Origin of the sequence: Hymenobacter ginkgonis (assembly GCF_009755225.1) — a bacterium.
GTDB lineage: Bacteria > Bacteroidota > Bacteroidia > Cytophagales > Hymenobacteraceae > Hymenobacter > Hymenobacter ginkgonis.
In genome coordinates this window covers 1-115,343 of the sequence record NZ_WQKZ01000006.1, presented here as the reverse complement: position 1 = coordinate 115,343, position 115,343 = coordinate 1, and the positions used below count along the sequence as shown (strand labels likewise).

Annotated in this window: 85 protein-coding genes (1 of these 85 running past the window's edge); 37 read left to right on the top strand and 48 right to left on the bottom strand. The window is 59.8% G+C overall.

What is annotated here, in order from left to right:
• The 4 genes from GO988_RS20370 to GO988_RS20355 all read right to left on the bottom strand — a co-directional run.
• Positions 1-1,408, bottom strand: partial view of a SusC/RagA family TonB-linked outer membrane protein gene (locus GO988_RS20370; RefSeq protein ID WP_157569069.1) — the beginning only. Its footprint begins 1,808 nt before the window's first position; only the first 1,408 of its 3,216 coding nucleotides appear in the window; it begins with the start codon at positions 1,406-1,408; its stop codon lies off the left edge, out of view.
• A gap of 134 nt (positions 1,409-1,542) precedes the next feature.
• Positions 1,543-2,628 carry a glycoside hydrolase family protein gene (locus GO988_RS20365; protein WP_157569067.1) on the bottom strand — a complete coding sequence of 362 codons (1,086 nt, stop codon included), beginning with the start codon at positions 2,626-2,628 and terminating at the stop codon, positions 1,543-1,545.
• 110 nt (positions 2,629-2,738) lie between these two features.
• Entirely contained in the window at positions 2,739-3,542 is an 804-nt protein-coding gene (locus GO988_RS20360; protein WP_157569065.1) for a rhamnogalacturonan acetylesterase, read from the bottom strand.
• A gap of 186 nt (positions 3,543-3,728) precedes the next feature.
• Positions 3,729-6,077 carry a glycoside hydrolase family 2 TIM barrel-domain containing protein gene (locus GO988_RS20355; RefSeq protein ID WP_317164941.1) on the bottom strand — a complete coding sequence of 783 codons (2,349 nt, stop codon included), beginning with the start codon at positions 6,075-6,077 and terminating at the stop codon, positions 3,729-3,731.
• Positions 6,078-6,272: 195 nt separating this feature from the next.
• Between GO988_RS20355 and GO988_RS20350 the strand changes: the two genes are divergently transcribed.
• The 7 genes from GO988_RS20350 to GO988_RS20320 all read left to right on the top strand — a co-directional run bounded on the left by GO988_RS20350 (position 6,273) and on the right by GO988_RS20320 (position 18,051).
• Positions 6,273-7,808 carry a sialate O-acetylesterase gene (locus GO988_RS20350; protein WP_157569063.1) on the top strand — a complete coding sequence of 512 codons (1,536 nt, stop codon included), beginning with the start codon at positions 6,273-6,275 and terminating at the stop codon, positions 7,806-7,808.
• A gap of 245 nt (positions 7,809-8,053) precedes the next feature.
• A complete protein-coding gene (locus GO988_RS20345) occupies positions 8,054-11,173 on the top strand; it encodes a SusC/RagA family TonB-linked outer membrane protein (protein ID WP_198172943.1) in 3,120 nt (1,039 codons plus the stop codon).
• 30 nt (positions 11,174-11,203) lie between these two features.
• Entirely contained in the window at positions 11,204-12,727 is a 1,524-nt protein-coding gene (locus GO988_RS20340) for a RagB/SusD family nutrient uptake outer membrane protein (protein ID WP_157569059.1), read from the top strand.
• A 78-nt stretch (positions 12,728-12,805) separates the two neighbouring features.
• Positions 12,806-13,834: a family 43 glycosylhydrolase gene (locus tag GO988_RS20335; RefSeq protein WP_157569057.1), complete on the top strand. Its 1,029-nt coding sequence runs from the start codon at positions 12,806-12,808 to the stop codon at positions 13,832-13,834.
• Between the two features lie 31 nt (positions 13,835-13,865).
• Entirely contained in the window at positions 13,866-14,432 is a 567-nt protein-coding gene (locus GO988_RS20330) for a hypothetical protein (protein WP_157569056.1), read from the top strand.
• Between the two features lie 105 nt (positions 14,433-14,537).
• Positions 14,538-16,502, top strand: coding sequence for a rhamnogalacturonan lyase (locus GO988_RS20325; protein ID WP_198172941.1), 1,965 nt, complete (start codon positions 14,538-14,540; stop codon positions 16,500-16,502).
• Between the two features lie 163 nt (positions 16,503-16,665).
• Complete coding sequence (locus GO988_RS20320; protein WP_157569054.1) at positions 16,666-18,051, top strand: TolB-like translocation protein; 1,386 nt, start codon at positions 16,666-16,668, stop codon at positions 18,049-18,051.
• Positions 18,052-18,105: 54 nt separating this feature from the next.
• Here the strand turns inward: GO988_RS20320 and GO988_RS20315 are convergent, their stop codons facing one another.
• From GO988_RS20315 to rhaT, 4 genes are all read right to left on the bottom strand, one after another.
• On the bottom strand, positions 18,106-20,505 hold the full coding sequence (locus GO988_RS20315; protein ID WP_394351234.1) for a glycoside hydrolase family 95 protein: 2,400 nt from the start codon (positions 20,503-20,505) through the stop codon (positions 18,106-18,108).
• A gap of 180 nt (positions 20,506-20,685) precedes the next feature.
• Positions 20,686-22,014, bottom strand: coding sequence for a rhamnogalacturonan acetylesterase (locus tag GO988_RS20310; RefSeq protein WP_157569050.1), 1,329 nt, complete (start codon positions 22,012-22,014; stop codon positions 20,686-20,688).
• 18 nt (positions 22,015-22,032) lie between these two features.
• A complete protein-coding gene (locus tag GO988_RS20305) occupies positions 22,033-22,815 on the bottom strand; it encodes a rhamnogalacturonan acetylesterase (protein WP_157569048.1) in 783 nt (260 codons plus the stop codon).
• A 75-nt stretch (positions 22,816-22,890) separates the two neighbouring features.
• Complete coding sequence (rhaT, locus tag GO988_RS20300) at positions 22,891-23,982, bottom strand: L-rhamnose/proton symporter RhaT (protein ID WP_157569046.1); 1,092 nt, start codon at positions 23,980-23,982, stop codon at positions 22,891-22,893.
• 234 nt (positions 23,983-24,216) lie between these two features.
• Here rhaT and GO988_RS20295 point away from each other — a divergent pair, with 234 nt between their 5' ends.
• The 7 genes from GO988_RS20295 to GO988_RS20265 all read left to right on the top strand — a co-directional run bounded on the left by GO988_RS20295 (position 24,217) and on the right by GO988_RS20265 (position 33,101).
• Positions 24,217-26,325: a bifunctional aldolase/short-chain dehydrogenase gene (locus GO988_RS20295; protein WP_157569044.1), complete on the top strand. Its 2,109-nt coding sequence runs from the start codon at positions 24,217-24,219 to the stop codon at positions 26,323-26,325.
• 207 nt (positions 26,326-26,532) lie between these two features.
• Positions 26,533-27,543: a GntR family transcriptional regulator gene (locus tag GO988_RS20290; RefSeq protein ID WP_157569042.1), complete on the top strand. Its 1,011-nt coding sequence runs from the start codon at positions 26,533-26,535 to the stop codon at positions 27,541-27,543.
• A 140-nt stretch (positions 27,544-27,683) separates the two neighbouring features.
• Positions 27,684-28,964 carry a TIM barrel protein gene (locus tag GO988_RS20285; protein ID WP_157569040.1) on the top strand — a complete coding sequence of 427 codons (1,281 nt, stop codon included), beginning with the start codon at positions 27,684-27,686 and terminating at the stop codon, positions 28,962-28,964.
• A gap of 3 nt (positions 28,965-28,967) precedes the next feature.
• Positions 28,968-30,302 (top strand): FGGY-family carbohydrate kinase, encoded by a 1,335-nt coding sequence (locus GO988_RS20280; RefSeq protein ID WP_157569038.1) that lies wholly within the window; start codon positions 28,968-28,970, stop codon positions 30,300-30,302.
• Between the two features lie 113 nt (positions 30,303-30,415).
• Entirely contained in the window at positions 30,416-31,156 is a 741-nt protein-coding gene (locus GO988_RS20275) for a (Fe-S)-binding protein (protein WP_157569036.1), read from the top strand.
• A gap of 2 nt (positions 31,157-31,158) precedes the next feature.
• A complete protein-coding gene (locus GO988_RS20270) occupies positions 31,159-32,535 on the top strand; it encodes a lactate utilization protein B (protein WP_157569034.1) in 1,377 nt (458 codons plus the stop codon).
• On the top strand, positions 32,532-33,101 hold the full coding sequence (locus GO988_RS20265; protein WP_198172939.1) for a LutC/YkgG family protein: 570 nt from the start codon (positions 32,532-32,534) through the stop codon (positions 33,099-33,101). Before GO988_RS20270 ends, GO988_RS20265 begins: the two co-directional genes overlap by 4 nt.
• A gap of 171 nt (positions 33,102-33,272) precedes the next feature.
• Here the strand turns inward: GO988_RS20265 and GO988_RS20260 are convergent, their stop codons facing one another.
• The 8 genes from GO988_RS20260 to GO988_RS20225 all read right to left on the bottom strand — a co-directional run bounded on the left by GO988_RS20260 (position 33,273) and on the right by GO988_RS20225 (position 45,667).
• Entirely contained in the window at positions 33,273-34,820 is a 1,548-nt protein-coding gene (locus GO988_RS20260; protein WP_157569030.1) for a M20/M25/M40 family metallo-hydrolase, read from the bottom strand.
• A gap of 279 nt (positions 34,821-35,099) precedes the next feature.
• Positions 35,100-36,527, bottom strand: a complete 1,428-nt coding sequence (locus GO988_RS20255; RefSeq protein ID WP_157569028.1) for a glycoside hydrolase family 28 protein — start codon at positions 36,525-36,527, stop codon at positions 35,100-35,102.
• Between the two features lie 173 nt (positions 36,528-36,700).
• Entirely contained in the window at positions 36,701-38,905 is a 2,205-nt protein-coding gene (locus tag GO988_RS20250) for a rhamnogalacturonan lyase family protein (RefSeq protein ID WP_157569026.1), read from the bottom strand.
• A 166-nt stretch (positions 38,906-39,071) separates the two neighbouring features.
• Positions 39,072-39,386 carry an L-rhamnose mutarotase gene (gene rhaM, locus GO988_RS20245; protein ID WP_157569024.1) on the bottom strand — a complete coding sequence of 105 codons (315 nt, stop codon included), beginning with the start codon at positions 39,384-39,386 and terminating at the stop codon, positions 39,072-39,074.
• An 80-nt stretch (positions 39,387-39,466) separates the two neighbouring features.
• The gene (locus tag GO988_RS20240; protein WP_157569022.1) at positions 39,467-42,328 is read right to left on the bottom strand and encodes a glycosyl hydrolase; all 2,862 of its coding nucleotides are present in this window, start codon (positions 42,326-42,328) and stop codon (positions 39,467-39,469) included.
• 148 nt (positions 42,329-42,476) lie between these two features.
• Positions 42,477-43,583, bottom strand: coding sequence for a glycoside hydrolase family 88/105 protein (locus tag GO988_RS20235; RefSeq protein ID WP_157569214.1), 1,107 nt, complete (start codon positions 43,581-43,583; stop codon positions 42,477-42,479).
• A 45-nt stretch (positions 43,584-43,628) separates the two neighbouring features.
• Positions 43,629-44,852: an oligogalacturonate lyase family protein gene (locus GO988_RS20230; protein WP_157569020.1), complete on the bottom strand. Its 1,224-nt coding sequence runs from the start codon at positions 44,850-44,852 to the stop codon at positions 43,629-43,631.
• A gap of 38 nt (positions 44,853-44,890) precedes the next feature.
• Positions 44,891-45,667: a polysaccharide deacetylase family protein gene (locus GO988_RS20225; RefSeq protein WP_157569018.1), complete on the bottom strand. Its 777-nt coding sequence runs from the start codon at positions 45,665-45,667 to the stop codon at positions 44,891-44,893.
• Positions 45,668-45,872: 205 nt separating this feature from the next.
• On the opposite strand from GO988_RS20225, the gene GO988_RS20220 reads away from it, so the two are divergent.
• From GO988_RS20220 to GO988_RS20210, 3 genes are all read left to right on the top strand, one after another.
• Positions 45,873-46,844 (top strand): hypothetical protein, encoded by a 972-nt coding sequence (locus tag GO988_RS20220; RefSeq protein WP_157569016.1) that lies wholly within the window; start codon positions 45,873-45,875, stop codon positions 46,842-46,844.
• A gap of 253 nt (positions 46,845-47,097) precedes the next feature.
• Positions 47,098-47,946, top strand: a complete 849-nt coding sequence (locus tag GO988_RS20215; RefSeq protein ID WP_157569014.1) for a class I SAM-dependent methyltransferase — start codon at positions 47,098-47,100, stop codon at positions 47,944-47,946.
• Positions 47,947-48,344: 398 nt separating this feature from the next.
• Positions 48,345-49,226 (top strand): hypothetical protein, encoded by an 882-nt coding sequence (locus GO988_RS20210; RefSeq protein ID WP_157569012.1) that lies wholly within the window; start codon positions 48,345-48,347, stop codon positions 49,224-49,226.
• A gap of 139 nt (positions 49,227-49,365) precedes the next feature.
• Here GO988_RS20210 and clpB read toward each other — a convergent pair whose 3' ends face one another.
• The 5 genes from clpB to GO988_RS20185 all read right to left on the bottom strand — a co-directional run bounded on the left by clpB (position 49,366) and on the right by GO988_RS20185 (position 53,910).
• Positions 49,366-51,975, bottom strand: a complete 2,610-nt coding sequence (gene clpB, locus GO988_RS20205; protein WP_157569010.1) for an ATP-dependent chaperone ClpB — start codon at positions 51,973-51,975, stop codon at positions 49,366-49,368.
• 166 nt (positions 51,976-52,141) lie between these two features.
• Positions 52,142-52,561: a hypothetical protein gene (locus GO988_RS20200; RefSeq protein WP_157569008.1), complete on the bottom strand. Its 420-nt coding sequence runs from the start codon at positions 52,559-52,561 to the stop codon at positions 52,142-52,144.
• A gap of 45 nt (positions 52,562-52,606) precedes the next feature.
• The gene (locus GO988_RS20195) at positions 52,607-53,164 is read right to left on the bottom strand and encodes a DUF2971 domain-containing protein (protein WP_157569006.1); all 558 of its coding nucleotides are present in this window, start codon (positions 53,162-53,164) and stop codon (positions 52,607-52,609) included.
• Positions 53,165-53,197: 33 nt separating this feature from the next.
• Positions 53,198-53,635 (bottom strand): PIN domain-containing protein, encoded by a 438-nt coding sequence (locus tag GO988_RS20190; RefSeq protein WP_157569004.1) that lies wholly within the window; start codon positions 53,633-53,635, stop codon positions 53,198-53,200.
• Entirely contained in the window at positions 53,632-53,910 is a 279-nt protein-coding gene (locus tag GO988_RS20185) for a hypothetical protein (protein WP_157569002.1), read from the bottom strand. The genes GO988_RS20190 and GO988_RS20185 overlap by 4 nt, the downstream gene beginning before the upstream one ends.
• Before the next feature lie 55 nt (positions 53,911-53,965).
• Here GO988_RS20185 and GO988_RS20180 point away from each other — a divergent pair, with 55 nt between their 5' ends.
• Both GO988_RS20180 and GO988_RS20175 read left to right on the top strand, forming a co-directional pair.
• Positions 53,966-54,901 (top strand): helix-turn-helix domain-containing protein, encoded by a 936-nt coding sequence (locus tag GO988_RS20180; protein ID WP_157569000.1) that lies wholly within the window; start codon positions 53,966-53,968, stop codon positions 54,899-54,901.
• A 284-nt stretch (positions 54,902-55,185) separates the two neighbouring features.
• Positions 55,186-55,896: an SDR family NAD(P)-dependent oxidoreductase gene (locus GO988_RS20175; protein WP_157568998.1), complete on the top strand. Its 711-nt coding sequence runs from the start codon at positions 55,186-55,188 to the stop codon at positions 55,894-55,896.
• Positions 55,897-56,243: 347 nt separating this feature from the next.
• Here the strand turns inward: GO988_RS20175 and GO988_RS20170 are convergent, their stop codons facing one another.
• From GO988_RS20170 to GO988_RS20135, 8 genes are all read right to left on the bottom strand, one after another.
• Complete coding sequence (locus tag GO988_RS20170; RefSeq protein WP_157568997.1) at positions 56,244-56,966, bottom strand: NADPH-dependent F420 reductase; 723 nt, start codon at positions 56,964-56,966, stop codon at positions 56,244-56,246.
• A gap of 543 nt (positions 56,967-57,509) precedes the next feature.
• On the bottom strand, positions 57,510-57,803 hold the full coding sequence (locus tag GO988_RS20165) for a hypothetical protein (protein ID WP_157568995.1): 294 nt from the start codon (positions 57,801-57,803) through the stop codon (positions 57,510-57,512).
• Between the two features lie 559 nt (positions 57,804-58,362).
• Positions 58,363-58,938 carry a hypothetical protein gene (locus GO988_RS20160; RefSeq protein WP_157568993.1) on the bottom strand — a complete coding sequence of 192 codons (576 nt, stop codon included), beginning with the start codon at positions 58,936-58,938 and terminating at the stop codon, positions 58,363-58,365.
• A 512-nt stretch (positions 58,939-59,450) separates the two neighbouring features.
• A complete protein-coding gene (locus GO988_RS20155) occupies positions 59,451-60,329 on the bottom strand; it encodes an SDR family oxidoreductase (protein ID WP_157568991.1) in 879 nt (292 codons plus the stop codon).
• A 324-nt stretch (positions 60,330-60,653) separates the two neighbouring features.
• Positions 60,654-61,610: an NmrA family NAD(P)-binding protein gene (locus GO988_RS20150; RefSeq protein ID WP_232341618.1), complete on the bottom strand. Its 957-nt coding sequence runs from the start codon at positions 61,608-61,610 to the stop codon at positions 60,654-60,656.
• Positions 61,611-61,873: 263 nt separating this feature from the next.
• A complete protein-coding gene (locus GO988_RS20145; RefSeq protein WP_157568989.1) occupies positions 61,874-62,146 on the bottom strand; it encodes a hypothetical protein in 273 nt (90 codons plus the stop codon).
• A 78-nt stretch (positions 62,147-62,224) separates the two neighbouring features.
• A complete protein-coding gene (locus GO988_RS20140; protein WP_198172935.1) occupies positions 62,225-63,289 on the bottom strand; it encodes a serine hydrolase domain-containing protein in 1,065 nt (354 codons plus the stop codon).
• 9 nt (positions 63,290-63,298) lie between these two features.
• On the bottom strand, positions 63,299-63,877 hold the full coding sequence (locus tag GO988_RS20135; protein WP_157568985.1) for a DUF1353 domain-containing protein: 579 nt from the start codon (positions 63,875-63,877) through the stop codon (positions 63,299-63,301).
• A 131-nt stretch (positions 63,878-64,008) separates the two neighbouring features.
• On the opposite strand from GO988_RS20135, the gene GO988_RS20130 reads away from it, so the two are divergent.
• From GO988_RS20130 to GO988_RS20110, 5 genes are all read left to right on the top strand, one after another.
• Complete coding sequence (locus GO988_RS20130) at positions 64,009-64,236, top strand: hypothetical protein (RefSeq protein ID WP_157568983.1); 228 nt, start codon at positions 64,009-64,011, stop codon at positions 64,234-64,236.
• The gene (locus GO988_RS20125; RefSeq protein WP_157568981.1) at positions 64,223-64,702 is read left to right on the top strand and encodes a DUF2243 domain-containing protein; all 480 of its coding nucleotides are present in this window, start codon (positions 64,223-64,225) and stop codon (positions 64,700-64,702) included. Before GO988_RS20130 ends, GO988_RS20125 begins: the two co-directional genes overlap by 14 nt.
• 63 nt (positions 64,703-64,765) lie before the next feature.
• Positions 64,766-65,506 (top strand): DUF72 domain-containing protein, encoded by a 741-nt coding sequence (locus GO988_RS20120; protein ID WP_157568979.1) that lies wholly within the window; start codon positions 64,766-64,768, stop codon positions 65,504-65,506.
• Positions 65,507-65,670: 164 nt separating this feature from the next.
• Positions 65,671-67,275 carry a protein adenylyltransferase SelO gene (locus tag GO988_RS20115; protein WP_157568977.1) on the top strand — a complete coding sequence of 535 codons (1,605 nt, stop codon included), beginning with the start codon at positions 65,671-65,673 and terminating at the stop codon, positions 67,273-67,275.
• A 401-nt stretch (positions 67,276-67,676) separates the two neighbouring features.
• Positions 67,677-68,825 (top strand): acyltransferase family protein, encoded by a 1,149-nt coding sequence (locus tag GO988_RS20110; RefSeq protein ID WP_157568976.1) that lies wholly within the window; start codon positions 67,677-67,679, stop codon positions 68,823-68,825.
• 123 nt (positions 68,826-68,948) lie between these two features.
• Here GO988_RS20110 and GO988_RS20105 read toward each other — a convergent pair whose 3' ends face one another.
• Positions 68,949-70,406: an amidohydrolase family protein gene (locus GO988_RS20105; RefSeq protein ID WP_157568974.1), complete on the bottom strand. Its 1,458-nt coding sequence runs from the start codon at positions 70,404-70,406 to the stop codon at positions 68,949-68,951.
• 78 nt (positions 70,407-70,484) lie between these two features.
• On the opposite strand from GO988_RS20105, the gene yiaK reads away from it, so the two are divergent.
• Positions 70,485-71,468: a 3-dehydro-L-gulonate 2-dehydrogenase gene (gene yiaK, locus GO988_RS20100; protein ID WP_157568972.1), complete on the top strand. Its 984-nt coding sequence runs from the start codon at positions 70,485-70,487 to the stop codon at positions 71,466-71,468.
• Positions 71,469-71,531: 63 nt separating this feature from the next.
• The gene (locus GO988_RS20095; protein ID WP_157568970.1) at positions 71,532-72,251 is read left to right on the top strand and encodes a DUF72 domain-containing protein; all 720 of its coding nucleotides are present in this window, start codon (positions 71,532-71,534) and stop codon (positions 72,249-72,251) included.
• A 40-nt stretch (positions 72,252-72,291) separates the two neighbouring features.
• Here the strand turns inward: GO988_RS20095 and GO988_RS20090 are convergent, their stop codons facing one another.
• The 5 genes from GO988_RS20090 to GO988_RS20070 all read right to left on the bottom strand — a co-directional run bounded on the left by GO988_RS20090 (position 72,292) and on the right by GO988_RS20070 (position 81,447).
• Complete coding sequence (locus GO988_RS20090; protein ID WP_157568968.1) at positions 72,292-73,242, bottom strand: hypothetical protein; 951 nt, start codon at positions 73,240-73,242, stop codon at positions 72,292-72,294.
• Positions 73,243-73,338: 96 nt separating this feature from the next.
• The gene (locus GO988_RS20085) at positions 73,339-74,721 is read right to left on the bottom strand and encodes a PQQ-dependent sugar dehydrogenase (protein ID WP_157568966.1); all 1,383 of its coding nucleotides are present in this window, start codon (positions 74,719-74,721) and stop codon (positions 73,339-73,341) included.
• Between the two features lie 221 nt (positions 74,722-74,942).
• Entirely contained in the window at positions 74,943-76,583 is a 1,641-nt protein-coding gene (locus GO988_RS24670; protein WP_157568964.1) for an OmpA family protein, read from the bottom strand.
• Between the two features lie 290 nt (positions 76,584-76,873).
• Positions 76,874-78,424, bottom strand: coding sequence for a RagB/SusD family nutrient uptake outer membrane protein (locus tag GO988_RS20075; protein WP_157568961.1), 1,551 nt, complete (start codon positions 78,422-78,424; stop codon positions 76,874-76,876).
• Between the two features lie 11 nt (positions 78,425-78,435).
• Positions 78,436-81,447: a SusC/RagA family TonB-linked outer membrane protein gene (locus GO988_RS20070; protein ID WP_157568959.1), complete on the bottom strand. Its 3,012-nt coding sequence runs from the start codon at positions 81,445-81,447 to the stop codon at positions 78,436-78,438.
• Between the two features lie 354 nt (positions 81,448-81,801).
• On the opposite strand from GO988_RS20070, the gene GO988_RS20065 reads away from it, so the two are divergent.
• From GO988_RS20065 to bglX, 3 genes are all read left to right on the top strand, one after another.
• A complete protein-coding gene (locus GO988_RS20065; protein ID WP_157568957.1) occupies positions 81,802-83,163 on the top strand; it encodes a glucoamylase family protein in 1,362 nt (453 codons plus the stop codon).
• A gap of 25 nt (positions 83,164-83,188) precedes the next feature.
• Complete coding sequence (locus GO988_RS20060) at positions 83,189-84,949, top strand: family 43 glycosylhydrolase (protein ID WP_157568955.1); 1,761 nt, start codon at positions 83,189-83,191, stop codon at positions 84,947-84,949.
• Positions 84,950-85,044: 95 nt separating this feature from the next.
• The gene (bglX, locus tag GO988_RS20055; RefSeq protein WP_157568953.1) at positions 85,045-87,366 is read left to right on the top strand and encodes a beta-glucosidase BglX; all 2,322 of its coding nucleotides are present in this window, start codon (positions 85,045-85,047) and stop codon (positions 87,364-87,366) included.
• 246 nt (positions 87,367-87,612) lie between these two features.
• Here bglX and GO988_RS20050 read toward each other — a convergent pair whose 3' ends face one another.
• The 3 genes from GO988_RS20050 to nuoK all read right to left on the bottom strand — a co-directional run bounded on the left by GO988_RS20050 (position 87,613) and on the right by nuoK (position 92,684).
• Positions 87,613-90,069 carry an alpha/beta hydrolase family protein gene (locus tag GO988_RS20050; protein WP_157568951.1) on the bottom strand — a complete coding sequence of 819 codons (2,457 nt, stop codon included), beginning with the start codon at positions 90,067-90,069 and terminating at the stop codon, positions 87,613-87,615.
• 170 nt (positions 90,070-90,239) lie between these two features.
• On the bottom strand, positions 90,240-92,192 hold the full coding sequence (gene nuoL / locus GO988_RS20045) for an NADH-quinone oxidoreductase subunit L (protein ID WP_157568949.1): 1,953 nt from the start codon (positions 92,190-92,192) through the stop codon (positions 90,240-90,242).
• 153 nt (positions 92,193-92,345) lie between these two features.
• Complete coding sequence (gene nuoK, locus GO988_RS20040) at positions 92,346-92,684, bottom strand: NADH-quinone oxidoreductase subunit NuoK (protein WP_157568946.1); 339 nt, start codon at positions 92,682-92,684, stop codon at positions 92,346-92,348.
• Between the two features lie 228 nt (positions 92,685-92,912).
• On the opposite strand from nuoK, the gene GO988_RS20035 reads away from it, so the two are divergent.
• Positions 92,913-93,494: an RNA polymerase sigma factor gene (locus GO988_RS20035; RefSeq protein ID WP_157569212.1), complete on the top strand. Its 582-nt coding sequence runs from the start codon at positions 92,913-92,915 to the stop codon at positions 93,492-93,494.
• Positions 93,495-93,591: 97 nt separating this feature from the next.
• Positions 93,592-93,954 (top strand): hypothetical protein, encoded by a 363-nt coding sequence (locus GO988_RS20030; RefSeq protein WP_198172933.1) that lies wholly within the window; start codon positions 93,592-93,594, stop codon positions 93,952-93,954.
• A gap of 83 nt (positions 93,955-94,037) precedes the next feature.
• On the opposite strand, the gene GO988_RS20025 is transcribed toward GO988_RS20030, so the two are convergent.
• The 3 genes from GO988_RS20025 to mutL are packed head-to-tail and all read right to left on the bottom strand — an operon-like array spanning position 94,038 to position 97,811.
• Positions 94,038-94,937: a rhomboid family intramembrane serine protease gene (locus tag GO988_RS20025; protein ID WP_157568944.1), complete on the bottom strand. Its 900-nt coding sequence runs from the start codon at positions 94,935-94,937 to the stop codon at positions 94,038-94,040.
• Positions 94,938-94,949: 12 nt separating this feature from the next.
• Positions 94,950-95,756 (bottom strand): rhomboid family intramembrane serine protease, encoded by an 807-nt coding sequence (locus GO988_RS20020; protein ID WP_157568942.1) that lies wholly within the window; start codon positions 95,754-95,756, stop codon positions 94,950-94,952.
• 48 nt (positions 95,757-95,804) lie between these two features.
• Positions 95,805-97,811 (bottom strand): DNA mismatch repair endonuclease MutL, encoded by a 2,007-nt coding sequence (gene mutL / locus GO988_RS20015; protein ID WP_157568940.1) that lies wholly within the window; start codon positions 97,809-97,811, stop codon positions 95,805-95,807.
• A 274-nt stretch (positions 97,812-98,085) separates the two neighbouring features.
• On the opposite strand from mutL, the gene GO988_RS20010 reads away from it, so the two are divergent.
• The 4 genes from GO988_RS20010 to GO988_RS19995 all read left to right on the top strand — a co-directional run bounded on the left by GO988_RS20010 (position 98,086) and on the right by GO988_RS19995 (position 102,910).
• Positions 98,086-101,058 carry a glycoside hydrolase family 3 N-terminal domain-containing protein gene (locus GO988_RS20010; protein WP_157568939.1) on the top strand — a complete coding sequence of 991 codons (2,973 nt, stop codon included), beginning with the start codon at positions 98,086-98,088 and terminating at the stop codon, positions 101,056-101,058.
• A 58-nt stretch (positions 101,059-101,116) separates the two neighbouring features.
• Entirely contained in the window at positions 101,117-101,860 is a 744-nt protein-coding gene (locus tag GO988_RS20005) for an outer membrane beta-barrel protein (protein WP_157568937.1), read from the top strand.
• A 129-nt stretch (positions 101,861-101,989) separates the two neighbouring features.
• Entirely contained in the window at positions 101,990-102,442 is a 453-nt protein-coding gene (locus GO988_RS20000; RefSeq protein ID WP_157568935.1) for a MarR family winged helix-turn-helix transcriptional regulator, read from the top strand.
• Between the two features lie 33 nt (positions 102,443-102,475).
• Positions 102,476-102,910: an organic hydroperoxide resistance protein gene (locus GO988_RS19995; RefSeq protein WP_157568933.1), complete on the top strand. Its 435-nt coding sequence runs from the start codon at positions 102,476-102,478 to the stop codon at positions 102,908-102,910.
• Positions 102,911-103,102: 192 nt separating this feature from the next.
• On the opposite strand, the gene GO988_RS19990 is transcribed toward GO988_RS19995, so the two are convergent.
• The 4 genes from GO988_RS19990 to GO988_RS19975 all read right to left on the bottom strand — a co-directional run bounded on the left by GO988_RS19990 (position 103,103) and on the right by GO988_RS19975 (position 110,372).
• Positions 103,103-105,001 carry a M1 family metallopeptidase gene (locus GO988_RS19990; RefSeq protein ID WP_232341617.1) on the bottom strand — a complete coding sequence of 633 codons (1,899 nt, stop codon included), beginning with the start codon at positions 104,999-105,001 and terminating at the stop codon, positions 103,103-103,105.
• A 194-nt stretch (positions 105,002-105,195) separates the two neighbouring features.
• On the bottom strand, positions 105,196-106,770 hold the full coding sequence (locus GO988_RS19985; protein WP_157568931.1) for a serine hydrolase: 1,575 nt from the start codon (positions 106,768-106,770) through the stop codon (positions 105,196-105,198).
• A 146-nt stretch (positions 106,771-106,916) separates the two neighbouring features.
• Complete coding sequence (locus GO988_RS19980; RefSeq protein WP_157568929.1) at positions 106,917-108,425, bottom strand: M28 family peptidase; 1,509 nt, start codon at positions 108,423-108,425, stop codon at positions 106,917-106,919.
• 150 nt (positions 108,426-108,575) lie between these two features.
• Positions 108,576-110,372, bottom strand: a complete 1,797-nt coding sequence (locus GO988_RS19975) for a DUF885 domain-containing protein (RefSeq protein WP_157568927.1) — start codon at positions 110,370-110,372, stop codon at positions 108,576-108,578.
• A 164-nt stretch (positions 110,373-110,536) separates the two neighbouring features.
• Here GO988_RS19975 and bshA point away from each other — a divergent pair, with 164 nt between their 5' ends.
• On the top strand, positions 110,537-111,676 hold the full coding sequence (bshA, locus tag GO988_RS19970) for an N-acetyl-alpha-D-glucosaminyl L-malate synthase BshA (protein ID WP_157568925.1): 1,140 nt from the start codon (positions 110,537-110,539) through the stop codon (positions 111,674-111,676).
• A gap of 142 nt (positions 111,677-111,818) precedes the next feature.
• Here bshA and GO988_RS19965 read toward each other — a convergent pair whose 3' ends face one another.
• Both GO988_RS19965 and GO988_RS19960 read right to left on the bottom strand, forming a co-directional pair.
• Complete coding sequence (locus tag GO988_RS19965; protein ID WP_157568923.1) at positions 111,819-112,352, bottom strand: 5' nucleotidase, NT5C type; 534 nt, start codon at positions 112,350-112,352, stop codon at positions 111,819-111,821.
• Positions 112,353-112,397: 45 nt separating this feature from the next.
• On the bottom strand, positions 112,398-112,934 hold the full coding sequence (locus tag GO988_RS19960) for a DUF7935 family protein (RefSeq protein WP_157568921.1): 537 nt from the start codon (positions 112,932-112,934) through the stop codon (positions 112,398-112,400).
• A 138-nt stretch (positions 112,935-113,072) separates the two neighbouring features.
• Here GO988_RS19960 and GO988_RS19955 point away from each other — a divergent pair, with 138 nt between their 5' ends.
• Positions 113,073-113,420, top strand: a complete 348-nt coding sequence (locus GO988_RS19955) for a HesB/IscA family protein (protein ID WP_157568918.1) — start codon at positions 113,073-113,075, stop codon at positions 113,418-113,420.
• Positions 113,421-113,578: 158 nt separating this feature from the next.
• Here the strand turns inward: GO988_RS19955 and GO988_RS19950 are convergent.
• Positions 113,579-115,343: PKD domain-containing protein (locus GO988_RS19950; RefSeq protein ID WP_157568916.1), on the bottom strand; the 1,765-nt coding region annotated here is incomplete at its 5' end.

Sequence of the window (115,343 nt, the reverse complement as noted above, 5' to 3'; positions counted from 1 at the left end):
ACACGCCCCAGCGGTAAGCTTCGTTTTTGCCGTAGGCGGTGTTAATGCCGGCCGAATCTTCGGCAATGGGCGTTTCGGACAGTATCTGGTGCAGGCGGCTATCCTTGCCCTCAATACCCGCATCGGTGGCAATGGAGAAGGTAGGGGTCAGGGTCAGGCCAAACTTGAGCTTGTCGCTGGCTTTCACTTCCACGTTGGCGCGGGCCGAATAGCGCTTGTAGCCCAGCCCGATGGCGATGCCGTCTTGGTTAGTGTAGTTGCCCGATACGTAGTAGTTTACGTTGTCGGTAGCGCCCGAGGCACTTACCTGGTAGTTTTGGCTGAGCGCGCTGCGAAACAGCTCCTTCTGCCAGTCGATGTAGGTGAGGCCGGGGTGGCCGGGTAGGGCCCAGCGGTCATCCAGTATCAGGTCGGGGTTTACGGCGTTGCCGGTGAGGCCCAGGATGCGCTGGCGCTCGGCGGTAGTTTGGCTGGCCGTGCGGCCCGTGCCCGATTTCACCCAGTTGTTGTTGATGATTTCGGTGGCCTTGGCGGCCCACTCGTCGCCGTTGAGCAAGTCAAGTTGCTTGGCGGCCTTCGAGATACCAGCGAAGGAGTTGATGCTGATGATGGCCTTGCCCGTGCGGCCGCGCTTGGTGGTGATGAGCACTACCCCGTTGGCCGCCCGCGAGCCGTAGATAGCGGCCGCGGCCGCATCTTTCAGTACCTCAATATTTTCAATATCATTGGGGTTGATGTTGTCGAGGGGGTTGCCGCTGCTAAAGCGGCCGCCGCCATTGGCCGCCGCCGTTTCGAGCGGAAAGCCGTCAATCACGTACAGCGGCTCGTTGCCGGCCGAGATGGAGCCCGCACCCCGCACCTGAATGCTGAAGGCCCGGCCTGGTACGCCCGACGTTTGCTTCACCTGCACACCGGCCAGCTGGCCTACCAGCGCCTGGTCGACGCGGGCAATGGGGCGCTCCTCCAGCTTTTTGGCGTCGAACGAGGCGATGGCGCCCGTCACGTCGGCCCGTTTCTGGGTGCCGTAGCCCACCACTACCACGTCGTCGAGGCTCTTGGCATCGTCCACCATTTTGATGGCAAACTTCTCGGGGCCGCTAAACTTACGCTCCTGCGTTTGGTAACCCACAAAGCTGAATACCAGCGTGCCAGCCGTTTCGGGCGCCGCCAGGGTAAAGCTACCGTCGGGGCCCGAGGTGGTGCCGCGGGTGGTGCCTTTGAGCACCACCGTTACGCCGGGCAGGCCTTCGCCGGTGGGGGAGGTAATGCGGCCGGTGAGCGGCCACTCGGCCACGGCGCGGGGAGAGGTAACGTGGGCCAGGGCAGCTACCGGCGCTGCACTAGCCAGCAGCAGCGGCAGGCAGCACACCAGCAGCCGACGACGGGGCCAAGCGTAATGTTTAGACATTGGAAGGGTGGGTTTTATAAAGACGGAAGTAGTGCGTGAGTAAGGAGAAACTCACCAATAATTAACCAATATTATCCAGTTTTTCGCTCGACACTCTCCTGTAGACTACTGGCTAACCAGGAATTTATTAGCCCCTACCCCACCCGCAGCACGAAGGCCGAGGCTGTGCCCGCCGCCCCGCCCTGCGAGGCGCAAAAGAGGTATTCGGGGCGGCCATCGCGCAGCAGCAGCTGCGGCCGTTCGAGCCGGCCGTAGCGCTTGAGGTTGGTGGGGGCCGGGGGCTGCGCCACGCCGTAGTCGCGCAGGGGCAGGAAGGCAATTTTAGGGAACGTCCAGGCTTTGCCGTCTGCCGATTCGAGGTACAGGCCCACGTCCTGGCTATACACGCCCATGTCGCGGGCCAGCAGGTTGAACTTGCCGTGCTGCCACCACACAAAGGCATCCTCAAACTGCTTGTTCTGCCCCTGCCCCGAAAAGTCGATAACTGGGTTGCCGGCATACTTTACATAAGGCCCGACGAGGTGCTCGGCCACGGCCAAGCCGTACTTGCGGTTGCCCCGGATGGGCTGGCCCTGCGCGGCCTCGTACTCGGCCGTGTTCCACGATTTGTAGTAGAGCCGGTACTCGCCGTTGGGGTGTTTGATGAAGGCGGGGTTGGTGGTGCAGTGGTCGTCCCAGGCGCCGGCGGGGCCGGGTAGCAGCAGGGGTTGGTCGGGGCGCGTCCAGGGGCCTTCGAGGGTGGGTGCGGTGGCCAGGCCGATGCGCTTGGTATCGGTTTTACCGTTCGAATTGCCCATAAAAAACAGGCAGTACTGGCCATCAACAAACTGAATGCTGGGGTTGTGGCAAGTAGTGGCATCCCAATAGCCGGGGCCGCGCGGAGCCAGCACGGTTTCGCGCACTTCGTAGGGACCCTCGGGCCGGGCGGCCACGGCGCGCACTATTTCGGAGCCGTTGAGCCAGCCGCCCATGCCTTTTTTGGCGTCCCAGCGCGAGAAGAACACGTGCACCCGGCCATCGGGCCCGTAGATGGGCGAGCTGCACCACACGTAGTAGCCGGGCAGCTCCAGCACGCGCCCCACCGGCCGCAGGTGGCGGCTGAATTTGGCAAAGTCGCGCCGCGGATAGGTAGCATATGTGCTGAGGCGGCCAGCACGCGCCCACGCTTGCGCAAACGGGGCCAGTAGCAAGCCAGTTAGAAAGGTGCGGCGGGTGGGCATGGGTAGGGCGCTGAGTCTTTACTCAAAAATGCGCCAGCCCTACCCCCCTCACTCTCCTGCACTGTGCGGGTAGGGCTCCCGCCAGACCAAGGGGCGTCCTGCCCTACCCCCTACTTTTTCAGCAAGTACTTCTTCAAATCCAGGCCCTTTGCTTCGCGGATGCCTTCGGCCACGGCTTCGGCATTGAGCTTGGCGCCGGCCTCAATGGTGTGGGTGTGGTCGGTGGTATTAAAGTAGGTGCTCTTAACTAGAGCCTCGCCGGCGCGGTCGTACTTGTCGGCAATAAGCTGGTTGAGGTCGATGAAGGTGGCTTTGGCCTGGCGAGCGGCTTCGGCGGCCCACTTGCCATAGTCGGCGCTGCTGCGGTTCACCTTGCCAGCGGTCCAGGAGTTGCGCGGAATGGGCGAGCACACCACCACCGTGGCGCCCTGCTTTTGCGCCTCGCCGATGAACTGCCGCAGGTACCAGCCGTAGCTGTGCACCACTTCTTTTTGCTTGGTGAGGTAGTTATAGACTTCCTGGCTTTCGTCGCCGTTGCTCTTGATGGTACCCCGCGCCCGCGTCGAGTCGGTGAGCGGGCTGCTATCGTTGTGCCCAAACTGCATGATAACGTAATCGCCGGGGCGAATCTTGGTGCGCACTTTTTCCCACAGCCCTTGGGTGCGAAAGGTGCGGCTGCTGGTGCCGCCGCGGGCGTCGTTTTCTACCCGCAGGCGGGTGGTGTCGAAAGCGGCGGGCAAGTAGTTGCCCCAGCCCCAGAGGCCGCCGTCGCCGCGGCCCTGGCCGTTTTTCACCGTCGAGTCGCCGATGAGGTAAAGCGTGGGGCGGGGGGTAGGCGCCGCCACATTTAGGAGAAAAGTGGCGAAGAGGGCGAGGGCAGCCAGGGGCAGAAAGCGGGTGGGTTTGAGAAGCATGTGGAGTGTAGGATTTTTAAGTCTGTATTTTGAGCAAAAAAGAACGGCCTGCTGAGCCCCGCGAAGCATCTTGCTCGCCTCCTCGTGACAACGATTTAATTAGCGCTGCGAGCGAGATGCTTCGCGGAGCTTAGCAGGCCGTTCTTTTTTGTGTTCTACTAATTTTTAAACCGCAGTCACCCTACCCTACTTCGCGGCCGCTAGCGTGAGGCTACCCGGCGCCAGCCCCGGCGCGGTGGCCTGCACCGTGATGCTGCCGCCCGGCGCGCTGGCCCGCACAATGGCCAGGCACTGGCCCAGGTACGTGGCGCGCACGCTCGCTTGGTAGGCTTCGTGGCTGCGCACGTCGCCGTTGTCCACCGCGATTACGCGGCCGGGGCCACTGGCGCTGAACGTGATTTGCTGGGTGCCATTGGGGCAGGGCACGCCGTTAGCGTCTACTACGCGGGCGGTGATGTAGGCCACCTCGTCCCAGCCGGGAGCGAGGGTAGGGCGCTCGGTGCTGAGTACGACCTTGGCGGGCGCGCCAGCAGTGCGCAGCTCGTCGGCAGCTACTTCCTTACCCTTGTTGCGGGCCACGGCGCGCAGGGTACCCTTGGCAAAGGTCACATCCCAGGCGCGGGGGCTGTCGTCGGCGGGCTTGGGCTTGGCGCCGAGCGATTTACCGTTGAGGAATAGCTCTACTTCGTCGCAGTTGCTGTATACCTGCACTTTGGCATCGTCGTAGGTATCGAAGTCGGTGGGCGTCCAGTTGGCTACCCAGGCCCCGGCGCCGGCGTTTTCTTCGCGGCGCACCACGTGCACCACGGGCTGCGTAGCCCACCAGCTTTGGCGTTGGTAGCCGAGCGGCCGCCAAAAACCGGCCCGGTCAAACAGGCCCTGGTTGTTGGTGGTTTCGGGCCAGTCGGCCTCGCCGAGGTAGTCGAAGCCCGTCCACAAAAACTGGCCGGCCATAAAAGGCTTGTCGCGTAGGGCCAGCCAAGCGCTGAGCACGTGGGTATTTTCGGTGCCGATGACCTTGCGGGCGGGCTTGGCTTCGTGGGCAGCCACCAGCTCATTTTCGCGGTAGTTCTGGCCCACCACGTCCATGGTTTCGGCAAAGCCATTTTCGTACACCTTCGACTGGCCGGGCCGAAACAGCGCCATCGTCACGGGGCGTGTGGGGTCGAGCTGGTGCACCATATCCTGCTGCTCCTTATACTTCTGGAAGCCGGCCGCGTCGTTGAGGTTGTCGTGAATTTCGTTGCCCACGCTATAAAGCACGATGCTCGGGTGGTTGCGGTCGCGACGCACTAGGTCGCGGGTGTCGGCGCGCCACCACTCCGTAAAGAAGCGGTTGTAGCCCTGCTCGCCGTTGTTTTTGGCGGCCGTCCAGGTATCGAAGGTTTCATCGAGCACCAGAAAGCCCAGCCGGTCGCAGAGGTCCAAAAACTCGGGCGCCACCGGGTTGTGCGCCGTGCGAATGGCGTTCACGCCCACCTGCTTCAGCAAATTCAGGCGGCGCTCCCAGGCTGCCAGCGGCACGGCCGCGCCGAGCGCGCCGGCGTCGTGGTGCAGGCACACTCCCTTGATTTTGAGGTTCTCGCCGTTCAGCCAAAAGCCGGTGGCCGCCTCAAATTTTGCCTCGCGAATGCCGAGGGGGGTAGCCTGCTCGTCGAGCACCGCATTGGCCTGGCGCAAGCGGGTAATAGCCTTATACAAAACCGGTTGCCTAACGCCCCAGCGCTGTGGCTTGGGCACGGCGATTTCCTGGGTGAAAACCACCGTACTGCCGGCCGCTACCGGCTGGCTGGTTTGGGTAGTTTTAACGACCTTGCCGGCCGGGTCGAGCACGGTGGTTTCGACCACGTAGGTGCCGGCCTGGGCGGCTTGATTCATTACTTCGGCCTGCACGCGCACGGTGGCCTGGGCGGCGCTCACCTGCGGCGTGGCCACGTACACGCCCCACTGCGCAAAGTGCACCTGGCTGAGGCTGACCAACCTAACGTGCCGATAGATGCCCGCCCCGGTGTAGTAGCGCGAGGCTGGTTGCACCGAGTTGTCGGCGCGCACGGCCAGCACGTTGGCTTGGCCGGGGCCGTAGTTGAGCTTACCAGTCAGGTCGTAGGCAAAGCTGCTGTAGCCGTAGGGCCGCTGGCCCAGCTGCTGGCCGTTGAGCCAGACTTCGCTGTTGGCCATCACACCGTCAAACTCCACCATTACGCGGCGAGCGCGGTCGGTTTCGGGCAACATAAACTGCTTGCGGTACCAGCCCACGCCGCTGGGCAGGTAGCCCCCGCCGCGGCCGGTGGGCGCAGCCTGGTCATAGGTACCGGCAATGCTCCAGTCGTGGGGCACGGCCACGGTCGTCCACTTGGCATCGTCGAAGGCGATTTGCGCAGCCGCGGGCGCATCTTGCTGCAAGAAGCGCCAGTCGGCATCAAACGCCGTGACGGTGCGGGCCGGCGCTTGCGCTTGAGCCGCTAGCACACTGAGCACTAGCCCAACGGGCAGCCCCAGCCAGCGCAGGGGGGTAGGGAAAGGGGATACAGGCACGGGTGGGGAAAGAAAAACGAAATGGGTCGGAGCCACGAACCGGCCGGCAAGAACGACGGGGGGCGGGGCGGGGGCCTTCCCGCACTCTCCTGCCGGCCTACTTTACCCCTGCGCCACCCCACAGTGCAGGAGAGTGCTACGCCGCAGTAGCGCGTGCTTGCGGCTCGCTTCTCCCCTACCCCCACCCGGCTGCCCATGCGCTTTCTGCTACCTCTTTTTGTGGCCCTGGCCTTGCTGGCTAGTCCAGCGCGCGCCACCGTCACGCTGCCCGCCCTGCTCACCGACAACCTGGTATTGCAGCAAAAAACGACTGTTAGCCTCTGGGGCTGGGCCGCCCCCGGCGAGGCCGTGCGCGTCACCGCCAGTTGGCCTAAAGGGGCCGCAGCCACCGTGGCCGACGCCCAGGGCAACTGGCTGGTGCACCTGCCCACGGGCAAAGCAGGCGGGCCCTACACGCTCACGGTGCAAGGCAGCAACACGCTCACCATCAACAACATTTTGCTGGGTGAGGTGTGGCTGTGCGGCGGCCAGTCGAACATGAATTTCACTATCAGCCGGGTGCCTTCGAGCTGGAAGACGGGGGTAGTAAACGCGGCCGAAGTTATTCCGCAGGCCAACTACCCGGCCATCCGGATGTTCACGGTGGCGCAAAAAGTGGCCGACACACCGCAGCGCGATGTAGAAGGCAAATGGGCGGTGTGCAGCCCGGCCACGGTGGGCGAGTTTTCGGCCGTAGCCTACTTTTTTGCCCAGGAAATCCACCAGAAAACCGGCTTTCCGGTGGGGCTCATTCACTCGAGCTGGGGCGGCACGCCGGCCGAGTCGTGGACGCGCCAGGGGGTGCTGGCCCAGGACTCGGCGCTCCGGCCCATTTTGGTGCGCTACCAGCGCGGGCTGGCCACCTACCCCGCCGACAATGAGGCCTATAAGCAAGCCAAGGCGGCCTACGACCAGGCCCGCGCCACCGACCCGCACACGGCCCTCCCCGCCCCGGTAGCGCCCCTCAATGCGAGCAGCAACAAGTCGCCCTACAAGCTCTACAACGGCATGATTAAACCGCTCATTCCGTACACGCTGCGGGGCGTGCTGTGGTACCAGGGCGAGAGCAACGCCGAGCGTGGCTACCAATATCGCACGCTGTTTCCGGCGCTCATCGAGAGTTGGCGCGCCGAGTGGCACGCGCCTGATATGCCGTTTTACTTCGTGCAAATTGCCCCGCACCGCACCCAGAATGCCGACATCCGCGATGCCCAATTGTACGCATTGCGCACGGTACCGCACACCGGCATGGCTGTGATTACCGACTGGGGTGACTCAGTAGATATTCACCCCCGCAACAAGCAGGTGGTAGGGCATCGGCTGGCGCTGTGGGCCCTGGCCCACGACTACGGCCAGCGCGGAGAGTTTGCGGGGCCGCTTTACCAAAGTATGCAAGTAAAAGATGGGCAGGCTACGCTGCGCTTCGACCACGCCAACGGGCTGGCGGCGCTCAATAGCATCTCGCTGCGCGACTTCACTATCGCGGGGCCCGACAGCGTGTTTGTGCCCGCCCAAGCGCGGGTAATAGGCCATAAGCTAGTGGTAGTGAGCAGCCCACAGGTGCCGCACCCGGTGGCGGTGCGCTACGGCTGGCGGCCTGTGCCGCACGGCAACCTCGTGAATGCGGCCGGGCTACCCGCCTCGCCGTTTCGCACCGATGGGTGGCGGCTGCCTACGCAGGGCTTGCGCTAAGTTGAGCTGGCGCTGAGTAGCACTGCCTCACGCTAAACTGGGTAGCGGCCGCCTAATTCTGAAGCTAATTAAGCAGCCAAATGGCTATAGTTCAGGGCCTAAATAAGCCAGAATCGGTCAAATTTACACAATCGTTTGCAATAGCAGGAGGGAGCAGGAAAGCCCTGGTTTTGAGCCCTTCTACTTTCACAAAAAAAATCACCGAAGAAGGCAACTGCCGGCTTCGTTCTTTCCCACCCACCTTTATGAAAAAACTGTACTGTGCAGTCGGCGGCTTGCTTTTGCTGCTGTTGCTCGTGGCAAGCACCGCCCGGGCCCAGACCACTCCCATTACGGGCAAAGTTACTACCCCCGCCGGCGAGGCCCTGCCCGGCGTAACGGTGCTGCTCAAGGGCACCACCAACGGCACGGGCACCAGCCCCGACGGCACGTTTCAGCTGAATGTACCGGGCGGGCAGGGCACCCTGGTGTTCTCCTACGTGGGCTACGTGAGCAAGGAATTCAAGCTCGCGCCCGGCCAAAAAGCGGTCAACCTCCAGCTCGAAACCGACAACAAGAGCCTCGACGACGTGGTGGTGGTGGGCTACGGCACCCAAAAAGCCTCGAACGTGACCGGCGCCGTGACGGGCATAACGGCCAAGGAAATTGAGGAGCGGCCCGTCAACCGCATCGAGAACGCGCTGGCGGGCCAAATGCCCGGCGTATCGGTGCAGTCGGTATCGGGCGAGCCCGGCGCCGACCTGCAAATCCGGGTGCGGGGCACGGGCTCCATCAACGCCTCAACCGAGCCGCTGTACGTAGTCGATGGCGTGCCGGTGGACAACCTGCGCGGCATCAACCCCACCGACGTGGCCAACCTCGAAGTGCTAAAAGATGCCTCGGCGGCCGCTATTTACGGCTCGCGCGGCTCCAACGGGGTAGTGCTCATCACCACTAAGCGCGGCAAAATCGGCAAGGCGGTGCTGCAATTTTCGGGCTTCGCGGGTGTGCAAACGCTGGAGCGCCGCATTAAGGTGCAAACCGCCGAGGAGTGGATTCAGATGCGCAAGGATGGTATCGACGAAGATTGGGTAAAGCAAAACCCCATCAACCGCGCCGACGACCCCATGAGCGTGCGCAAGGCCCGCCTGGGGGGTAGCGCTATCAGTTCGACGAGCTACTACCGCTACCTCTACGACCCCAAATGGGCCTACGGCACCGACAGCCTGGCGTATACCGATTGGCAAAAGGCGTTTTTTAAGCCCGCACCTATGCAGCAGTACACGCTGGGCGTGTCGGGCGGCACTCAAGATTTCAACTACAGCATCAACGGCTCGTACCTCAACCAGCAGGGCTTAGTAATTAACACGGGCTTGCAGCGCGGCACGCTGCGCGCCAACTTCGACGCCAAGGTGCGCAAAGGCATTCGCCTGAGCCTCACGCTGGCGCCCTCGCTCGAAGGCTCGAACCTGGGCCGCGTCGATGGCAAAGACCAGCAGGCGCTCAACGCCATTCAGATGCCGCCCGTGGGGCCGCTCGACGCCGGCGAGCTCGTGGGCGCCCAGCCTTACAGCGCCTACGCTTGGTCGGGGCGCTACATCAGCCCGGTGGCAGTGCTGCAACGCACCCAAAATAGCACCAGCCGTTTCCGCCTCAACGCCAACCTGGGCCTGAACGTGGACCTGGCCCCTGGCTTGCAATTGCAGCTACTGGGGGGTGTAGATAATACCTATTACATCAACAACTCGTTTTCGCCCACCAACGCCTCGCGCGACTGGGCTACCTCGCCCAACGATGGCTACCTAAGCACGGCCTCGCGCACCCAGAACTTTAGCACACGCTACTTGGCTCAGAGCGTGTTGAGCTATACTAAGCAGTTCGGCGACCACTCCATCAATGCCATCGCGGGCACCTCGCTCGAAACCACCCGGCAGGACAACAGCGGCCAAACCGCCAGCCGCCTGCCCAACGACTGGTCGGGGCTGTTCAACAGTTCCAACTCGGTGACGACGACCTTCACCTCGGTGCCGTACAAGACGGCGCTGGTGTCGTTTTTTGGCCGCGCGCAGTATGGCTACAAAGACAAATACCTGGTTTCGGCCAGCTTGCGCGAAGATGGCTCGTCGAAGTTCGGCGCCAATTCGCACTGGGGCTTGTTCCCGGCCGCGTCGCTGGGCTGGCGCTTGTCAGAAGAGCCATTTTTGAAAAGCGTGACCGCCGTGAGTGACTTGAAGCTGCGCGCCAGCTTCGGCGTAACCGGCAACAACCGCATCCCCGACAACGTGCAGTACGGGCTGCTTAACCCCGGCAACTACTCGCTCAACGGCGTGGCTCAAACCGGCTACGTGCCCGCCAACTTCGCCAACGAAAACCTACGCTGGGAGCAAACTACGAGCTACGACGCCGGTATCGACTTTGGCATGCTTGGCAACCGGCTGCTGGTGTCGGGCGACGTGTACACGCGCACCACCAAAGACTTGCTGCTCAATGCCGTGCAGTCGGCCGTAACGGGCTTCAACAACAGCTACCAGAACGTGGGCAGCGTGCGCAACCGCGGCATCGAGTTGGGCCTGAACTCGCGCAACATCGTAGCTTCCAGCTTCACATGGGGCACCAACTTCAACGTGTCGTACAACCAGAATGTGGTGCTGAAGCTCGGCGATGCTGACACGCCCATTCCATCGGGTTTCACCAACCTCACTTCCATCATCCGGGTCGGGGAGTCCATCAACTCGTTTCTGCTTTACGACGCCATTGGAGTATATAAAAACCAGGCGGAGATTGATGCTAGCCCGCACATGGCCAAGTCTATCCCCGGCGATTCGCAATACCGCGACGTGAACAACGACGGTGTGATTGACAACAACGACCGCACCATCGTGGGGAGCCCGCAGCCCAGCTTCATCTACGGCATGACCAACACGTTTACCTACAAGAAATTCGACTTGAGCATCTTGGTAAACGCGCAGCAGGGCGGCTACATCTACTCGCTCATTGGCCGCTCTATCGACCGGCCGGGTATGGGCTACCTCTACAACCACCTCGAAAACTGGAACAACCGCTGGCGCTCGCCCGACAACCCCGGCGATGGCATGACGCCGAGCATCAACGCTACCACCGGCGCCTACTACGACACGCGCTGGCTGTACAAGTCGGACTACATCCGCATCAAGAATATCACGCTCGGATACAACCTGCCCACGACCCGCTTCTACAACCGGGCCCGCGTGTACGTGGCCCTCGAAAACGCCTACCTCTTCACGCACTATGCCGGCGGCTTCAGCCCTGAAGCTTCGAACGCGCCCTCCGGCGACTTGGGCAGCTACGACTACGGCGGTTACCCCCCCGCCCGCGTCTACACGTTCGGCTTCAACATCAGTTTGTAAGCTCTTTCCCCACCCGCCATCCTTACTCGTATGTATTCGTTTACCACTTCTTACCGCGTCGCGCTGCTGGGCCTGGGCCTCAGCGGCAGCCTGCTGCTCTCGGCGTGCAACGACCGGCTTAATATTGCGCCCGAAGCCCACAACAGCGTAACTGACTTCTACAAAACGGAGTCGGATTTCAACCAGGGCGTTATCGGGATTTACAACAAATTCCTGGTCATTCCCGGCGACTCGTACTGGAACCTGTCGTCGCTGCGCAGCGACGATTTCGTGGTGACCGTGGGCCTAAACGTGCAGCGCGACTACGCCGACATTAATGGTTTTTCGGCCACCTCGCAAACCGGGCAGCTCGAAACCACTTGGTCAGACTACTACTCGGCCATCTACCGGGCCAACGTGGTACTGGGCCGCCTGCCCAGCATGTCGTTTGCGCGGGTGCCGCAGTTCACGGCCGAGGCGCGGTTTCTGCGGGCGCTGGCGTACTTCGACCTCGTGCGCTACTGGGGCCCGGTGCCGCTCACGACCACCGAAGTGAATATATCGGAAGCAAAAAGCCTACCCCGCTCGCCCATCACGGACGTGTACCAGGTCATTACTGACGACTTGGCGTTTGCCGCTGCCAACCTGCCCGACGCCTACGCCGCCACCGACAAGGGCCGCGTGACGAAGTGGGCCGCCAAGGCGCTGCTCGGCAAGGTGTACCTCACCATGTATGGCTACCCCCTCAAGCAAGCCGATAAGCTAGCCCTGGCCAAGCAGCAGTTTGCCGATGTGCTGGCTCAGGAGGGCGTGAGCGCCAGCGTGCCAACCCTGGCGCCGAGCTTCAAAACCATGTTTCAGACGGTTAGCGACAACAAGTACTGGCTGTTCGAGGTGCAGTACATTTCGGGCACGGGCGGCCTGGGCGGCTCGGCCGCCTACGACCAGGCGTTTCAGTTTCCCTCGCAGTGGTCGGGCTACCAGCCAGTTGGCATTGATGGAGGCGTGAATCCCAGCCTGCTTGGGGCGGGCTGGCCCAAAATCGACACCCGCAAAGCCGCCACCCTCGACTCGGGCTACGTCGATACCAAAACCAAGGCCACGTCGCCCCGGGTGCAGTACACCAAGTTTTTGGAAAAGGGCACAACGGCCCCCACGGGCACCCGCGACTACCCTAACAACTTCCCCATCATTCGGCTCGAAGATGTGCTGCTGATGCAGGCCGAAGTGCTGAACGAGGAAGTAGCAACCGGGGCCACGGCCCCCGCCCCCGCCCTCACGTACCTGAACCGCATTCGCACCCGCGCCGGCGTGCCAGCGCTCAAAACCATGACCAAGGAGAACTTTAAGCTGGCCCTAGAGCAGGAGCGCCGTTGGGAGTTTGCTGCCGAGGGCCTGCGCTGGTTTGACCTGGTGCGCACTGGCCGCGCCCTCACCGTGATGAACCAGTTTATCAAAGACAACGCCGTGCGCCACCCTACCCCCCTCGACGAGCACGACCTGCTGTTCCCCATTCCGCTGCAGGAAATGCAGATTAACCCTGGCTTCTGGCAGCAGAACGCTGGCTACAACTAGGGCCGGGGCCCTACCCCCCTTACGAGGCTGGCCTACCCAGGGCCAGCCTCTTTTTTGGCTGAAAATTTCTGCCCCACCATGCGTACTGCCTTGCTGCTCCTACCCCTGCTCGTGGGGCTGAGCCTGCTGCCGGCCGCGGCGCGGGCGCAAGCCCCTCCCCCTGCGCCAGCTGGCCACCTTGCCCCCAAGCCCCTCTACCGCGACCCAGTATTTGATGGCGCCGCCGACCCAGTTATTATCTGGAATAAGCGGGCTAAAAAGTGGTGGATGTTTTACACCAACCGCCGCGCCACCGACACCGTCGCCACCGGCGTCACGTGGGTGCACGGCACCCGCATCGGCATTGCCGAATCGGGCGATGGCGCCACCTGGACCTACCGCGATACGGCCAACATCGCTTACCGGCCCCAACCAGGCTATACCTTCTGGGCGCCCGAAGTGGTGGAGTACAAGGGCCAGTACCACATGTTTTTGACCTACGTGCCGGGCACGTTCACCGACTGGAACCACCCGCGCACCATCGTGCACCTTACCAGCCCTGATTTACGCAATTGGCAGTATAAGAGCACCCTACCCCTTGCCACCGATAAAGTCATCGACGCCAGCGTGCTGCGCCTGCCCGATGGCACCTGGCGGCTGTGGTACAACAACGAGCGCGACCACAAGAGTACCTACTACGCCGACAGCCCCGACCTCGCCACTTGGACCGACCACGGCCCCGCCCTGGCCGAGCGCGGCGAAGGCCCGAAAGTCTTCCGCTGGCAAGGCCAGTATTGGCTCATCATTGACCCCTGGAAAGGCCTCGCCGCCTACCACTCTACCGACCTCCTGCACTGGACCGCCCAGCCCGAGCGCCTGCTCGAAGCCCCCGGCAGCGGCCCCGACGACCAAGCCATCGGCGGCCACGCCGATGTGGTGGTGAGCGGCGGTCGCGCCTACCTTTTTTACTTCACCCATCCCGGCCGGCCGAAGGCCAACCCCGCGCCCGCTACCAGTGTAGCTGCCCGCCGCAGCGTCATTCAGGTGGTGGAATTGCACTACGCCAACGGCCAATTAACCTGCGACCGCGATGAGCCCACTTATGTGCAGCTGAAGCCTGGTAAATAACTTATTCCCACTACCTTTTCTCACCGCACCTATGCGCTCGCAGGGCAGCATGTTACGCTTGATTAGCCTACTAGCCCTACCCTTGCTGGGAGTGGCGCAAGTCCCATCCTGCCGACCAGTACAAATTGCGCCCGATCAGACAAAGCGCGACCTGCTTCGGCAATTTATAAACGATTGCCACCGCGAGCACTATTTTTTCGAGGATAAAGGCGTGGTCGAGTTGATTGCCTACCACGATGCGAAAGGCCGGGCGGCGTGGTACCTGAGTGCCCTCATCGACGACCGCTACCGCGATAACCCGCCCGCTGCATACAGCATGCAAGGCAATGATATTGTCTTGGTTTACCAGGGCGACAGCCTAGGCAAGCAAGTCCGCACGCCGACTTTGGATGTGGCGCCCCTTGTCAAGTGCCTCGAGCTCGTTATTGGCCCTGCCGTGTACCAGCGCCCCGCTATCAAGGAGCGTTTTGTGGAAGAAACGATAGGTCAGAAAACAACTAAATACCGCGTGCTTACCGACTCAACCGGCAATTTATACCACGAGCGCCGCATCGTTTTCAATGCCGACGGCACCTATATAGTCTACAATCCAGCGTAAACCTGGCACCGCGCCAATGAGCAGGGCGACTAGCAACTTACTAGCGGCGAGGCACCTGATGGAACAGTCGCATTTTCAATAATTTATGCATACCTCCGGTAGTTTATGAATACCTCCGTTCGCCTCGCGCCCACCGTCTGCATCCTGGCCCTGGGGCTACTCACGGCCAGCCGCCCCCCTACCCCCGGCCGGCAGCTCGAAGCCCTCGACCGCGGCACGGTGGCCGTGGCAGTTGGCAAAGGCAAAACGTTCGTTAGCTGGCGCTTGCTGGCCACCGACGCGCCGGGCCTGGGCTTCGATGTGTACCGGCAGGCGGGTAGCGCGGCGCCCGTCAAGCTTACCCACACGCCCCTGCTTGCCGGCACCAACTACTTCGACGACAGCGCCAAGCCTGGTCCTACCTATACCTATTTTGTGCAGCCCGTAGGCGCGGCCAATGCAGCCGAAACCGCCCGCCCAGTGCACGCCAGCGTCTGGGCGCAGCCCTACCTGCGCGTGCCCCTGCGCCAGCCCGAAGGCGGCACCGTGGGCACCGGCGCCGAAGCCAGCGCCTACACCTACAGCGCCAACGACGCCTCGGTAGCCGACCTCGACGGCGATGGCCAGTACGAAATCATTCTCAAGTGGGACCCGTCTAATTCTAAAGACAACGGCTCGGCGGGCCTCACCGGGCCGGTGCTGCTCGATGCCTACCGGCTCGATGGCGCCCTTTTATGGCGCCTGAATTTGGGCAAAAATATCCGGGCCGGGGCGCACTACACGCAGTTCCTAGCCTATGACTTTGATGGGGATGGCAAAGCCGAAGTAGCGTGTAAAACCGCTGACGGCACCCTCGATGGGACCGGCAAAGCCATTGGCGATGCTCGCAAGGATTACCGCTCGCTCACTACCCCTACCGATGCGCCGGCCGTGCCCAGCCCCCGCGATGCGCGCTACGGCCGCATTTTGGCGGGGCCCGAGTACTTTACGGTATTTGATGGGCGCACCGGCGCGGCGCTGGCTACCGCGCCCTACGTGCCGGGCCGCGACCCGCTCGATGGCTGGGGCGGCATCGGCGGCAATGGCGGCAACGACCACTACGGCAACCGCTGCGACCGCTTCGTGGCGGCCGTGGCTTACCTCGATGGCCACCTGCCCAGCGCCGTGATGTGCCGCGGCTACTACGGCCGCACCGTGCTCGCAGCGTGGGACTGGCGCGGCGGCAAGCTCACGCAGCGCTGGGTTTTCGACTCGAAAGACGACAAAAACCCGTTTTCTGGCATGGGCAACCACAACTTGAGCGTCAACGATGTAGATGCCGATGGTAGGGATGAAATCGTGTACGGCGCCATGGTAGTTGATGACAACGGGCAAGGCCTTTTCACGACTGGCCTACGCCACGGCGACGCGCTGCACGTCAGCGATTTTGACCCCAGCACGCCTAGCCTCGAAGTGTGGGGCGCCCACGAAAACGAGGAGCCCGTGCCCGGCCACGTGGCGGGCCCCGGCGTGGCCCTCTACTCGGCCACCGATGGCAAGATTTTGTGGAGCGGCGACCAGGGCCAGGATGCCGGCCGCGCGATGGCCGCCGACATCGACCCGCGCTACCCCGGCGCCGAGTTGTGGGGCGGGTCGCAAGAAGTAGGCCTGCGCTCCATCAAGGGCGAGCGCATCGGCAACGCGCCCCGCGCCGTGAACTTCGGTCTGTGGTGGGACGGCGACTTGCTGCGCGAACTACTCGATGGCACGCACGTGGATAAGTGGGATTATAAAACAGCCACCACCACGCGCCTGCTCGACGGCAACGCCTTCGCTGCGGCCTCCAACAACGGCACCAAGGCTACCCCCTGCCTCTCGGCCGACCTGCTTGGCGACTGGCGCGAGGAGGTAGTTTGGCGCACCGCCGACAACCAGGCGCTGCTCATTTGCACCACTACCATCCCCACTACCTACCGCCTGCCCACCCTCATGCACGACCCCACTTACCGCCTCGGCGTAGCCCGCGAAAACGTGGGCTACAACCAGCCGCCGCACACCGGCTACTTCCTGGGCGAGGGCATGAAAATGCCAGCAGGACAGCCGGTTAATTGATAGTTAATAGAAAAACCGTCTGTCCTGCTGAGCTGACTGAAGCCTCTCTACCACTTCATCCAAAGAGGCGGCAGAGATGCTTCGGCCAGCTCAGCAGGACGTTCTAAAGCGGGTTTTATCCCAGCGTATTTACTGCACAAAAACCCTACCCTCCTTCCCACCCATGAACCTTCGTTTTCTACTACCAGCCCTGGCATGCGCTGCCCTATGCACCAGCCCCGCCCAGGCCCAAATCGGCCGGCGCTTTCCCAGCGAGCGCCAGGTGGTGCAGGACCCCGTAACGGGCACTCCCCTCACTTTCCTGACCAGCACGCCGGCCGGCGACTCTAAGATTTACCAAACGCATAACCAGTGGACTGCTGACTTGCAGTGGCTCATTTTCCGCTCGGGCCGGGCTAAAAACGAGGCGATGGCGGTGAATGAAAAAACCGGTGAAATCGTGCAGGTGAGCGAGGGTGGCTACGTGGGCATGCTCAACGTGGCTCGCCACGCCATGAAGCTCTACTTTATGCGCAACCCGCCCGGCAGCGCTGCCCCAAACTCAGAATCGAGCGCGAAAGAAGCGGCACCCGCGTCGTTGCAAATCGTGGAGGTAGACCTCGCTAAGGTATTTGCCGATAGCAAGGCCGGTAAAATGAAGCCCGCCAACACTTACCAGCGCGTATGCGGCACCACGCCACCCGCCCTGCAAGCCGGCGGCGACATGGCCCTCGATGGCGACGAAAACTGGGCCTACTTCCGGGTGGGCCGCGACGAGGCCGCCCGCCACCTCCCCCCCGGCACCAAACTGGAGGCCAATTTTGGCCCGCGCAACATGGGCGCCGGCCCGGCTGGCATAGCGGCTATGAATGTGCACACCGGCGCCATCAAGTACGTGGTGTCGGTGCCGTTCCAGATTGGGCACATCCAAACTAACCCCTGGGTACCGGGCGAAGTCGTGTTTTGCTGGGAAACGGGCGGCAAATCGCCCCAGCGCACCTGGACGGTGCTGGCCGATGGCAGCGGCCTGCGCCCCCTCTACCCCGAAGCCGAGACCGAATGGGTGACCCACGAAGCCGTGATTACGAAAGATGAAACGGCCTTCGCCATCATGGGCCACCGCCAAATTCCGTCCTCGACCCAGGCCGTGGCCGCCGGCACGCCCGTGAGCGGGGCTAACCCCGGCCAGGAAGTTGCCTGGGGGCCGTCGGGCACCCGCGAGAAACCCACTGGCCTGGCCATCGTCAACCACCGCACCCGCGAAATGACCATTGTGGGCCAAACGCCCAGCGGCAGTGGCCTGTGGCACGTTAGCGGCTCGCCCGATGGCCGCTGGGCCGTGGGCGACGACTTCGCCCGCAATATCTACCTGATAGATAGGCACACCCGCGAAATGCTATTGCTCTCGACTGGCCACAAAACCACCGCCGCCGACCACCCGCACCCCACTATGAGCCCCGACGGCACGCGCATCGAGATTCAGTCAGCTATGCTTTCGGCCGATGGCAAAAGCATGAACATCTGCATTATTCCCGTGCCGGACGCGTGGCTGAAACGGGTGTATAAGTGAGGCCGGGAAATAGGTTAACCCACCCACGCATTGCGCACCCGCGCGAGCCGCGCTTTACTGCGCTACCACCTCGTAGCGCTTGCCGGCTTTCGTCGGGAACGACGTGAGGTAGTACGTGGTACCGGCCACGGTGGCTGTGGTGCTAGTGGCCTGGGCCTTGCGCACTTGCACCGGCACAGTGGTGCGCAGCACGCACGGCGCGCCGGCCCGCGAGGTAAGGCGCGCCGTGGCTAAGCGGCCGTTTTTCCAGGTCATATCTACCACGAAGCTGCCGCGCGCTACTAGCCCTTGCACCGCGCCCGTAGCCCAGGCCTGGGGTAGGGCGGGCAGCAGGTGCACGTCGGTGAGATGGCTTTGAAGGAGCATCTCGGTGATGCCGGCGGTGGCGCCGAAGTTGCCATCAATCTGGAACGGCGGGTGGGTGTCGAAGAGGTTATTGAGCGTCGAAACCCTGAGCAGCTCCTGGTACATTTTGTAGGCATGGTCGCCGTCGAGCAAGCGGGCCCAGAAGTTGATTTTCCAGGCCTTGCTCCACCCGGTGCCGGCGTCGCCGCGCACCAGCAGCGTTTGGCGGGCGGCGGCCGCCAATGCTGGGGTAGTAAGCGGCGAAAGCTGGCGCCCCGGATGCAGCCCAAATAGGTGCGATACGTGCCGGTGCTGCGGGTCTACATCGGCAAAATCGCCGTACCACTCCTGCAAATTGCCCTGCTGGCCGATGTGCAGCGGGTAGAGCCGCGCCCGCGCGCTGCGCACCCGCGCCGCAAACGCCGCATCAATTCCCAGCACCGAATCGGCCTCCAACACATTGGTAAAGAGGTCGTGGACAATCGACATATCCATGGTCGAGGCAATGGTCACGACCTCTTGGCTGCCGTTGGGCAGCAGGTAGCTGTTTTCGGGCGAGGTGGAAGGGGCGGTTACGAGGTAGCCGTCGTGCTCCACCAGCCAGTCGAGGCAAAACTCGGCTGCGCCGCGCAGAAGGGGGTAGGCGGTTTGGCGCAGGTATTCTTTATCCTGCGTGAAGCGGTAATGCTCGAATAAATGCTGCGCCAGCCAGGGGCTACCCAGGCTCCAATTGGCCCACTTAGGGTCGCCTACCCCCTCGCCCACCGGGTTGCTCTGCGCCCAAATGTCGGAGTTGTGGTGCACGGCCCAGCCGGCGGCGTGGTAGTAGTTGCGGGCCGTGGCGGTGCCGGTGGCAGCCAGGTGCTGAATCTGGGTACGCAGGGGCTCTTGCAGCTCAGCCAGGTTCGCCACCTCGGCCGGCCAGTAGTTCATCTGGAGGTTGATGTTGGTGGTGTAGTTGCTGCGCCACGGCGGCTGAACAAGCTGATTCCAAATTCCTTGCAAGTTAGCGGCGGTACCGCCCGGCCGCGAGCTGCTGATGAGCAAGTAGCGCCCAAAATCGAAGTACAATTCCTCCAGCGCCGGGTCGGGCTGGCCGGCTTTGTAGCGTTTTAGGCGCTCATCGGTGGGCAGGCTGGGGGGCGCGTCGTTGGCCAGCGAAAATTTCACCCGGTTGAAATACCCTTGATAATCGGCCACGTGGCGCGCCCGTAGCTGCGCAAAGCGGCGGCGCTCGGCACTGGCCAGCCAGCGGGTAGCTTCCTTGGTTTCGTCCTTCCCGTCTTTATCCGGGCACTTATCGAAGCCGTTGAAGCTGGTAGCGCCCGCTACCAGCAGCAGTGCCTCGCTGGCACCAGCCACGTGCAAAATACTGTCGGCCGTAACCGTGCCGTCGGTACGCGCCACCTTCAGCCGAATCTGGTAGCGCATGCCGTTGCAGTGCAGGCTATCTTGGTATACCACAGGCCGGGGCGTCCGGCGCTCGTCGGCGCCGATGCGTGCTTTGCCACGTAGCACCAGCTCGTTTTTGCCCGCCACCGCCCGCGTAAACGCCAGTTGGTTGCGCAGCGACAAACTAAAATTCAGCGCCTTTTTTTTGCTGGCCGTGAGGCGAATAATTACCACTTGGTCGGGCGCCGTTACGAACACCTCACGGGTGTACGTGACGCCGCCAACGGTAAAGCGCGTAGTAGCAGTGGCGGTACGAAGGTTTAGGTCGCGGTAATAATTACTAACTGCGCCGGCTAGCGGCTGGCGCAGCAGCAAATCGCCCAGCGGTTGGTAAGCATTGGTATTGGGGCCCTGCATCTTGTGCATTAGCTTCACGGCCGCGCCGTTGTCGCCGGCAAAAAGCAAGCGGCGCACTTCGGGCAGGTAAGTTGGCGCGGCAGGATTAGGATTCAGGTTGGCGGGGCCGCCCGTCCACAAGGTGCTTTCGTTCAACTGCATCAGCTCCTCCCCGGGCCGGCCAAAGAGCATAGCCCCGAGTCGGCCGTTGCCGAGGGGTAGGGCTTCGTTCCAGTCTTTAGCGGGTTGGGTGTACCGCAGCACTGGCTCGGCAGGGCGCTGCGCTAGGGCGGGCCGGCCAAGACTAAAGACCAAGCACACAATGTATAAAGGATTTCTTCCCATTGATTTGCTTGATTTACTACAGTAGGCCGTCATGCTGAACGAGGTGAAGTATCTCGCTTGTGCCATTGGGTTACTAAGCCAACGATTCGAGCGAGATACTTCACTTCGTTCAGCATGACGGCCTACTTTTCCGGTCAAATTACTCCATCGTTCCCCCTAATTCCCGTCGGGCTTGGTTACGGCGCTGCGGGGGCTGTCGGGCCAGCGCCATTGGGCTAGCGCGTCGGGCTTGGTGGGGCTGAATGCCGCCACGTCGGGCCGCAGAAACTTCACCAGGCCAAGCTGGGCGGTTTTCATACCCTCGACCACGCAGCGAGCTACTTCGTAGGCGCCGTAGGGGTTGAAGTGTGTGTTATCAGCCAAGGCTTGGGTTTGGCCGGGGTAGGTATTGGCGGGGTAATGCACAAAAATTTTCTTCGTCTCTTCGTCGCCAATAGTTTCGTACAAACTAGTAGTCAGCGCATTGAGGTCAATCAAGGGCACATTTTCCTGCTGGGCTACTTGGCGCACGGCGGCCGGAAAATCGCCCAGGCTGTTCTCAATCTTGCCGCCAGCTCCGAAAGAGCGCCGGCTAGTCGAAGTTACCAAAACCGGGATGCCGCCTTTTTTGCGGGCCTCGCTCACGAAGAGCTTTAGCCGCTCGGTGTAAGCCAGGTAGGGGCCGTCGTTGGGGCCCTTCTCCTTTTGGTCGTTGTGGCCAAACTCGATGAATAAGTAATCGCCGGGCTTCATCACGCTCAGCACTTTATCTAAGCGGTGCGAGCTCAGGAAGCTACTCAGGCTCAGGCCCGATTCGGCGTGGTTGGCCACCGCCACGCCGGGCAAAAAGAAGCGCGGCAGCATCTGGCCCCAGGCCGCCCAGGGCTCGTCGTCTTGGTCAACCACGGTAGAGTTGCCGGCCAGGAAAACTGTGGTAGCGGTGGGCGCGGGCGTTATTTCCAGAGCCACCAAAGCCGTGAGGGCGCCATCAAATTCGAGGGTCAGGCGGTCGTCCCAATCCAGCTTAGTTAGCTCGCGGGGTTTGAGACTGACTTCGCCGCCATTGGCAATGCGGCGGTTTTTGACGTTGATAGTCCAGGTTTGGGTGAGAAACTGGCCGGGCTTGGTAGCGGCAGTTTCGAGTAGCAGCCGCCGCGACTCGGCTTTGATGAAATTGGTAGAAGCACCTTTTAAATCGCCGAGCGTAACGGTCACATTATAATTGCCTTCCGGCACGGCCACCGAAAAATAAAACGGCTGCTGACTGGTCACGAAGTCGCTTTTGAGCGCATCCTTACCCCCCCGGTCCACGCCCGCCACGGTGGTGCCAAAATCGAAGCCGAAGCCAGCTTCCTTCGAGTACACAGCCGTGGGCAATACCTGCCGGTAGCCAGCGGCCGCTCGGCCGGGCCCGAAGTCAAATTTGAACGTGGGCGCGGCGGGCTGGGCCACGGCCGTAGCCGCCCAACCCAGCAGCACCGCCGCGGGCAAGAAGTTGGTTTTCATAGCGAAAAATGGCGGCGGCTACTGGCTAACGGGCCGCAAATATTTATTTAGGGCCAGCTTCTTATCCGCCCGAATGCCCTCGACTACCGACTCGGCATTGACTTGCGCGCCAGCAGCATTGGTATGGGTATGGTCGCCGGGAAAGAACTTCTTAACTTCATCAGGCCCCAGCTTATCGTACTTGCGGGCCGTCAATTCATTGAGATTGACAAACGCTACCCCCTCTTGCTGCGCTACCTCGGCGGCCCACTTGCCAAAGTCCTGGTCAGCACGGATGGTTTTGCCGTCCTTCCACTCGTTGCGCGGAATCATGGAGCACACCACCGGCGTCGCGCCTTTAGCCTTGGCTTCGCGAATAAATTTGCGGAGATAGGCGCCGTAGGTCTGCACCGTTTCGGGGTGGCCGTCGGGCCACACCAGGGCCTTAGTTTCGGGGCCGGTACCGCGCAGCACGCCGCGGCGGCCGGCCTTGGTGGTGTCGGGCGGGCTGCCCTCGTTGTGCCCAAACTGCATAATCAGGAAGTCACCGGGCCGGATGGCAGCAATGGTTTTGTCCCAGCGGCCTTCCGAAATAAAGGTGCGGGTGCTGCGGCCGGCCATCGCATTGTTCACAATGTGCAGCCGTGTGGTGTCGAAATAAGCGGGTAGGGCCGTGCCCCAGCCCTGCTGCCCTACCCCCGTGTTGCGCACCGTCGAGTCGCCGATGATGAAAAGCGTGGGGGTAGGCGTCGGCTTTGGCAAGAAGGCGCTGAGGGCCAGCAGGAATGCCAGCGCTAGCAGGCGGCGAGAAGTAGGCATCATACTACAAATGAGAGTTTTAGTATACCCGCTGTGGGTGCCTCCTAAGGGTTTCGTGAGGCGCCGGGGGTAGGGCACCTACTCCGATGCGACTGCCCGCGTTGGCTGCGCCGCCTTGGCCGTTGGCTCCTTTTCCGAGCCCAGGTAGTTGCCGTAGCCCACGATAACCGTCGAGAGGATGACGGCCAGAATACCCACTGATACCGTGCGCATAGTGAGGCGGTTGGCGCCGCGCCACTCGTGCAAATACAACCCCCAAAAGCTGCTAAAGGCAATGATGAAGGCCATGTGCAGCGTCCAGCCCGAGAAGCGGTAAGCACCCATTTGGCTGTCGCCCATGCCGTAGAAGAAGAACTGCAAGTACCACGTAAAGCCCGCCATGGCGCAAAAAATAACGTTGCGCAGCGCCGGCATGGTGGGGTTTAGGTAGTCGGTGTAGGTCTTATTTTTGATGTTGAGGTAGATGCACCACGCGGCGTTGGTGGTGAGGCCGCCGAGCAGAATAACAACCAGAATGGCGTTGTTCATGAATAGCTCCGGCGTGCCCGAAGCCTTGGCCAGCTCGGCAATGGGCTGGCCCGCGGTGAGGCCAAACGACATGCAGGCGCTCATGATGCCCGAAAACACGGCCACCATCACGCCCTTACGCAAGTCAAACTCGGCGATGGTTTCCTTCTTCTGGTCGCTGGTCAGGGACTTTTCCTTCATGATGCCGGCCAGCCCGCAAATGAGAATCCCCATCACGCAGACTACCAAGCCCATGAGTATCATTTGGCCCGAGGCCGAGTGCACCAGCGCCGGAAACGTGCCCAGGTACAGCGGCGGCACGATGGTGCCAAACACGGCGCATAAACCCAGCGTCACAGCCATGCCCAGGCTCAGGCCTAGGTAGCGCATGGCCAGGCCAAACGTGAGGCCGCCGAAGCCCCACAGCACGCCCCACATGTAAGTCCAGAGCAGCGTCGAGGCCGAGGCTTGCTTGAGCACGCCCACCAAATTGTGCACCGTGAGCGAGCCCATTATCCAGGGCGCAAATACCCAGGAGATAATACCGCCCACGAGCCAGTAGCTTTCCCAGGACCAGCCCTTTACTTTTTTATAAGGCAAATAGAAGCTGCCCGAGGCGAAGCCCCCGAGTGCGTGCAAAATGACTCCCCAGATGACGGCCATAGTACGGATGGGTGGGATAAGTAAGCGTAAGTAAGTTAGGCAAAGCTGCGCCCCTACCCCACCTAAACCCTCCTGTGCTCTCCTGATAAAGATGAGCGGCTAAAAAAAGGCGGCTGACCGACTATTTTTTTAGGTGCAAGCAGGAGAGTGCAGGAGGTTGGAGGGGGTAGAGCCCGGGAATTTTGTGAGCAAATAACGAAGGCCAGTTTGCTCTCTTCACCCCAGACCTACTCTATGCATCCCACACTCACCTTTCAGCACGTCAGCTACCTCTGGGACGAAGCGAAAGCCGCCGAACTAGCCGGCGATGAAGTAGCCTTGTTCCTGTACCGCTCCAATTTGCTCGGCGCCGACCTACGCCTGACCAACTACGCCGGGGGCAACACGTCGGTTAAGATTCAGGCTACTGACCCCGTGAGTGGCCAGCCCGCCGAGGTGATGTGGGTAAAAGGCTCGGGCGGCGACATTGGCACGCTTACCAAGGCCGGCTGCGCCAACCTTTACGTCGAGAAGCTCCACCAGTTGAAGGCTCGCTACCGCGGCCTCGAGCACGAAGATGAAATGGTGGGTTTGTTTGAGTACTGCCTCTTCGACCCCAAGTGCGCTACCCCCTCCATTGATACGCCGCTCCACGGCCTGCTGCCCTTCAAGCACATCGACCACCTGCACCCCGATGCCCTCATTGCCATTGCGGCCAGCAAGGACGGCGAGCGCATCATGCACGAGATTTGGGGCGATACCATGGGTTGGCTGCCTTGGCAGAAGCCGGGCTTCGACCTAGGCTTGCAGCTCGAAAAAATTGTGGCCGATAACCCCGGCTTGCGCGGCGTTATTCTCGGTGGGCACGGCCTCTTTACGTGGGGCAACACCAGCTACGAGTCGTATATGAATACGCTCGAAGTCATTGAGCAAGCCGCTACCTACCTCGAAGCTAACTACGGCAAAACCCGCCCCGTTTTTGGCGGCGTGAAGCTCGAAAACGGCCCCGATGCCGCCGGCCGACGCCAGCAGGCCGCCGCCGTGATGCCCGTGCTGCGTGGCCTGGCCAGCAGCCAGCGCCGCATGCTGGGCCACTACACCGACGACGCCCGCGTGCTCGAATTCGTGAATTCGCACGACTTGGCGCGCTTGGCGGCCAAGGGCACCAGCTGCCCCGACCACTTCCTGCGCACCAAAATCCGGCCGCTCGTGCTCGACCCCGAGACGATGAAAGGCGACGCCGCCAGCGTAAAAACGTACCTCGAAGCGCAATTCGCAGCCTACCGCGAGGCCTATAAAGCCTACTACGAGCGCAGCAAGCACCCCAACTCGCCCGCCGTGCGCGACGCCAACCCGGTCATCATCCTCTGGCCGGGGGTAGGGATGTTCTCGTTCTCGAAAGACAAGCAAACTGCCCGCGTGGCCGCCGAGTTCTACACCAACGCCATCAACGTGATGCGCGGTGCCGAGGCCGTGAGCGAGTACCAGGGCCTGGCCGAGCAGGAAGCCTTCAACATTGAGTACTGGTTGCTCGAAGAAGCCAAACTGCAGCGCATGCCCAAGCCCAAGTCGCTGTCGGGTCAGATTGCCTACGTTACGGGCGGCACCGGCGGCATCGGCCTGGCCATCTGCGAGTTGCTACTGCAAAATGGCGCCTGCGTGGTGGCTACCGACCGCGACCGCCTTGACGAAACCCAAACCGCGCTGCGCAAGAAGTACGGCAAGGATAGCGCCCTCACCGCGCCCATCGACGTGCTCGACGCCGAGGCCATTGCCGAGTCGCTGCGCCAAACGGTGCTGCAATTTGGGGGGGTAGACATTGTGGTGAACTGCGCCGGCCTCAGCATCTCGAAGCCGCTGGCTGAGACGACGCAAGCCGACTGGGACATCCTCAACGACGTGCTCGTGAAGGGCCAGTTCTTGGTGAGCCAGCAGGCCGTGGCCATCCAGCGCCAGCAAGGTCTGGGCGGCGACATCATCAACATTGCCAGCAAAAACGGCCTCGTGGCCGGCCCCAACAACGTGGCCTACGGCACGGCCAAAGCGGCGCAGCTGCACATGAGCCGCCTGCTGGCCGCCGAGCTCGGCGCCGACAAAATCCGCGTTAATACCGTGAACCCCGATGCCGTGCTGCGCGGCTCCAAAATCTGGGAGGGCGACTGGGCCGCGGGCCGCGCCAAGGCCTACGGCATCTCGGTCGAGGACCTGCCCCAGCACTACGCCAAGCGCACGCTGCTGGGCGAGGAAGTGCTGGCCGAGGACATCGCCAAGGCCGTGCTCGTGTTTGTGGATGGCTCCCTGAGCAAGAGCACCGGCAACGTGCTCAACGTGGACGGCGGCGTGGCCATGGCCTTCGTGCGCTAGGCGGGGGGTAGCCTTTCCATTGATACAACCAAAAGAACGTCATGCGGAGCCTGCCGAAGCCTCTCTACCGCTTCACCCAACGAGGCGGTAGAGAGGCTTCGGCAAGCTCCGCATGACGTTTTCTTTGAATAGGCAGGACGCTGCCGGGCATTTTCACCGGCTCTCAGTAGCTTTGGTGTCCTACCCACCTTTCTGCATTTCGCCGCTATGTATAAGCCTCAGCTCAAACCCCTGGATAAAACTCCGAAGTACAAGCAGATTGTGCAGTCGGTAATTATGGATATTGAGCGCGGAGTGCTAAAAAACGGCGACCAGCTCCCGAGTATCAGCGAGCTGAGCATTGAGCACTACCTAGCCCGCGACACCGTGGAAAAAGCCTACCGCGAGCTGCGCGAGCGAGGGTTCATCACGTCGGTGCAGGGCAAAGGCTACTACGTGCAGGCCAATGACTCCAAAAAGTTGAAAATCCTCATGATTTTCAATAAGTTAAGCTCGTATAAAAAAGAGATTTACTACGCTTTTCTGGAAGCGTTGGGCGACCAGGCCACCGTCGACCTCCAAATTCATCACTATAATGTGAACCTGTTTCAGGAGATTATCGAGAAGAACCTGGGCAAGTACAACTACTACGTGGTGATGCCGCACTTCACCCTCGACACGGATAAGGCGCTGTACCGCAGTATCCTGAATACCATTCCGCCGCACGAGTTGGTACTGCTCGACCGCGACCTGCCCGAGTTGAAGCAAGAGTGCCTGCGCGTGTTTCAGGACTTCGACAAGGATATTTTCAACGCCCTCGTCAATACCCAAGATTTGCTGGCCAAATACCAGCGGCTGGTGCTCATCCTACCCTCCGACGCCAACCACCCCGAGGAGCTACCCTGGGGCTTTCGCTCGTTTTGCCTAAGCCGCGACAAAGATTTTGCGGTAGTCGAAAACGCTAAAAACGAAGTGCTGGTCGAAGGCACGGCTTACGTCGTCATTCGCGAAACCGACTTGGTGGAGTTGGTCAAGAAAATTCGCCAGACGAGCTTTCTGCTGGGGCGCGAAATCGGCATTATCTCCTTCAACGAAACGCCCCTAAAGGAGCTGCTCAACATGACGGTGATTACCACCGACTTTGTGGCCATGGGCCGCACCGCCGCTACCCTCCTGCTGGAGAAGAAGCGCGTGAAAGTGAACAACCCGTTTTATACCATCCGGCGCGGCTCGCTGTAAAGTAACTCAGGCAAGTAAGAGCACCTGGCGGCAGGATTCTTCTAATCGGCCCTCATACAGGAGAGTTCAGAACAGTTCGAGCGCGGCGGGCCGGGTAATTTGCTACTCCTATAAAACAGTACATTTCCCACCCTACCACCATGCTGTCCGAAGACCAACTTCTCGACCTCAACCAGCCGCTGCTAGCCGAGCACAACCTGCAATTTGACTACCTGGCCGACCTGCTGGCGCGCCGCGGGCAGGATGCGCACAACATTGTGCTGCAACTGGTGGAGTTCCAGGTGGCCATTCCGAGCTGGGCGCTGGGCACGGGCGGCACGCGCTTTGGCCGCTTTCCGGCGGGCGGCGAGCCACGCTCGCTCGAAGAGAAAATTACCGACGTGGGCATTTTGAACCAACTCAACGGTTCGTCGAACTCCATTTCGCTGCACATTCCGTGGGATATTCCGCAGGACGTGCCAGCCCTGCACCAGCTGCTGCAAGCGCAGGGGTTGTCGATTGATTCGATGAACTCGAATACTTTTCAGGACCAGAAGGACCAAGCACATTCGTACAAGTTTGGCTCCTTGAGCCACACCGACCGGGCAGTGCGCGAGCTAGCCATTCAGCACAACATTGATTGCATTAAGTACGGTACGCAACTCGGGGCCAAGGTGCACACCGTGTGGCTAGCCGACGGCTCTAACTTTCCGGGCCAGAGCCACTTGCGCAGCGCTTACCTGCGCACGCAAGAAAGCTTGGCTGCCATTTACGAGGCCCTTCCCTCCGACTGGACGATGCTCATCGAGTACAAGCCCTACGAGCCGCATTTCTACTCGATGGTTATTCCCGACTGGGGCACTTCGTACACGCTTTGCCAGAGCTTGGGGCAGCAGGCCCAGGTGCTGGTAGACTTGGGCCACCACCTGCCCAACACCAACATTGAGCAGATTGTGGGCCGCTTGCGCCAGCTGGGCCGCCTGGGTGGTTTCCACTTCAATGGCTCGGGCTACGGCGACGACGACCTGACCACGGGTAGCGCCAAGCCGTTTCAGCTCTTTTTAATTTTCAACGAGCTAGTAGACGCCAACCAAGACACCAGCCTGGCCGCCGCTACTGTGGCTTACATGATTGACGCCAGCCACAATACCAAAGACCCGCTCGAAGACCTGCTGCAATCGGTGGATAACATCTTGGGGGCCTACGCCAAAGCCTTGCTAGTGGACCGCGCCGCCCTGCGCGAGGCCCAGCAGGCCAACGACGTGGTGCGCGCCGAGGAAATCATGCGCGACGCCTTCCTCACCGACGTGCGGCCGCTGGTGGCCGAAGCCTACCGCCAAAGCGGCGGTGCGCTGCGCCCGGTAGCCGCCTACCGCGCCGCGGGCATTCGCGGGCAGCTCATCGAGCAGCGCGGCAAATTCAGCTTGTCAACGGGTCTGTAAGCTATGGCAGCGAAGCAATCGATTTACGCCGTTTTCGACATCGGCAAGACCAACAAGAAGCTGATTCTCTTCAACGAAGACCGGCAGATTATCGACGAGATTCTGCACGTCTGCACCGATGTGCTGGATGATGACGGCTTCCCCTGCGACCACTTGCCCCGCCTCACACAATGGATGCAGGACCACTGGCACCAGCTGCGCCACCACCCGCACTACACCGTAAAAGGGGTGAATTTCACGGCCTACGGGGCTAGCTTCGTGCACCTCGGCGCCGACGGTGAGCCGGTGCTACCCCTCTACAATTACCTGAAGCCGATACCGGCCGACATCACCGCCAAGTTCTACGCCGAGCTGGCCGAATCGCCCGCCGATTTTACGGCTGCCACCTGCTCGCCGCAGTTGGGTATGCTCAACTCGGGCCTGCAACTGTACTGGCTGAAGTATACTAAGCCCGAGCTCTACGCCCGCATTCACACCTCGCTGCACTTACCGCAGTATTTGTCTTATTTGCTTACGGGCGAGAAGTTTAGCGACTATACTTCGGTGGGCTGCCACACGGCCCTCTGGGATTTTGAGCACGACCAGTACCACGACTGGGTACACCGCGAGGGCCTCGATGAGAAGCTAGCGCCCCTCACCAAAGACTCGATTGCCTCGGTGGTCGATGGCATTATGGTGGGGGTAGGGCTGCACGACAGCTCGGCCGCCGTGATGCCGTATTTGCTGGAAGTGGACGAGCCGTTTATGCTCATCTCGACGGGTACGTGGTGGGTGACGATTAATCCGTTTAACAGCCAGCCGCTCACGCCCGAGCTGCTGCGGCGCGACGTAGTGAGTTTTCTCACGCCGCGCGGCCAGCCCATGCGGGCGTCGCGGGCGTTTCTGGGCCGCGAGCACGACTACCAAGTCGAGCGCATCGCGCAGCACTTCCACGTGAAACCCGATTTCTACCGCTCTATCGTGCTGGCTCGCCCCTACGATGAGACGACGACGACCTTTCTACCCGCCTGCTTGGCGGGTGGCGGCCCCCTCCCCGACCAGCCCGAGGGCGAGTGGGACCTGACCGGTTTCCGCACCGCTAATGATGCGTACCAGCACCTCATCCACGGCCTCATCAACCTGCTGCTAGAGTCGATGCGCCTGGTATGGCAGGGCGAAAAAATCATCTACGTCGACGGTGGATTTGCGCGCAACCCACTGTTTATGCAAACGTTGAGCTGGAACTGCCCCAAAGCGGAAATTCGTACCCTGGAGGTGCCGCAGGCCACCGCGCTCGGCGCCCTGGTGCACCTAGAGCAGGGCGAAGCGTGGAAGAAAACGCAGCTGCTGTTTAGCTAGGCCCGTAACTATTGCCCTCCGTGGGGCGCCTCCCCCCTACCCCTCTCCGAAGAGGAAAGGGGTAGGGGGGAGGCGCCCGTATGCGCCCGCCCGCATCTACCCTATCTATTCCTATGAAAGTTGCCCTATTCGTTCCCTGCTACGTTGACCAATTTTATCCGCAGGTCGGCATTGCAACTCTCCAATTACTCGAAAAGCTGGGCGTCAAAGCCGCCTACCCCCCCGGCCAAACGTGCTGTGGCCAGCCGCTAGCCAACAGCGGCTGCGAGCGCGATGCGCTGCCCATCTACCGTCACTTTGTGCAAACCTTCAAGGACTTTGACTACGTAGTGGTGCCCTCGGGCAGCTGCGTGTACCACGTGCGCAAGCATTTCGATAAGCTGGAGCAAACGCCTGAGGTGCAGCGCGTGCGCACCACTACGTTTGACTTGATTGACTTTATCACCGAAGTGCTGCAAGTGAAGGAAATGCCGGGCGCTTTTCCCCACAAAGTAGGCCTGCACCTGAGCTGCCACGGCCAGCGCGGCCTGCACCAAGCCAACGAATCGGAGATGACGCCGGTGCGCGACGGCCAGCTGCGCCGCCTGCTCACCTCCCTCGACGGCCTGGAGCTGACCGAACTCGACCGCAACGATGAGTGCTGCGGCTTCGGGGGCGCGTTTTGCGTGAGCGAGGCGGCCATTTCGGGCCGCATGGGCCACGACCGCGCCCACGACCACCTGCGCAACGGTACCCAGGTGCTGACCGGCGGCGATATGTCGTGCCTCATGCACCTGGAGGGCATTGTGCGCCGCCAAAAATTACCCATTCGCGTGCTGCACGCGGCCGAAATCCTCAACGGCGCTACGCTTTAGCTATGAGCTACCTTACCCACGCCAGCCGCGCCGAGGCGTTTAACCTCGACCACGAGCGCACCAGCTGGCACGACGAAACCCTGTGGTTTGTGCGCCAAAAGCGCGACAAGGCCGTGTACGCCGTGCCCGAGTTTCAGGAGCTGCGTTCGTTGGCTTCGGCCATTAAGGAGCACACGCTCAGCCGGCTCGACCATTATTTGGCGCAGTTTGAGGCCGCCGCGCTGGCCAATGGCGTGCAAGTGCACTGGGCAGCCGACGCTGCCGAGCACAACGCCATTGTGCTCGACATTGTGCGGAAGCGCGGGGCCACTAAAGTGGTCAAAAGCAAGTCGATGCTGACCGAGGAATGTCACCTCAACCCTTACCTCATCAGCCACGGCATCGACGTGATTGATACGGACTTGGGCGAGCGTATTATTCAGCTGCGCGACGAGCCGCCGAGCCATTTGGTGCTGCCCGCCATCCACCTCAAAAAGGAGGACGTGGGCGACACGTTCCACCAGCACTTGGGTACCGAAAAGGGCCTCACCGACCCGCAGCAGCTTACGGAGGCAGCGCGCCAGCACTTGCGCGCTAAGTTTTTGGCGGGCGAAGTGGCGCTCACGGGCGTCAACTTTGCCATTGCCGAAACGGGCTCGGTGGTGGTGTGCACCAACGAGGGCAACGCCGACTTGGGCGTGAGTTTGGCGCCGGTGCACGTGGCCAGCATGGGCATCGAAAAGCTGATTCCGCGCCTCGCCGACCTAGGCGTGTTTACGCGGTTGCTGGCGCGCAGCGCTACGGGCCAGCCCGTTACCACCTACACTTCGCACTACACCCAGCCCGCCGAGGGGAGGGAAATGCACGTTATCATCGTCGATAATGGCCGCACGCAGCAGCTGGGCCGGCCCGATTTTCGGGCTTCGCTCAAGTGCATTCGGTGCGGCGCCTGCATGAACACCTGCCCGGTGTACCGGCGCAGCGGCGGCCACAGCTACGACTTCACGGTGCCGGGGCCCATTGGCTCCATCCTCTCGCCCAACATCGACTTGAAGAAGCACAGCACACTGCCCTTTGCCAGCACGCTTTGCGGCTCGTGCACCGACGTGTGCCCGGTGAAAATCGACATTCACGTGCAGTTGTATAAGTGGCGGCAAATCATTGCCGAAGCCAACCACTTGCCTGCCGCCAAGAAGTGGGGCATGAAGTTTATGGGCCGCCTACTAGCCAGCCCCAACGCCTTCAAAATCAGCGGCAAGCTGGCGCGCACTGGCTTGCGCCTGCTGCCCCACGGCCTCACCCACAACCAAACTGCCAACGCCTGGGCCATCGCCCGCGAGCTGCCCGAGCCACCCAAGCAAAGCTTCCGCGAATGGTATCAGCAGCAAGCCCCCGCATGAGTAGCACCCGCGACCGCATCTTGGCCGCCGCCCGCGCCAACCAGCCCGCCGAAACGCCCCTACCCCCCGTGGCCGACTTCGGCGGCAACGCGTCGCTCGAACGCTTTACGGAAGTGCTGGCCAGCATCGGCGGCACGGTCGTGCGGCTAGCGGCACCTGGCGCGCTAGCTGCCACGGTGCAGCAGCTTTTTCCGGCAGCGCGCTTGGTGGCTTCGCCGCTTTTCAGCGCCTCGCTCGCCATCGACCAGCAGACGCCGGTTGACGTGCTAGCCGACGTGGATTTGGCGGTACTACCCGTCGAGTTTGGGGTGGCCGAAAATGGCGCCGTGTGGTTGCCCGAGGCCAATATGCTGCACCGCGCCCTTCCTACCGTTACCCAGCACTTAGCGTTTGTGCTCGACCACCGCCAGCTTGTGGCCACTATGCACCAAGCCTACGCCCGGCTCCCCAATGGGCCGGGTGGCTACGGCATGTTCGTGGCCGGTCCCTCCAAAACGGCCGACATCGAGCAGTCGCTGGTGATTGGCGCGCACGGCGCGCGCAGCTTGGTGGTGTTGGTGTATTGAGCGACTATAGAAGTAGTTTTTTAAATCAAGAACGTCCTGCTGAGCTTGCCGAAGCATCTTGCCCGCATCATTCAACGAGGCGAGCGACATGCTTCGGCAAGCTCAGCAGGACGTTCTTGTTTGTCTTTCAAAAACGCTTCATTTGGATAGATAGCGCCAACCCCCTACCCCCTACTTCATAGTCATCACGGCGGCCATGGTTTCCAGGCCTTCCCAGAGGTTGCCTAGCCGGATGTTCTCATTTTCAGCGTGCTGGTTGTTGTCATAGTTGGCGATGGGCACGGTGATGGTGGTAGCGCCCAGCACTTGCTTGAACACGTACAGCGGCAGGCTGCCACCCGAGGTGGGCAGGAGCACTACCGGCTGCGCCACCGTCGATTGCACGGCCTGCACCACGCTGCGGGCCAGCGGCAAGTCTAGGGGCGTGCGCTGGGCGTTGTAGCCGGTTTCGGGCGCCACGCGGATGAGGTGGGGGTAGCGCGCCCGCTCGGCATCGGTAGGCTCGGCGTGGGTGACGAAAAAGCCCTGCCGCTCGATGTGGCGCACTACTTTGGCTATCTGGCGCTGGTAGTCATTGCCCAGCACGAGGCGCAAATCGAGTTCCGCCTCGGCTATGGTGGGGATGACGTTGGCCGCCTGCGGGCCCACGTTGGCGCTGCGCATGCCGTTGATATTCAGCGAAGGCTGATTGATTAATTCTACCAGCGACTGCCCCTGGCCGTCGGGCCGCGCAAAACCCAGCTCGCGCCGGATGTCGTCGTCGATGTTGGGCACGCGGTGCAGGGCGTCTTTTTCCGAGGCGGTGAGGGGCACCACGTCGTCGTAGAACCCGGCGACGGTTACGCGGCCGGTGCTGTCCTTCATCGAGCCCAGCAAACGGGCCAGGGCCATTGCCGGGTTGGGCGCCCAGTTGCCGTAGTGGCCACTGTGCAGTGGGCGCTTGGGGCCGTACACGGTGAGGCCTACGTTAACATCGCCGCGAGCGCCGAATACTACCTGCTTGCGCCCCGACTGGTGCACCGGCCCGTCGCAGATAATCCAGAGGTCCGATTGTAGCAGGTCGCGGTGCTGGCCGAGCAGCTCGCCCAGGTGCGGCGAGCCGCCTTCTTCCTCACCTTCGAAGAAAAACTTGAGGTTGACGGTGGGCTTGACACCGCTCTGGGCCAACGCTTGGTAAGCGGCCAGGATGGTCATCACGCCGCCCTTGTCGTCGGAGCTGCCGCGGGCGTAGAGCCGCCACTCGGCGTTGAGCGGCGTGCCCGCCGCGGGTGGGGGTAGCAGCTGGCCCCCGCTGGCTAAGGAGCCGCTGGCCAGCGTTGGCTTAAAGGGACTTAACCCCGGCGCCCACTGCGCGGCGTTCACCGGCTGGCCGTCGTAGTGGGCGTAGAACACGAGGGTGCGCGTGGCGCCGGGCACGCGCACTTCGCCGAACACGGCGGGCGGCACGCCGGGCGTGGTGGCCCCGAGCAGCTGCACGTGCGCGATGCCGCGCTGGCGCATCATGGCCGCAATAGTGGTGGCGGTGCGGCGCAAGCCGGCGCTATCGGCCGCCACACTCGGAATGCTGAGCAACTGCGTGTATTCGGCGAGCAGCTCGTGCTCGTGGCGCTGGCGATACTGGCGCACTTTCTTGAGCACGGCATCGGGCGGCGTGGCGGCAACGAGCAGCGCGGCGGCAATTATTGGCAGCAGGCTGCCCAGCAAATAGCGTTTCTTCATGCCCCCAAGTAAGGGCTAAATGCCTGCACAAGCGACATATGCAGTTGCGGTTGCTCGAAATAAAACCGTTCTGGCGGCCTACCCCTCGCTTTTGAGAGGGATGCTTAATGCTTATTTAAAGCAGCCCCTCCGTGGCTTTCCTCTCCCGAAGGGGGTAGGGAGCGAAGTAAGACATCAGGGATAAAACTACTCACATTCACTTACCATAATTTATTTAGAAGGCAAAAAAAGAGGCCGCCCCCAGAGGGAGCGGCTTCTATCATTCACTTTTCGTATTTCTTAAAATTTAATTTTTGCGCTGTTTTGCACAGCCATTGGCTCTTCGTCTTTGGCGGTGATTTTCACGTTTTTAACCGTCCAATCCTTGGCGTAGTTGAGGCCGCCGGCGGTTTCGGCGGTCATGGTTACGTTGTCGAGGGTCATGTTTTCGAGCAGCGAGTTGGGCTGGCCCTCGGCCGAGATGGCGATTTTGGCGTTTTGCACCCGCACGTTGCTGATAACCACGTCGCGGAAGTGCGGGATGCCCTTTTCAGCGGGTTCTACTTTCGTCAGCATAGCCTTCCAGTGGGCGGGTAGGGTTGCCTCGGTGTACCCCTCGGGCAGGGTGGAGTAGCTGTAGGCAGGGTTCCAGTTCATGGTGAGCAGGATGGCCGTGCCTACCCCATCCATCTCGATGTTATCGACCTTAATATCTTCCACAGTGCCGCCACGGGTGAGAGCCGACTTGATGCGGATACCAATCTTGGTGCCCTTGGCCTTCAGGTTGCGGGCGATGACGTGGCGGATGCCGCCCGACGTTTCGGAGCCGCAGGTGAAGAGGCCGTCGCCGGCGCCGGCCACGCAGTTTTGGATGAGGATGTACTCGGCGGGGCGGTTCACGCGCAGGCCGTCGGCGTCGCGGCCCGATTTCAGGCAGAAGTTGTCGTCGTTGCAGTCGATATCGGAGTTTTGCACCAGCACGTAGGAGCTGGAGTCGATGTCGATGCCGTCGGTGCTGGGGCCGTGGCCGCCGAGGTTGTTGCGGACGGTGATGCCATCGACCGTCACGTTCTTAGAGTACAGCACGTGCACCGTCCAGAAGCCCGAGCGCTGCAGCGTAACGCCCTTGATGGTCACGTTGCTAGAGTTGGCCATCACGAGGAGGCGCGGGCGCTGGGCGTCGTAGTCCACTATCCAGCGTAGGCCCTTGGCATCGTAGTCTTTGCGCATGGCCCAGTACTTGTCCCAGAACACTTTACCCTGGCCATCCACAGTGCCTTCGCCCACAATGGCCACGTTGTCCTGGTCGTTGATGTTAAGCAGCGCGGCGGGCCATTTCATCTCGATGCCCGCCACCCGGGTTTGGATTTCGGGGTAGTCTTTCAGGTCTTGGCTGCCGAGCAGCGTCACGCCTTTGTCGAGGCGCAGGGTTACGCCCTTTTTCAGGAACAGCGAGCCGGTGAGGTATTGGCCGGGCGCCAGCGTCACGGTGCCGCCCTTCTTAGCCGCGGCGTCGATGGCTTTTTGCAACGCCTGGGTGTTCAGGGTTTTGCCATCGCCCACGGCGCCGTACTTGGCGGCGGTAAATACCGTTTTGGCGGCGGGCGTAGTCTTGGCCCCTACCTCCTTCACCCAAGCCGGGTCGGCATCGGCGGGCGCCGACGGGTGCACGAAGGCACTGAGCGCCAGGAATAAGAGCGGTAGTACGCGGGTGGGAACAAGTTTCATAGAGTGGAAAGCGGGCCGCGCCGGGTAGCAGCGGCTAAGTGCTTCAAAGGTGCGGCGGGGGTAAGCCGCTTACCTACCCGCACTCACCTGCTAGCGTGGTTTGTAGCGCAGATTCTGCGAATTCGCGCGGTTGAACGGCCCTTGTGCGGCCCCGCAGCATCCGCGCTACTTACTCATTGCTTCAGCACTTTCACGGTGGTTTCGGCCCCGCTGGCGGCGCGCACTCGCAGCAAGTACAGGCCAGGCTTTAGGCCGTGGCCCGCGTTACAATCGTTCTGGCCTTCGCCTTGCTCCACCAGCTGCCCGGTGGGGCCAAAGGCTTGGTACGAGAACGCGCCCGCCACCCGAATATGGATGGTACTGGTAGTAGGATTGGGGTACACGGCGATGCCCCCCGCCTCGGGCCGGGCGGCCTGCACGCCGAGTACATTGTTGGTGCTGTCGGCTAGCACGATGCGGGGGGTAGGCGCCGGGGCCATGTCGTTGCCCAAGAAAAAGCTGGGGTGCGGCGGCTGGTTGTAGGCCGAATTTTGCTGCGCCACCGCCAGCCGATACTGCGCATCGTGCATGAGCGTGTAGATGCGCTCGGTGGTGGGCGCGGTGGTCGAGTACAGCAGCAGGCTTTGGTTGTCGCGGGCGCGGAGCAGGATTTCCTCACGCCAATCGCCTAGCAGGTCGGCCGTTAGGCAGGGGTTAGCTTTGGTGCCGTTGTTGGTTTGGGCATCGCCGTCGGCGGCCAGGCTGGGGGTAAGCAGGCGGGTAAGGGTACTGGTGGCGGGCACCCACTTTTCGAGCCGCACGGTGCTCACGTTAGTAGTGGCATTGTAGGCGGCGTCGAGCAGCTCGCGCGACAAGTCGCCGTCCCACCACACGGCAAAGTTGACGGTGGGCTTGGCGGTGCTAATCTGGGTGCCGGTGCAGGTATAGAGACCGCCCACAGAGCCCCACATTTCGTAGCCGCGGTGGGCGGGGTCCACGTCGGCGGCCAGGGCGCGGCCCACGTCGGCCCCGCCGCCGGGCACGCCCCACAGCGGCTGGCCGGTGAGGGCATCGCGGCATTCGAGGCCGTAGTTGCCATAGCGGGCGGGTTCTTCGTGGCACTGCCACACCTCCTGGCCGGGGCGGTCGGGGTCCATGTCGCTCATGTGCAGGGCATCGCCGTGGCCCAAACCGTTGGCGTAGAGGCCCGTCCCGTTGTCGTTCACGGCGCTGGCGCCGTTTACCACTTCATCTTTGCCGTCGCCATCCACGTCGCCCACCGTCAGCTGGTGGTTGCCCATCGAGGCGTAGGCGCCATTGCCGGTGGCGTCGCTATCAAACGTCCAGCGGCGGGTGAGCTGGCCGTTGCGCCAGTCCCAGGCCACGCGCACCAGGCGGGTGTAGTAGCCGCGGCCCATTATTAGGCTGGGCCGCACCCCGTCGAGGTAAGCCACGGTCGAGATAAAGCGGTCGACGCGGTTGCCGTAGTTGTCGCCCCAGTCCGTGACGGCGCCGCGGGCGGGCAGGTAGTCAGTGGTGGCCATCGCCGCGCCGGTGCGGCCGTTGAAGACGGTCAAAAACTCGGGCCCGGTGAGGATGTAACCCGCCGTATTGCGGTAGTCGGCCGCGGCGCTGCCAATCACCACGCCCTTGCCATCCACGGTGCCATCGGCGGTTTTGCAGGCCACTTCCGCTTTGCCATCGCTGTCGAGGTCGTACACCATAAACTGCGTGTAGTGCGCCCCAGCTCGAATATTGCGGCCCAAATCAATGCGCCACAGGCGAGTGCCGTTCAGCTTATACGCGTCGAGGTACACGTTGCCGGTGTAGCCGCTCTGCGAGTTGTCTTTGGAATTAGACGGGTCCCATTTCAGAATAATCTCGTACTGGCCATCGCCGTCGAGGTCGCCCACGCTGCAATCGTTGGCCGAGTAGGTGTAGGCCACGCCATCGGGCGTGGTGCCGCCAGCCGGCTGCTGAATCGGGATGCTCAGGTACTTCTGCCCCCACACGCTAGCAGCCGGCGAGGCGGCTTGCTCCACGCCGTTCAGCACGGGCCGCACGGTGTAGCGCTCGTCAGCGGCCGCGTTGTCGGTGAGGTTGGTGGCGCCGGTGAGGGGGGTAGGATTGAGCTTAGTCGTGCCTCGATACACATTGAAAGCCAAGCCGCTCGGGTCGGTGCCAAACAGGCGCCAGCTCACAAACACGGCACTGGCGCTGGTGCGGATAGCCACCACGCCGCGGTCTAGTTTTTCCATCCGCCGCTGGGCCTGGGCCGTGCTGGTGGTAAGCAACCAGGCGAGCAGCAGGGCCAAGTAGCGGGCAGGCGAAGATACCGGCGGCAGCGCATGGCGGCGCGGCAACCTGGCGGTTGGGGCGGGGTAGAGGGTCGGCCTCATAGCGATAGGGGTAGGGTGGGAAAAGGAAAACTATAGGGCACAAACCAAATCTAGCTGCCTTTGCTAACTGTCCTGCGCTGTGCTGTTTTGCTCGTTCTCAATCTCCTACGCCGCCGAGCCCAGCGCAAGCGCCGGGCTCGGCACCCCCTGCCCTACCCCCCGGCACTTAGTCGAGGTGAAACACGCGCGCCAGCGGCACCACCACCGGCGAGTGGTCGGGGTTGGTTTCCATCAGGTCGGCCATGTAGGCCCACCAGCGCTGCATAATGGCCGTGCCCGGCAGCTCGGCGGTGGTGTGGCCCGGCAAGCGCTTTTGCACCGCAAACAGGGTGCCGCGGGCTGCATCGAGGTAGATGGAGTAATCGCGGATGCCCGCCGCGTGCAGGGCCGCCGCTAGCTCGGGCCAGATTTCGTCGTGGCGGCGCTGGTACTCGGCGGCCACGCCGGGCTTTAGCTGCATGGTGAAGGCAATTTCTTCCATTTTGCTGGTTGATTTTCTCTCCTGTTATTGCGAGCCCCACGAAGCAATAACAGGAGAGATAAGGACAAAAAACTAAAAAGTTACTGCGGCAGCGGGCCGCCCAGCGCCGTGGGCGTGAGCGTAACGGGCCCGAGCAGCCCCGACGCCACCGGCGACCATTGCGCGGCGGTGAAAAGGCCATCGGCGCCGCGGTTTTCCTTGAGCTTGGCGGCCATGTTCACGTTGTAGAACAGCTTCCATTCTTGGTGCTGGCGGTCCATGTCGGCCACGCGGTTGGCCATGCCATTGCTCACGCTGATGGCGAGCGTATTCGAAGCTTTCAGCTGGTTTTTAGGTAAATACACTTGGTAGGCAGGCCCGATAAGGGTGCCCAGTTCCTGGCCATTGAGCTGCACGCGGGCACTCTGCCCTACCCTCCCCAAATCGAGCAGGTAGCCATCGGCCGAGCCGGTGGGCATGGCAAACGTGGTGCTATAAGTAGCGGTGCCCGCGAACTTTTGCCCGGCTTCGCCCGCCAGCTTAGTCCACGAATCGAGCTGCGCGACTTGCAGCGGCGCCGGCAACGTAGGGCCGCCCGACACGAAGCGCACGGCCCAAGGGCCCGCCACGGGCTGCGGCGCGCCGGCCGAACGCTGGTAGGCGTAGGCGGCGCTCGCCGGCGCGGCCGCCTCCTTGGTATCGATGAGGCACGAGGCACCGGGGGCCAGCTGCACGTACACTTCGGCCCTACCCCCCGCCGACTGGCGCAGGGCCGCCTGGCCGAGCTGCTCGCTCATGGGGTCGTAGAGCGCGGCCGATTTGGCGGCCGTGGCTAGCGGCACCCAGGCAGTCACCGCCTTGTCGCTCCAGTTGGCCAAGAAGTAGGTGTGGCCGCCCGCCGTGCGGCGGCGCTCGCATTGCAAACCATTATCTACCAGCGTTTCGCGCTGCACGCCCGCCTGCGTAAGCAATTGCTGCACATCATCACCCAGCAAAAAAGCGCCCTTGCCCACGGTAGCGCGCTGGCCGCCCGCTACTGGTTTAAACTGCAACTGCGCCACCAGCTTTTTGAAGGCTGCCTGGCGGCTGGCCAAGTTGCCAAGGCCGGGCACATCGGTGGGCAAGGCGCCCTGCACCACGATGGTGGCACCGGCCTGGGCCAGCTGCACCAGGTGCTGCCAGGTGGGTAGGGGCATGGTGCGCGCCGCTGGCACTAGCACCGTGCGGTACTGCGCGCCGCCGCTGGTGCGCAGGCCGCTGCCGCTGGCCTGCACCTGCTGCACTTGCTTGTCGGAAATAAAATCGTAGCCGTAGCCCTGCTTGAGCAGCAGTTCGCTGGTGGCTTCGATGGGCAAGCCCTTGAAGCCGTGCTCAATACCATCGAAGTGCTGCAAGAGCGCCTTGTTGCCCGGCCGCTGGTAGGCGTCGTACTGTGGCAGGTAGAGCAGCACATCGTTGGCGGGCTGGCCGGCTTGCATAAAGCTCTGGCAGTGCGCCGCGTAGCGGTTCAACTGGCCGAAATCTTGCCAAAACGGGTTTTGCGGATTGAACTCGACGGCGGCGTAAAACAGCCAGCCGGGCCAAGCCGCCGCCTGCGGCGAATAGGCCGTGCCGTGGTAAAAAATGTGGTTTACGCCGCCGAGCAGCATGCGGTCCACGGCCTTTTTTACGTCGCTCAGGGTCGAGAGAAAGTGGTCGTTTTCCCACGTGGCCGTTTCGGCCGAGGTCAGGGGCTTACCCGTGACGTGTGCCGCCGACGATGCAAACTTGATGCGCGTCAGGTTTTCGCCTTCCGTCTCGGGGATGTCGGTGGCGGCATACAAGTCCAGGATGTTGGCCGGCGAACCGTGGGCCTGGTTACGGATTTTTACGCCGTAGCCGTGGGCCCAGGTAGCCCAGGCCTGGGTGTAGTTTTCGAGCAGCAGCTCGGAGATGGTTTCGCGGTAATCGGTGAGCACGCGCGCGTTTTCGTCGGCGCTGGCCTTGGCAAAAAGACCCGGCAAATGCTGCCGCAAATCGTAGCCCCGCCGCCGCTGAAACTCGCTGAACATCAGCGGTGTCCAATTGGCTTCGCCTTGGGCATCATCCACTTCGTAGGAGTCATTAAAAAACGCCCGCACCCCCTTCACATCCCGCCCCTTGAATGCTTGGTCGAAGCGCTGCAAATAGTGCTCGGTGGCCGTTTTGGAGAGGTGGTCAATTACGTCGCCTTCGCCGCCGGGGCCGGCGCGCTCCACCTGCTTGCCGTGCCAGCCCTGGAAGATGGCGTAGAGCGTCCAGGTGCCGGCCGGGGCCGTCCAGTTGAGTTTGCCGTTGGCATCTACCTTGCTCGTCAGGTCGATAGCCGCGCCGGTAGCGGGGTAGGCCATCAGGGCCTGCAAGGGCAGCGGCTTCTCGAAGCGCACCTGCTCGAGGGCCAGCGCCTGCATGTTCTTGTTGGTCGCCACGGGGTCGGCCAGCTCCTTAATATCGACGCGGTGGCCAATGGCGGTAGCAATCGGCTTTTGGGTAAAGCTCACTTTATCCGCCAGTTGCGCGCCGCCTTTTACCGTGTAGGTCTGGTAGGTTACGTACTTGCAGGCGTCGGCGGGCGTCACCCACGGCCCCCCAAAGGGCCAGCCCGAAGCCTGCGCCACGTCTACCCCCAGGTTCAGGCGCTTGCCTTCGGTGAGGGTATGCGTGAGCATGTCCATCCACTTCGGCGACAAGAAATCAATGAACTGGCTTTCAGCACCCTTTACCCCGTAGATGGCCGTTATTTCCATACCGCCTAGGCCCGCCTGCTGGTACTGCGTCATCAGGTGCGTGAGGTCCTGCGGGTTTACGGCGCTGCCTTCCCACCACCAGCGCGTCCAGGGCCGGTTTTGCTGGGAGATGGCGGGCCAGGCGGGCGCCTGCGCTCGGGCCGCCAGGGGGGGTAGGGCAGCGCTAAGGAGAAGGGAGAGAGCGAGTTGTTTTTTCATAAATTTTTAAATTTGCTCGTCATGCTGAGCGAAGGGAAGCATTTCTATTGCGTTGTTTGCCTCGTTGACCGGGGCGGCTGCAGCGACCAAGCTGCTTCGCTTCTCAGCATGACGTTCTGGTAGTTGCGCCATGCGCTAGTACGCTGTTTTACCTTAACTTATACACTTCGCTGCCGGCCAGCAGGAAGCAGCCCAGGCCGTAGTCCTGGAAGTCGGGCTTGCTGGTGTAGCTCACTGGCTGGCCGTCTTTGGGCTCTTTGCCGGTGCCCTGCACGTAGCCCAGGAAGCCATCGGGATGCACGCACTCGGTGGCCATGGCGTTCCAGGCTTTAGCGATAATGGGCTGGTATTTGGCCTTGTCGAGCAAGCCCTGGCGCACGCCCCAAGCCATGCCGTAGGTGAATAATGCCGTGCCGCTCAGCTCCTTACCGCCAAAGTGGGTAGGGTCGTGTAGGCTCACGTTCCAGTAGCCGTCGGGGCGCTGGAGGCGGGGTAGGGCGCGCATCATGGCCAGGTACGTTTGCTCGTATTCGGCGCGGTGGGGAGCGTCTTTGGGCAAGATGTCGAGCACGCGCACCAGCGCCGCCACCACCCAGCCGTTGCCGCGGCTCCAGTAGCAGTCCTGGCCGTTGGGCTCCTGGTAGGGCGGCACAAAGTCCTTGTCGCGCCACCACAGGCTGTCCTGCGCATTGTAGAGGCCGTGGCCGCCGTGCTGCGTTTTCGAGAAGGTGTACATGCGGTACATTTTCTCGGTGTAGGCGGTGTCTTTGGTCATTACGCCGAGCTTGGCGTACACGGGCATCGCCATTTGCAGCGCATCAATCCACCACCAATCGTCGATTTTGGGGCTGTGCACGGTGTTGTCGATGGCGGCTTTTAGCTCGCGAATGCGCTCGGGCTGTGGGTCGATTTGGTACAAATCGAGGTAGGTCTGGCCGGCACACTGGTCGTCGGCGTTGCGGCCGGTGGCGCCGTTGCGCAGGCCCCACTGGTGCTGCTGGCCCCAGTCTACAGCGTAGTCGTAGTAGGCCTTGCGCTTGTCGAGGCCGTAGAGCGCCATCAGGCCCTCGTAATACACGCCGCGCGTCCAGATGTGGCTGGGGCGCGCCTTATTGGTCACGATTTCCTTGCCCGGGTCGGGCCATTGCTTCATGAAGTAGGCGTTGGCCAGCGTCATTTTTTTAAGCACCTGCTTGGGCTTGGGCAATTGCTGGGCCTCGGCAGAAGGAACACTTAGGAGCAGCCCTACCCCCATGGCTAGCCAGCAGGCCAATTTTTTACTCGTTGGTATCATCATTAGTTAAGAAGCTGCTTTGGCTATTTCGACCGCGTACACTTGCTCTTTGCCCTCAAAATTGGCCCGGAAAATCACCCACTTGCCATCGGGCGAGAAGTGCACATTAGGCTCCAGCTTGTAGCCGTGGTGAGCCATGCTTACTAAGCGTTCGGCCCGAAACTGGTCGCCAGCGGGCCGGAACAAGTAAATCCACTCGCCGTCCGGGGCCTTGGCCACCTGGCCGGGGTCGCCGCCATCGCCGGCAAAGAGCGTCTGGTCGGGCGAGATGTTGTAGTGAATCGACCACTCGTTGCGCTGCAACTGGTAGCGCTTTTCGGGGCCGCCCGCCACGGGCGCGCCAGCCAGGTAAAACGTGACGCTGCGCGGCTGCTGCAAGTCAAACCAAATCGTTTGGCCATCGGGGCTGAAAAACTCGTGGCCCGCGATTTCGCCGTCTACCGTGCGCTGGTGCATCAGCTTGGTAGCGTGCGTTTTAATACTGATGTGCCAGATGCGGTCCACCTTGCCCCAGGGCCCTTCGTGGCAATACATGAGCAAGTCGGGGTCAGTGGGCGAGAATTGCACGTGCCCCAGCCAGGTATTCTCTTGGTAAATTTCCTCGCGCTTGCCCGTCTTGGTATTGATGGTGAACAAGATGTGCTGCACCTTGGCATCGTAAATGCGGTTGAAGAAGTCGCTTTTGGCCGGGTATTTCTTCAAAATATCGCGTGCCTCGGCCCCGCCCAACGAGCCGGCCAGCAGCGTTCCATCGGCGTTCAGGGTCGAGATACTGCCCGGGAAATCAGCCGGAAACGTGTAGATTTTGCGCGTTTTGTGGGTATCGGCATTGGTGGCATATACCACGCTGCCCGCCTGGTAATACACATCGTGGCGACGAGCATCCACAATTTCGCCGCTCACTTTTTTGTAGTACTCGCTGAGGGGCGTCACGCGCCGGGTAGCCAGGTTCAGCAGGCGCAGCTGCTGGCCCTGCTCGTCGGTGTGGTAAATCACCATTTCATCGCCGCTAGCGATTTTCAGAAATGGGTTGTTATGGAAGTAAAAGCTGGCATTGCCTCCATCGAGAGGGGTAAGGCGCCGAACCTGGTGGCCAGTGGCTTGGTCAATCCAATCGGGGGCGGGCATGGGCTTTTGGCCGCCGGTTTCGAGGCGGGCCTGCGCTTGCGCGCGCGGCCCGGCTAGTAGCGCCGCGGCGCCCAAAAGCGCGGCAGCCAGGTAGGTTTTCATACGAGCAACGGGATGGGTGGGAATAGAAAAAGCCGCCGCTACTGCGGGGCTGGAAGGGCAGGCTGGGGTTGCTTCACCGCCACGTAGCGCGCCACATCGCGCAGGGCGACCACGTGATAACGGTGCTCGTGCAGGTAGCGCAGGTATTCTTCAAACAAGGCGGGCGGGGTAGTAACCCAGTCGTGGGCGTAGTCGGGCACCCCGTGAATGGTGAGCACCACGATGCGCCCATCCTTGGCCAAGGCCAGCGCATCGAGGATTTGCTGGCGGTTGGTGGCTAGGGTGGTGAAGCTGGGAATGAGCAGGGGGTTGTCGGTGGCGGGGTCGTAGGGGCGGTCGCCGCCGGCGCGGGCCAAGCGGTAGCCTTTGCCCGCCAGCACGGGCAGCGCGCGGGGTGCGGTGTCGTAGCCGGGGTAGGCAAACGTGACGGGCCGCGGGATACGCTGGGCCCGGCACCGGCTTTCTACCGAATCTAGTTCGGCCGCTAGCTCGCTCTCACTCAATTTATTTACGTGGCGGTGCGTGAGCGTGTGGCTGCCCACCTCGAAGCCCAGCCGGTGCAGCTCCCCAATTTGCGCCCAGCTCATGTACTTGCTTTTATCAGCAAAAGGCGGCTCGCGAAATTCGCACACGAAAAACGTGGCGCCGAAGCCGTACTTCTTCAGCAGCGGGGCCACGTAGGTGGCGTGGCTTAGGGCGGCATCGTCGAAGGTGAGCACCACCAGGCGGTCGGGCACGGGCCGGGGCCGCGCCGCAGCTCGCCCCGGCCCAGCAGCCCAGCTCAGCAGAAGCAACAGAAATCCGAGTACGTTCATGGCGCGGCCCTACCCCCCGCTAGTGGCAGTAGGCCCGCAAGAACCAGTGGCATTCAAGCCAAACCTTCCTGTACTCTTCGGTAAGCGCACGGCTTGGGTGCCAGTGGGGCGCCGCCGTGCGCCTACTGGCGGCCTAGCGCACAGCAGCACATAATCCTATTATAGGCGTTATCTTGGTGCCGTTTTTTGACCCTATCCTTTATTTATGCAAAAACAATTACTTCTGGCAATTATGCTAAGCCTTGGTATTGGCTCGGCGGCAGCCCAAAATTCTGCCCCGGATGCGCGCCTGCCTGCACTGCAATCTACGCAGCCGCTACCGGCCCAATATCCCCCCAGCGCTCTAAAGTCCGATTTTTCAACCGCGCTAACTCGTGCCGACACGGCTCGCGCTATCCATGAACTGTTCCGTAGCCGGCGCGGCGGGGGTACCGGTTGGCTGGCCTTCGGCACGGCTGGCATCCTGGCTTCTACGTTGCCGGCGCAGCAAACCACCAGCGCGGGTGTCTGGACGCCCGGCGTAGTAGCCGGCTCTGCCTTTATGCTGCTAGGCATAAAAAAGCGCATTCAGTTTCGGCCGGGCCGCGAGCGGCAAGTACTGCGCGAGCTGGCGGCCACCGGGCACCTGCCCGCCAACGTAGCCCGGCGCCTGCACGGCAATTTCGCGCCTATTCACGCCACCGTATCGGCTGAGAACCCCCTACTGGCCTACGGCAGCGTCCCTACTACCTCGGCTGCCAACCCCGCCGCCCCTACCCCGGCGCAACTGCTGGCCGATGCCCGCCAAGATACCCTGGACGCCGTGCAGGGATTTTTCAATGCGAAGCGTTTTGGTGGGCAGCTACCCCTCATTTTGGCCTTGCCCGGTTTGCGCCTGATGACGGGCGCCAGCAATACCAACACTTCCCCCTCGCCCTATATACAAACGCAGAACAGCGAGCCTGGAGCGGGCCAGGTAGCCGCTGGCCTAGCCCTAATGGCGGGCGGGGTAGTCTACATGTTTCTGCATAACGCGCCTTATACCGATGCCAAATTCGAAATCCTGCGCAATGGGTATTTGGCTGGCCAGCCTTTATCGCCCGCTATTCGCCGCCAACTCAAGCCTAAGCATCTGGCACAGGGCCGCGCCTACCGCGAGCGCCTGGAACGCAAAGCAGCCAGACGCGCCAAGCGGTAAGCTAGCATTGGGACAGGATAGGGCGGGGCGAGGCATGAGAAAGCTACTTCGTTGCTGCTCGCATTGAATGAAACTGCTTGTCTTTACAAGAACATCGGAAAGCCCCGCCAGCAAGTTGCTGGCGGGGCTTTTGTTTTTTGCTACGCCCCAGCGCATTTAGATGCTTACCACTTGACTTATATTGGGTTACAATTGCAACAGTTTCCGCTGAACGGTCGTCAACTTAGGTTTTCCTCTTTCATTACTACCTTTTATGGAAGCTACCCTCCTTCAAATCCGCGACCAGCAGCGGCAAACCTGGGACACGTTTTCGCCCGGCTGGAAAAAATGGGATACCTGGGCCATGAACTTCATGCGGCCAATGGGCAACGCCATCATCGAGTCGCTGCACATTCAGCCGGCAGCGGAAGTGCTGGATGTGGCTACCGGCACCGGCGAGCCCGGCCTCACCATTGCGCGCTTGGCCACGCAGGGCCACGTAGTAGGCCTCGACCTCTCGGAAGGCATGCTGGCTACGGCCAGGGAAAATGCGGCCCAGCAAGGCATCACAAATTACCAGGCGGTGGCAGGCGATGTCTGCGAGTTGCCCTTCGCCGACCAGCGCTTCGACGCCATTAGTTGCCGTATGGGCTTCATGTTTTTCCCCGATATGCAGCTGGCAGCGCAGGAGATGTACCGCGTGCTGAAGCCCGGGGGCCGGCTCGCCACCAGCGTGTGGGCTAGCCCACCCCAAAACCCCTGGATAAGCACCATGATGGGCACTATCGCCTCGCAAATGGCCCTACCCACCCCGGCGCCGCTGGCCCCCGGCATGTTTCGCTGCGCCCAACCTGGCCTGCTAGCCGGGCTGCTGCGAAATGCAGGCTTCCAGCACGTAGAGGAAAAAACTGTAACGGGCCTGCTCACCTTCGCTACCCCAGAAGAATACTGGCAGAATATGCTGGAAGTCGCCGCGCCCGTAGTAGCCATCCTGAGCAAGGCTGATGAGGCCACCCGCGCTGCTATCAAAGCGGCCTTGTTTGCAGCATTGGAGCAGCAGGTGGTGGATGGGAAAATTCAGCTGCCTTTTGCCTCTCTGGTGCTTTCGGCGGTGAAAAGCTAATCCGAAAGCTTCGTAACCCATAGCCTTGGTAGCTCTTCAGGAAGACTGGGGCTATCCCCTCAGGCCTGCTTGGTCGCTAGTCGGTAGTGGAGGCACAGCCGCCACAGCAAGGTTATGCATAAGTTATAGTGCGCTAAAACCACGTCCGTTTTGGGTATTCGGAGAAGTACGCTCAAGCCCCGCCCTCCGCTTTGCCGCTGCGTGGCCATAGGGACGCGCACGCCCCTATGGCTAGCCACGAGTTATGGGTGGCTGGGTACGCACCAAGAGGATTCTATTGCATTTTTTTTACTTTAAATAGTTTTCCACCTACATTCGCTCACCATAACCTCATCCGTTAACCCAACACACCTTCACGCTTTTACCCCAAACTAGCGATGTGCTCCGCTACTCACCTTTTGGTTGCCCTTCTGCTGGGCTTTTTTTGCACCCGCGCCCTGGCGCAAGCTCCCAACCGACCTGCCCCCCAGCACAAGGTCAGTGAGGTGCTTATTAATGGCGGGCCTACCCCCCAATTAAAAACTACCCCTAAGCCAAACGCCTCCCAGAAAAAGCCGGAAACTACCCTCTACCTAGGACGGGGTTCCGACTATAAAACCAGCAAGACTGCTGAGTATTTGGAAGACGGCCAACGGCGCGATATTCTTACTACTCCCGGCCCTGATTATCAAGTAGAGGAGGAGGCGCTCATCCAGACGGGCAGCAAAATTGCTAACTATAATTTTCCGCGCAATACACTGGTAATTCGATTTACAAAAAGAATGTATTTAAGGAATTCAACCTGCTTTGCTTACGACCTTATCAATCGCAAACAGGACCGGCAATTCAATACGGATGAGGTGACGTATATCACGCATCTGGGCGACAACTTATTCTTCGTCGGCTACGGCTGCTCCGGAGTTGGCAATAACGCCTTTACCACCGCCAAAATCTACGACCGAGGCACGAGTGAATTTGTTGCTACTATCACTGAAGTAACGCATTCGGGTCCTTATGAGGGCTTTATTACACCCGATGAGTTCACCAAAAATATTTGCTTCAACACTGGCAAATACACTACGGGCTACACCAATAGCAATGGTGGCCTTACCACGTGGTCAGCCCAACAACACAAAGGAATGGATGACTTGGCAGGCGGGGCAGATAAATGGAAAGCCTACTTTATAGTAAGAGATTGGAATTCTGCCCAGCACCTCTACTATATAGATACCAAAGACAAGGTCAAAAAGCAACTTCTTGACGCAGAGACTTACAGAAAAATCCATTATGATAAGTATTAAATCGCGCTTGGCCGTAAGGGCAACCGGGCACGCTGCACGGAGCTTAAATAAGTCGTCTAAGCAGCACACCTAGTGGCAATAGCCTACAAAAAAGCCCCGCTAGCAGCTCGCTAGCGGGGCTTTTTTCAAAAGCACTTACTTATACCGTTGGCAGTTCCACGTTCTCAAACCGCACGCCGCCGTCCTCCAGCACCGCTTCTACCACGGCGTCCTTGCTCACTTTGCCGGAGAGTATCTCCTTGCTTAGCTCGTTCAGAATCACGCGCTGCAATACGCGCTTGAGCGGACGGGCGCCGAACTGCGGGTCGAAGCCCTGCTCGCCGAGGTAGTCGAGCACCTCGTCGGTGGCTTCGAGGCTGATGCCGGCCTCGTGCAGGCGTTGCTGAATTTGCTTGAACTGGATGTCCACAATCTTGCGGATTTCCTTGCGCTTGAGCGGTTGGAACATCACGATTTCGTCGATGCGGTTCAGAAACTCGGGGCGCATGTGCTGCTTGAGGCGCTCCACCACCTCGTCGCGGGTGCGGTCGACTACTTCCTCGTGGTTGTACTCGTTTAACTCCTTGAAATTACGCTGAATGATGTCGGCCCCCGTGTTCGAGGTCATGATGATGATGGTGTTCTTGAAGTTCGCCACCCGGCCTTTGTTGTCGGTGAGGCGGCCATCATCAAGCACTTGCAGCAAGATGTTGAACACATCGGGGTGCGCCTTCTCGATTTCGTCGAGCAGGATTACCGAGTACGGCTTGCGGCGCACGGCCTCCGTAAGCTGGCCGCCTTCGTCGTAACCCACGTAGCCGGGAGGCGCGCCGATGAGGCGCGAGGTGGCGTGGCGCTCCTGGTACTCGCTCATGTCGATGCGCACCATGGCGTTCTCGTCGTTGAACAGGTACTCGGCCAAGGCCTTAGCTAGCTCGGTTTTCCCTACCCCCGTCGTACCGAGAAAGATGAACGAGCCGATGGGGCGCTTGGGGTCTTGCAGGCCAGCGCGCGAGCGGCGCACGGCGTCCGAGATGGCAGCGATGGCTTCGCTCTGGCCGGCTACGCGCTTGCCTAGCTCGGCTTCGAGGTTGAGCAACTTGTCGCGGTCCGATTGCAGCATTTTGCTGACCGGAATGCCGGTCCACTTGGCTACTACTTCGGCGATGTCTTCGCTGGTCACGACTTCTTGCAGCATGCCGCCGCCGTCTTTGTTGGCGTTGGCTTCGTCCTGCAAGGCCTTAAGCTTCTGCTCGGCCTCCTGGATTTTGCCGTAGCGCAGCTCGGCTACGCGGCCGTAGTCGCCTTGGCGCTCGGCCTGCTCGGCTTCGGTTTTGAAGCGCTCGATGTTCTCCTTCTCGGTTTGGATGCCGGTAAGGACAGATTTTTCGCCTTCCCACTTCGCTTTCAGCTCGTCGCGCTGGGTACCCAGCTCGGCTAGCTCCTTGCTCAGCACGGCCTCGCGGTCGTGGTTTTCTTCGCGCCGAATGGCCTCGCGCTCAATCTCTAGCTGCATAATGCGGCGCTGGATTTCGTCTAGCTCCACGGGCATGGAGTTCAGCTCGATGCGCAGCTTGGCGGCGGCTTCGTCCATGAGGTCGATGGCCTTGTCGGGCAGGAAGCGGTCGGTGATGTAGCGGCTGCTCAGCTCCACGGCCGCAATCACGGCGTCGTCGGTGATGCGCACGCCGTGGTGCAGCTCGTACTTCTCCTTGATGCCGCGCAGGATGCTGATGGCGTCGGGCACGCTGGGCTCATCGACCATTACGGCCTGGAAGCGGCGCTCCAGGGCCTTGTCTTTCTCGATGTATTTCTGGTATTCCTTGAGCGTGGTGGCGCCGATAGCGTGGAGCTCGCCGCGCGCCAGGGCGGGCTTGAGCAGGTTGGCGGCGTCCATGGCACCCTCGCCGCCAGCGCCAGCCCCAATCAGGGTATGAATCTCGTCGATGAACAATATAATTTGCCCCTCCGAATCGGTTACTTCCTTGATAACGGCTTTGAGGCGCTCCTCAAATTCGCCTTTGTACTTGGCTCCCGCAATGAGCAAGCCCAAGTCGAGGCTCATGAGGGTTCGGTCGCGCAAGTTTTCGGGTACGTCGCCGGCCACGATGCGCTGGGCCAGGCCCTCGGCGATGGCGGTTTTCCCTACCCCCGGTTCGCCGAGCAAGACGGGGTTGTTCTTGGTGCGGCGCGACAAAATCTGGAGTACGCGGCGGATTTCTTCGTCGCGCCCGATTACGGGGTCCATCTTGCCGGTGCGCACGCGCTCGTTCAAGTTGATGGCGTAGCGGTTGAGGCTCTGGTACTGCTCCTCGGCGGTTTGGCTGGTCACCTTGCGGCCCCCGCGCAGCTCCTGGATGGCGGCTTTCAGGTCTTTCTCGCTGAAGCCGTTGTCTTTGAGCAGGCTAGCCACGCTGTCTTTGCCGCCCAAGATGCCCAGCAGCAGGTGCTCGACGGACACGAACTCGTCGCCCATGTCCTTCATCTGGGTGTTGGCGCGCTGCACGGCGTTGGCCGCTTCGTTGGCCAGGTAGGGCGAGCCGCCGCTCACCTTGGGGTAGGCGAGTACGATGGCATCGAGCCGCTGGCCAAGGTTGGCCGTGTTGGCGCCCAGTTTCTTACCTAGGAAGGCAAGGGTGTTCTCGTCATTCTGTAATAAAGCCTTCAGCAGGTGGCCCGTTTCGATGGCCTGCTGCTGGTTGGCTCCGGCAATCTCGGTGGCCTTCTGCACGGCCTCCTGTGCCTTGATGGTGAAGTTTTTAAAGTCCATTGTTTTGCTTAGTTCTCAGTAGGTGCTTCGGATTAGGAAGATTGTACGAGGGTACTAGCAAACGAGGTGCAGAAGTGGAGAATCGGACTTTTTGACTGAAAATGCTAGAATCCTACCGTATGACTTACGACAAAATTACAGATTGGCTAAGCAAGAAATTTACGGGCTATAGGTCAGTCAATGAGTTATACAATTCGTCAATTTGATTGATAGTGAAGCTTCTGTTCATATAACCATCAGGAGCGTATTTATAATTGATGTATACGACAGGATTACTTGGCTTGCTATCATAATAGCTAAAAGCTGCATAGCATACTTCTGAACAATAAGGGTCTCGTCTTTGAACCTCTACTGCTTTACTTAAGTAGGGGGCATAATCTTTCCACTTGCCTTCTACTTCATCCGAAGGAACAGCGTCTTCTTGAACAGGGGATACTTTATATAAATAGGGCAGAGCTTCAGAGAATATATCTGCAATGGGAATAGCTTGCAAATCGTATGATTGAAGCTTTTTTGTCATTTGGTAATACTTAATATTACGCCCTTGCAGTTCTTCCATTAATCTTTCTTTGTGCTCTTCGCTCATTCGCAAGCCAAAGAATATTGCTTTAACAGCCCGATAATCATAAGTTTACTTACCGAAGTTATCAGTAATCAATCTTACTTCTTCTTCATAATTCCAACTTAAAGATTTGGTACCAATCATTGCTTGAATGAACGAAAGGCCTTTGTCTTTTTTGCTAGTTAAGCTCAACATCTGGTCTAACCCAATGCTACCAGGAGAATCTGAGTAACCAATATCAATCGTATAATGACTTGCGAAAGAATGTTGCTGTTTTTTTATAATATCTAAATCATATTCTATGCAGAATCCCCTGTGCGAATCAGCATAATGAGCCCACAAAAGCTGATGGTCATAGTTTTTAGACAGAGAGAAAATGCCTAATTTATTTATGAGATTGGTAAACTCATCTACTGACTTCAACACACGTTCAAACTCATTTGCAATTTCTTCAATGCGAACGTTAAAGAGCTTACTAATACTACTCAGCTCAGTAGCTAGGCTATTGCTAAATGTTGCTTCGCAAGGGTCATTTAGACTATCAACATTCGCTGCCCAGAAGTAATCTTGTTTGAGAGACGCAAGGTCACGGTCAAACGCGCCACCTCTGTACTTGTAGACTAGCATTCTAAATGAGTTAAGCAGTTATCAATATTTGAGCTACTTTGCCTGCTGCCCTTCTTCGTATTCCTGCACCCAATCTTCCAACACGATACCAACCATATCGGAGAAATGACGGGTGTTATGCGTAACCAGCGTTAAGCCGTGCGCTACCGCTACGCTGCCAATCAGCATGTCGAACTCGCCTTGTAAGCGACCAATTCGTTTTAGGTGGGCCTTCTGCTGGGCGTAGGTTTCCAGTGAATCGGAGATAGGTAAAATCCGTTCATCAAATAGCCGCCGGAACTGCGTGAGGCGCTGCCGATTCGCTAATTGGTGCGTGGGGGAGCTATTAGCTACACCGTATAGCAGCTCGGCCACCGTCAACTCGCTTAGAAAGCAAGTAGCGAGGCCGGCACGCTTCAACCGGACAGCTAGGTCAAACTTGCCATTGATGATATGAACGCAGATGTTCGTATCGAGTAGGTAAGCCGTCATAGGTTCACCTCGCGGGGAGCATCGCGCCGGGCACCGTAAATCTGGCTCAGCAGGTCTTCTTCACCTTCCTCCTGCTGCCAAGAACCAAATACCTGGTCGAGTAGCGCATGTTGCTCTTGTTCTGACAAAGGTTCTTTGCTACTAAGTGGGTCGGTAGCACGCGCCTGCGCATCCATTTTCAGAAAACGAATGGTCATTTCTGGCAAGCTTTGCAACTGCCGCATGACGGAAGCAGCCTGCTCATCCGGAAACTCTAATTCAAGGGCGACTCTCATACAGCTAATATACGTAGGTTGCCTACTCGCCCGTGCGCTTCGTACCATTGCCCATATGAAACCGAATACCCTTGCCGCCTTTTACGACGCGCTTGCCCCGGGTCCTGCGTCCGCAGGTGGCGTGTTGCCCCCGCCGGATATGGGGCAAGGCGTGGGGCATTTTAACGTGTTCTCCTTGGCGGACCTCCGCGGGACGCCCCCGATGACGTTTAGCCGGCGCGACTACTACAAAATCACGCTCTGCCGCGGGCTCAGCCAGGTGGAGTGTGCCGACCAAGCCCCGCACGTCGGCGCCAATACCTTGTTTCTGGTGACGCCGCGCGTGCCCTACCGGTGGCTGCCGCTTACCGAAGATTTTGGGGGCTATAGCTGCCTCTTCGACGATGCCTTTCTGCTGCCCGCCCGCACCGGGGTGGTGCTGGCGGACCTGCCGATTTTTCAGCCCGGCGCCTACCCGGTGTGGGAAGTGGCCGAGGCCGACTGCGCGGCGGTCGAAGCTATTTTCCAGAAGATGGCGCACGAGCTCGGGTCGGGCTACGCCTACAAGCACGACTTGCTGCGCACCTACCTCTGGGAGCTGATTCACCTGGTGCAGAAGCTGCAGCCGGCCCCTACCCCCCTGGCTACGCACAGCGCCGCCGAGCGCGTAGCCACCCAATTCACGGAGCTGCTGGAGCGGCAGTTTCCGCGCCCCAGCCCGCAGCCGCCGCTGCGCCTGCGCACCGCCACCGACTACGCCGACCAATTGGCGGTGCACGTCAACCACCTCAACCGCGTGCTGAAGGAGACGACGGGCCACACCACCACCGCCCTCCTCAGCCGCCGCTTGGCGCAGGAAGCCAATCTCTTGCTAAAGCAAACCACCTGGAGCATTTCGGAAATTGCCGATAGCCTGGGCTTTGCCGATGTGGCCCACTTCTGCACCTTTTTCAAGCGCCACGCCGGGCAGACGCCGGGGGATTTTCGGCGGCTGGCGATGTTTGGGGTTTAAGAAATCTGTTTCTGAATTAGCAAACCGGTCGTCATGCAGCGCGCAGCGAAGCATCTCGCGTGGTACAGTAATCACGGCGTGCGCAACGATGCGAGCGAGATGCTTCGCTGCGCGCTGCATGACGACCGGTTTTTATCGTTTCCTGATTCAGGAACTGCGCTAACTTGTTTGAAATCTAAAACAGATGGGTTGATTGGCGAAGCTTACCGCCCGGCTGCCGCCCGGACCTTTGGGGCACACTTACTCACCTCCCTACCCTAGGGGAGGCCAAACCCATAGGCAACATGGCAAACAAGAAAATTGCGCTGGTCACTGGCGGCAACAAAGGCATTGGCTTCGAAATAGTGCGGGGGCTGCTGCATGCTGGCTGCCGAGTGTACTTAGGGGCTCGCGAGGCGGCTAAGGGCCAGCAAGCCGCAGCGGAGCTGGCAGCCGGAGGCGAAGTTCGATTTCTCGCAGTGGACCTGGCCAACCAAGCGACGCTCGACGCGGCGGCGGCGCACCTGCAACGTGAGGAAGGTCGCCTCGACATTCTGGTGAACAATGCGGGCATTAATGTGCCCGGCGACGGCGTGCCCAGCCAAGCCGATGTGCGCAGTGTAGCGCAAGTGCTTCAAACCAATTTCGTGGGCACGCTGGCCGTTACTCAAACGTTTTTGCCGCTGGTGAAACAGGCTGCGGCAGGGCGCATTGTCAACGTGTCGAGTCCGCTAGGCTCGCTCACTATCGTTGGGCAGAATGACTGGGCCCTGTTAGGATATTCGGCCTCGAAGGCCGCGCTGAACATGCTCACCGTGCAGCTCGCCTACGAACTGCGGGAGACGGCCATCAAGGTAAACTCGGCCGCGCCCGGCTACACGGCCACCGACCTAAACGGCTTTGCGGGCACGGACACCCCGGCGCAGGGCGCGGCGGAGGCCATTCGGCTAGCGTTATTACCCCCTGATGGACCTACGGGCACAATGTCTTCTGCCGACGGTCTATTGCCTTGGTAAGGGCTGGCCGATAAGCGGTAGTTACTTACTCGCGGCGGCGGTTTCTATTAAGATGTGTGGGCAGTAAAAGGCCGTCCTGCTGAGCTGGTCGAAGCAGCTCTGCCGCTTCTTTCGGGCAGCGTTCGGTAGAGATGCTTCGACCAGCTCAGCAGGACGGCCTTTTTTTGTCTAAAAAAGCATTTGTGGCTAAGTGCCTATGCCCCCTAGGTAGCCTGGCACTTGGCAACGTCCCTCTACCAAATAAGCCCTAGCGAACGAGTTCCGACACTTAACCGAACTTGTTCGCTAGGGCTTATTTGGTAGAGGGCTAGCGATTGGCTAGCCAACGTAGGGGTAGGGCGCGGGCCTTACAGCTTGACGCCTTGCGCCTCCAGTTGCTTTTCCGACGCGGCCTGGTTAGCCATGAATTGGGCGTGCTGCTCGGGGGTGCGGGTAGTGCCCATGCTAGCCAAGTGCTGCCGTACCTCGTCGGCCGACAAATCGGTGCAATACAGCGGCGTGCCGGGCTGCTGGCGCCACGACTCGTGCAGGCTGCCGCCATCGATGGCATCATAGCCTAGCTCCTCAACCAGGGCCATCGCCTTTTGCTTAGCAGCGGCATCGTCGCCGGCCACGGTTAGAGCGATGCGGCCGGGCGTGCCAGCGGGCTTTCCAGGGGAGGCGAGCTGGGCGGCGAAGATGTTGTTAAATACTTTCAGCACTGGGCGGCCCAAGTGCTGCTCCACCCACTCGCTTTCGGTCAAGTCGCCGCTTTCCAGTTCAGGGATTTGGCCATCGCGCAGCAGGGGGTAGTAGTTGCTGGTGTCGATTACCGGCACGTCGGCGGACACGCCTTCAAACACGTCCTTGGGCAGTTCAGGAATGCTTTTCAGCGGGATGGTTACCACAATAATATCGCCGTGGCGGGCGGCCTCCTGGGCCGTAACGGGGGTAGCGCCGGTTTTTTGGGCCAGGTCCGTTAGCGTCTCGGGGCCGCGGGAGTTGGCGATATAGACCGAGTGGCCGAGGCTGGTGAGCCGCCCGGCCAGGGCGCTGCCGATATGGCCAGCCCCAATGATTCCAATGTTCATAAACAGGTAGATAAGCAAGTGTTTTGTAAGCAGCTTTTCTGCAAAAGCGGCCCGTGCTAAGACTACCCGCTAGGTCGGATTGTTTTGTTCGTGCTTCCCAAACTGGTGCGAGCTTACAGCTTACACCCCTCCCAACGGCAGATGCTACCCTCCCCTAGCACTTAGCTAAAACCATATTTCATAGTGCTTTACACTTCCTTAACTGTTGTTTTTGCCAGGTCCATCAAGCAGAAAACCAGTGGTGCGTTGATGCGACCAAGTAGCCTCTTTTGCGAGCTTGGCTCTGCTGCTAGACAAGCGATTGCGCCCAACGAAGACATGATTCGGACGCATGCCAACCAGGGCGGTTTTCCCGTAGATTCGGTTAATGAGGTAATGACAATGATTGACCTCACTACCCCAGAATAAGCAGCATACAAAAGAATAAAGCTGGCTAGCCGCACCCCTTCGCTAGCCACGCTTAAACAAAAGCAGGAGCACCTTATGCGGATGCTCCTGCTTTTGAAAATGCGCTTGGCACTAAGCTATTTCAAGTGGCAGTTTTTAGTTGCTGCCGGAGCCTGGCTTCATTTTACCCATTTTCCGCATTTCCTTGCGTTCCTGGTGGGTCATGCCGGGCACTTTCACATCGTGGCGAGCGGCGCGGGGGCTGCCAGCATCGCGCGTAGTAGACGTGCCCAGAGGTTGGCTACCCGGCACGGTAGCGGGCGTTACAACGGCACCAGACGGAGCTACGGTGCCGGCTGGCGCTACCGCTCCAGAGGGCAATACGGTTTGGGCTAGGGTAGCACTAGTGCTACAAGCAAAAGTGCCGGCCAAAAGCAGGAGGAATTTCATAAGTAAAGTTGATGGGGACCAAGTATCTACGCACCGCCCAACCGCTTTGTTGATGGCAGCAATTAGGTGGGGGTAGGACTTGCACTTCCGCCGACGCGAAGTGGCAAGCTACGGCAAAGCAGCTATTTCGCCGGTTTCGTCTGCTGCTCTAAGTATCCCCGGCGGCCCAAGCTGCTACTTGCGATACCCAACCTATCCGCAAAGCACCGGGTGTTCTTTGCAATCGTACCAAATGCCACACCGGCCGGGCAATAGGCGACAGCCATCGCTTACCGGTCAAAACCGTTTGGGCGCTGCTATACTTTTGCTACCCCCACCCTGCCAAGCCGGGTGCTTGAGGCCGAAAGGCGGGGGTAGGCGGCTTGCGCGCTCATTATCGCACAGTGCACTTTTTCCTGGTAGAGTGTGCACCAGCGGTGCATAAATACTTGGTGCTCAGAGCTACACTTTACCACTAGCTCCGCAGTGACGAGGCCGGCGGCAGGTAATAGAACCTTGGCTTGGGTGGTCAGCAGGAGTTGCGCCAATCGAGCAATTTTGTACGTTCCTACGCCTGGTGCTAAGCAAGTCGGCGGCTCACATTCGAGCCAGTGCGGCCGGCCAGGCGAAACAGCCAACCCGCAGTGGCCCACAGCGCGGCGAAAAGCGCATTCGCTCCTATCACGTTCGGGAGGCCCACCGGGGCCTCGGCGGTAGCAGCCGAGGGCGTCCAGAGAAATAGCGCAATGGCCGTGACTACTACATAAGTAAGCGCCGCCGCGAACATGGCGCGGGACATACCAAGAGGCCGTAAGCGAGCGGCAAGGGCGCCGATAATAGCAACGGCCAGCACCCCGCCGTAGAGTAGGTTGGCGGGGTTGTGCTCGCTCCCCACGAGGCCCACGGCCAGATTAGCCCAGACGAGCAGGAGCCCGGCCGCCACTGCCACGCCGACGGCCACCCGATACATGGTGCCGTTGCCCTTCTGCGCGATTACTAAATACGTGAGGCCCGTGCCGAATAGCAGGCTACCAGCGGCTACAAAATCTACCCAATTCCACTTTACCTCTTGGGTGAATTGCATTGCCACCAAGGGAATGAGCAATAGGAACGCTGTACCGAGCGCCAGGCGAATAATACTTTTAGCTAAGGGCATGACAGTAGGGATTTTAGGAAAAAAACGCGTACAAACAGGCAGTTTCAGCTAGAAGACATTGAGGCTATACCTTAGGGCAAACCACCGGCGCCGAAAGCCTAACCATAGAACTGGCTACTAGTGGCAGCTTCTACTCAGGGCTGGTATTTTGTGAGCAGTACAAATAAAGCAAAAGAACTTTGCAATTCAAAGTTATTGCCTCATTGGATTTGCATTTCCGCTCAATCTTTATTCAAAACAGTTAGTAATGACCTAGCCGGCTAGGCATTTAGCAGAAAGTAGTTGTATTGCCGGCCCCCTCCAAAACGCAAACAGGAGCACCCAGATTGGGTGCTCCTGTCTATAGAATGGGCACGGTACTAAAACTCTTCGAACTTCCTGCTGAGCTGGTCGAAGCATTTCTACCGCTTCACCCAACGGTGCGGTAGAAATGCTTCGACCAGCTCAGCAGGAAGTTCGGAAAACCTTAATTTATACCTCAGTATAATGGTCTGAGCGGGTAGCTAGCCGGCTTAGTTGGTTTTGGGCATGCCGCCAGTTACTTCCAATAGGCTACCGGTCGAGAAGCTACCGTCTTGCGAGGCGAAATAGACGTAGGCTGGGGCGAGTTCTTCGGGCTGGCCGGGGCGGCCGAGTATGGTTTCGTCACCAAACTTTGCCAAGTCTTCCTTCAGCATAGTGCCCGGGATGAGCGGCGTCCAGATGGGGCCGGGCAGTACGGCATTTACTCGAATTTTTTTCTCGCCCAGGTAGGCGGCCAGGCTTTTCGTAAAAATGTGGATAGCGCCTTTGGTAGCGGCGTAGTCTACCTGGTGCGGGTTGCCAACAATACCCGCGATGCTACCCGTGTTGATGATGGAATCGCCTTCCTTCATGAAAGGGATAGCCGCCTGGGCCATAAAGATGTAGCCCTTGATATTGGTGTCGAAGGTGCGGTGGATACTCTCCTCCGGAATGGTCTCAAAGTGGTCGTATCCCTGCTGGAACGCCGCATTGTTGACCAGGATATTAAAGCCTCCCAACTCGGTATGGGTGCGGCGAACAGCCTCGCGGCACTCGCTGGCCGAGCGCACATCGGCCTGAATGGCCAAAAACTTGCGGCCCTGGGCCTCCACAGCCTTGCCCACTACAGCAGCGTCTTCGGCATTCGACTGGTAAAGCACGGCTACATCGGCGCCTTCCATGGCAAAGGCCAGCGCTACCGCCCGCCCAATCCCGGAGTCGCCACCCGTGATGAGGGCTACTTTGCCGGTGAGCTTGCCGGCGGGCTTATAGCTCGACATATCCCAGTCGGGCTTTTCCTGCATATCCTCCTCGCTAGTGGGGTAGGACATCGGTTTGGGGCTGATTTCGCTGTTGGTAGGGCGTGGTTCGTTTTGTTCAGTAGCCATTCTTTCTTCGGTAGGTTAGTTAAAGAAGGAATACGGCGCAAAAACCTGGAAAGCCAGCAAAAGCCGAAATATTGTTAGCCCCCTGCGGGAGTAGCCCCCGCGCACTTTGCTAACAAAATTACTTCTCCATCATACTTAGTTGATTGACCAGCAATAGCATAGCTGATTAATCATTGTAGAAAGTAGGGAAGTTTTGATGAATATTATTTCCTTAGCCACCGCCGCTGCTACGCTGGCGCGGCTGATGATTTAGAGCTGTGCCTCCTCTAGCGTGCAGGGGGTAGGGCAACTGCTTTTTAGCGGCTATGCGCCGCCAAGCGCACCTTACCGAGCGTGTTGGGCAGTAGCCAAATTCGCGACCAACACTTCTTGTACCGTGGTCCACCGGATGTCGGGGTAGCGGGCATTATCCAGGGGCGCAAGCTTGGGCAAGCCTGTGAACATATTGTGCAGGTACTGCATACCCTGCCAGGGCGGAAATACCTCCTGGGGAGCAGGCACGAGGCGGCGCGTCACCTTAATCAGGAGTTTCAAGAGCCACAAGCCGCCTACGCGCAGGCGGCGGAAACGCTGGCCGGTAGCAGCGCTGGCCGCCGCCTGGAGGCCGCGCATGGTGGCCACTTCGCCGGCCACGCGCAGGTAGCGGGGCGTAGTGGGGTCGAGCGCCGCCGCGGCCGTGAAGGCGGCGGTGTTGGCGATGGTGGTGAAATCGAGCGGCTGGTCGGCACTGCCCCAATAAAGCACGCGCTTGATTTTGAACAGAATAACCGGAGCCTGCCCGGTTAGCAAGTCCATAAACATGCCGTTGAGGATGGAAGTAGCGGCGATGGGTGCTTGGTCGAGCCGCCGGCCAAACTCGCGGCGCAGGTCAAGGTTGCGGTTGGAGCCTTCGGGGAGCTTGGTAAAGTCGATGGAGTAGTCGGACGGGATGAAACGCGGCACGCCGGCCGCCACCGCTGCGTCGAGCAGCTGCGCTTGGGCAGTCACGATTACCTCGCGCAGCCCGGAGAGGGCCGATACCACGCAGGCCGCGCCGGCGCAAGCTTGCGTGAGCGCCGGGGCATCGTTGAAATCCACTTCCACCACCCCTACCCCCTGCTCGCGCAGGGAGGCAACTTGGGGCTTGGTGCTGCCGGGGCGCACCAGCGCCCGCACCGTGGCCCCGCGCTTGCGCAGTTCCTGCGCGATGCGGAAGCCTAAGTCGCCGGTGGCGCCGGCCAGCACGATGGGGGCTAATTCGGCGCTTGGGCCGCTTTGAGTAGTTGGGTTAGGCGCTGCCAAAATCGAACTTGTATTGTGAAGGGGTCGCAGCCTTTTGCTACAAGCTGAGCTCGGCAGTGCGCCGAAGCACTTGATACAGTTTTACTTTCTGGAAGGTTGTTCCGGGCTGCTGCTCACGGGTAGCCGTAGCCGAAATGGCGAGTCCGCCAAATACGTTTTGCTACCTACCTCCTCCCACTTGGCCCCAGCAAAAAGCCCCTGCCAGCTAAGGGCAAGGGCTTTTTGTTGCTCAACCGGCGAGAGCCAGGTGTACGCGGCAGCGACTACATCTTGGATTTTGTTTTCATTGTGCCGTCGCTGCTTTTCGTCTTGCCGCTTTTGCGCATCGTGTGCTTGCTGCTGCGGTCGGTGCTCGATGTATTATCCATGCGGCCGCTGGAATTAGTCGTTTGGTCAGTGGTAGTGCTGCCGGCGCTCGGCATGTTGGAAGGGGTGCCGGTTTGGGCGCCCGGCGCAGTGCCTGGTGCTACAGTTTGGGCCAGGGCAGCGCTGGTAGCAAAGGCAAATGTGGCGGCTAAAAGCAAGGCAGCTTTCATAGGAAAAGGAATTAATGGGTGAGAAAAAGCAAATAGTATTTGCTATACGTAGTACGCTACCAACTGTTTACGTTGGCACTACTCCTCGGCCAGCCACTGCGTGGCCCAGTACTGGCCGGGGCCAAAAAACAGCTGCAGCACCTCGTCCGTGAGTTTTAGGCCATTGGCGCTATTGGTCAGGAACAGGAGGCTTTCCTTTTTGCCGGGTAGGGCCAGGAAGAAGCCTTTGAAGTCGCCGTTGTCGCCCCAGTGCCAGCGGGCGGGGCCTTGGCTGGTGGCCGCCAGCCCCACGCCGCAGGCCCAGTCAATAGCGGCATCGGCGGGGGTGGTCGGCACACCACAGCGGTTGGCCGCGTTGGCGGGGGTAGCTAGTAGCCGGGCCGTGGCGGGCTTCAGGCCGCGGCCGGCTACCAAGGCTTGCAGAAAGCGGTTGTAGTCGGTGGCCGTGGTGAGCAAGGAGTAGGCCCCGTAGGGCTCCGTAAACTTATGGCTGGTGGTAGGCTGGCCCTTTTCGTCGTGGCCAGCACAGGCAACGGCGGCAAATGCAGCGCGCCAAATGAAGCTGCTGCTGGCCATACGCAGCGGCCCAAAAACCTCCTGCTGCGCCAGCACCTCAAACGACTTGCCGGTAAGATGCTCCAGCGTTTTTTGGAGAAACACATAGCCTTCGCCAGAGTAATTCCAGCAGCTATCGGGTGCGTATTTGAGGTGCAACGCCGACGTTTTCCAGGTGGGTCCGAGTGGGTGCTCGGCCCAGTTGGGCAAGCCCGCCGCATGCGCCAGCACCAAGCGGGCGGTGATGTTGTCGGCACGGGGTTCGTGCAGCAGCCGGGGGTAGGGATAATACGTTAGCAGAGGTTTATCCAGGTCCAGCAGGCCGCGGTCGTGCAGCCGCAGCGCGGTGTATGCCAGAATAACCTTGCCTAGCGAGGCGGCTTGAAACACACTGTTAGCGGTTACGGCCTGGGTAGTGCCGGCTCGGCGCAAGCCTAAGTTGTAGGTGGTTACGGTGCTGCCTTTGGTATAGACTAGCTGCATGCCAGGCACATTTTCCTTTTTGAGCAGCGCGATTAAGTTGGCTTGTTGGGCGGTGGCGGCCCGGCCGGCAAGCAGCAGGAGCAGCAACGGTAGAAATAAGCGCATTACCATGTGTTAGTGGGGGCGGGAGGCGTACACGTCAATGGCTTCTATAGAAGCTTCGTCGCCGTGGGCGGCCACATAGGCTTGGGCACGCTGGAGGTAGCGCACTTGGTGTTCGTGGCTAACCAGCGGCCCCGCCGACAGCCCGGCCGCCCTATCCAGCGCCCGGAAGGCCAGTTGCTCGGCCGGCTCGGGCTGGGGCCAGCGCGGACCAAAGTTGCGCACCGCCAGGTACATGAGCTTGGCGCGGCCAGGGCGAGTGCCACCCGCCAGGCAGGCCTGGTAAAACATGTAGTGCGTATCGCGCCACGGCCGGGCGCGCACGTGGCAGGCCACGTCGTGCACGATGGAGGCGTAGACGTAGTCGCCGGTGAAAGGCGAACCCACCAGCGTCCACAGCACCCGCGGGATGCTCGCCCCATCGACAATGCTGCCGCTCGGCGCCTCCCACACGGTGCCGTCGATGGCTTCGGTGAAGGCAAAATTTTCGAGCAGCCGCACGTTGCGGTTAGGCGCGCCGGGCGTGTCGATGAACTCGATTTTGGGCGTCGCCGAAAATTCGCCGGCGGCGGGGTCTTCCGTAATGGGCATGGTGGCTGGTTGTTTTCAGAAGGGTGCGCGAACAAAAACCACGCATTATGCCCACCAAAGTAGGGGTAAAAGTAAGCTTTTTGCCCGGTGAGCACGTATTCACTCCCAACGCTTTTATCCGTTTCTTAGCTATGCGCAAGCTTTTAGTGGGGCTGCTAGGCAGCTACTTGGCCATGCCGGTGGCCGGGGCGTGCCCGTGGTGCCGGCCGCGGGTGCAGGCCGGCATTTATAACGCGGCCTACCCCACCTATATGGTGCTGGTGCTGCTGCCCGTGGCCGTGCTGCTGGTGCTGGGGGTAGGCCTGTTTTACTGGGATAAAATTCGGACTTCTTTACTGGCTATCTATGCAAACCGCTAACACAGGGGCTCCCCAGCGCACGCCGCTGGTGGCGGCTGGCCTCTTGCTTGGGGCGGGCCTGGGGGGCTTTGTCGATGGCATTGTGCTGCACCAGATTTTGCAGTGGCACAATATGTTATCGGGGCAAGTACCGCCCGATACGCTGGTGCGCGCCAAAATCAACATGTATTGGGATGGCCTGTTTCACGCGGCGGTGTGGGTGCTTACGGCCGTGGGGCTGCGGCTGCTGTGGGCCGCTACCGGCCGGGCCGATGTGCCGCATTCGGGCCGCACGCTGGGGGGCGGCCTGCTCCTGGGCTGGGGCGCATTTAATGTCATAGAAGGCCTCCTTGACCACGAGATACTGGGCCTGCACCACGTGTATGAGTACACGCCCAACCACCTGCCGGCCGATATGAGCTTTCTGGCGTTTGGGCTAGTACTGCTGCTGGCGGGTGGGGCGCTGGTGCGGGCTGGGCGGGCCTAGCTGCGCAGGCGGGGCGCCCTACCCCCCGCTTTCCGCGTAGAGGAGGTTGCCCATACTTCTGCGATGCTCCCTGCCTACCACATTGGCTGTTCCGGCTTTTCGTTTCGCGACTGGAAAGGCGTGTTCTACCCGCCCGAGCTGCCACCGCGCAAGTGGCTGGCCTACTACTGCTCGCAGTTTAATACGCTGGAGCTGAACGTGACTTTCTACCGCATGCCGACGCTAAAGGCATTCGAAACCTGGTACGACCAAAGCCCGGCCGGCTACCAGTTTGCCGTGAAAGCGCCGCGGCTGGTGACGCATTACAAAAAATTCAACGCCGACGCGCAGCCCCTCCTGGCTGATTTTTACGGCACCGTGCGCGAAGGGCTGCGCGACAAGTTGGGGCCGGTGCTGTTTCAACTGCCGCCCAAGGCGGCCTACACCGACGAGCTGGCCCAGCGCCTAGTCGAGAGCCTCGACCCCAGCTTTACCAACGTGGCCGAGTTTCGCCACCCCAGCTGGTGGGAGGCTGAGCCTCAGCGCTTACTCACGCGGCGCGGCATTGCGTTTGTGGGCCAGAGCTACCCCCCACCGCTAGAGCTGCCCGACGAAGTGGTAGCGAACACGCCGGTGCTGTATTACCGTTTCCACGGCGTGCCCGAACTCTATAAATCGGCCTATAGCCCAGCGTTTCTGGCCCGCATTGCGGCGGAAATAAAAGCGGCCCGCAACGTGCAGCACGTGTACCTGTATTTCAACAACGGCATGGGCGGCGTGGGCGTGCACAATGCCCGCCAGATGCAGGCGCTGCTGGCTACCTAACGGCGCTTCGGGGCGCCCAAAAGCTGGTATAAAAGGCACTAACCCCGCGCCAGCCGCCGAGCGCCCGGCCGAAACATGCGCGCCCGCGGTCCGTTTGGGAAGCAGCGGTGGGGAAACCATTTGGCGTTCGGTTCCTCTTTATTGCTTTCCTACCCCCCTATTTTATGACAACTACCACGGCCTCCCAGCTCGACGAAGTACCTTTTGAAAACCCTTTTGTAGACGAGTTGCGCGGCGAAGTATCCGGCAATAAAGGGTCGCGGCAGGTGCCTGGCTACTGCTACTCGCGGGTGGCGCCTACCCCCGTGCGTGCCCCGCACCTACTCGCTTGGTCCGAGGAACTAGGCGAGTTTTTAGGCCTGGCGAGACCCACGCCGCGCGGTGCGGCGGTGGCTATGCTGGCAGGCAACATTCTTACGCCCAGCATGAAGCCCTTTGCAGCGCGCTACGGCGGGCACCAATTTGGCAACTGGGCGGGCCAGCTCGGCGACGGCCGGGCCATTTCGCTGGGCCAGGTAGCGGCCGTGGATGGTTCGCGCTGGGAAATTCAACTCAAAGGCGCCGGCCCTACCCCCTACTCGCGCCGCGCCGATGGCCGGGCGGTGCTGCGCTCGTCGCTACGCGAGTTTTTGTGTAGCGAAGCTATGCACTACCTCGGCGTGCCCACTACCAGGGCCCTGAGCCTGGTCGAAACCGGCGACAAGGTGGTGCGCGATATGTTTTACAACGGCAATGCTGCGCCCGAGCCGGGCGCCATTGTGGCGCGGGTGGCGCCCACGTTTATCCGCTTCGGCAACTTTCAGATAATGACGGCCAACGGCGAGCTAGACAACCTGCGTGCCCTGGCCGACTACACCATTCGCCACCACTACCCCGAGCTAGGCGACCCCTCGCCGGAAGTGTATCTGCGCTGGTTTGCCGAAATAGCGCGGCGTACGGCCGTCATGGTGGCCCACTGGATGACCGTCGGCTTCGTGCACGGCGTCATGAACACCGATAATATGTCTATCCTTGGGCTCACCATCGACTACGGCCCCTACGGCTGGCTCGAACCCTACGACCCCGACTGGACCCCCAATACCACCGACTTTGGCTCGCGGCGCTACGCCTTCGGCCAGCAGCCCCGCATTGCTATGTGGAACCTCATGGCCTTGGCCCAAGCGCTTTCGCCCCTGGTAGCCGACCCGCAGGCGCTGCGCCCCAGCCTCGATATATACGCCGACACCCTGGCCACTACCCAGCACGAGCTGCTGCTGCGCAAGCTGGGCCTTACCCCCCTCACGCCGGCCAAAGACCTGGCCCTTACCGAAGCCCTACCCCCCGCATTGGCTGAGACGCAGGTGGATATGACGATTTTCTTCCGGCAGCTCTCGCACTTGGCGCCGGCTTTGCTGGCCGCCGCCAGCGATGAAGACGCGTTGTTTAGCGAGCTGCTCGCCCAGGCGGCCTACGCAGTGGCGCCGGGCACGGCGGCGGTGCTACTCGATTGGCTGCACCGCTACGCCCTGCGCCTGCGCCAAGAGCCAGCCAGCCCCGAAGCCGTCCGAAATGGCATGCTGCGGGCTAACCCCAAATACGTAATGCGCAACTACCTGGCTCAGCGCGCTATCGAAGCGGCTGAAACCGGTGACCTCTCTCTGCTTGAAGCACTGTTTGAAGTGTTGAAAACGCCGTTTGACGAGCATCCTGCGCACGACGAGCTAGCCGCCAAGCGGCCCGACTGGGCCCGCGATAAGCCAGGCAGCGCCACGTTGTCGTGCAGCTCCTGAACAACCAATAAGCTGTAATATAGAATATTATACATCAAAGCAACCATGGTCCGCCCGCCATACCTAGCGCAAGCTCAGCATGGCGGGCGGACCATTGTCATTAACCAAATTATACAGCCTATGCTTATATGGGGCATTAATAGCCAGCTAGCGAGCTGATTCTACTGACGAGCTTAAAATGTAAGTCTCTAATAGCTAACAATTTATCTTTCAAGCGAAATTAATTTTACTAGATTACTTCCTCTAAATCAACATTTTCCTGAGTGCTGACAGTACATTTATGCAGCTAATTATAATTATCACAATGTAAAATTGTATTTTTTAACTACTAACATCTAGTTGCTACTTGCTATCCTCGGCATTGCATAGAGTTTTCCACTATCCCAAACTTCTCTACTATTATGCTTGATAAAACGCCTACTACCAGCCAAGCAACGGGGGAATTGGCTAGCAAAAATGCGGCGAGCCTACCAACTGACTCAGCGGAACAGCTACTGCCTGGGCAAAAGCAAAGGTGGTTTGCTGGCCTCGATAGCATTCGTTTCCTTTTGGCCTTTGTAGTAGTCTTATCGCACTTCCAAAGCCCGATTACGACCAGCATGCGCCATTCAAGCTCCGCCTATCTGCGGCCGCTAGGTATGCTTGTGAATGTTTCCTGTACTGGGATTGCTGCTGTCATTGCCTTTTTTATAATTTCAGGCTTCGTCATTCATTACCCAAACAAAGCTGGCATAAGCAGCAAAGCCAGTTTTTACTCAAAACGACTCATCCGGGTATTAATTCCACTAGTAATTATCAGCTTACTTGGCATACCCTTCGGCAACCCTGAGAAAGCTGTGGTGTGGAGCTTATACTGCGAATTGATTTACTATATCATTTACCCCGCTTTGGTAGCAGCTCCTACTTCCTGGCGAACTAAATTACTAGTGTCTTTTGCAGTTTCCGGCTTACTCATTTTGACTGTTGGTTTACATGAAGTATTGTCTTTGCTTACGCAATCTGACCGTAACTACCATGGGGAGTTTTGGCAATTTGGGATTGGGCTTACTTGGATTATTGGTTTACCTTGTTGGTTACTAGGCGTTAATCTAGCAGAAAGGATTGATAACCAGCGCCAAGCAGTATCTACCAAGCGCATCCTACTAATTCGGGCAGCTATTATATCCCTCACTATTGGGGCGCAAATAGCCAAGTTTCATTTTTATTTCTCGTATATCATCGCTTTCACTTTGCTTGCCTTTCCAATAATGAAATGGCTAGAAATTGAAATCGTTTATTATAAATCAAATGCCCCGCTTCCTTTTCTAGAAAAGTGGGGAAAATTCTCCTATTCTTTGTATTTATGCCACCCTTTAATTCTCGCGGTTCTCGCAGTTACGCTACCGCTTACTAGCTACACTTACTTTCCTTATCTCTTTAGTTGCCTGGCTTTTTCCTACGGCTTTTACTTGATTTTGGAAAAGCCCGCTCACTTACTTGCTGCCCGAATGAGTATGCGTTTTAGTAAGCCCGCATTGAGCCGGCAGCTTATTCAAGCCAATCCCTCTTAAGTGCGTTACCCGCTCTGGGTAACGAAGGCAGTTTATTGGCTCCCTTCTGCTACTGATACCTAATCATTTAGCGTGATTAGGTATCCGTAGCGGCAAAAGCTGCAGGCATTGGCTCCTACCCCCTTAGTTCAGGCCAACTTTCCCTTTCATTGATTCAAACAGCTTGGGCGAATCGAAGCCTACCCCCTGCTTGAACACGATTTCCATTTGGCGGAGCTGATGAATGTCTTTTTCAGGGTCGCCATTCACTAGCACTAGGTCGGCCTGCTTACCGGCTTCGATGGTGCCGATGTCGCGGTCGCGGCCCAGGTATTTAGCGCCATTCAGGGTGCATATCTTGATGGCTTCGAGCGGCGTGAAACCGCCTTCGACGAGCAGTTCGATTTCGTGGCGGTTGGCGTAGCCGGCCACGGTGCGGCCCGCGCCGGTGGGGTCGGTGCCGGCTACCAGCAGCCCGCCCGCGTTGTAGAATTGCTTTTCCCAGCCTTGCTCCTTTTTGAAGAGCGCTACGCTGGCCGTGTCTTTGCCTTGGTTTTGCTGCCAAGTAGCCGTTTCGCGCGCTTGTAGCTGCGGCACCAGTGCTTCGAGGCCGCCCCCTAGCACTACTTCGCGGCCAGTGTAGGGCTCGAACACGGGCAACGTGGAAGTGAGCGCCACGTTCTTGCTAACCAAGTACTTGATGAGGTCAGCCATAGCTGGGCTGTTGGCTGGCAGGCGTTGCAGGGCTTGGCGGGCGGCGGGGTAGTCGGCTACATCGACGGTTTTATTGGGCACAAAGTCGGAGCTGGCCATGAAGCCGTGCTCCAGGTTGTCGATGCCGATTTCGGCGGCTTCGCGGTAAGTAAGGGCGCAGAGGTGGCCCGTTATTTTGAGGTGGCGTGGGTGCGCCTCGCGCACCACAGCCACGAGGTCGGCGCGGGTAGCGTGCATATACATTTTGAACGAAGTACAGCCGCGGTCGGCCCAAAACTTGGTGGTAGCGGCGGCTTCTTCGGGGCCGTGCACGATGTTCAGGGCCGGAATATCCATGCTGGGCTCCTCGATGTAGGGCGCCGTCACGTCCATATCGGGGCCAATAAACTTGCCTTCGCCGATGAGGCGCTTCAAGGCCAAATCGGTCTGCGGCTCGATGCTGCCAGCCGTGCGAATGGTGGTGGCGCCGCCCGCCAAGTACAGCCGCGGAAACGAGTACGGCATTTGGGCGATGTTAAAAAACCCGCCCGCTGGCATGGTGTAGTACAAGTGCTCGTGCAGCATTACCAGGCCCGGAATCAGCGTTTTACCGGTGCAATTGACTACCTCCGCCCCGGCCGGCACCTTCACTTTTTTGGCGCTACCTACTTGCTCGATGCGGCCGTTGCGCAGCAGCACGGTTTGGTGCAGCAAGGCGGGGCGACCGGTGCCGTCGATGATTTTGGCATCGGTAAGGGCCACGACCGGCGCCTGCACCTTGATAAATTCTTTCACCTGCGGGGTAAAGGTGGGCGGCGTAGGCGGAGCAGGCGCAATAGCCTGCGCCAAGCTGGGAGCTACGGGGGCCGCGCTGAGCGCCAGGCCGAGGAGTAGGTGTTTGGTCATCATAGCACGGAGCAAGGGGGTAGAAGTTAGCCGAGCAAAAGTAGGCCGCTACCGCCCGCTCTATTTTGCGTAGAGCTACCCATGCGTATTCCCTACCAGCAGCTTCAACAAGAATTTAAGCGTGTATTGCTGACGCTAGCCTTCCCCGAAGCCAAGGCCGAGCAGTGCGCCACGCTGTTTGCCGACAACAGCCGCGATGGCGTGTATACCCACGGCCTCAACCGCTTCCCTACTTTCGTGGGCCACGTAAAAACCGGCCTGGTGCAGCCCACTGCCGAGCCCGAACTGGTGGATGCCACCGGTTTGGTTGAGCGCTGGGACGGCCACCTGGGCCCCGGCCCCACCAACGCTACCACCTGCATGGCCCGCGCCATTGCCCTGGCCCAAGAGCATGGCATCGGCTGCGTAGCCTTGCGCAACACCAACCACTGGATGCGCGGCGGCACTTACGGCTGGCAGGCCGCCGAAGCTGGCTGCATCGGCGTGTGCTTCACCAATACTATCGCCAACGTGACGCCTTGGGGCGGCACCGAAGCGCGCCTCGGCAATAACCCGCTGGTGCTAGCGGTGCCGCGCCCCGCTGGCCACTTGGTGCTAGATATGGCAATTTCGCAGTTTTCCTTCGGTAAAATGAGCAGCTACGCCAAGGCTGGCGACGCCCTACCCGTGCCCGGCGGCTACGACCAAGCCGGCCACCTCACCACCGACCCGGCGGCCGTGCTGGCGTCGCAGCGCGCGGTGCCCATTGGCTTGTGGAAGGGCTCGGGGCTGGCGCTGATGCTCGATGTAGTGCTGGCGGCGCTAAGCGGTGGCCGCTCCACGGCCGACATTACCCAGGCGGGCCAAGAGTCGGGGGTGTCGCAGTGCTTCATCTGTATTCGGCAGCCGGCATTGCACGAAGCGGCCATTGAGGATATTTTGCGCTATACCAAAAGCAGCCCGCCCGGCCCTGGCAGCACAGGCGTTTTTTACCCCGGCGAGCAGTCGCTGGCCACGCGCCAAGCCAATTTGGCGCAGGGCATTCCGGTCGATGAGGCCTTGTGGCAGCAATTGCTCGCCCTCTAGGTAAAGCTGCATTCTCTGAAGATATTAAATCCCAGTCATGCGGAACGCCCTACCCCCTTTACTATGACCTACCACATTGGCTGTTCGGGCTATCACTACCGGCATTGGCGGGGCGTTTTTTACCCCGAAAAATTGCCCATGCGCCGGTGGTTTGAGTTTTATAGCCAGCATTTTCGGACGCTTGAACTGAACGTGACGTTCTACCGGTTTCCGCAATTATCATTTCTCGAAAACTGGTACGCCCAGGCGCCCGCCGACTTCCAATTTGCTGTGAAAGCGCCGCAGCTGATAACGCACTACAAGCAATTTCATGGGGTAGGGCAGTTGCTGGGCGACTTCTACGACACCACCGGCCGGGGCTTGCTCGATAAGCTTGGGCCGGTGCTATTTCAACTGCCGCCGCGTATGGCCTATGACCCCGACCGCTTGGCGCGCATCCTCGACTGCCTCGACCCTTCGTTTGTAAACGTGCTGGAATTCAGGCACGCCAGTTGGTGGCGCGAGGAAGTGTATGAAGCCCTGCGCCAGCGGCAGGTCACGTTTTCGGGCCAAAGCCACCCTTTGCTACCCAACGCGGTGATTGCCACATCGCCCACGCTCTACTACCGTTTTCACGGCGTGCCCGACCTCTACGCGTCTCCCTACCCCCTCGCAGCGCTGCAACGCTTTGCAGCCGAAGTAGCCGCCACGCCAGGAGTGGCACAGGCCTACTTGTATTTTAATAACGACATCGGCGGCTCGGCCATCGGCAATGCCCAGCAACTGCGCCAGCTACTAAGCTAGCGCACTTCTATTGCTGTTCAACAACTTACACTAAGCGCAGCTACAATTGCAGCAGTCGGGCCGCTATGGCATCATGGATGCTGGGCAGCTTCGTGCAAATGCGCGCGTCTACCACGTTGCCCCCAATGGTAGTGTTCTCGGTGGGTGCAGTTTTGAGTATCTTCTCTAGCCTGGCTTTCAACTCCTTGGACTGATAAGCTGACAAGGCCTTAAGAACTAGCAGCTTAACAAAAGGCCTGGCATTGGGGCTGGCCAGCACCTTCAACAGCTGCTGCTCGGCCAGGGGGGTAGGGGCCGCAATAAGCGCCCGGGCAGCCGAAGCCTGCGCATGAAAATTGGTGCTATCGCGCAAGAAGGGCAGCAGGGGTTCGGTAGGCACCGGCAGGCTCAGGTGGTAGATGGTTTCGAGGGCCACGTGCTGCAAAGCAAAAGTCCGCATCTCGGTGCGGGTACGGGCGGGGGGTAGGGCCAGCGACGTGGTTATGAGCTTGTTGATATACACCAAATCGTAGGGCTGCCCGTGGTAGCGCTGAAAAATCGCCGTCATCGTGGGCTCGTACACCGCCTTGGGTACCGGTGCCTGGTGGTAACTGTGGCGGTAGGTAGCGGCTACCGTGCCGGCACGCATTACGGCAAAGCCCGCCGTGGGGGTAGCCATGGCATAGGTATTATCCGCCCGTTTTTGGAGGAAGAAATAGCAAGAATCGACCCGCTCCAACTCGAATATCGGCCCCACGGCCGTGCGCGTGCACACGTGCAAATCGTAGAAGCTGGCAATGTGCAACTCCCCCGTGAGAGTACCGCCGGCCAAGGATTTCACTACTGTAGCCGTAATACCCTTTTGCGCATCAACGGCCGTGACGCGGGCCAGCACAAAATAATCGGCCTTCTTGATTACTTCTTCTTGCCAAGGCTCATCCCAGGTAGTAGCCTGCGCCAGGCGGCTGCCAAAGAGCACCGATAGCAAGAAGATGAACTTAAAAACTCGCATTGGATAAACGTAGGAATAGAATAGTATAGGGACTAAATGACCCTAAAATTAAGCAAAAAATAAGCTCCACCCGGCAAAGGGTGGAGCTTGACTTTTTTAACGGGCAGTAGTGAGCGCGGCCGTGGTGCGCGGCGGCGAACTGGCGCTTACGCGCCACAGCTTGTTGCCAGCATCATCGGTTATGAGCAGGGCGCCATCGGGCAGGGTTACTACCCCCACCGGGCGGCCATAGGCTTTGTCAGAATCACCGCCCACGAGGAAACCGGTGAGGAAATCTTCGGGCTTGCCCGCTGGCTTACCATTCTGAAAAGGCACAAATGCCACCTTGTAGCCCGAGTAGGCCGAACGGTTCCAGGAGCCGTGCTCCCCCACAAACGCGCCCTTTTGGTACTTGGCCGGGAAGGCAGCTTTGTCGTAGAACGTGAGGCCGAGGGCGGCCACGTGGGCGCCCATCGGCACGTCGGGCACCACTGCTTTTTTCACGAGGTCGGGGCGCTCGTTTTTGCGGCGCGGGTCTTCATTTTGGCCGTAGTATGAGTAAGGCCAGCCGTAGAAACCGCCTTCTTTTACGCTAGTGATGTAGTCGGGCACCAATTCATCGCCCAACTCATCGCGCTCGTTCACGGCCGCCCACAGGGTGGTAGTGCCGGGGTACCAGGCCAGGCCAATGGGATTGCGCAGGCCGCTGGCGTACACTTTTTCGCCCGTGCCGTCGGGGTTGATTTGCAGGATATTGGCGCGGCGCACTTCATTGGCCGGGCCGTGCTCCTGCACGTTGCTGCCCGAGCCTACAGTTACGTAAATTTTCGAGTTATCCTTGCTGGCCAGCAAGTTGCGCGTCCAGTGGTTGTTATAGCCACCTTCGGGCAAGTCGAGAATCTTCTGGCCGGGAGCCGTGATTTTCGTAGCGCCGGGCTGGTACGGAAACTTCAGTACGCCATTGGTATTCGCCACGTAAAACGAATTGCCGAGCACCAGCATCCCGAAGGGTTGGTTGAGACCAGACAAGAACACGGTGCGCACATCGGGCACACCGTCGCCATTGGTATCGCGGAAGAGCGTGATGCGGTTGGCACTAGTGGGTTGGAGCGAACGCGACCTATCTAGGTGCAAAGCGGCAGCAATCTCCTTCTTGGTGCCTTTGGGCAGGGTAGTCGCCTCGGCCACCAATACATCGCCGTTGGGCGCTACGTAGGCCCAGCGTGGGCTTTCGAGCTTACCCGCAAACTCGGTTACGGTGAAGCCGGCTGGGGCGGTTGGGGTTTTGCCCGCGGGCCAATCGATGATATCAACCCGGTGCGTAACGGACTTGCTCTCGTAGGGGGCCGGCAGGTGCACGGCCTCATCCTGGGGCGTGGTCACGGTTTTGGCGGGCGTTTCGGCCTGGGCTTGCTGCTTTTCCTCTTGGCTGGGGCCACTGCTGCACGCAGCTAGCAAACCCAGCGCTGGAAGCAAATACGCATAAGTCGGAATTTTCATAGTACTGGTTTAGAAGTAAAGCTGGCCCTGAAGTCAGCCGTTCACAGTTGCCTCATTTTACTGACTACGCGCACAATAGTTGCCTGCTTGCGCACCCTACTCCCCTTAGGTGGCTGAGCCATGCGCGGCAGCTACTTACACAAAAAAGGCAGGCTCCTTGCGGAACCTGCCTTTTTGCCGTGGTAGGAGTGGCGATGGGCAGTCACTCCTGCCTTGGAGCCTTACTTACGCTTGGCGGGTGCCTTTTTCACGGGGGCCTTGCGGCTGCGAGGAGCGCCGGTGCCCGTCGTTTTCTTGCCGGGCAGCTTCTGGCCTGTAGCGCGCAGCTCCGAGATGCTCGGGGCGGGGCCATACTTGGCTTCGGCAGCGTTGGTTTCGCCCGTCAGGTAGGGGTCGAAGTCAACGCGACGGTTCAGGGCCTGGCCAGCGGCCGTTTTGTTGTCGGCAATGGGCTTGGTTTCGCCATAGCCGCGGGCTTCGATGCGCTCAGCCGGGATGCCTTTGCTCAGCATATACTTGCGGGCAGCGGCGGCGCGCTCGTAGCTCAGGCGCAGGTTATAGTCGTCGGCGCCTTTGCTGTCGGTGTGGCCGGCAATGCTGAGCGAGTAGTCCGGGTAATCGTTCATAATCTGCACCATCTGCTGCAGACGAGTGTTCGACGAGGGCTTCAGCGTAGCCTTATTGAAGTCGAAGTTGATGTACTTGGTAGCCTCGTTGAGGATTTTCTTAGCCTCGGCCTTAATCTCGGGGCAGCCTTTGTTGCTGGCGGGGCCGGCACGGTCGGGGCAGCGGTCCTGGAAGTCCGGCACGCCGTCGCCATCGCGGTCGAGCGGGCAACCAGTCGCGTCTACTTTCACGCCCGCTGGGGTGCCGGGGCACTTATCCTGGTAGTCGGCTACGCCGTCACCATCCGAGTCAACTGGGCAGCCCGAAGCATCGACGCGCACGCCGGCTGGGGTGTTGGGGCACTTGTCGTCGTTGTCGGCTACGCCGTCCCCGTCGGCGTCGGGGCAGCCTTGCAGGGCAGCCAGGCCTTTCACGTCGGGGCATTTATCCTGGTAGTCGGCTACACCGTCACCGTCGGTATCGAGCGGGCAACCGGTCGCATCCACTTTTACCCCGGCTGGGGTGTCGGGGCATTTGTCTTTGTTATCCGACACGCCGTCGCCGTCCGTGTCTTTGGCTTTGCCCAGGGCAAAGGTCAAGCCCGCCGAGTGCACCAAAAAGCGGTCGTACAGCTTATCGTTAGAGTTCGAAACGTTGTCTATCCGGTCCGTGAGGGGGTAGTGCTGGCTGGTTTGGATGTCGAGAGACACCACCGACGAGAGGCGGAAGCGAATACCTGCCGCGCCAAACACCTCAAATACCCGCATCTGGTTAGAGAACGTGCCTGGCGTAACTACGCCCGCGTTCGTAACGGTGAGGTAGTTGCCGCCGCTATTGGCCGCAAACAAGCCACCGCCACCCATCAGGTAAGGCTGGAGGAAGAAATCTTCGCGCAGGATGTGGCCGTTGTTGAGCTTCAGTTTAAGGCCCAGGTCTACCATGCCAATGCGCGAGTTAAACTCGCGGTACGGCGCGTTGTCGCGCACAAAACGGTAGTTCTGGAGGTTACCCAGCAAGCTCAGGTCGAAGGAAGGCGACAGGTAGCGCGAAATATGCGCACCTACCCCCACTTGGGCGGGAGAGAAGAGCCGACCGAAGTCGGAGCCGAAGTTGCCGTGGTATTGCAACAGGCTGACGTTGGCGCCGATGGCGGTTTTTCGGTCGGGCGTTTGGGCCTGCGCAGTAGGAGCTACCAGTCCGGTAGCCAACAATACGGCCGGCACTAGCGCCCGAAGTGGGGTGAAGTGTTTATTCATAAAAAAATGGGAGAGGTGAGCGAGTGGAAAACACCTGTTATGGCTCCTACTACGCAAAACTTAACCAAGGGATAATAAAAAGCCCGTCGCTAGTTAGTATATTTTTGATTATCAGACATAAAACCCTATCGATTGTACTGTTTTTCTTTCTAGAGATGCTAAAGAATAGCTCCGTAGCCCGCCGTAGTGACTGCAAGCTTCCTACCCCCATAAAACGATAGTACCGCAGCGGGCAGCCCACTGCGGTACTATCGCTATCAAGTAGTTGCTGAGGTCAAAGCTCCGCTTAGCTAATAGCCGGGGTTCTGTGTTAGTACGCCCCCGCTGAGGTCAATTTGGGATTGCGGGATGGGGAAAATTTCATTTTTCCCCTTTACAAATGTTTTGCCGTGGGCAGCATAAGCGGGCACAATACGGCCAGCCTGCACGCTCTCTTGGCGCACAAGGTCGAAAAAGCGGTCGTGCTCCATGGCTAGCTCCACCCGGCGCTCGCGCCAGATATTAGCCAGCGTAGGGGCCGCCGCGGCTAGGCCAGCGCGGGCACGCACCAGGGTTAGGTCGGTGGTAGCCGCGGCCGTGTTGCCGAGTTGCACTGCCGCTTCTGCGTTGATGAGTAGCACCTCGGCGTAGCGCATGATGCGGATATTCTTAGGCAAAAAATCGGTGTTGCCGCAATTAGGCTCTTTGGTGCGGCTGTGGTAGGCTTTGTAGCTGAAGCGCGACCCTTCTACCGAGTCTTGGCTTGGGATGCGGAAGCCATCCCACAGCACGGTGCCCGTGGAGCGCTGGCCAGCAGGAGCCGTCGGGTTGATGAAGATAATAGTGCCCGCACGGCGCACATCGCCCGCTTCGTACGCGTTGGCCAAGCTTGCCGAGGGCGTATTGAAGCCAAAGCCTAGGTCTGACCAGCCGTATTTGCCGCCCGAGCGCGGGCCTTGGGCCACCACGTAGAGTTGCAAAGCCGAATTGTTGCAGGCCGCATTCACGCCGGTTTGCACTTCAAAAATCGACTCCGAGTTGTTGTTGCCCACCGTGCGCCAAATGTCGGCGTAGTTACCGTAGAGCGAATAGGCCCCGCTGGTAATTACGGCGCTGGTGAGGTCGTAGGCCTTCTGGTAATTCTTTTGGTAGAGGTATACCTTAGCCAGCATGGCCTGGGCGGCCGTTTTGTTGGCGCGGCCAACATCGGTACCAGCTTTGGCGGGCAAGTTATCCACAGCAAACTGCAAGTCGCTGATGATAAAGGCATAGATATCGGCCGCCGAAGCCCGGGTTTGAAGGGCAGGGTTGTTTACATCGCCCACGCTGGGCACGCGGTCGAGCAGGGGCACGCCGCCAAACAGCCGCACCAGATTGAAGTAGAAGTAGCCGCGCAAAAAGCGCACTTCGGCCAGCTGCCGGTTCTTAATGCTGGCATCGGCCGGGCTCAGCGGAATTTTATCCAGGGCCTGGTTGGCACGAGCAATCGCCTGGAAGTGGCCGTTCCAGACGTTGTTGACGTTACTGTTGGTGGGGGTAGCCGTGAAGTTATCAATATTGGCGGCGTCGTTGTAGTCGCTGGGGGTACTGCCCTTGTCGGCATCGTCAGACGCAATATCACTCAGCACAACCAGCTGAAAGCCATTCACATCAGCCCCAAAGCCACCGCTGAGGTACAGCGCATCGTACACGCCATCGACCAGCTTTTGGGCGGCCGCGGGGTCGGCTTTAATGGCTTCTTCGCTCAGCTGGCCCTGCGGGGCCACGTCGAGGAAGGTTTTGCAGCCGCTGGCCACTGCCAGCGACAGAGCCAGGGCGGCCGTGCCGGCCCGGCGCACTATCGTAAAGTGGGTGGGTTTCATAGAGAAGCAGCTTATTTGAAGTTAGCAGTCAGGCCCACCGTGAGGGTGCGGCTAGTGGGGTAGGTTTGGGCCTCAATACCCGAATCCAGGGGTCCGCCGGGCAGCTCGGGGGTAAAGCCAGTGTATTTGGTGGCCGTGAAGAGGTTTTGACCCGACAAGAACACGCGCAACGTGGCCAAATGCGCCTTTTCGAGGCTGCTCACGGGGAAGGTGTAGCCCAGGATAACGTTGGTGAGGCGCAGGTACGCGCCCGACTCCAGGAAGTACGTGGAGTTGGGCAGGCTGCTGGCCAGCGTGCTAGGGTTGGTAGTGGAGGGGTTGGCGGCCGTCCAGCGGCTGCTAGCAAAGCTGGCTTCCACGTTGTCGGTGCCGGCGTAGCGGTTCTGCTTTTTGGCGTTGTACACCTTGTTCTTAAGGTTGCCCGAAAACACGAACGACAAGTCGAAATTGTGCACGTTGATGCCGCCATTGATACCGAAATAAATCGGGGGCTGGTACGAGCCGTAGTAGCTGCGGTCGTTGAGGTCAATCACCCCGTCGCCGTTGGTGTCGGCATATTTCAAGTCGCCCACTTTGGGCGCGAAAGTCGACTTGGGCCCGCTGTTAATTTCGTCCTGCGTTTGGTACACGCCAATGGCGTTGAGCAGGTAGAAGCTACCGGCGGCCTGCCCGTTATCGGAGCGGGTTTGCAGGTTGCCGCCCGCAAATAGCGCCTGGCCGCCGTTGAGGTTGGCAATGCGGTTCTGGTTGAAGGTGGCGTTTACACCGAAGTTGTAGGTGAAATTATCAACGATAGTCGAGCGCCAGTTTAGCGCGGCCTCTACCCCCCGGTTGGTGATGTCGGCCGCGTTGGTAATGAGCTGGTTGTCGGGGTCGCCCAAAATGCCGGGGATGTTAATCGGAATCAGGGCGCTGCTGGTGCGCTTGTTATAGTAGGTAACCTCGCCGGTGAGGTGGTTATCCAGGAAACCAAATTCCAGGGCCGCGTCGTACTCGGTAGTAGTTTCCCAGTGCACCTGGCCGTCCTTAATCTGGCTGATAACGGCGCCGAGCACCGGCTGCCCGTTGATGACGTAGGGGATGTTAATATCGGCCGTCGTCACAAACGAGTTGGTCGGAATTTGGTCGTTGCCGAGGCGGCCAAAGCTGCCGCGCAGCTTCAGAAAGCTCAGGCCCCTCACGTCCTTCAAAAACTCTTCGTCCGACACGACCCAGCCCAGGCCCAGTGACGGGAACACGCCCTTGCGGCGGTCCGACGCAAACTTCGACGAGGCATCGTAGCGCAGGTTGGCCGTGAGCAGGTAGCGGCCGGCGTAGGAGTAGTTTATGCGGCCCAGCACCGAAAAGCGACGGTCTTTCGACGGCAGCATATTGGCGTCGGGGTTGTTGGGGTCGTAGGGGTTCACCACCGACGTGTTGGGGTCGCCGGTGTTTAGGTACCACTGGTTAGGGTCGGCCGATACGCTGCGGCGGTAGCCATAGAGCGGCGTATACTGGCCCTCCTCGGTGGTAGTACCGGCCAGCACGGTCAGGTCGTGGTTTTCGCCGAATACCTTGTGGAACGTGGCCGTGTTCTCCCACAAGTAGCGGTAGGAGTTCGACTGCATCACGCTCAGGTTGCTGGTGGTGTTGAACTGGTTGCCACCGGCGATTATGAAGGTGCTGGCGTCGTTGTTGAACTGGTAGTTGTAGATGGTGCGCGTGTTGGCATTCAAATCCACGTTGATGGCCGAGCGCAGCGTCAGCCACTCCACGGGGCGCACATCGACGCCAATGTTGCCTTGCAGGCGGTTTTCGCTCGACTGGTTGTAGTTCTTGCCAATGTCAACCAGGGGGTTACCTACGTTGCCGTAAGCGGCGGTATTTCCGAATAAATCGCCCTGACGCGCCGGAATAATGGGGGCGGCCCGGTACGCATCGAGGTAGGCCGAGCCGATATTCACGTCGCGCGTATTGGCGTGGCTGTAAGAAGCTTGCGAGCTAATGGTTACCTTATCCGACAACGAGAACGAAGTGTTCGAGCGCACCGTAAGGCGCGAAAAGCGGTTGTCAACGAGTAGGCCATCGTCTTGCAGCAAGTTGCCCGAGAAGTAGTAGCGCACGTTGTCGGTAGCCCCCGACACGGCCAGGTTGTGGTTCTGGAACGTGCCGCGCTTCAGAATTTCCTTGTACCAGTTTGTCGTGCCCGAAAAACCGGGGTAGGTCGGAAACGTGGTCGTGGGCGACGTGTCGGTGATGTAACTCTTGTACTGGTCGGCGTTGGCCATTTCTACCAGGTGCGCCGCTTCCTTAAAGCCGTAGGTGCCGCTGTAGCTGAGGGTGGGCTTGCCGACTGCGCCCTTTTTGGTGGTAACGATGATAACGCCGTTGGCGCCCCGTACGCCGTAGATGGCGGCCGCCGAAGCGTCTTTCAGCACGTCAATGGAGGCGATGTCGGCGTTGCTTAGGTTGCGAATATCAGTGGTTTGCACACCATCTACTACATAGAGTGGGTTGGCACCGGCCAGCAGCGTGCCCGTGCCCCGAATGCGCACCGTAGGCTGCGAGTTGGGCGTGCCGTCGCTGATAATCTGCACGCCGGCCAGCTTGCCTTGCAGGGCCTGGGTAGGCGTTTGCACCGGCTGGTTCACAATTTCGTCGCCCTCTATGCGCGCCACCGCGCCAGTAAGGTCGCGCCTTTTCTGGGTGCCGTAGCCCACTACTACCACCTCGTTGAGCTTGGTTGTAGAAGCCAGCGCCACGTTGACGGCCGTTTTGCCGGCCACCGGAATTTCCTGTTGCGCGTAGCCTACGTAGTTGAACGACAGCACCGCATCGGCGGGCGCGGCAATGGAGTAGCGGCCATCCACGCCCGTTTGGGCGTTAATCGAAGTACCCTTTACGAGCACGGTTACACCAATGAGGGCTTCCTGCGAAGCTGCATCCGTGACAACCCCGGTGATGGGCGCTTGCTGGGCAAATAACGCTGCGGGCAGCAGCGCCAAAGCCAGTAAGACCCAGGTTAAAAAGTGGAGGTTTTTCATAGCGTGAAAAATTGGGTGGGAAAAGTGAAAAAGCCGCCTGGATGCCTTGGCCAACTACCATTTTGGCCCGAACGGCCGCGAAAATACTTGAAAAAGTAATCGCAATCGATTGCGGAAGCCCTACTTTCGACTGCGTATTTGCCCTACCCCACCCTGCCAGGCTAGCCGCCGCTTGGCCAAAACCTTTGCCTGGCGACCTTTTTGCTAGGTATATATTTGAAAATCAAACAACTATTTAGCAACAAGCTTTTGGCAAAACCTATTTACAGTATATTAATAACATCATTCTTAGTAGCACCTATGTCTTAAGAAAGTTTATTTCTGTCTTTTTTACATCCTACCCCCCTCCCACCCATGAAGCTGCTTTTCCTGCTTTTGAGCGGATTATTTATCTCCGCCAATTTGGTGGCCCAGCCCAGCCGGAAGGCTCCGGCTAAACCGGCGGCAGCGGCCATCAAATTTGACCCGCGCCAGCGCCCCCGCAACCTCACCGACGAGCAGCTGCTAGACCAGGTGCAGCGCCAGACGTTCAAGTATTTTTGGGATTTTGGGCACCCCGTGTCGGGCATGGCGCGCGAGCGTAGCAACGTGGCCTACGACTACGGCAACGAGGTAGTGACGACCGGTGGCACGGGCTTCGGCATCATGGCCATTATTGTGGCGGCCGAGCATAAGTGGATAACCCGCGAGCAGGCGGCGGCGCGCATCAGCAAGATTGTCAACTTCTTGTGGAAGGCCGATATGTACCACGGCGCATTTCCGCACTGGCTCAACGGCGAAACCGGCCACACCATCCGCTTCGGCATCAAAGACGACGGGGCCGATATTGTGGAAACGTCTTTTCTGTATGAGGGGCTGCTGTGCGCCCGCCAATACTTCACCAAGGACACGCCCGACGAAACCAACGTGCGCAACCGCATCCTCTGGATGTGGGAGGGGGTAGAGTGGAACTGGTTTACGCAGGGCCAAAATGTGCTGTACTGGCACTGGAGCCCCAACAACGGCTGGAGCATGAACCACCAGATTCACGGCTGGAACGAGTGCCTCATTACTTACGTGCTGGCCGCGTCGTCGCCGCGCTACGCCATCGACAAAGCGGTGTATGACCAGGGCTGGGCCACCGGGCCCGAGTACAAAAACGGCAAAACTTACTACGGCACTACCCTACCCCTCGGCCCCGAGCTGGGCGGGCCGCTGTTCTTCACGCACTACTCGTTTATGGGCCTCGACCCACACGGCCTCAAAGACCAGTACGCCGACTATTGGGAGCAAAATAAAAGCCACACCCTCGTCAACCACGCCTACTGCCTGGCCAACCCCAAGCAGCAAAAAGGCTACGGCCCCAATTGCTGGGGCCTCACGGCTTCCGATAGTTGGCAGGGCTACGCGGCCCACTCGCCCACCGAAGACCTGGGCGTGATTTCGCCCACGGCGGCACTCGCCGCCTACCCCTACGCGCCGGCCGAATCAATGCTGGCCATGAAGCACTTCTACAACGACTTGGGCGATAAAATATGGGGCGAATACGGCTTTGTGGATGGCTTCAGCGAGCAGCATGACTGGTACGCCAAGTCGTACCTGGCCATCGACCAGGGGCCGATAGTGGTGATGATGGAAAACCAGCGCTCGGGCCTGCTCTGGAAGCTATTTATGGGCGCGCCCGAGGTGCAGCGTGGGCTCAAAAAGCTGGGTTTTCAAAGCCCGTATTTAAAATAGCCTGCCTGGCCGCTCGCCACTTTCTATGCGCCATTTTTTTCTGCTTGCGTGGTTGCTGCCCAGTTTAGCGCTCGCCCAGCTGGCGGCCCCTACCCCCTCCCGCCCCACTTACTGCAACCCCCTAAACCTGGACTACGGCTACACGCCCTTCCCAGAGTTTTCGACGGGTGGGCGGCACCGCGCCACTGCCGACCCGGTTATTACCTTATTTAAAGGCACGTATTACCTGTTTTCGACTAACCAAAAGGGGTACTGGTGGAGCCCCGATTTAGCGACTTGGCACTTCATCAGCCGCTCGTTTTTAAAACCCGAAAACAAGGTGCTCGACGACTTGTGCGCGCCCGCGGTGCGGGCCGTGGGCGACACGCTGCTCGTCATTGGCTCGAGCCACGAGGCTAACTTTGCGCTCTGGCGCAGCACCGACCCCAAGGCCAATAAGTGGGAAAAAGCCGTGGACCCGTTTCCCGTTGCGGCCTGGGACCCCGACTTGTTTTTAGACAACGATGGCAAGCTCTACCTCTACCACGGCAGCTCGAACGACCAGCCGCTCTACGGCGTGCAGCTCAGCCGCAAAACCTACCAGCCCATTGGCCAGCCTACCCCCTTGTTCAGGCTCAACGACGCGCAGTTTGGCTGGCAACGCTTCGGCGAATACCTGGATAACACCTTCCTGAACCCCTTCATGGAGGGCGCCTGGATGACCAAGCACGGCGGCAAATACTACCTCCAGTACGGCGCGCCAGGCACCGAATTCAGCGGCTACGCCGACGGGGTGCAAGTGGCCGACCGGCCACTGGGGCCCTTCGTGCCGCAGCCGCACAACCCGTTTGCCTGGAAGCCGGGTGGCTTTGCGCGGGGCGCGGGCCATGGCAATACGTTTCAGGATAAGTGGGGCAATTGGTGGCACGCTTCTACGATGGTTATCGCCGTGAAAAACAACTTCGAGCGCCGGCTCGGGCTGTGGCCGGCGGGCTTCGACGCGGCCGGCACGCTGTATACTAACACCGATTTTGGCGACTACCCCCACTACCTGCCCACGGGCCCGGCCAACCACCTCCAGAGCCAGTTTACGGGCTGGATGCTGCTGAACTACAACAAGCCGGTGCTGGCATCGAGCACGCTCGGCGGCCACGCGCCCAACCTGGCTGTTGATGAGAGCATTAAGACTTACTGGAGCGCCGCCACGGCCAACCCGGGCGAGTATTTTCAGAGCGACCTGGGTAGTGTGTGCACCGTGCGCGCTGTGCAAATCAACTACGCCGACCAAGACGTGAACCCGCAGTTTCTGGGGCGTCAGCCCGGCCTCTACCATCAATACCGGCTCTACCATTCGCTCGACGGCAAAACCTGGCAGCTGCTAGCGGATAAGAGCCAGAACAAAACCGACGTGCCGCACGACTATGTGGAACTAAAAGTGCCGCTGCGTACGCGTTATATCAAGCTCGAAAACCGGCACATGCCCACGGGCAAATTTGCCCTCAGCGGCCTGCGCGTGTTTGGGCAGGGTAGCGGCAGCCCGCCCCCAGTGGTGAAGGATTTTGTGGTGCTGCGCACGGCCACCGACAAGCGCAGCGCCTGGCTAAAATGGGCGCCGATGGATGCCGCTACGGGTTATAACATCCATATTGGGCTGGCACCCAACCAACTCTATAGCTGCGCGATGGTGCTCGGCGCCAACGACTACTACTTCAAAGGCATGGACAAAGACCGAACGTATTACTTTACTATTGAAGCCTTTAACGAGAATGGCTTGTCGGCCCGCACGCCAGTACAAAAGGTAGAATAGCCCTACCCCTACCTGGCAGCACCGAACCCAGCAACGGCAAAAAACGCTCGCACCTCTTTCTTTGTCCTTCTAATCTTCCCACCCATTTGGCACTTATGAACTACCGCGCCACCTTTCACCGAGCCGCCCTCCTGCTAACCCTGGGCTTCGCCAACTACCGCGCCCCGGCGCAAACGCCTACCCCCCCTCCTTCTGCCGACCCCAAGATGCAGCAATTTGTGGCTAACCTGCTGCAAAAGATGACGCTGGAGGAAAAAATTGGCCAGCTTAATCTCGTGTCCGTAGGCTTCGACGTGACGGGGCCAGTGGTGAGTAAGGACGTGGATGCTAACATTAAAAAAGGCCTGGTGGGCGGCGTGCTGAACACCTACACGCCGGTGGCCGCCCGCAAGCTCCAAGCACTGGCCATCAAGGAGTCGCGGTTGCACATACCGCTTATTTTAGGGTATGACGTCATTCACGGGCACCGCACCATCTTCCCAATTCCGCTGGGTATGGCGGCTAGTTGGGACCTGGCGGCCATCGAGCGCGCGGCCCACATCGCGGGCCAGGAGGCCGCTGCCGACGGCGTAAACTGGGTGTATTCGCCGATGGTGGACATTGCCCGCGACCCGCGCTGGGGCCGCGTAGCCGAGGGCAACGGCGAAGACCCCTACCTGGGCTCGCTCATTGCTAAAGCCATGGTGCGCGGCTACCAAGGCCCTGCCAACGACATGACGCGGCCCGAAAACGTAATGGCCTGCCTTAAGCACTACGCCCTCTACGGCGCCGCCGAAGCCGGGCGCGACTACAACACCACCGACATGAGCCGCCAGCGCATGTACAACGAATACCTACCGCCCTACAAGGCCGCCGTGGAGGCGGGGATAGGTTCGGTGATGTCGTCGTTTAACGACGTAAACGGCATTCCGGCCACCGCCAACCACTGGCTGATGACCGACCTCTTGCGCAACCAATGGGGCTTTACAGGCTTCGTAGCCACCGACTACACGGCCATCAATGAACTGGAAGCCCACGGCATGGGCGACGAAAAAAAGGTGTCGGAGCTGGCCCTAAATGCGGGCATCGACATGGACATGGTGGGCGAAGTATTCCTTAAGCAGTTGGCTACCAACCTCAAGGAAGGAACCGTGACGCAGGCGGCCATCGACCAAGCCTGCCGCCGCGTGCTGGAAGCCAAGTACCGCCTGGGCCTTTTCGCTGACCCCTACCACGGCGTGAGCGAGAAGCGCGCCAAGCAGGTGATGATGCAGCCGGCCTTCATCGAAGCGGCCCGCGACGTGGCCCGCCGTAGCATGGTCTTGCTCAAGAACGAACAGCAAACCCTACCCCTCAAAAAGTCGGGCAGCATTGCCGTGGTTGGCCCGCTAGCCGACCGCGCCCGCGACATGATTGGCAACTGGAGCGGTGCCGGCGACGGCAAGCAAGCCGTTTCCATCCTGCAAGGCATCAAGAACGCAGCCGGCGCGGGCGTCAAAATCACCTACGCCCACGGCGTGAACGTGACCGACGACGACCAGATGATTAAGCGGCTCAACGCCCACGGCGGCGAGCTCAACCTCGATACCCGCTCGGCCGAAGCTCAGATTCAGGAAGCCGTGCAGGCCGCCCAGGCGGCTGATGTGGTGGTGGCGGTGGTAGGTGAAAGCCAGGGCATGACGGGCGAAGCCGCCAGCCGCGCCGACATTGGCCTGCCCGGCCGCCAGCTCGACTTACTCAAAGCCTTGAAAGCCACTGGTAAACCCCTGGTGCTGGTGCTGGTGAATGGCCGCCCGCTCACGCTGCCTTGGGAAAGCCAACATGCCAGCGCCATCCTGGAAAGCTGGTTTGGCGGCACGCAGGCCGGCAACGCGGTCGGCGATGTGCTGTTTGGCGCATACAACCCGGCCGGCAAGCTCACCATGACTTTTCCGCAGTCGGTAGGCCAGGTACCGATTTATTACAACCACAAAAGCACCGGCCGTCCCTACGTGGGCGAGTTGCTCGACAAGTACAAATCGCGCTACCTCGACGCGCCCAACGACCCGCTCTACCCCTTTGGTTTCGGTCTGAGCTACAGCACGTTCACATATGGCAAACCGGCCGTGAGCCAGGCGAGCCTGCGTCCCGGCCAGGGCCTCGACGTGACGGTAACCGTGCAGAACACCGGCCAATACGACGGCGAGGAAGTGGCCCAGCTGTACATCCGCGACTTGGTGGGCACTAGCACGCGTCCGGTAAAGGAGTTGAAAGGCTTCCAAAAAATCATGCTGAAGAAAGGCGAGAGCCGCGCCCTCACCTTCCACCTGTCAGCCGACGATTTGAAGTTCTACAACGACGACCTCAAGTTCGTGTCCGAGCCAGGCGAGTTTCAGGTATTTGTGGGCGGCAACTCGCGCGATGTGCAAATGGCTAGCTTTAGCTTGGCCGCGCAGTAGGGCGTTCATTTCGCCGCTAACTGCCCTCCCTTAACCTTAGGGGGTAGGGGCAGTTTAGGGCAACTTGCTAAATGGTCCTCCATTTTAATCTAAACAGGCCTTACGCAAGTAGGTGGAGTGGTCCTGCAAATTACCCACAGGGTTTCGTAGAATCACCCCAGCGCCTACTCGCGTAAGCGCTACAAAAAAGGCTGCCAGTGTGTACTGGCAGCCTTTTTTGTTAGGGATAATTTTGCTTCTTGCTAGCTAGTTAGCTACCGCTGGGGTAGGGCTTTTCACGTACTTATTCAGCCACGAGTCCATCTCCCATAGCATGTGAAGCAGATTTTCGCGGGCGGCGTAGCTGTGCGCTTCGGCGGGCAGCACTACGTAGCGCACGGTAGCGCCCTGGCCTTTGAGGGCGGCATAAAACCGCTCGCTTTGGATGGGGAAAGTACCGGAGTTATTATCCGCTTCGCCGTGAATAAGCAGGATGGGCGTCTTCACTTTATCGGCAAAGTTGAAGGGCGACATGGCGTCGTACACGCCTTTTGCCTGCCAGTAGGTACGCTCCTCGCCCTGAAAGCCGAAGGGCGTAAGGGTGCGGTTGTAGGCACCGCTACGGGCAATACCGGCCTTAAATAAGTTGGAGTGAGCCAGTAGATTAGCTGTCATAAAGGCGCCGTAGCTATGGCCCATCACGGCCACGCGGCTGGGGTCGACTACGCCCAAGCGCTGGCCTTCGTCGATGGCTGCTTTAGCGCTGTTTACTAGTTGCTCGGTGTAGGTGTCGTTGGGTTCGGCGGTGCCTTCGCCCACGATGGGTACGGTCGCGTTTTCGAGCACGGCGTAGCCCTGCGTGACCCAGTATACGGGCGAGGCCCAGCTGATGCGCGTGAAGGTGTAGGGTGAGCCGTTGACCTGGCCGGCATTGGCCTTGTCCTTAAACTCGACGGGATAGGCCTCCATAAGCGTGGGCAGCGGGCCGTCGGTCTTTTTATAATTCGGGGGTAGGTAGAGGTTGGCGGTGAGGGCTACCCCATCGGCGCGCTTGTAGTGCAGCACCTGCTTGCGGAAGCTGCCGCCAAACTTGGCGTAGGGGTTCGTGAAGTGCGTGAGGGCCAGCGGCTGGCCTTTCTTGCTGAGGTCGCGCAGGTAGTAGTTGGGGTTTTGGTCGATGGCTTCGCGGCGGGTCAGCAATTCTACCTGGCCTTTTTTGCCATCAAAAATAGCGGCCGGAATTTCGTAGTACGGCGCCTCCGAACGCCACAGGCGGCTGGTTTTTTTGGTCTTAAGGTTTAGCTCATCCACGAATGGGCGGTCGCCCTCGGGCGAAGCCCCCTCGCCCAGCAAATAGATGGACTGCCCGCCTTGGCCCAGCAGCAGCACCGGGCGGCCCTGCGCATTGCGGCGCGTGTAGGGCACGCCGGGGTTGTGGTAGGTATCCTGCGACGACCCATCGAAGAGCACCGTTAACGCCTGGCCGGGCACGGCGGGGTCGAGTTGCCAAGTGGTTTCGTGGCGGTCGGCCCAGCGGTAGCCATCCACCAGCGCCAGGTGGTCGGTGCCCCAAGTGAGGCCCGCGTAGCGTAGCGGCAGCGCCGCCAGTTCCTGCGCGGGGCCGCTAAAGGGTGCGGGCAGCAAGAATACTTTATCACGTACGGCGGCCTTCACTTTGGGGTCGCCCCCATCTTGGGCCTCCGCGTAGTAGAGGGTAGCGGGGGCATCGGTGCGCCAGCCGTGGTCGCGCGGGCCAGTGGGCACGGCGTCGAAGTTGGTAGGTACGTTGTCAGCCAGCGGCAAGTCGGCCACGGTTTTGGCCACCGCACCAGTTGCTAGGTCGAGCACATCAATACGCTGCGGAAAACTGCTGATGGGCAGCGTATAAGAATACGGCCGATGCACCGCGCGCACCAGCACAAAGCGCCCATCGGGCGAAGGCGACACTGACCGCAGTACGCCCGGCTGCCCTAGCGGCTGGGCCGAGCCATCGGCCAGCTTCACTTTCACCAACTGCGAGGTGGCGTAATAATCAAAAATCCGCTCGTCGGCGGGGTTTTTCAGCAAATCCTGGTAGGTGCGTGCACCCGACTTTTTGCCGCCGCCCGTTTCCTGCACGGCCGGGCCAGTGGGGGTAGCGTCGGCGGCGGGGGCTGCGCCACGGCTGGCGGGCACGGTGCGCGCTAGCAGTCCTTGGCTATCGGCCAGCCACTCAAATGAGCTACCAAATACTTCATTTAGCGGCGTGGCCAGCAGGCGGCGCGCCGAGTTGGTAGCTACATCGGCCACCCACAGCTCAACCCGGCCCCCTACCCCCTCGGCCGCCGGCGTGGTGAGGGAAAAAGCCAAGTGTTGGTTGTCCGGCGACCAACTCAAACTGCTAATGCGGGCTTGGGCGGGTAGGCCCTGCACCGGCGTCTCGGCGCCGCTGGGCAGGCGTTTAAACTGCATGCCTACCGCGTAGCTCACGCGGCTGGGGCCGTTGGTGCGCGGGTTGAGACGCAGGCCGGCCAGGCGTAGCTCGGGCTGCGACAGCTCGGCGATAGTTGGGAAGTCCTGCACGGCTAGCACGGCCAAGTACTTGCCATCGCCTGAGAGGCTAACGCGGGGGGTAGGCGGGGCCAGCAGCAAGTCGCGGATAGCAGCGGGCGGCTGCTGGTACTGGGTTTCCTGGGCCATGGCGGGGACCGCCAGCAGCAGCAAGGCGGGTAGGAGTTTTTTCATGGTGAAGAAGTTAGCAAGGCACGAAAACAAAGAAACGTCCTGCTGAACAAAGTGAAGCACCTTGACCGCAGTCGCTCGGGGCAATGACCCCAAAGGCTAGCAGCAAGATGCTTCACTTCGTTCAGCGGGACGTTCAAGGTACGCCACGCTACTTTATATTTTCAGGACGCTTACATCCGCCCGAAGTTCAGGCCCAGAATCAGCACGATACCTAATACCATCAATATCAAGTAGGTTTCGACAGAGCCCGTTTGCACGTAGCGCAGCAATTGGCCGCCGGCTAGTGTAGCACGACCTACCCCATTGGCAATGGGGTCGATGACGCCATTTTCAACAAACTTGAACAAGCCGGTGGAGAGCGCCATTACGGGCTTTACAATGAGGTTGTCGTACAGCTCATCTATGTAATACTTGTTGTACACCAGGCTTTCGGGAGCCGAGCGTTGGGCTTCGTCTTCCACGGGGCGCTGGGCGCGGGCCACGTACTGCACGTAGGCCAGCACAATACCGATTACCGCCACTAGCACCGAGATGCCGATGAGCATCAGCTCGGTATTGTGGTCAGGCTCGGCGGTGAAAGCAGCGGGCAGAATTTCGCGCGAATACGTGAAAATTGGGGCCAGAAAATCGGCCAAGTAGTGCTTGCCCCCTAAGAACATGGGTGCGCCCATGAAGCCGCCCACAGCCGATAAAATAGCCAGTATAATCAGCGGCAGCGTCATGCTGATGGGCGATTCGTGCAGGTGGTGGCGCTGCTCCTCCGTACCGCGGAACTCGCCAAAGAACGTCAGAAACAGCAGGCGGAACATGTAGAATGCCGTCAGAAACGAGGTGAAGACGCCAATGGCCCACATTACCTTGCTGTGCTCGTACACGTGGCTCAGGATTTCATCTTTCGAGAAAAAGCCCGCAAACGGCGGAATACCCGAAATGGCCAAGCAGCCGATAAGCATCGTTAAGAACGTGATGGGCAACGCCTTGCGTAAGCCCCCCATGCGGCGCATATCCTGCTCGTTGCTCATGGCGTGAATCACGGAGCCGGCTCCGAGGAAGAGCAAGGCCTTAAAGAACGCGTGCGTCAGCACGTGGAAAAACGACGAAGTGTAGCCCATCACGCCCAAGGCCAGGAACATGTACCCTAGCTGCGACACCGTGGAGTACGCCAGCACTTTTTTGATGTCGTTCTGCGCCAGACCGATAGTGGCCGCGAACAGCGCCGTAGCTAGGCCAATAATGCCGACTACTTCGAGCGTATGCGGGGCTAGCGTGAAGAGCACATTGGCGCGCAGCACGAGGTAAATGCCAGCCGTTACCATGGTGGCGGCGTGGATAAGCGCCGACACGGGGGTAGGGCCCGCCATAGCGTCGGGCAGCCAAGTGTAGAGCGGCAGCTGCGCCGACTTGCCCATAGCGCCCACAAATAGCAGCAGCGTAATGGCCGTGCATACGCCTACGCCGTAGTTGCCAAACTGGCTGAGGTGCGCTTTCTGGAATACTTCGCCGTACTGTACCGAATTGAAAGTCAAGTATATCAGAAAAATACCAAGCAAGAAGCCCAGGTCACCCACGCGGTTAATGATGAATGCCTTCTTCGCAGCGTTGTTGTAGCTAGTGTGCTTATTCCAAAAGCCAATGAGCAGGTACGAGCACAGCCCTACCCCCTCCCAACCAATGAAGAGAATGACGAAGTTGGAACCCAGCACGAGAATCAACATACTGAACACGAACAAGTTAAGGAAGCTAAAGAACTTGCCCACGTTCTCGTCGTGGCTCATGTAGCCGATACTGTAGATGTGGATAAGGAAACCCACACCCGTAATCAGCAGCAGCATAAGCAGGCTCAGCTGGTCAATCTGGTAGCTGAAGGGGATTTGCAGCGAGCCGACCGTAATCCAGTCGAACAGTTCGACGGTGTACTGGTACTTGAAATTAACGAATAGAAATATCGACAGCAGAAACGAGCCCAGCACTGTGAGCGAGCCAATAGCGCCCGCTACCGTGCCCGATAAACGTTTGTTGAGCAAGCCGTTCAGCAGGAAGCCCAGAAAGGGCAGCCCCGGAATCAGGACGTAGAGCAGCGTGGAAAAAGGCGCCGTAGCACCAGGGAGAACAGTTTCTTGCATAAGATAAGTAAGCGGCTACGCGACTGCCAGGGCGAAGGAGAATGCCGCAGCAACGACCTCCAAACAGTTTATACTTAATACGATAGGATTACCAATGGGCTCGTGCTGCTGCGATTGTGGCACGCGGCGCGCCAAGGCCAACAGATGCCGGAATTACCACTTCAACCGATTCAGCAGGTTGACGTCGGTGTTCTGGAAGTTGCGGTAAATCATGACTATAATGCCTAGGCCAACCGATACTTCGGCGGCGGCCACAGCCATGATAAAGAACACGAACACCTGCCCGTTGGGGTCGGCACGGTAGGCGGCGAACGCGGTCAGCAGAATATTCACTGCGTTGAGCATCAACTCAATGCACATGAAAATGATAATGGCATTACGCCGAATAAGTACCCCCGTAACGCCAATGCAAAAGAGCGCGGTGGCAAAAAACACGTAGTACTGCAAGGGCACTTCGTGGATGACGGCGGGAACGAGGGAGGCGTTGGTCATGGCAAAAAAGCGGCGGGAGAACCAGTCGGCCAAAGCCAACTTAGCGGGCAAAGTTATCCTGAAAATCGGGAAGATGCTGCGTAATTTGTCGGACGCCTGAGCACACTGCTTAGGCATCGGCCTTCAAACCGGAGCGCCAACCAATTGGGAAGTACCTTAAAATATTCTGGAACGTGGCGCGTCTGCTTAGGCACGATGGAAGCTTTTGCCCTACCCCTCTCCGCGCTGATGACAACCGCCGCCAGCCAGGACCAGCAAATTCAAACGGCCGTGCGCGAGCAGCGCGGCCGGCTGCTCCGCTTTATCGAGCGGCGTGTGCCCGACCCGGCCGAGGCCGAAGACATTCTGCAGGATGTATTTGCCGAGCTGGTAGAAAGCTACCGGCTGCTAAAACCGGTGGAGCAGGCCGCCGCCTGGCTGTTTCGGGTGGCGCGCAACCGCATTATTGACCGCTACCGCCGCGTGCCGGCCAAGCTGACGGTGTCGCTGGATGCGCCGCTGGGCGTGGCTACCGATGGCGATGAGCCTGCCCGCCTGTTGCAAGATGTGCTGCCCGCGCCCGACGACTCGCCCGAAAACCGCTTACTGCGCGAAACCATTATGGATGCCATCAGCGATGCCCTAGCTGAGTTGCCAGCCGAGCAACGCCAAGTATTTGTGTGGCACGAGTTGGAGGATCGGTCGTTTAACGAGATGGTAGCCGAAACCGGCGTACCGCTCAAAACGCTGATTTCGCGTAAGTACTACGCCGTGAAGCACTTACGCAAGCGCTTGCGTAAGCTTTACGACGAGTTGTTTGACAATGATTAACGGCTAATAGCTAAGGGGGAGTATACTGCTTTACCAGGTTGCTTTCACCACCCCTTACGCTGCATTAATCATTAATCTCTACTAATTTACCTTTATCATGAACCGCTCCTTTTGGCTGAAAAAAGCCGTTAAATTCGTTTTCTTCGCCGCGCTATTCGTGGCCGTGGCTGGGTATGTGACCATGAACTTGTGGAACTATCTGATGCCTTTCATCTTCCACTTGCCGGCGCTCACTTTTTGGCAGGCACTGGGCTTGCTGCTGCTTAGCCGGCTGCTATTCGGTGGCTTTGGGCGCGGTGGCCGAAGCAACTGGGGAGCCCGCAGCCGCGCTTGGAAACAGCAAATAGACCAGAAAATGGCCACCTTCTCGCCCGAAGAGCGGGAGAAGTTTCGGCAGCAAATGCGCAGCCGTTGCGCCGGCTCCTGGGGCCGTCGGCCCACCGAGGCCCCGGCCAATTAAGCAGTGGCTTGTTTGAAACGACGAAGGTCCGGCGGAGTAAACTCCGCCGGACCTTCGTCGTTTCGCAGGCTGCCCTACCCCCCTTATTGCTGGCTAGCGCGAAATAACTTTTGTTTTTCCTCCTTCGAGAGGCTCTCGTAGCCCGAGCGCGAAATCTTATCCAGGATGAGGTCAACTTCTTCGGGGGGGGTAGTGCTAGCAGCCGTCTTGGCCGAGCTTGCCGCTGAGCGGCCTACCGACACCGTGCTGCGGTGGGTGACCTGCATAGCCGGGCGGCGCTGAAACAACCCGCTTATCCACAAACCAGTAGCTACTACGGGGCGGCCCATATCGCGACCCGCCTTGAGTTGCTTTACGAAGATGAACCCAAGCAAGGCGCCACCCAGGTGCGTGATTTCGCCGCCAGGGTTGCCGCCGTTAATGCCCGCAATGGAGATTAGCACGACCGCCACAGCTATCCACTTAATTTTGACCGGGCCCAGCAAGATGAGCATAAACGTGTAGTCGGGCAGCAAAGTAGCGGCGGCTACAATCACGGCCGTAACGGACGCCGAAGCGCCAATAACTGGCTGCCCCACATACGGCTGCAATGCTGGCAGGAAGTTGTAAGCCAGCAAGAAAAAGGCGGCTCCCGCCAACGCCCCTAGCACATAGAGGCTTACCAAGCGGCGGTCGCCCAGGTATTCCCGAATAATTTGGCCAAACCAGTAGAGGTTCAGCATATTAAACAGAATATGAAAGAAGCCTTCGTGCACAAAGGCGTAGGTCAGCAGCGTCCAAGGGTGGCGCAACAGCACCAGCCAATCGGAGGAAAGCGCCAGCTGGCGCATAATGAGCACGTACACGCCACTCGATTGCGCGATAAAAAATATCGCCCGTAGAATGATGAGCACCGCAAATACCAGCGCATTGCTGATAATAAGCTGGTTTAGTGCATTATCGCGACGCGAAAAAGCGTCGCGTATATCCTGGGTTAAACTCATAGAAGTACAGATTTAGTAGAAACGGGCGCGCCCGCTTTCCCAGAATTTAAGAATGATGAAGGCGATGAGCAGCCCGCCAATGTGGGCAAAGTGGGCTACCGAATCGCCGGGCGCACGGTGTACACCCGTGTACAATTCAAACAACGCGTAAAAGAACACGAAGTACTTGGCTTTGATGGGAATGGGGGGGAAAATAAGCCTCAATTCCGTATTCGGAAAGAGGTAAGCGAAGGCAAATAACACCCCAAACACAGCCCCCGAAGCACCCAACATTCCGCCATTGGGCGCATTGAAAATGCTCTCGTGCAACTGCTTCACGTTGTCGATAACTGCTTGCTGCAAGGCATGGTCGTTAGGATTACGCTGTAGGGCGTCGCCGGCCGCCTCATAAACTTCGCGCTTGAACCCCACCTTCTCCATAAACTGCGCAAATTCTCCTGCGTTAGGGCTAGCCAGCACGTCGTGGTAGGCCACTTCTATCTGATGCAGTTCATAGGCTCTTACGCCCTCATAAATTACCCCAGCCCCTACCCCACACATTAGCCAAAAGGCAAGAAATCGTTGCCCACCCCAGCGCTGTTCGAGCATGGGGCCAAACGAAATCAGCGCAAACATATTGCCAATCAAGTGCATCCAGTTGCCGGGGTCATGCAAAAACATGTAAGTGAAAAACTGCCAGAAATGCAGAAATGGCGACCCCAGTGGGTATAAGCTGCCCAGCTGCGTGAGGGACGGGTTGAGCCGCACGTTCACCTGAAGCAAGTAAATGGCGAGGTTGGCCAGCAGCAGGTTGCGAACCGTGGGAGTGATGTTGAACATACTAGAATTTCGGGGCGGGCAGGAGGTGCAAAGTTCGGGGCGCGCGGCCTATGCGCCGGCCTTGCGGAAGAAAGCGGCCAATTGTTCGCCATCGAGGAGCACCACGGTAGGGCGGCCGTCGGGCGTGTAGTTGGGCACCTGGCAAGCAAACAACTTATCCACCAAAGCGTTTAGCTCGACTTCGGGCAGGCGGGCCAGGCTGGTGGCTTGCGCCACGCGGCGGGCCAGGGCACGGGCCAGCGCCTCGCGGCGGTCGAGCCGCAACGACGAAGCGCCACTGCGGAACTGCTCGATGAGCCCTTCAAAAAGCTCCTTTTCGCCCTGGGCCGGTAAGTCGGCCGGCACTGCTTCCACGGCAATAGTTAGCGGCCCAAACTCGGCGAAGCGAAAGCCAAGCAAGTGCAGCGGTTGCGTCAGCTCTTGCAGCACGGCGTAGTCGGCGGGCGAAAACGTGATTGGCCGCGGAAAGAGCAGCGCCTGCGAGTGACCCGCGCCCTGCGTTTGCCCAGCTACATACTGCTCATACAGAATCCGTTCGCGGGCCGCTTCCTGGTCAATGAGCATCAGCCCCGACTTCACGGGCAGCAGTACGTAGCGCGCCAGCACTTGCGTAGCCCGCGGCGACGAGTGGCCCACGGTGGGCGTGGGCAGCAGCCCAGCCGCCGTACCCGTTGGCAGAGGTGCGGGCCGGCCCACAGGCTCGGGCGGCGCAGCGTGTACAAAGGGTAGTTCGGGCAACACCGGGGTGGCCACTACCGGGGGGGTAGGGGCTAGCTCCTCACCGGCTGGGCGCACGGGCTGGCCGAGCTCGCGGTAAAAAGCTTCCAGGTCGCGGCGCGCTTGCTCGGTGGGGCGGGCCGGCGCTTGGCGCTCGCTACCGCCACTGCCCCGGTTGGCCTGCCGCGCCGCCGCGGCCGAAACCGAGGCAGCCAGCGCATCAGGATTGAACTCGACGTGGCGCAGGGGGGTAGGCAGCTCGGTGCTCGCTCCGGTGCCAGCGGAGGTACGCAACGGGCGAATGGGCGCAAAATTCACGTCACCCTCAAAGTCGAGCGAGGGGGTAAGGCTGTGCAGGCCCAGCGCCTGCCGCACGGCGGCCCGCACCACGGCATACACCGTTTTTTCGTCCTCAAATTTTATTTCCGTCTTAGTGGGGTGCACGTTGATGTCGATGGTTTTGGGGTCCAACTCCAAAAACAGCACGTAAAACGGGTGGGTATCGCGGGGCAGCAGGCCTTCGTAGGCGGCCAACACGGCATGGTTGAGGTAGGCCGAACGAATAAAGCGGTTGTTGACGAAAAAAAACTGGTCGCCCCGACTCTTTTTCGCCGACTCGGGCTTGCCGATGTAGCCCTTCACCGTGAGAAAGGCCGTTACCTCTTCACAGCCCGCCAGTTGCTCCTTGTAGTTGTTGCCCAGTAGCGCCACAATGCGCTGGCTCAACTTGCCGGCGGGCAGGCCAAATACTTCGAGGTCGTTCTGGTATAAGGAGAAGGCAATCTGCGGGTTGGCCAGCGCCACGTGCTGAAACTCGTCCAAAATGTGGCGCATTTCGACGGCGTTGCTTTTCAGGAAATTGCGCCGGGCGGGCACGTTGAAAAACAGGTTCTTGACCGCAATGCTGGTGCCGTCGGGGCAAGCGGTGGGCACCTGGCTGGTTACCTGCGAGCCCTCCACCAGCAGCAGCGACCCGGTTTCCTGGCCGCGCTGCTTGGTGCGAATTTCGACTTGCGCCACGGCTGCGATGCTAGCCAGTGCTTCGCCCCGAAAGCCCAGGGTACGAATACGAAACAGGTCTTCGGTCGAGCGTATTTTGCTGGTAGCATGGCGTTCGAGGCTCATCCGGGCATCGGTGGGCGACATGCCCAGGCCATTGTCTACCACCTGCACGAGCTGTTTACCCGCTTCTTTTACAATTAGTTGAATACTAGTTGCCCCCGCGTCCACGGCGTTTTCGAGCAACTCCTTTACCACCGACGCGGGGCGCTGCACCACCTCGCCCGCGGCAATTTGGTTGGCGAGGTATTCGGGCAGGAGCTGGATAATGTCAGGCATAAAATAAGGGGCAAGCCAGAGGCGGCACCGGTTGCTGGCTTTACAAAAAGAGTCATCAGCCAGCAAAACAGACGTTTTTCATCTACTGCTGCGAGCTTGGTGCCTACCTTTGCGACCAATTTGGGCAAGCCGCCCGGGTTACTTTCGGCCGCCAAGGGGTTCTTTGTACGTAAGGAACCGCCAAGGCTGGCCGGGGGTTCCGGCTCCATCCACCAGCAAAAGTAGGCCGGCGGGGCTACCCTTTCTACACTTCAAAACCTCCTGCCCTGGGCTGATGCGCGTCGATTTCCGGTTTCTGTTTCTGGGGTTGCTGCTGGGGGTCGCCGGGTTGCTGCTAGGTTTTTCGGAACCCCGCCAGGCCCTACCCGACCCGCTGGGCAGTAGCCCTGCCGAAACGCAGTGGGTGGATAGCGTGTTCAATTCGCTCACGCCCGACCAGCGCCTGGGCCAGTTTTTTATGGTGGCGGCCTACTCGAATCGCGAAAAGGCACACGCCGACCGCATCGAGCGGCTCGTGCGCAACCAAGGCATCGGCGGCGTCATGTTTTTGCAGGGCGGCCCCAAGCGCCAGGTCTTGATGACCAATCGCTTGCAAGCCGCGGCCAAGGTGCCGCTGCTCATCGCAACGGATGCGGAGTGGGGCCTCGATATGCGTCTCGACTCGACTATGCACTTTGCCAAGCAAATGACGCTGGGCGCCATGGACGACGATAAAATCGTGTACCAGATGGGCCGCGACTTGGCCCGCAAGCTGCGGGCGCTGGGCGTGCACATCAACTTTGCGCCGGTAGTCGATGTGAATTCCAACCCCGGCAACCCAGTGATTGGCAACCGCTCGTTTGGCGAGGACCAGAACCGCGTGGCGGCATTGGGTGTGCAGTACGTCAAGGGGTTGCAAGACCAGCGGGTGATTGCGGTGGCTAAGCACTTTCCGGGCCACGGCGATACGGACACCGACTCGCACGTGGCCCTGCCGGTTATTAATACCGACCTGGCGCGGCTCGAAAAAGTAGACTTAGTGCCCTTCCAAAAGTCATTTGAGGCTGGGGTGTTGGGCGTGATGGTGGCCCACCTGTACATGCCGCTCTTCGACACCACGAACGCTAAAACTACTACCCTGTCGAAGGCCCTGGTAACGGGCTTGCTGCAAGAAAAAATGGGTTTTAAGGGCCTGATTTTCACCGATGCGCTGAACATGCGCAGCGTGAGCAAGCTCTACAAATCGGGTGAGTTGGATGCTATGGCCCTGGCGGCGGGCAACGACGTATTGCTGTTTTCGGAAGATGTGCCTGCTGCCCTCACGCGCATCAAGGAAGCCGTGGTAGCAGGCCACCTCAACCAAGCCGACCTGGATGCGCGAGTAAAGAAAATTCTGCGCGCTAAGTACTGGGCAGGTTTGAACCGCTACCGGCCGGCTAATGCCCTCACGGTGCGCGACAGCCTCAACCTGCCCGAGTCGCGGGTGCTGGCGCAAACCATTTTTGAGCACGCCGTGACGGTCGTTAAAAACGACGACAAGCTTCTGCCCTTCCAGCGGCTCGATACGCTGCGCATCGCGGCCATCACCATTGGCACCCAGGCCGAGGGGCCTTACGCTACTATTTTTAATAAATACCAGCCTGGCCCGGTGTACGCCGTACCCGACCGCTACGCGCCCGACTCGACGTTTAACCGCATTCAGGCGCGGCTCGGCGATGCTAATGTGGTGGTAGTGAGCCTACACCAAATGAACAATACGCCCGGCCACAGCTACGGCCTGGGCGATGGGGCACTCAAATTCCTGAAAAACCTGGAGGCCGACCCCAAGCGCAAAGCGGTGGTTGTGGCCATGGGCAATGCCTACGGCCTGAAGTATTTGGAGGGCGCCCGCACGCTGGTGTGCGGCTACGAGGACCACTACGCCGCCCAATTAGTAGTGCCGCAGGTGCTATTTGGGGCGCTGCCCGCCCGCGGCAAGTTGCCCGTCACGGTGTCGGAAACGCTGAAAGCCGGCACTGGTTTGGCTACCCCCAGCCTGCGCCGCCTGCGCTACGCTGCCCCCGAGCGCGAAGGCCTGGACTCCCGGGTTATGTCGCAAATCGACCACATTGCCCTCGAAAGTATTGTGACGGCCGCTACCCCCGGGTGCCAGGTGCTCATCGCCAAAAACGGCACCGTCGTGTTTGACCAGAGCTACGGCTACGGCACCTACGACCAGTCGCAGCCCGTGACGAATAGCACCTTGTACGACCTGGCGTCGGTTACGAAAGTGGCTGGCACCTTGCAGGCTATCATGTACTTAAAGGACCAGGGCCGGCTCAATCTCGACGAGAAAGTAAGCACCTACCTGCCCGAGATGCAGCGCACCAATAAGCGCGAAATGACCGTGCGCGACGTGCTGCTGCACCAGGCGGGCCTCAAACCAGGTATTCCGACTTGGGAGCGCACCGTGCGCGACGGCACCCTGAAGCCGGCGTATTATTCGAGCCAGCGTTCCGACGATTTTCCGAATGAGGTAGCGCCCGGCGAGTACTCCATCAAGGCCGCCGACGACTCGGTGTGGGCCTGGACGCTCCGCTCGCAGTTGCTGCCCAAAGTACGGGGCAAGTACCCGGTGGAGTATTCCGACCTCAGCTTCATTGTGATGAAGCACTTGAGCGAGAAGCTACTAGGCCAGCCCTTGACCGAGTTTTTGCCGCGAGAATTTTATAAGCCGCTGGGTTTGGGCAGCATGACGTACAACCCGCTCACGCGCTTTCCTAAAAGCTGCATCGCGCCCACCGAAAACGACACTTACTACCGGCGCGAGCAGCTGCAAGGTACCGTGCACGACCAAACCGCGGCCTTGGTAGGGGGGGTAGGCGGCCACGCGGGCCTATTTGCCACGGCCAACGATTTGGCCGTGCTCATGCAAATGAACCTGCAAAATGGGCGCTACGGCGGCATCACGTACTTCCAAACGCCGGTGGTATCGGAATTTTCGCGCCCGCAGGCGGCGGGTAATAAGCGCGGCCTGGGCTGGGACCGCGGCGACCCCAGCAAACCCGAAGGCCCCACCAGCCGCTTGGCGCCGGCCAGCACTTTTGGCCACACGGGCTTTACGGGCACCTGCGTGTGGCTCGACCCGGACAATCAGATTCTGTACGTTTTCCTCTCCAACCGGGTGTACCCCGACGCGGGCAATATCAAGCTGCGCACGTACAACATTCGCACCCGTATTCAGGAGGTGATTTACAAAGCGATGGAAGCGAAAAGCCCCAAAGGCTAGCGGGTTGCAACCCTTTGGCGGCAGGCAGTTCTCTTAGTAGAAATTAATCTACTGCCAGATGCCCCAACTTGCTACCCCCCTCCTATTGGCTGCCCTGTTGCTGAGTGCTGCCACGGCCACGGCTCAAACCACGTTTCGGTTGGGCTTGCGGGGCGGCGCCAACCGGGCAGCTACAACGCTGGCAGCCGCGAGCAATACCAGCGAGACTTTCTTCAGTATTTCGGCCGACAAGGCGGCTATCTACGGTTGGCAGGCGGGGGTAGCCGCCGAAGTTGCTTTTGGGAAATGGGCCCTGCAACCCGCGCTCGTATTCTCCCAAAAAGGCGAGAAGTTTCACACGGTTATTGCCTCCCGCGACTCGGGTTTCCCTTCCTTAGCCGACCAAACCAGCACCAACCGCTACAATTGGCTGGAACTGCCGCTGAACCTAGTGTATACGATGCACGGCGACCACGGCTTGCAGCTTTTTGCAGGCCCGTATGTAGCGCTGGGGGTAGGCGGCCGCGCGAAGGGCTCGGCGCTATTTAATTCTAGTGGAATTTTGGGACCACATACGCAAGCCATTGATGACCAAATTAACTATGGCACCGACACCAACAACCGCCGCCTCGATGCGGGGATAAACTTTGGTATTGGCTACCGCCAGGGCCCGGTGCAGGTGCAGGTAGGCTACGGACTGGGGCTCCGCAATTTGCACCAAACAAGCGGGGATGAGGTAGCTGACCGTATCCATAATTTTGGCGCTGATGCTGCTTATAACCGGGTGGCGCAGTTGACGGGCACGTACTTTTTCAATTTATAACTCGCTGTTCTACTCGCGGCACTAAGTAATCTTACTTCATCATTAGCAAGGTGTTGTAAGTAATTTCACAAAAATGATTGTGCACAATCAAACATTGCACAACTAGTAGCCGTTTACCATCCGAACGCCATGGCAACCACTCCTACCCCCGCCGCTCCGAACGACCTGCTGAAGCTGGAAAACCAGTTATGCTTTCCGTTCTATGCCGTGTCGCGGCAACTCACCAAAGCCTACCAGCCCTACTTGCAGGTGCTGGGCCTCACGTACCCGCAGTATCTCGTGTTTTTACTACTGTGGGAGCATGAGCAGCTGACAGTGAAGGAGCTAGGTAAACAGCTACTGCTCGATTCGGGCACGCTGACGCCCTTGCTCAAGCGCATGGAGCAGAAGCAGTGGCTTAGTCGTAGCCGCGACCCGCGCGACGAGCGCTCGGTCATCATCGCGCTGCGGCCGGCCGGGCGGGCGCTGGAATCGCAGGCTTGCGACATTCCAAACCAGATACTGGCTAAGATGAACCTCACGCCGCCCGAACTGGACACATTACGCGCCCAACTCCACCATATGCTTACCCAGCTGACTTAAGCAGCTCAGCTTTTTCTTTTTTTACTACCCCCCATGAAAATTCAGAAGGTATTTACGGCCCAGGCCAAAGTACAAGGTGGCCGCGATGGCCATATTACCACCACCAACGACGCGCTCGACCTCACCCTGAGCACGCCTAAAGAGATGGGCGGCCCCGGCAAAGCTGGCGCTACCAACCCCGAGCAACTATTTGCTGCGGGCTACGCCGCTTGCTTCGAAGGCGCGCTGGGCGTGGCTGCCCGCCAGGCTAAGCTGCGGCTGGAAAAAGTAACCGTAGAAGCTCTCATTGGCTTTGGCCAGGCTGAGGATGGTGGCTACGGCATCTCGGCCGACCTGCACGTGAACCTGCCCGGCCTCGAGCAAAAGCAAGCCGAGGAGTTGGTAGCTGCCGCCCACGGCATCTGCCCTTACTCGCGCGCTACTAAAGGCAACATTGAGGTGAACCTCACCACGACGACCAACGCCTAGTTGAGAGGCATTAGAGGGTCATATAAACCCAAAAGAACGTCATGCTGAGCTTGTCGAAGCATCTCGCTCGCATCGTTAGGTTACTACCCCTAGCGGCGCGAGCAAGATGCTTCGACAAGCTCAGCATGACGTTCTTTTTGATTATCTGAATATGCCCTTTGCGGTTGCCCCACCAGCCCCTTACCCCCCGTTTTATTGCGAGGCCGTCCAGGTATTATCGGCGGGGTAGCTATCGGGCACGTAAAGGCTGCCAAGCGTCACGCTCCGGATGGCTTTGCGGCCAGCTACGGGCACGGTTACGGTGTGGGCGCCGGCTTCCCACACGGCAATGGTGCGGTGGATTTTCTCAGTATCGCCGTTCTCAAATGTCACCGTCAGGTCTACGGGCACGGGCTTGCTGCCCTTGGCCGTGACTACGATGGCGGCGGGGCCATCGGCGGGGCGCGTCACGCTCGTGATGGCCAGGTCGGGGTAGCCGCCCTCAAAAAACCAGCGCTGCCAAAACCAGTTCAGGTTTTGGCCCGCCCCGGCGTTCATCGAGTAGAAGAAGTCGTAGGGCATCGGGTGCTTGCCGTGCCAGGTGCGGATGTAGGTGTGCAGGGCTTTAGTAAACAGCTCGTCACCTAGCAAGTCCTTGACGTACAAGTAGCCCAGCCCCGGCTTGGGATAGGAATTAAGAAAAAAAGGCGCGCCAGTTTGCTGCGTCGTAAGCGTCACGATGGGTAGGTCGTCTTCGGTGTCGGCGGCGCGGGCGTAGGGCACCATGCCGTAGTCGTCCACGATGCCGGGCTGGATGAGGGGCGAAATAATCCACTCGCCGATGGTGGCCCAGCCCTCGTCCATCCAGCCGTATTTCGTTTCGTTGATGCCCATATAAAATGGAAACATCGTGTGAAATATTTCGTGGTCAGTGAGTTCGATGCCGGCCTCGCGGGTGGGGGTAGGGTTGTCGTTCACCATCATGGGGTACTCCATCTGGTCGAGGCCGTCGAACACCGTTTCGTGGTTGTAGGGGTAGGGCCACTTGGGGAAGGTGTAGCTCATGGCCTCTACCGTTTTGCGGCCGAACTGCGCCACTTCTTCAAAATCGTCGTGCTTGGGGCTGTACACGGCATCGACGCGGGTACGGCGCTTGGTGGCGGGGTCTACCACGAGGCTCGTCGATTCCCACACGTAATGGTCGGCGGTGGCAAATACAAAGTCGGTGACGTCGCGGGCGTCGAAGTGCCAGGTATTGTAGGCGTTGGGCGCGGTGGCATCGTGCAGGCGCGCCTCGGCGCTGTCGATAATGCTCGTAATACCATCCTTTTTCTCAGCGGTGCGCAGGCGCGTCAGGTATTTTCTGGTGAGCACCTTCTCGGCATTGGTGAGGTCGCCGGTGGCCCAAACCAGGAAATTGCGCGGCACCGTGATGTCGGCCGCGAAGTGGCAGAAGTCGTTGTAAAACTCGGGGCCGCCGGTATAGGCAATGCGGTTCCAGCCATCGATATCGTCGTACACGGCGATACGTGGGAAGAAATAAGCCACAAAATCGGCGCCCGGTGCTACCTCGCCGGTGCGCTGGTGCGAGCCTTTATTGAGGATGTACGAGTAGGTAACGGCAATTTGCGCCGTTTGCTTGGCGCCAATGGCGCGGCGCAACGGTACCACCATGTTGGTGTTGTCGATTTGCAATTGGCTGGCGTCGATAGCCTGGCCGTTGATGGTTAACTGCTCGATTTTGACGCCGTCGCTCAGGTCTTCGGCCGCAAACTTGCCCGAGCGCGGCGCGCCTTTTTGGTACAGGTTGGGGTAGAGCTTAAACCAGAGTTGGCGCAGCGAATCGGGGCTGTTGTTCTGGTAAGCAATGTGAACGGTACCGGCCAGCAGCCGCGTGGCGGGGTCAAAATTGACCTTAATGGTGTAGTCGGCGGTGTTTTGCCAATACTTGGGGCCGGGCTGGCCGGTAGGCGAGCGGGTGCCCTGGTCGTAAGTAGCCCGCAGGTTGCGGGGCATGGGTAGGGAAGCGGGCGCTTGGGCAAAGCCAGCCAAGCCCGTCAGCAGCAGGGCCAGCAGCAGCCAGTGGCTGGCCGCAGATTTTCTTTTCAGCAAAACAATTACTTATGTAGCCTTCGTGAAGCGTCAGGCCCGGTTTTCAGCAAATCTGGCCCGCGCTTGCTACTAACGAAAAAACCGACGCAACGCTGCAAGCCGGCGCACAAAAATAGCGCAAACGGCAGGCTAGCCCGACCATGTTAGGCCAACCTGCCGCTTAAGCTACCTGGACAATGCCGCCGGCCTGCTCCCTACTCCACCCGCTGCAAGTCCAGGTCCTGAAAATCGTAGCTGAAATCGGTGAGGGGCGAAATCGGCTTCATTTTGATACTAGCCGCCCTACCCTGCTCGTCGAGGGTGAAGGCGGCAAAGGCGTCGGCATTTATACTACGGGCCTTCCAGCGCACCACGTAGGTACTGCCGCGGTAGGGCAGCAGCTGGCCCACCAGGCGTGGGGCACGCTTAGCGCGTAGCCACAGCTGCGCGCCTTGCGTATACACGGCCACATCGCCCAGCCAAACATCTTGATAGTGACCCACGTAGCTCCCGTAATTGGGGTGCTTAAGGGCGACTTTTTGAGCGGCGGCCACTTGCTGCCACACGGCGGCAGTGGTTTTATCGGCGCCGGTGTTGCGCGACTTCAGGAGGTCGACCTGCTCTTGCACCCGGTCGAGGCCGCTCACGCCCAGGTAATAGTCTTCGATAAAATTAGTAACGGCCGTGAAGGCTGCCACATTTTCCTGGTTGGTGAGTACAATGACGCCCAGGTGCAGTTCGGGCAGCAGCGTTATTTTCGTGACCATGCCAACTTTGGCGCCACTGTGCGACACTTCTTTGTAACCCCGCGCGTCGCGCAGACTCCAGCCCAGCCCGTAGGCGGCGAAGTGGGTGTTGTACGGCGTGGGCGCGGGGCTGACGGGCCGAATAGTCTGCGGCGTCCAGAGTTCCTGCTGGGTGGCTGGCTTCAGCAGCGGGGCCGGAGCACCGGGACCACCAAGCAGCATCAGGACCCATTTACTTAAGTCAGCCGCGCTGCTGTAGATGTTGCCGGCAGCAGCACTCAGCGTACCTAAGTCGCGCCGGACTACTTGCACCTTGCCTTCGACCGGTGCATGCGCATCAATTACGTTGGTAGGGTCGGGTAGGCGGGCAAAGCCGGTGGCACTGCGGCTCATACCCAGCGGCTTGAGCAGCCGGGCTTCCACAAAGGCCTCACAAGGCTGGCCGGCCACCCGCGCTATCACCTCGCCCGCCACAATATAGAGGCAATTATCATAAGCAAACTGGCTGCGAAATGATGTTACTGGCTTGAAATAGCGCAGGTTGTGAACAATGTCTTTAACAGTAAAATCCGTCGAATCCGGATATCGCATCAAATCACCGGCACCTAGACCCAGGCCGCTGCGGTGGCACAGCAGGTCGCGCACCGTGAACTCGGCCGTCGCGTACGGGTCGTACATCTTGAACTCGGGAATGTAGTCCGTCACCTTGTCGTCCCAGCGCAGCTTGCCTTCGTCCACCAGCAAGCCCAGCGCGGCCGTGGTAAAGGCTTTGGTATTCGAGCCAATGCCGAATAGCGTGTTAGCATCGACCGGCGCTTTGGTGGCCAGCGAGCGCACCCCGTAGCCCTTGGACACTACTACTTGCCCATCCTTTACCACCGCTACAGCAATGCCAGGCACATCGAAGGCTTTGAGGGTGCGGGCCACGATGGCATCGATGGCGGCCACGTTAAGGGGCGCGGTTACGGGCGGGGCGGTTTGGGCCTGGGCGGCCGGATGCCACAGCGCAATTAAAAGTAACAGGGTAGAAAGTCGTGTTTTCATCAACTGTGCTGATAGAGTAGTGCACGAGAATAAATTATTCATCCCCAGCCACAAATAAAGCCTACGCCCTAACACCACACGCAAAAGCGTCTTTAAACCAAGTAGATATACCTGGTTTAAAGACGCTTTTGCGTGTAGCTCCTACCCTACCGTTCCAGCTTGAAGCCGGGCTCGCGGGCGGGCGGCGCAGTACGGTTGGCTACGGCCCAGCCGGTGAGGTACACCCACTGGGTCATGTGCAGGAGCTTATTGTAGTCGATGCGCTGGGGCTCGTCGCGCGGGGTATGGTAGTCCACATGCAGCAGCGAGGTGTACATGATGGCCGGGATGCCTAGCCGCGCATACGGCAGGTGGTCGGAGCGGAAGTACCAGCCCTCGGGGTGAGTCGGCTTGTCCCACTCGGTATCGAGCTTGAATTTGGGGCCGGCCTGGTTGGCTGCTAGGGCCATTTTAACGAGGTCCGACGAGTTCATGTGGGGCGGAGTCGAGCCTAGCAGCGCCGCGCTGTCGGGGGCGTTGCGGCCCATCATTTCAGCATTTAAAACCGCCACAATGCTGGATTGCGGCACGGTAGGGTGAGCCGAGAAGTAGGTAGAACCAATCAGCCCGCGCTCTTCCGAACCCTGGTACACGAAGAGCGCCGAGCGGCGAGCCGGCTGCTGCTTAAAGGCCCGCATAATGGCGAGCAGCGCCGCGCAGCCAGTGGCATTATCGTCGGCCCCGTTATAGATAGAATCGCCGGCAATGGGCGCCCGCACGCCGTCGTGGTCCTGGTGGGTGCTGAAGAGGACGTACTCGTTTTTCAGCTGCGCATCGGTGCCCGGCATCTTGGCCACGATGTTGACCGACGGGTACTGGAAGCTTTCCACCTGCAGATTGGCGATAAGCTGCTGGCCGGGCTGCTGCACCCAGCTGGCCGCGCTGGCTGGTAGCCACATCACGGGCGGCGTGCTCACTACTCTGGTGCTGGCCACACCGGGCAGGCTATAGCGCCCGCGCTCATACACGTGGCTCCAATGGTCGTAGAGGGCCTGGGAAGGCGCATCTGACACAAACACTACGGCCACCGCACCGGCCTTGGTCAGCTCGCCAGCCTGCCCGGCAAACTTGCCAAACACGTAGCGTCGGTAGCTAATACCGTCGGTAGGAGCGCCGGCAATCTGCACGGCTACGGCCTTTCCTTTCACGTCGACTTTGGCAAGCTCGGCGGGTGAGCCGGTGCCTACGTACACCAGCGGGGCGTTCACGCTGGCGTTGGTGGGCGCCGTCACCGCGCCGTCTTGGTTCAGTTTGATTTCGTGGGAGCCAATACGCAGCGTGCTAGCCTTCGTGAGGCGGGTGCGCTGCAGATGAAACCACTGGAAGTAGGTACCATCATCGCCGGCCGGCAACATGCCGGTGGCCCGAATCTGGTCGGCCAGCCATACCGAGGCTTTTAGCTCGTCGAGCGTGCCGCCCTCGCGGCCCCGAAAGTGGTCGCCGGCCAGCGCAAACAGGTCGCGTTTAATATCAGCTTCCTTAATGGCACTTTCGGCGTTGGTGGAAGAGCTGGCGGCCGTAGCTGGCTTCACCTTGACTTTGGTTTTTTGCTGGGCCTGGCCCACTAGGGGCGCCGCCAGCGCCAAAGCTGCCAGGAAGAGGAATTTGTGTTTCATGAGTGTTAAAAAATTTATTTAGATAGACCGTCCTGCTGAGCCCCGCGAAGCATCTCGCTCGCCTCGTTAAACGATTATTTTACTACCCCCTCGCAAGATGCTTTGCGGGGCTCAGCTAACGGTCTTGACAGTTGTATTTATTGGCTAAAATCACTTTTGCCGGGCGGCCCAAGCGTCCATTGTTTTCTCCAGCACGGCCAGGGGCATGGCCCCACCTGCCAGCAGCTGGTCGTGGAAGGCCCGCAAGTCGAACTTCGACCCTAACTGCTTTTCGTACTTGGTGCGCAGCTCCTGAATTTTGAGCTGGCCCGTTTTGTAGGCCAGCGCCTGGCCGGGCCAGGCCATGTAGCGCTCTATTTCGGCGGTGGCCCGTTGGGTATCAATGGGCTCGTTGGCCATCATGTACTGGATAGCCTCTTCGCGGGTGAGCTTGCCGGTGTGCAGGCCCACATCAACTACCAGGCGAATGGCCCGGTGAATCTCGGTATTGAGCGCGCCTATTTGTTGGTAGGGGTCGGTATAAACGCCCAGCTCCTTGCCTAGCGATTCGGCGTAGAGGCCCCAGCCCTCGGTGTAGGCGCTATACCCTCCTAGCTGCCGAAACTTGGGCAAGCTCGTATTTTCCTGCTGCAAGGCAATCTGGTAGTGGTGGCCCGGAATGGCCTCGTGCAGAAAAAGGGCATCCATGCCCCGCGTCACATTGTACTGCGTGGCATCGGGAATGGGCACGTTGAAAATGCCCGGCCGCGAGCCGTCGGGGGCCGCCCGGCTGTAGCTAGCCGACGCCGACGCTTCAAGAAATTTATCGACTTCGCGCACTTCAAACCCCGCTTTGGGGGTCTTGCCAAACAGCTTGGGCAGGTTGGGCGAAATGCGCGTCAGCACGCCGCGGTACACGGCCAGCACTTCCTCGGGCGTTTTGAAGGGCCGGAACTTGGGGTCGATGCGCATGTAGACGAAGAACGCATCAAGGTCGCCCTGAAAGCCCACCTGCTGCTTCACCTGCTCCATCGCGGTGCGGATGCGCTGCACTTCGCTTAGACCCGTCTGGTAGATTTCAGCCGGCGTTTTATCGGTCGTCGTGGCTCTTTTTACCCTGTAAACGTACATGGCTGCCCCGCCGGGCACCGCTCCAATGCCGCTGCTGGCGCGGGCTTGAGGCAGGTATTCGGTTTCCAGAAACTGCGCCAGCTTCTGGTAGCTCGGCACCAGGTCTTGCTGAATAGCTTGGCGGTAGGCCGCCACCAATTGTGGCTGCTCGGCCGCTGGCACACCCGCTGGGAACTTCGCCACCGGCCCATAAAACAGGTTGGCCGTAGGGTTTGTGACTACGAACGATTGCAGCTGCGGAATCATCTTCACCACCAGTGCTTTGGGCAGTACTATCCCCGCCTTCATGCCGCGGCGAAAGTTACTGATGGCTGAATCGGCCCACACCGGAAAGGCGTGGGCGCGGCCCAGCCAGTTGCGGTAGTCCTGGGTGGTTTTGAACGGCTGCGCGCCCGTGCCCGCCCCTAGCTGCCCTAGCGAACTGGGCAGGCCACTGACTTGGTTGAAAGGCATCATCCAATGTGGCTGCTGCAGTTCGGCTAGGCTCATTGCCAGGTCGTAATCGAAGATGTCGAAACTGGTTTGGTCGTTGGCGTTGAGCTTGGTGCGGTCAATTTTTCGCAGCTGCGTTTGGTACCGCTGGTACATAGTCTGAAGCTGCTGCCGAAACGCCTGGGTCTGGTCATTGGGCAGTTGGTCGTTGTAGCGGTTGTCGCCCTGCGCAGTGGCTTGCAAGGGAAACAGCCGCGCCTGCTCCTCCCAGTAATTGATAAACAGCGCGGCCAGCGGCGACGATGCGGCCGCGGCAGCGCGGGGCGCGTTGGCCCGCGTGGGCTGGGCCGCGGCCGGCACCGCCCACGCCGCCGCGAGGCAACCTGCTAGTAAAAAATGCTTCATTAGGAAATCAACAAGAAATATTTGGCTAAAGCTACGCGGCTACGCCAGTAGGTTAGTGGCTGTTTTGGTACGTGCGCACGTAAAGGCGCAGACCCGGCGCGCAGGGTTGCGGCCAACATCCACGGCAGATTCCGGTTAGCCCCTCGCCTACCCCTACCCCTCGCATGAACATCGGCATCGTTTGTTATCCCACTTTTGGCGGCTCCGGCGTGGTGGCCACCGAACTGGGCAAAGCCCTGGCCCAACGCGGCCATCGCGTCCACTTTATTACCTACAGCCAGCCGGTGCGGCTCGATTTCTTCAACGAAAACCTCTTTTATCACGAGGTGTACGTGCCCACCTACCCCCTCTTTCAATTTCCACCCTACGAGTCGGCGCTGGCTAGCAAGATGGTGGATATTGTGCAGAACGAAAAGCTTGACGTACTGCACGTTCACTACGCCATTCCGCACGCCTCGGCGGCGTACCTGGCCAAGCAGATTCTACGCTCGCGGGGCATCACGGTGCCCGTCGTGACCACGCTGCACGGCACCGACATTACCCTCGTGGGTAAGGATGCCAGCTACGAGCCGGTGGTTACGTTCAGCATCAACGAGAGCGACGGCGTGACGGCCGTATCGGCCGATTTGCGGCGCGAAACCTACGAGTACTTCCCTGTAGAGCGTAAGGTGGAAGTCATTCCGAATTTCATCGACCTACATCGCTTTAAGAAACAGGAAAAGAGCCACTTCCGGGCTGCTATTGCGCCCGAAGGTGAAAAGTTGCTTATCCATACCAGCAATTTCCGCTCCGTGAAGCGCGTCGAAGACGTGCTGCGCATTTTTTGCGGTGTGCGTCAGGTTATTCCGGCCAAACTGCTGCTTGTGGGCGACGGGCCCGACCGCTCGCGCATGGAAAAGCTGGCCCGCGACCTCGACTGCCAGCGCGACATTCGCTTCCTGGGCAAGCTCGAAGCCGTGGAGGAAGTTCTCAGCGTGGGCGACCTGTTCCTGATGCCTTCCGAAAATGAGAGCTTCGGTCTCGCCGCCCTCGAAGCCATGGCCTGCGAAGTGCCCGTGGTGAGCACCAACGCCGGCGGCATTCCCGAGCTGAACGTACACAACGTAACTGGCATGCTTAGCGACATTGGCGACGTGGAAGACATGGTCAAAAATGCGCTCTTCGTGCTGGCCGACGAGAACCTACCCCGCTTCAAAGCCGCCGCCCGCGCCCGCGCCGAGGAGTTTGCCGTGGGCAATATTGTGCCGCTCTACGAGGCTTGCTACGAGCGCGCCGGGCAGCTAGCCGCGCTGCAGGTGCGGTAGGCAACAGGCAGAATAAAGGCCGTCGTGCTAAGCTTACCAAAGCATCTCGCTCGCGCCACTAGGGGTAGTAACTCCTACGGTGCAATAGGGATGCTTCGGCAAGCTCAGCACGACGGCCTCTTTAGTTATTTATGCTGGCAGTTTACAGCAAAATCTCGGCTATTTCCTGCCAGCTGTGCACGCGGCGGTAGCGGGTTTCGTGCGCATTGTGCGGCGCATTAAATAGCAGCCCTTCGCCCCGGAAGTTGTCGAAATTGTAGGCGTTATCGTCGATGAGGTAATCGGCGTTAATAATGCTTTTGTCGCCACAAAACACGTAGTTGGGCCACGGAATAAAAGCAAAATGCCGCTGCAGCCACTGGTACTTGTCGAGAAAGGAATTAGGGAATTCCATGGCCGCGGTAGCGATGAAAATCTCATAGCGCTGCGCTAACTCCTGCAATACCCGCTGGCTGTCCTTGATAACGGGCAAATCGCGAAAAAAACCCACCGCGTTGGGGTAGGCCCGCAGGGCGGGCTGGTGCTCGGGCGCCACCGCATCGGCGGCGCTTTTGCCGTGCAGGGCTTCGAGGGTTAATTCGAGTTGAAAATCGCGCCCGTACCATTCTTGAAACCGGGCGATGGAATCGGCCATTACCTCATCCATGTCTACGGCTATTCGCTTCTTTGTCATCATTACAAATACCAACCACTAACTGCCACCAGAGTTGGGCCTGCCAGGTTAAAATAACCGGGAAGCTTCGTTGCGCACCACCTCCAGGGCTTGGGCGGTGGGGTCAACGGCATCGGTCATTAGGCCTTCTAGGATGCGTTTGGCTAGCTCGGTGCCGCGCAGCTGGGTAGGGTTGCTCAGGCCATGAAATGCGCGATTAACGGCCGTGAGCACGTTCTCCTTGGCTTGCTTCACGTGGGCCCAAGCTTCGGGGCTAATGTAGAGCTGCTGCGAAAAATTGTGCTCAAACTCGGCCCGAATTTCCTGTTGCAACAGGCGGTGGTAGTCGGCTGCGCTTTGACCGGCGCTGCCCAGCCGCACTAAGATATTATTAGGCGAAATGCGCTCCAAAAACAGCGTCACGCGCTCATAGGCCTGCAAGCGCAGGGGTAGGGTAGTCTTGGTAGCATCGAGGCGCAGTTCGATGAGCCGGCGCTGCTGCTCTTTTTCTAGGTACTGGCGGAAGAGTAGGAAAATGGCGCCGGCCACAATAATGGCAGGCAAAATGGTTTTGAGCAGGTCGAAGAGATAGGTGGTACTGTCCATGTAAGAACTAAATAATCAATAAGGACTACAAACTTACACCGTGAACCGTAGCCCCGCCTCTGCTGTTTAAATAACCGGCTGGCATGCTTGGCCGATGTATATTTGTCTTATCTACATTCATTCTAAATCAGCACCGCTATGGCTACCGCCACTCTAGCTCCACCTATCGGCCTCACCGCCCGCGCTTTAGTCGAAGTAAAGAATATTATTCAGGAGAAGAATGTGCCCGCCGACTATGGCCTGCGCATTGGCGTGCAGGGCGGCGGCTGCTCGGGCATGAGCTACCTGCTGGGCTTCGACAAAGCCAAGGACCAGGATGAAATCTACGACCTCGATGGCGTGCAGCTCATCATGGATAAGAAGCACGCCATGTATGTGCTGGGCATGGAAGTTGACTTCCAGGATGGCCTCAACGCCCGCGGCTTCACCTTCAATAACCCGCAGGCAAAAAGCACCTGCGGCTGCGGCTCGTCGTTTTCGGCGTAGTCAACAGCCACTTATTCGACATCTTGAAAAAGCCCTGGCTTCACCGCTAGGGCTTTTTCGTTTGGCGGCCTACCCCCTTCGCATCGCCTGACCCTACCAAAAAAAGGCCCAGCATAGCTGGGCCTTTTTAGGATACTTCATTCGGGTAACTACGCAGCTTACTTCCGCACCATTAGCGGGGTGGTTTTGCTGGCGTTGCCCGCTACTAACCGCAAGATGTACAGGCCCTCGCCTAAAGAACTGGCATCTACCGAGTGGCGATATGAGAGGCCGGCTTCGGCGTCGCCCTGCGCTAGGTGTTGCACCAGTCGCCCGGTGGCATCGTAGAGGTCCAGGGTGTAGGGCTGGGCCTGGGCCAGGCTAAAGCTAACCGTTGTTTGCTCCGAGGTAGGGTTGGGCGCCACCTCTAGCACCGTAGCTGCCCGCAGCGCCGATTTGGCATCGAGTACGCTTGCGGTAGCGTAGGCCGTAGTAGAAGTACTAACTAGGCTGCTGCTGCAGTTCATTACGTTCACTGTGAAAGCAGTGCGTGGGCTTTCGCAGCTACCCACGGCCTGCGCCAAGTAGTAGGTAGTGTTGCCTACGGTGGCAGTTGAAGGCCGGAAATTGGCAGCCATCGGCGTACCACCGGTGGCCGTGGTGTAGGTAAGGAGCGTGGTGCCGGCAACTGGTTTTACGCAGTTGCTGGGCAAATCGGCTTGGCTACCAGCGCAATAGTTAGCACTTAGCAACTGGTCGATGTGGGCGTAGAGGTAATTGCCAATCAGGGTGCAACCTGCCACGTTGGGGTGGAGGAAGTCTTGGCGCAGGGAAGTGGGCGGAATATCAGCGGCGTGGTCGGCTACGTCCTGCGCATTGGTCGGGTCGTACTGCGAAACCAGGAACGCCCTGATATCGATGAAGTGGTTGCCATAGATGGCTGCCAGGCCATTGTTGAGGGTAGTAGTTACGGCGTAGCCGTACGTGCCCGTTCCTTCCCCAGACCCGTTGCAGATGCCGAGTACCAAGTAGTTTTTGTGGGGTAGGGACGCAACCATGGCAGCGATGCTAGCCTTCACCTGGTCCGGCTTATCGGAGTCGTTGCGCCCGGCCCAGATGATGGTGGGCCAGCTGTGCTTCTGCGTATCGGCCAGCATGCGGTCTCGAATCTGCACCGAAGTTTCACCACCTATCCCTCCATCGTACACCGAGTAGCCGCTGAGTTGCCCCAGCGTTTGGGGATATACCCCGTATTCGGCGTGCGTGAAGGAATCTCCCCAAGCCGCCATATTGCTGCTACTAATACCAGCCGCCGGAACAACTACCGGGGCGGTTGGCGGAGCCATAACGTTCACCACGATAGCTACCCGGGAGCTTTCGCAGTTACCCATAGTCTGCGACACGTAGTAGGTCGTGCTGCCAATAACCGAGGTTGAGGGCTGGAAAGTAGCTGGCACTGTAGTAGTCCCAGTAGCGGCAGTGTAGATAACGAGCGTGGCTCCATTGGCTAGCGTAACACTAGTGCTAAGCGCTTTTGCTGACGAGTTCACACAATAAGTGAGGGGAGTAACCACTGTGGGCGTCGCCAGTTGGCAAGTATTCACGGTCACAGTTACTTGGGCTGGCGCGCTGGCCAGGCCCAGGTTGTCGGTCACTACTAAGCTGAACACGTAGCTGCCCGCTACTAATTGGCTGATAGTGGGAGCAGCCACCGTTTTGCTGCTGAACGTGGCCGTGCTCGGCCCACTCACCTGGCTCCAGGTATAGGTACTGATAGTACCATCGGCGTCCGTGCCCGAGCCGGCGAGCGGCGTGCTGCTGGTAGGCAGCGTGAGGGTCAAGTTGGCCCCCGCGTTGGCTACGGGCGCCTGGTTAGCAGCTGGCGACACGGTCACCGTCACCTGAGCCGCCGCACTGGCTAAGCCCAAGTTGTCGGTGACCACC

Bases quoted from the DNA above. Each gene is read 5' to 3' on its own strand.
- yiaK (WP_157568972.1), top strand. From the start codon at position 70,485: ATGCGTATTCCCTACCAGCAGCTTCAACAAGAATTTAAGCGTGTATTG.
- GO988_RS20325 (WP_198172941.1), top strand. From the start codon at position 14,538: ATGAATACCTCCGTTCGCCTCGCGCCCACCGTCTGCATCCTGGCCCTG.
- GO988_RS19975 (WP_157568927.1), bottom strand. From the start codon at position 110,372: ATGAAGCATTTTTTACTAGCAGGTTGCCTCGCGGCGGCGTGGGCGGTG.
- GO988_RS19985 (WP_157568931.1), bottom strand. From the start codon at position 106,770: ATGAAAACACGACTTTCTACCCTGTTACTTTTAATTGCGCTGTGGCAT.
- rhaM (WP_157569024.1), bottom strand. From the start codon at position 39,386: ATGGAAGAAATTGCCTTCACCATGCAGCTAAAGCCCGGCGTGGCCGCC.
- GO988_RS20145 (WP_157568989.1), bottom strand. From the start codon at position 62,146: ATGAAAGCTGCCTTGCTTTTAGCCGCCACATTTGCCTTTGCTACCAGC.
- GO988_RS20240 (WP_157569022.1), bottom strand. From the start codon at position 42,328: ATGAAAAAACAACTCGCTCTCTCCCTTCTCCTTAGCGCTGCCCTACCC.
- GO988_RS20200 (WP_157569008.1), bottom strand. From the start codon at position 52,561: ATGAGCGAAGAGCACAAAGAAAGATTAATGGAAGAACTGCAAGGGCGT.
- GO988_RS20285 (WP_157569040.1), top strand. From the start codon at position 27,684: ATGCTGTCCGAAGACCAACTTCTCGACCTCAACCAGCCGCTGCTAGCC.
- GO988_RS20190 (WP_157569004.1), bottom strand. From the start codon at position 53,635: ATGACGGCTTACCTACTCGATACGAACATCTGCGTTCATATCATCAAT.
- GO988_RS20345 (WP_198172943.1), top strand. From the start codon at position 8,054: ATGAAAAAACTGTACTGTGCAGTCGGCGGCTTGCTTTTGCTGCTGTTG.
- GO988_RS20270 (WP_157569034.1), top strand. From the start codon at position 31,159: ATGAGCTACCTTACCCACGCCAGCCGCGCCGAGGCGTTTAACCTCGAC.
- mutL (WP_157568940.1), bottom strand. From the start codon at position 97,811: ATGCCTGACATTATCCAGCTCCTGCCCGAATACCTCGCCAACCAAATT.
- GO988_RS20340 (WP_157569059.1), top strand. From the start codon at position 11,204: ATGTATTCGTTTACCACTTCTTACCGCGTCGCGCTGCTGGGCCTGGGC.
- GO988_RS20135 (WP_157568985.1), bottom strand. From the start codon at position 63,877: ATGCCCATTACGGAAGACCCCGCCGCCGGCGAATTTTCGGCGACGCCC.
- GO988_RS20295 (WP_157569044.1), top strand. From the start codon at position 24,217: ATGCATCCCACACTCACCTTTCAGCACGTCAGCTACCTCTGGGACGAA.
- GO988_RS20105 (WP_157568974.1), bottom strand. From the start codon at position 70,406: ATGATGACCAAACACCTACTCCTCGGCCTGGCGCTCAGCGCGGCCCCC.
- GO988_RS20255 (WP_157569028.1), bottom strand. From the start codon at position 36,527: ATGAAACTTGTTCCCACCCGCGTACTACCGCTCTTATTCCTGGCGCTC.
- GO988_RS19955 (WP_157568918.1), top strand. From the start codon at position 113,073: ATGGCTACCGCCACTCTAGCTCCACCTATCGGCCTCACCGCCCGCGCT.
- GO988_RS20075 (WP_157568961.1), bottom strand. From the start codon at position 78,424: ATGAAACCCACCCACTTTACGATAGTGCGCCGGGCCGGCACGGCCGCC.
- GO988_RS20125 (WP_157568981.1), top strand. From the start codon at position 64,223: ATGCAAACCGCTAACACAGGGGCTCCCCAGCGCACGCCGCTGGTGGCG.
- GO988_RS20050 (WP_157568951.1), bottom strand. From the start codon at position 90,069: ATGAAAAAACTCCTACCCGCCTTGCTGCTGCTGGCGGTCCCCGCCATG.
- GO988_RS19980 (WP_157568929.1), bottom strand. From the start codon at position 108,425: ATGAAACACAAATTCCTCTTCCTGGCAGCTTTGGCGCTGGCGGCGCCC.
- GO988_RS20120 (WP_157568979.1), top strand. From the start codon at position 64,766: ATGCTCCCTGCCTACCACATTGGCTGTTCCGGCTTTTCGTTTCGCGAC.
- GO988_RS20170 (WP_157568997.1), bottom strand. From the start codon at position 56,966: ATGAACATTGGAATCATTGGGGCTGGCCATATCGGCAGCGCCCTGGCC.
- GO988_RS20175 (WP_157568998.1), top strand. From the start codon at position 55,186: ATGGCAAACAAGAAAATTGCGCTGGTCACTGGCGGCAACAAAGGCATT.
- GO988_RS20060 (WP_157568955.1), top strand. From the start codon at position 83,189: ATGCGCCATTTTTTTCTGCTTGCGTGGTTGCTGCCCAGTTTAGCGCTC.
- GO988_RS24670 (WP_157568964.1), bottom strand. From the start codon at position 76,583: ATGAATAAACACTTCACCCCACTTCGGGCGCTAGTGCCGGCCGTATTG.
- GO988_RS20330 (WP_157569056.1), top strand. From the start codon at position 13,866: ATGCGCTCGCAGGGCAGCATGTTACGCTTGATTAGCCTACTAGCCCTA.
- GO988_RS20280 (WP_157569038.1), top strand. From the start codon at position 28,968: ATGGCAGCGAAGCAATCGATTTACGCCGTTTTCGACATCGGCAAGACC.
- rhaT (WP_157569046.1), bottom strand. From the start codon at position 23,982: ATGGCCGTCATCTGGGGAGTCATTTTGCACGCACTCGGGGGCTTCGCC.
- GO988_RS20090 (WP_157568968.1), bottom strand. From the start codon at position 73,242: ATGCGAGTTTTTAAGTTCATCTTCTTGCTATCGGTGCTCTTTGGCAGC.
- GO988_RS20235 (WP_157569214.1), bottom strand. From the start codon at position 43,583: ATGGGGGTAGGGCTGCTCCTAAGTGTTCCTTCTGCCGAGGCCCAGCAA.
- nuoK (WP_157568946.1), bottom strand. From the start codon at position 92,684: ATGACCAACGCCTCCCTCGTTCCCGCCGTCATCCACGAAGTGCCCTTG.
- GO988_RS19960 (WP_157568921.1), bottom strand. From the start codon at position 112,934: ATGGACAGTACCACCTATCTCTTCGACCTGCTCAAAACCATTTTGCCT.
- GO988_RS20035 (WP_157569212.1), top strand. From the start codon at position 92,913: ATGACAACCGCCGCCAGCCAGGACCAGCAAATTCAAACGGCCGTGCGC.
- GO988_RS20110 (WP_157568976.1), top strand. From the start codon at position 67,677: ATGCTTGATAAAACGCCTACTACCAGCCAAGCAACGGGGGAATTGGCT.
- GO988_RS20140 (WP_198172935.1), bottom strand. From the start codon at position 63,289: ATGCGCTTATTTCTACCGTTGCTGCTCCTGCTGCTTGCCGGCCGGGCC.
- GO988_RS20195 (WP_157569006.1), bottom strand. From the start codon at position 53,164: ATGCTAGTCTACAAGTACAGAGGTGGCGCGTTTGACCGTGACCTTGCG.
- GO988_RS20000 (WP_157568935.1), top strand. From the start codon at position 101,990: ATGGCAACCACTCCTACCCCCGCCGCTCCGAACGACCTGCTGAAGCTG.
- GO988_RS20030 (WP_198172933.1), top strand. From the start codon at position 93,592: ATGAACCGCTCCTTTTGGCTGAAAAAAGCCGTTAAATTCGTTTTCTTC.
- GO988_RS20180 (WP_157569000.1), top strand. From the start codon at position 53,966: ATGAAACCGAATACCCTTGCCGCCTTTTACGACGCGCTTGCCCCGGGT.
- nuoL (WP_157568949.1), bottom strand. From the start codon at position 92,192: ATGCAAGAAACTGTTCTCCCTGGTGCTACGGCGCCTTTTTCCACGCTG.
- GO988_RS20115 (WP_157568977.1), top strand. From the start codon at position 65,671: ATGACAACTACCACGGCCTCCCAGCTCGACGAAGTACCTTTTGAAAAC.
- GO988_RS20225 (WP_157569018.1), bottom strand. From the start codon at position 45,667: ATGAACGTACTCGGATTTCTGTTGCTTCTGCTGAGCTGGGCTGCTGGG.
- GO988_RS20065 (WP_157568957.1), top strand. From the start codon at position 81,802: ATGAAGCTGCTTTTCCTGCTTTTGAGCGGATTATTTATCTCCGCCAAT.
- GO988_RS20155 (WP_157568991.1), bottom strand. From the start codon at position 60,329: ATGGCTACTGAACAAAACGAACCACGCCCTACCAACAGCGAAATCAGC.
- GO988_RS19965 (WP_157568923.1), bottom strand. From the start codon at position 112,352: ATGATGACAAAGAAGCGAATAGCCGTAGACATGGATGAGGTAATGGCC.
- clpB (WP_157569010.1), bottom strand. From the start codon at position 51,975: ATGGACTTTAAAAACTTCACCATCAAGGCACAGGAGGCCGTGCAGAAG.
- GO988_RS20185 (WP_157569002.1), bottom strand. From the start codon at position 53,910: ATGAGAGTCGCCCTTGAATTAGAGTTTCCGGATGAGCAGGCTGCTTCC.
- GO988_RS20320 (WP_157569054.1), top strand. From the start codon at position 16,666: ATGAACCTTCGTTTTCTACTACCAGCCCTGGCATGCGCTGCCCTATGC.
- GO988_RS20220 (WP_157569016.1), top strand. From the start codon at position 45,873: ATGCAAAAACAATTACTTCTGGCAATTATGCTAAGCCTTGGTATTGGC.
- GO988_RS20165 (WP_157568995.1), bottom strand. From the start codon at position 57,803: ATGAAATTCCTCCTGCTTTTGGCCGGCACTTTTGCTTGTAGCACTAGT.
- GO988_RS20275 (WP_157569036.1), top strand. From the start codon at position 30,416: ATGAAAGTTGCCCTATTCGTTCCCTGCTACGTTGACCAATTTTATCCG.
- bglX (WP_157568953.1), top strand. From the start codon at position 85,045: ATGAACTACCGCGCCACCTTTCACCGAGCCGCCCTCCTGCTAACCCTG.
- GO988_RS20010 (WP_157568939.1), top strand. From the start codon at position 98,086: ATGCGCGTCGATTTCCGGTTTCTGTTTCTGGGGTTGCTGCTGGGGGTC.
- GO988_RS20305 (WP_157569048.1), bottom strand. From the start codon at position 22,815: ATGATGCCTACTTCTCGCCGCCTGCTAGCGCTGGCATTCCTGCTGGCC.
- GO988_RS20085 (WP_157568966.1), bottom strand. From the start codon at position 74,721: ATGAAAATTCCGACTTATGCGTATTTGCTTCCAGCGCTGGGTTTGCTA.
- GO988_RS20025 (WP_157568944.1), bottom strand. From the start codon at position 94,937: ATGAGTTTAACCCAGGATATACGCGACGCTTTTTCGCGTCGCGATAAT.
- bshA (WP_157568925.1), top strand. From the start codon at position 110,537: ATGAACATCGGCATCGTTTGTTATCCCACTTTTGGCGGCTCCGGCGTG.
- GO988_RS20350 (WP_157569063.1), top strand. From the start codon at position 6,273: ATGCGCTTTCTGCTACCTCTTTTTGTGGCCCTGGCCTTGCTGGCTAGT.
- GO988_RS20260 (WP_157569030.1), bottom strand. From the start codon at position 34,820: ATGAAGAAACGCTATTTGCTGGGCAGCCTGCTGCCAATAATTGCCGCC.
- GO988_RS19995 (WP_157568933.1), top strand. From the start codon at position 102,476: ATGAAAATTCAGAAGGTATTTACGGCCCAGGCCAAAGTACAAGGTGGC.
- GO988_RS20230 (WP_157569020.1), bottom strand. From the start codon at position 44,852: ATGAAAACCTACCTGGCTGCCGCGCTTTTGGGCGCCGCGGCGCTACTA.
- GO988_RS20130 (WP_157568983.1), top strand. From the start codon at position 64,009: ATGCGCAAGCTTTTAGTGGGGCTGCTAGGCAGCTACTTGGCCATGCCG.
- GO988_RS20005 (WP_157568937.1), top strand. From the start codon at position 101,117: ATGCCCCAACTTGCTACCCCCCTCCTATTGGCTGCCCTGTTGCTGAGT.
- GO988_RS20020 (WP_157568942.1), bottom strand. From the start codon at position 95,756: ATGTTCAACATCACTCCCACGGTTCGCAACCTGCTGCTGGCCAACCTC.
- GO988_RS20250 (WP_157569026.1), bottom strand. From the start codon at position 38,905: ATGAGGCCGACCCTCTACCCCGCCCCAACCGCCAGGTTGCCGCGCCGC.
- GO988_RS20160 (WP_157568993.1), bottom strand. From the start codon at position 58,938: ATGCCCTTAGCTAAAAGTATTATTCGCCTGGCGCTCGGTACAGCGTTC.
- GO988_RS20365 (WP_157569067.1), bottom strand. From the start codon at position 2,628: ATGCCCACCCGCCGCACCTTTCTAACTGGCTTGCTACTGGCCCCGTTT.
- GO988_RS20290 (WP_157569042.1), top strand. From the start codon at position 26,533: ATGTATAAGCCTCAGCTCAAACCCCTGGATAAAACTCCGAAGTACAAG.
- GO988_RS20215 (WP_157569014.1), top strand. From the start codon at position 47,098: ATGGAAGCTACCCTCCTTCAAATCCGCGACCAGCAGCGGCAAACCTGG.
- GO988_RS20095 (WP_157568970.1), top strand. From the start codon at position 71,532: ATGACCTACCACATTGGCTGTTCGGGCTATCACTACCGGCATTGGCGG.
- GO988_RS20310 (WP_157569050.1), bottom strand. From the start codon at position 22,014: ATGAAAACCAACTTCTTGCCCGCGGCGGTGCTGCTGGGTTGGGCGGCT.
- GO988_RS20360 (WP_157569065.1), bottom strand. From the start codon at position 3,542: ATGCTTCTCAAACCCACCCGCTTTCTGCCCCTGGCTGCCCTCGCCCTC.
- GO988_RS20070 (WP_157568959.1), bottom strand. From the start codon at position 81,447: ATGAAAAACCTCCACTTTTTAACCTGGGTCTTACTGGCTTTGGCGCTG.
- GO988_RS20265 (WP_198172939.1), top strand. From the start codon at position 32,532: ATGAGTAGCACCCGCGACCGCATCTTGGCCGCCGCCCGCGCCAACCAG.
- GO988_RS20335 (WP_157569057.1), top strand. From the start codon at position 12,806: ATGCGTACTGCCTTGCTGCTCCTACCCCTGCTCGTGGGGCTGAGCCTG.